Genomic DNA, 115,343 nt, shown 5'->3' on the forward strand with positions numbered 1-115,343 from the left:
CAACCGGCTCAAGCAGTGGCGCGGCATCGCCATGCGCACCGACAAACTCGCCACCAACTACCAAGCCGCACTCAACGTCGCCGCGATCTTCCTTTGGCTCAAGTCTTGATTCGTAAGACAGGCCCTAGCCGTCGGTCGGGGCGAGGTGGAGGGGTTCGTCCGTGGCGGCGCGGGAGACGCACGGGATGACGAAGGCTCCGCGTTCGGCGTCGGTGAGGACGAGGTCGCGGTGCTCCGGCTCGCCGGCGAGGAGGCGGAGGCGGCAGGTGCCGCAGGTGCCGCTCTCGCAGGAGCTGGGGACCTCGATGTCCTGTGCGCGCAGCGCGTCGAGCAGGGTGCCGGTCGCCGGGACGTCGACCGTGGCGCCCGTGGGCTCCCAGACGGCGCGGAACGGAAGCGCGGTCCCGTCGGTGGCGTCGACGCCGGTGAACGCCTCGAAGTGGACCACACTCGGGCGCCAGTGCATCGTCAGCGCGCGGACCTCGTCCATCAAAGGGCGGCCGCCGCAGCAATAGACGCGCGTGTCGTCGTCGGGTTCGGCGAGGAACGGCCACAGGTCGAGGCGCCCGCGGCCGTCGGCGCTGTGGTGGACGGTCGCCGCGTCGGGGTCGCGGACGAAGTCGTCGAGGTAGGCGGTCTCCTGCGCGGACCTGGTGAGGTAGACGAGCCGTACGTCGGCGCCGTCCGCACGCAGGCGGTGGAACATCGGGCGGATCGGGGTGATGCCGATGCCGCCCGCGACGAGGAGGTAGCGCTTCGCGGGTCGGAGGGCAAAGGCGTTGGAGGGGGCCGACACGGCCAGCGGGTCCCCGACGGCGGTCCGGTCGACCATGCCGACGGATCCCCCGCGCCCGGCCGCGTCGCGCGCGACCGCGATGACGTAGCGGTGTTCTTCGGCCGGGTCGTTGGTCAGCGAGTAGCTGCGGGTGGCGCCGCCCGGGGTGTCGACGTTGATGTGGGCCCCGGGGGCGAAGCCGGGCAGCGCGCGGTCGTCGGCGGGGCGGAGGTCGAACTCGCAGATGTCAGGCGTGAGCATGCGCTTGGCGGCGATGCGCAGGCTGAGTCGTTCGGTGGCCGTGGCGCTCATGCCGCCTCCGTCGGTGCGTGCAGCGGGTAGTCGAGAACGTCGCCCGGGCGGAGCGTGCCGCCGCTGAGGACTTCGGCGTACACGCCCATCTGGTCGTGGCCGTATTCGCGGACGAGGAGCCGGGGCACGCTCAGGTCGCGGGACGCGGTGGCGGGGTTCACCTCGGTGGCGGCGCACCGCCGGGTGTTGAGGACCGCCCGCATGCGCAGCCCTCCGACGGTGAACTCCTTCCCGACGAGGTCGAGTTCACTGAACGCGGGCATGCCGTCGAAGTAGACGTTGGCGCGGAAGCGCAGCGGGTCGACGGGGGCGCCGACCCGTTCCTGCAGGTCGCGGACCGAGGCGAGGTTGATGAGCGAGACGGCGTTCATCATCGCGTCGGAGACCACCGAGACGTCGGTGTACCTGCGGCCCTCTCCCCGGGCGAGTACGGGAAGGCCGTGGTGCGGGCGGTCCAGGACGCGGCCGAAGAACGCGGTCGCGGCGTCGACGCCGCTCGGGTCGCCCATGTCGCAGGTCAGGACAAGGTGTTCGCGCACCCTCACGCGCAGTATCCCGGTGTCCGGGTCGAAGTCCGTTCTGAGTCCCGCCAGTCGGGCGTCCTTGGCCAGCATGAAGAACTGGGCCTTCGGCAGCGGTTCGGTGATCCCGGGGCGGTACCGGCCTTCCGGTCTGGCGAAGGCGAGCACGCGGTCGTGCGGGAAGCCGTGTCCCTCCGTCAGGGTGACGGAGGGCAGCGGCTGCGGGCTGAGGCCCTTGATCGGGTAGACATACAGGCTGGATATCCGGCCGGTCATGGTGCGTTCCTCTGTGCGGCGCCGGGTGCGGGCGGGCGTGCCGCATGCTGTTCTACCAGGCGCGCACGAGGAAGATCAGGAAACCTCCGCGGGTGTGGGTTGTCCCAGGGCGGTTCGCAGCGCGCGGGTCACGGCGTCCGGGTCGGCGTCGGGAAGTACCGCGGCGATGTGGGCGTCGGGGCGGACGATCCAGGCGTCGCCCGGGCGCGGGGCCAGGGCGGCGGCCAGAGCGCCGTCGACGTCGATGTCGCCGATGCGCAGGGTGGCCACGGGTGCGTCGGTCGCGGCGCGAGCGGCGTCGCGCAGCGCGTCGGCCCAGGTGTCGCCGTAGCCGTGCGGCGCGTCGTCGGCGAGCAGCACGGTGAAGCCGGCCCGGAGCAACTGCCGTACGCGGGTGGCGTCCGGCCGGCCGGAGACGGCGACCGGTGCGTCCGGGAGGATCACGCCCGGAACCGGGGCCGCGGCCTGGCCCTTGGCGGGGCGTCCGCCGAACGGGCGGTCCGGGGCGGGGGTGGTCAGCGGCGAGTCGACGTACCAGAACGGCTCGGCGAGCCGCCCCGAGTCGACCGCGCGCAGGCCGTACGCCGGGTCGGCGGAGGCCGCGCCCAACGTCGCGGCGCGGACCCGGCGTTCGTCCTCGCACTGCGGCACCAGGAACCGCATGGTCGCGCCGGTGACGTCTAGGTTCTCCCGTGCCGCGGCGTGCCGTTCGCCGTGGTAGGTATCCAGCAGCGTGTCCGGCGCCCAGCCGCGGGCCACGAACGCGATCTTCCACGCCGCGTTCTCCGCGTCCGGCACACCGGAGTTGAGGCCGCGCGCGCCGAACGGGGCGACGAGGTGCGCGCAGTCGCCGGCGAGCAGGACCCGGCCGACCCGCATCCGGTCGACGAGGCGGGAGTGGAACCGATAGACGGACCGCCACACGACCTCGTACGGCCGGTCGCCGACGATCTGCCGGATGCGCCGGTCGAGTCCGCCGTCCGCCTCCTCCGCCTCGAGGTCGAAGCCGGGCGGCACCTGCCAGTCGATGCGGAACACCGAGCCGGGGCACGGGTGGATGAGCACCTGCCGCCCCGGGTTCCACGGCGGGTCGAAGTAGAACCGGCGTTCGGCCTCCCAGCCGGGCAGGTCCGCCTTGATGTCGCAGATGAGGAACTGGTCCTCGAACGTCTCGCCGGGGAACTCCAGGCCGAGCGCGTCGCGCACGACGCCGCCGCGGGCCCCGGTGCACGCGATCACGTACGGGGTCCGCAGCACCGCGCCGTTCGCGCAGGTGACCGTCACGCCGTCGGCGTCCTGGGCGAGGCGGTCGACCTCGTGGCCCCAGCGGACCTCGACGCGGTCGGCGGAGGCGACGCACGCGTCGAGGATCTCCTCGGTGCGGCTCTGCGAGATGTTCACGAACGGCGGCAGCGGCGAGCGGCCCCGGTCGGTGAAGCTCCACGCGAACAGCTCGCGGTCGCGGTGGTAGGTGCGCGCGGTCGTCCAGGTGAGGCCCTCGTCGGCGATCGCGCCCGCGCCGACCGACGCCCACACGTCGAGCACGTCGCGCTGCTGGCAGATCGCCTTGGAGCCGACCGCGTCGCGGGCGGGCCGCTGGTCGAGCAGGGTGACGTCGAGTCCCCAGCGGGCCAGCAGCAGCGCGGCGCTCTGGCCGACCGGTCCGGCGCCGATCACCACGACCGGGTTCGCCATGTCGCGTTCCATGTGCCGTCTTCCTCGGGTCGCGGCCGTCAGCCCTGCAGCTCGTCCCAGACCTCACGGTCGCGTTCGGCCGTCCAGATGCGCGGACGTTCGACGCCGGCGAGCTCGTCCCACAGGCGCGACACGTCGAAGGGCAGGCAGTGCTCGAAGATCGGCCAGCGGCCGAAGACGGGCGCGAGCTCGGCGTGCACGGCCTCGAACGCCTCCTTGAGCGTTCCGCCGCGCCGCTTGACGGCGCCGACCTGGTCGATCATCACGGTCAGGAAGGCGCGGGTCTGGGCGATGGCCGCGTCGACCTCGGCACGCCCGCGGGCGACCGCGCCACGGCCGCCGACCAGCGCCTCGGCCTCGAGGGCGGCGACCGCGTCGAGCGTGGCGGAGGACCAGTCCCGGTGGAACGCGTCGCCGGTGTAGAGCGCGGCCTGCGCCTCGACCAGGTCGCCCGCGAACAGCACCTTCTGCTTGGGCAGCCAGGCGACGATGTCGCCCTCGGTGTGGCCGCGGCCGCAGTAGCGCAGCTCCAGGTCGCCGCGGTCGCCGCCGAGGTCGATCGTGAAGCGGTCGGAGAACGTCGCGGAGGGCCAGGTCAGGCCGGGGATGGAGTCCGGCTCCTTGAACAGGCGCGGCATGCGGCCGTACTCGGACGCCCAGTCCTGCCGGCCGCGCTCGGCGATCAGGCGGCGCGTGTTGTCGTGCGCGACGATCACGTCGGCGTCGAACGCGCTCGCGCCCAGCACCCGGACCGCGTGGTAGTGCGACAGCACCAGGTACCGGACCGGCTTGTCGGTGTGCTCGCGCAGCAGCGCCAGCCACTCGCGCGCGGCGACGGGCGTGGCGAGGGCCTCGAAGCAGACGACGAAGTCCTCGCCCTCGATCGCGCCCACGTTGGGGTCGCCCTCGGCGGTCAGCGCGTACACGCCGTCGGCGAGGACTTCCAGCGTGCGCTGCTTCTCCCCGAGGTCGGCGGACGACGCGAAGGATTTCGACACGACAAGCTCCCGTGTTCTATAATCGAACGACTCACTCGTAATACGAACAACCGGTGCCACCGTAATGGCCATCGGCGCTCAGGAGAAGGGGGCACGGCCATGCCCAGCGGATCCGCCGAGCCGAAGTCGGCACCGCACTCGCAGACCCTCGACCGGGGCCTGCGGCTCCTGGAGCTGCTGGCCGAGGCCGAGCGGCCGCTGGCCATCACGGAGCTGGCGGAGCGGCTGGGCGTCCACCGGTCGATCGCGTACCGCATCCTGCGCACGCTCGAGGACCACCGGCTCATACGCCGGGGCGCGGACGGCCTGTGCCGGCTCGACGTCGGCCTCGCCACGCTCGCCCGCTCCGTCTCGCGCGACCTGCAGTCCGCCGCGCTGCCCGAACTCGCCGCCGCCGCGAACGAGTTGGGGATGACCGCGTTCATCGCCGTACCCGACGGCGACGACTGCGTCACGCTGGCCGGCGTCGAACCGCGCCACTCGGTCGTCTCCGTCGCCCAGCGCCCCGGCAGCCGCCACCCGCTCGACCGCGGCGCCCCCGGCCTCGCGCTGCTCTCCGCCGGCCCGGCCAGGGCCGACGAGCGCCCCGACATCACCACGGCCCGCCGCCGCGGCTACGCGTACTCGGACAACGAGGTGATCCCCGGCGTGTCCTCCATCGCCGTCCCGATCATCAGCGGGATGCGCGGCACGATCGGCGCGGTCGCCGTCGTGTTCGTGGGCAGCGGCGTCGACGAGCCGGCCGTCGCCCTGCGCCTCCAGCAGGCGGCGCGCGCGATCGCCGCCGAACTCCCCTGACCTGTAACAGCCGTTGCCGCGCACCTGCGGCCCCGTCCACCCCACGCGTCACCGTGTGGTCTCCGCCCGGCGAAGACCAAACGGTTACCCGGCGATGACCGGCGGGGCGTGACAGCCCGCCGCGGCCGGAGCAAGCTGGCGGCAGTTGGTCGCGGCGTCATCAAGGGGGATGCAATGACGCGGTCGACAGGTGCGCGCATCCAACAGGCCGACGGGGCCGGCACGGTGCCCGATCGGCGCGACCCGCTGCGCTTCCTGGCTCGGGAGTTCGACGCGGACGCCGACGTCTGGCCGTCCGCGTCGGGACGGCTGTGCGTCGCGGACCCGGACGCCGCACGCGCGGTGCTCGGCAACCGGGACGGCGCCTTCGTCGAGACGTCCGACTTCTTCCACACCCGCGACGGCGTGTTCGGCCCGCGTGCGGCCCAGGCCGAGATCGGGCGGTCGGCGCGCGCCCTGATGCACCGGCACCTCGAGGAGCGGCGCGCGGACCTGCCGCGCCTGGTACGGCGGCTCGCACCCGAGAGCCGGTGGCCGGACGCCGCGAACCTGCTGGTCCGCGAGCACCTGCGCGACGTGCTGCTCGGCCCGGACGCCCCGGCCGAACTCCACGACGTGGTCGACGCCGTCATCACCCGTGCCGTGCTGGCCGGGGCCCGTGAACGGCATTCGGCCGTGGCGCGCCTGGTGTTCCGGCGCCGCACGATGCGGACGCTGGCGCGGGAGATCGAGCGCCGCGGCGCCGCGCTCGGCGGCGGGCCGCACGAACCGCGCGACCTGCTCGACGTCGCCGTCGTGGGCGCGTACATCGGCGCGCGGGCGGCCGGATCCGCGGGCCCTCCCCCGCGCCCCGACGCCGCCGAACTCGCAGAGGTGTACCTGTCCTTCCTGTTCGCCGCCGTCGGGTCGACCGGCTTCGCGCTCGCCTGGTCGGTGTACCTCGCCGGCACGCACCCGAGCGCCGACGACGAGCCGGCGTGGATCGTCCGGGAAGCCCTGCGGCTGTGGCCGGTGGCGTGGCTGTTCTCCCGTACCGCCGCGCGCACCCACAAACTGGCGGGGCAGGCCGTCGACGCGGGGGACGACGTGAACGTCTGCCTCTACCTCGTGCACCGGCACCCCCACCACTGGGACCGCCCGGACGAGTTCGTGCCGCGCCGCTGGGCGGAGCCGGGACCGGCGCCCGCGTTCCTGCCGTTCGGGTTCGGCACGCACGCCTGCGCGGGGGCGACGGTCGTCCTGGCGCTGCTCGAAGACCTCGTCCGCATCATCACCGAGGAGTGGCGCCCGTCGGTCTCCGACGTCGGCGACACCGTCCACCTGGGCCCGGCGCTGGCGCCGCCCGCCTTCACCCTGCGGCTTCGGCCAGGGGCCGCAAGGGGGCATCCGTCGGCGGCACCGCACGGCGACGAGAGGAGGTGAACGCCCGTGAAGAAGCTCTTCCGCTCGGCCCGGTCGGCCATGAACATCAGGTCCGGCTACAGCTGGCCGCACTTCTGGTACCTGTACCACCACATCTGATCCGCCGTCACGACCAGTTCCGATCAACAGGTGTGGGGGCGCCGGCCCGTCGGCGCCCCCACACCTCCCTCGGGGGAGACGAGTCCGGTGACCACTCCGCACAACGGCGGCGACTTCCTTGCGGACCTGCGGCGGCGCAGCCTCGCCGAGGACGGCGTCTTCCGGCTGGACGGCGGGCTGCTCGCCGTCTTCGAACCGGCCGCGGCACGCGAGGTCAGCCGCGCGAACTGGCAAGGGCTGGTACTGGCCGACCGGTTCGTCGACACACTGTTGCGGCGGCGCGGCACCCCGGTGCCGTGGACGACCGTGCGTACCGCGTGGCTCACCCGGCTCCACACGCTCGGGACGGCAGAGCAACACGCCGCGCTGATCGACCGGATGCGCGAGTCCCTCGACGAACACGTAGGCGACGACGTCGATCTGGTCATGCTCGCGCAGGACGTGGCCGTCCGGTCGGTGCTGCCGGTCGTCCTCACCGGTCTGACCGAGCGCGAGTCCGCGCGGATCCGCGAGGACCTCGATCAGAAGCTGGCGCGGCTGATCGACCGTCACCCGGGGCACGGGCTGCGGCACCGCGCGCACTTCACGGCCGTCCAGATGCGCGCCGGGTTCGTGGTGCGTCGGGTGCTGCGCGAGCGCGCGTCCGGGCGGCGTCCGCGCGAGCAGGACCTGGCGGACCCGTTCGTCGACCTGCTCCCCGTGCTGGGCATGGACCGCGCCCTCGACGCGGTCACGGCCGTCCTCACCGCGATCGGCGGCCCTCCAGGGTCAGCTGCCGCGAGCGTGCTGTACGAGTTCGCCCGCCACCCGGAGTGGCAGGACCGGCTCACGCACGAACTGCGGGACGTCGACCTCGGCCTGTTCACCGCGACGCCGGTCAAGGCCGCCCCGGTGACCCACCGGTTCGTCAAAGAGGTCCTGCGCATGTGGAGCCCGCCACTGCTACTGATGCGGCGCGCCCGGGTCTCGATGGACGTCGGCGCGGACCGCCTGGAGGAAGGGCAGGGCTACCTGGTCAGCCCGCACATGGTCCACCGCGACCCGAGGTTCTGGGCGGAGCCCGACACGTTCGACCCCGACCGGTTCCTCCCGGGCGCGGCACACGGGCCCGCCGACCGTACGCACTACGTGCCGTTCGGGTGGGCCCCGAAGCGGTGCATCGGCGCCGACATCGGCACGGTCCAACTCATGGCCCTGTGCCACCTGTTGTGCACCCGGTACCGCCTGACCGTCCCGCACGCCGACAAGGTGACGATGGCGTGCCGCTTCGCGCCCGTGCCGCAGGACTTCCGCGGTCGGCTCGCCTATGCGTCCGACCAGGACGATCCCGCGGCGGCACCCGCGACCGCCGTGAACCACTCCCCCGACGCCAACGCGGGCGCCTCGTGCCCGGTGCGGCGGGCGAACTCGACGAGCCCGGCGACCTGGCGGGGGCCGAGCGAGTAGTCGAGCGCGCGGCCGAAGTAGCTTTCCAGGGTTGGCGCGTCGAACGGCTCCCAGCGGGCGGTCCGGGCCGCGAGCCGGCTGTTCTCGGTGCGCGCGAGCGCCCGGGCGGACAGCAGGCCGCGGTGGGCGGCCGCGACGGCGTCCGGGCGGCGGCGGGCGACGTCGCGCCGGACCGCCCAGACCGCGAAGACGAACGGCAGACCGGTCCATTCGCGCCAGAGCCCGGCCAGGTCGTGCACCTGCGGCCCGTCGGGCGACCGGCCCGCGGACACCGCGGCGCGCAGTGCCGCGTCGCCGAAGAGCACGGCGGCGTCGGCGCCGTGCAGCGCGGACACCGGGTCGCGCGACCCTGGCACGTAGCGGCAGACGACCCCGTACCGTTCCTCCAGCAGCAGCCGCGTCAGCCGCCGGGAGGTCGGTCCTCCGGAGGCCAACGCGACGGTGGCGCCGTGCAGTTCGTCCAGGCCGACGGTGCTGACCAGCACGGCCGACATCATCGGCCCGTCGCTTCCGGAGGCGATGCCGGGCAGCGCGAGCAGTTCGTCGCTGTGCCGCAGATAGCTGACGGCGGGCACCGCCGCGATGTCGAGGTCGCCCGCGAGCAGCCGCCGGGCCAGCCGGTCCGGGGCGTCCGCCACCAGGTCGACGTCCAGGAGCGCCGTGGTACGGGCGAGCCCCCAGAACAGCGGCACGCAGTCGAGGGATCCGGTGTGCCCCAACCGCGGACGGTGCGATGCGGGGGCATGCCGTCGGTCGTTTTCGGCCATCTCCGGGGGTCCTGTTCTGGTCGTGGCGCGGAGCGCGTTCGGTGCGCTCGTCACAAATCGCCGGGCTGTCTCGTCTCAGGAGTGATCGGCCATCACGCCAAGGAGCACAGTAGATGTCCGCTGCACAGCAACCGACGGCGACGGCCGTCGACGGCGGTCGGCCCGCCGCCGAACCGCCCCTCCCCGACGGCAAGGCGGTACGCCGCGCCGACGCGCTCGACGAGAGACTGGGGATCTACCGGCTCGGCCGGCCGTACATCCGGAAGGTGTTTCCGGACCACTGGTCCTTCATGCTGGGCGAGGTCGCCCTCTACAGCTTCATCACGCTGCTGCTGACCGGCGTGTTCCTGACCCTCTTCTTCCAGCCGAGCAGCGAACAGGTCGTCTACGACGGGTCGTACGTGCCGCTGCAGGGCGTCCACATGTCGTCGGCGTACGCCTCGACGCTGGACATCAGCTTCGACACCCGCGGCGGCCTGCTGATCCGTCAGATCCACCACTGGGCGGCGCTGATCTTCATCGCGGCGTTGTTCGTGCACATGTTCCGGCACTTCTTCACCGGCTCGTTCCGCAAGCCGCGCGAGATCAACTGGCTGTTCGGGTTCCTGCTGCTGGTCCTGGCTCTGCTCAACGGCTTCGCCGGCTACTCGCTCCCGGACGACCTGCTCTCCGGCACGGGGCTGCGCATCGCCGACGGCGTCGTGCTGGCGATCCCGGTGGTCGGCACGTATCTGCAGTTCTTCTTCTTCGGCGGGGAGTTCCCCGGGGACAACGTCATCCCACGGCTGTTCACCCTGCACGTGCTGCTGGTGCCGGCCGTCATGGTGGCGCTGGTCACGATCCACCTGATCCTGGTCTTCTACCACAAGCACACCCAGTTCGCGGGTCCCGGCCGCACCGAACAGAACGTGGTGGGACAGCCGTTCATGCCGGTCTATGTGGCCAAGGCCGGCGGCTTCTTCTTCATCGTCTTCGGCATCACCGCGCTGCTCGGCGGGTTCGCCCAGATCAATCCCATCTGGTCGTACGGTCCGTACAACCCCGAGCAGGTCTCCGCAGGCTCCCAACCCGACTGGTACCTCGGGTTCCTCGAAGGCGCCCTGCGCCTCATGCCGAACTGGGAGTGGAACGTCTGGGGCCACACGTTCAGCTTCAACGTCCTGGTCCCGTCGGTGATCGTCCCCGGCGTCCTGTTCACGCTGCTCGGCGCCTACCCCTGGATCGAGGCGTGGGTCACGCGCGACAACCGCGAGCACCACCTGCTGGACAGACCGCGCAACGTGCCGGTCCGGACCGGGCTCGGCGCCGCCTGGATCGCCGCGTACGGCGTGCTGTGGGTGTGCGGCAGCAACGACATCATCGCCACGCACTTCCACCTGTCGATCAACGCGATCACCTGGGCGGGGCGCGTCGCCTTCTTCGTCGCGCCGCTGGTCGCCTACCAAGCGACCGTGCGCATATGCAAAGGCCTCCAGCTCCGCGACCGCGACAAGCTCGAACACGGCCGCGAGACCGGGATCATCAAGAAGCTCCCCAACGGCGGGTTCGTCGAGGTCCATGAGCCCCTGGACCAGGCGGCACGCCACCGGCTCACCGCGCACCTTCCGCGTGAGCAGCGGACGGACGCATGAACGACCTCCTGCTGGCCCACGCCGTCCACGACGCCCTGCGCAGCGATCTCCGGCGCCTCGTCCTGTGGTCGCGGACCTGCTTCCCGGTGGCCACGCCGGACTGGACCGGCTTCCACCGCCACCTCACCACCTATCTCGACGCCGGCACGGCGGTGCTGGGGCCCGTCCTGCACCGCGGGAACCTGCCCGGCCCCGAACACCGGGGCGCTGCGGACGACATCGAGCGGGCGCGCCGCCGCGTCGTCCTGCTCGCCGCGACCGTGGACGACTGCCTGTCCGGCCGCGGTCCGGCGAGCCGCACCGCCGAGTACATGGCGGTGCTGGACACCGCCCTCGGCGCGTACCTCGACGACGAACAGGCGGTCGTCCTCCCGGTCGTCGCGCGCCACATCACCGGCGCGGAATGGGCGGACTTCGACGCCGCGCTGCGGCAGCCGTTCGGCGTCCTGAGCGGAGTGGCGCTCTGCTCCTGGCTCTTCGACGGTGCCCCGGCCGACCGGCGGGAAGCGGTACGCGAGTTGTTCCCGCCGGCCGTCCGCATGGCGCACCGTTGGGTCGACGTGCGGCGCCGACGCTGCCGTCGGCGCCGGATCGACTACGCGCCGTCCTCGTCCAGCGTGAAGCGCAGGTAGCGGTCTGCGGAGCGGCGGACCGCGGCCGATCCGTCGGCCTTGACCACGCGTCCCCAAAACGCCCCGTAGACGCGGTCGAAGTCGAACGGTTCGACCAGTTCGAGCGCGCGGCGGACGACGCTCGGTCGCTCGGGAATGAAGTTGGGGATGCTGTACATGAAGCTGACCCAGCGGCGGTCCATCACCACCATGAAGATGTCGCCGCTGAACAGCGCGCCGCGCCCCTCCGGGTCGTCGGCCCAGTGCAGCACTGTGCCGCCGGCGAAGTGCGTGCCGGCGTTGATCAGCGTCATGCCGGGCGCCATCTCGTGGGTGTCGCCCGTCCAGAACTCGATGAGCGGATCGGGCCGCCCGACCCAGTCGCGGTCGGCGGCGTGGATGTAGACCGGGGCGTCGAAGGCCCGGCCCCATTCGGTCATCGCGCCGTAGAAGTGCGGATGGCTGACGGCGATCGCGCTGATCCCGCCCAGCTCCTCGACCGCGGCGGCGAGGTCGTCGTCGAAGTAGCCGACGCAGTCCCACAGCACGTTGCCGGACGGTGAACGGATCAGCAGGGCTCGTTGGCCGACGGCCACCGACGGCTCGGCGCCGAGGCCGACCACGCCGGGGCCCTCCTCCTCGATCCGGCCGTGGCGGCCGCCGGACCGCAACTCGGCGAGCGTGGTCCATTGTTGGCCGTCCCAGGCGACGTACTGCCGTTCGTCGAGGCAGATCGGGCAGTCGTCGCGCGGCGCGTCGTACTGGACACCGCACGTCGAACACACGGGAAGGCGACTGCCGGATGCGGCGTGCTCATCGGGCGTGGATTCCATCTCTGACGTCCCCTTTTGTTGAGCTGTGCTTGCGCACTGGACACAACACGAGACGGTGACGCCCCTCATCCCTGTGACATCACGCGCTTATCCGATCCGGAAGACGCGCTCTCCGACGCTCATGAGCAGCCTGTCCCCGACCGCGACGACTTCCGTATCCCAGGACCCGCCCGTCGCCTCATCGATGATGAAGGAGCATCCCCACAGGGCAGCGCCGGTGTCCGGGTTCAGGCGGACGAACGAGGAGTTGACGATCTCTTCCCCGACTCGGAGGAAAGTGCGACTCCAGATCAGCGCATCGCCGAGAAACTCCAGACCACTGGCCAGTGACGGCGGGGCTGGTGATCGTAGCCGTCACAGCGCCGGAACCCACGTCCCACCGACGTACTTTGGGCTTGCCCGGGCAAGCGCCCACCAAGGTCCGGCCGTCCGGGCTGAACGCCACCATGCCGACGCTGTCGGTGTGGCCGGCGAGCGTCGCAGTGGCCCTGCCGGAGGCGACGTCCCACAGCCGGACGCTTCCGTCGGTACCCCCGCTCGCGAGGGTCCTGCCGTCCGGGCTGAACGCCACGGATGAGATTTTGGCGCTGTCGGTGAGGGTGGTGATCAACGTGCCGGTCGCGACGTCCCACAGTCGTATGGTGCGGTCCCGGCAGCCGCTCGCCAGGGTTCTGCCGTCCGGGCTGAACGCGACCGAGTAGATCCGTGCGGTGTGGCCTTTGAGTGTGATCTCGCCGGCGGCCTGCCAGTTCACCTCGAACCGGGCCGGCGCGGTCACCGTCGGCACATCGGCAGGTGGCGGGGTCGGTACGTGTGTCCGCTCCGGCACCGCGCCCAACAGCGCGAACGCCTCTCTGGCGGAGGCCCGTTGCCGCGGGTCCTTGACCATCAGCCGGGTGATCACCGGCGCCAGCCGGCCGGCCCTGAGCGGTGGGGGCGCCTCCTCGAAGAAGAGCGCGGTGAGCGTTGCCATCGGGGTCTCGCGCTGGAACGGCGAGACGCCCTCCACCGCGTGATACAGCGTCACCCCGAGCGAGAACAGATCGCTCGCGGCCTGGCCCTCGTCGCCGTTGGCCCGTTCCGGTGCCACGTACTCCATCGAGCCGACGAACATCCCGGTCGCCGTCAAGGCGCTGTCGGCCTGATGGACCGCGATCCCGAAGTCGGTGAGGAGCACCCGGCCGTCGTCGGCGAGCATCACGTTGTCGGGTTTGACGTCCCGGTGAAGCACCCCAGCGGCGTGCAGCGCGTCGAGCGCGGACAGCACCGCCGCGGCGACGTCCGCCGCCCGGTCCACCGACAGCGGGCCGTGCTCCGCGCAGTGGTCGGCCAACGACGTTCCCTCGACCAACTGCATGACCGTCCACGGGGCGTCGTCCTCGACGACCACGTCGTACACGGTGACGATGTTGGGGTGGTCGCGCAGCCGGGCCGCGTTGCGGCCCTCACGTTCGGCACGGGCGAGCCGCATCGCGTGTTCCTCGCTGTTCGCCGCCGGCGGCAGTTGTACCTGCTTGACCGCCACCTCAACGTCCAGGGTCTGGTCGTGCGCCCGCCACACCCTCCCGAATGCGCCTGCGCCCAGTTCCTCGTCCAACCGGTAGCGACCACCGACGACCCGGCCCGCCTGTACCTCTGGCTCCACTCGTCCCCCGTTCGACGCCCCGAGCTATACGCGACTCGCCACGCGGCCAAGGTACTTGGTTAACGGCAGGCCAGGGGCCGGGCGTCGTAGGTGACGCGGACGACGCCGTCGGGGTGACGGTCGGTGCGGGCGTTGACGCCGAAGACGTCGCTCAGCACCGCCGGGGTGAGGGCGTCGAGCACCGGTCCCCCGGCGACGATCCGGCCGTCCTTCACGACGACGAGCCGGTCGCACATGCGGGCGGCCAGGTCGAGGTCGTGCAGGACGGCCAGCGTGGTGAGCCCCAACTCGGCGATGACGCCGAGGAGTTCGAAGCGGGCGCGGATGTCGAGGTGGTTGGTCGGCTCGTCGAGCAGGAGGACGTGCGGTTCCTGGGCGAGCGCGCGGGCCAGGAGGACGCGTTGGCGTTCGCCGCCGGACAGTTCGGTGGCGGCGCGGTCCGCGAAGGCCGCGGCGCCGGTGCGTTGAAGAGCGTCGTGGACGACGTCCCGGTCCCGGGCGGTGTCCCGGTCCAGGAGCCCGTGGTGCGGGGTGCGGCCGAGCGCGACGACCTCGGACGCCGTGGCCCCGTCCGGCAGCGGGCTGTCCTGGAGGACGGCGGCGGTCCGCAGGGCCGCGGCGCGCGCCGACAGCCGCCACACGTCCGCGTCGCCGACGAGCACCGTGCCCGCCGCGGGCCGCAGGGACCGGTAGACGGTACGCAGCAGCGTGGACTTGCCGCTGCCGTTGGGACCGACGAGGCCGACGAACTCGCCCTCCTCGACCCGCAGATCGACGCCGTCGAGGACCGGCAGGCCGCCGAGCACCGCGCGCAGCCCGCGTAGTTCGAGCTTCACCGGCCCCGCCCCGCTTCGCTTTCGCGGCGCAGCAGCCACAGCAGCACCGGTGCGCCGACGGCGGCGGTGAAGATGCCCAGCGGGATCTCGTTGGGCGCGTCGGCGGTACGCGACAGCAGGTCGACGCCGACCAGGTACACCGCGCCGAGCAGTGCGGCGAGCGGCAGCACCCGCCGGTGGTCCGGGCCGAAGGCCAGCCGGACGATGTGCGGGATCAGCAGGCCGACGAAGCCGACGCCGCCGGTCACCGCGATCACGGTGCCGGTCAGGAGCGCGCTCGTGGTGAACAGCACGACGCGCAGCCGGTTGACGTCGACGCCGAGCGCGGTGGCCTGTTCCTCTCCGGTGACCAGGGCGTTGAGCCGCCGACCGCACAGTGTGAGGGCGAGCGTGAGGGTGACGACCACGACGGACACCACCTTGAGCTGGTCCCACCGCGCGCCCGCGACGGAGCCGAGCAGCCAGAACATCACGCGCCGCAACTCGTTCGGATTGGAGCGCAGTTGGAGGTAGCCGGTGGCGGCCTGGAGGAGGTATCCGACCGCCACGCCGGCCAGCACGACGCGCAGCGGCGACAGACGTCCCGCGCGCTGCCCGAGCAGGAACACCGCGCCGGTGGCGACCGCGGCGCCGACGAACGCCGCGGCGGAGACGCCGAGTCCGCCGACAGCGGCGGCGCCGGACGTCATGACCAGCACGGCGCCGGTGGACGCGCCCGAGCTGATGCCGAGCACGTACGGGTCGGCCAGCGGGTTCGCCACGAGCGCCTGCAACACCACGCCCGCGACCGCGAGTCCGGCCCCGGCGAGGGCGGCGAGCAGCACCCGGGGCATGCGGTACTCCCACACGATCTGGTTCTGCACGATGTCGAGGTCGTCCGTGGAGCCGCCGCCCAGGTGCCGGGTGACGATGCGCCAGCTGTCGGCCACCGGCACGTCCACGGAGCCGATGCCTATCGCCACGAGCATCAGCAGGGCGAGGAGCAGGGAGAGCACGGCCGCGCAGGCCCACAGGGGCACCGCGCGCAGCGGTGCCCCTCGGGATCCCGCCGCCGGGCGCCGGGTCCGTCCGACGGTGAGCATCATCGGCTCAGAACCGCTCGGGGTGGAGGGCTCGGGCGAGCCTGTCGACCCCGGTCGCGTTGTTCGGCCCGAGGTACACCGAGTCGGACAGCACCACGAAGCGGTTGTTCTTCGCGGCCTCCCACTGGGGGAAGCGCTGGAACAGCTTGGCGGCTTCACCCACCGGGTCGGGGTTCATGAAGTCGACGATGATGACGGCGTCGACCTGGGCGGCGGCGACCTGTTCCTTGCTGAGGTCGGCGAACAGCTCCTTGGTGGTGCCGCCGAAGGCGTTGGTGGCGCCGGCCTTGGCCATGATGTCGTTCCAGATGCCGTTCGCGCCGATGGAGCTGAACTCGGCGGCGCCCATGGTCATGCCGGGGATGATCAGCATCACCTTGGGCGTGGGCGTGCCGGCGACCTTGGCCTCGACGTCCGCGATCTGCTTCTTCGAGGCGGCGACGAGCTGTTCGGCGCGGTCGCTGACACCGAATATGCGGCCGAGGTCACGCAGCACGGCGTAGCTGTCCTCGATGCTCTGGGTGCCGTCGACCGACCCGGGTCCGCCGCAGGTCGCGCGCGGAACGTAGGTGTTGGCGCCGACGCCGGCCAGGTCGTCGCGGGTGGCGAAGCCGCTGTCGGCGGAGAACCCGCCGCCGTACGTGGACAGCACGAAATCGGGGCGCAGGCCGAGGATCGCCTCGCGCGGGATGTCCATGGCGTCGTTGAGCTTGACGCCGCCGGTGGGCAGCGCGGCGATCGCCTCCGCGCGGCCCGGTTCGTCGGACGCTCCGTACTTCTGCGCGTTCGCCACGATGCGGTCCCCGAGGCCGAGGGCGAGCAGGGAGGAGACCTCGGCGACGGATCCGCCGCTCATCACGACGACCCGGGACGGCGCCTTGGCGAACGTGTACTTCTTGCCGCAGTTCTCGACGGTCACCGGGTAGCCGGAGCCGTTGTTCGCGGGCGCCGACGCCGCCGGGGCCGCGGCGCCCGGCGGGGTCGAGGCCGCGGACGACGTCGCGTCGCCGCCGCACGCGGCGGTGCTCAGGCAGCTCGCCGCGACCAGTACGGCCGCCGGCAGCCGGTTCCGCAGTTTCACAGGTCCTCCTCGTGCACACCGCGCCTCGGGACCGGGGCGCAGGTCCGGCGAGCGGTGCCGGACGCCGTACTAGTCGGACGCCGGGGCCCGCGAGTTCCCGGACGCGCGCGGGGGCGGGCGCCACCGAGGCGGGGCATGATGGAAAGGAATGCGAGGCAGGCGGACGCCCGTTGCGTAACGCTGCGTGCCGCGCGGTGACACAGCGGCGCCAAGCCTGCCGACGACGCTTCGAGTTGCGCATGGTGGCTGATATGACGCCCTGGAGCTGGTTCCGAGGTCTGGACCGGGGGTACCGCGCAGCCGTCGCCGCCGGGTTGGCGCTGATCGTGGTCGGGGCCACCGTCCTCGGCCTGGTCCTGGGCGGAGGGGGTTCGTCGGGGTCGTCGAAGGGGTCGGACGGGGCGGGTCCCGTGGCTGTGACGCCCGAGGCCCCGACACCCGCCGCACCTGCGCCCGCCGGGCCGAACCCGCTCACCGGGGAGGCCGACCCGGCGGGGAAGCTGCTCGCGGTGAAGATCGACAACGTCGGTTCGACCGTCCAGAAGGCGCAGGCCGGGCTCAACTCGGCCGACATCGTCTACGCGATCCAGGTCGAGGGCGGGCTGTCGCGCCTCATGGCGGTCTACGACAGCAACCACGTCCCGGCATCCGTGGGCCCCGTGCGCAGCGCGCGGCAGACCGACCTGCCCATCCTCGCGGCCTACGGCAAGGTCGACTTCGCGTACTCCGGCGCGATCGGCGGCCTCAAGCCCGAGCTCGCCGCGGCGAACATCTTCAACGTGACACCCTTCACCTACAAGGGCTTCTCGCACGGCGGCACGGACCCGACGTTCATCAACCCGGCCGACGTATTCGCCAAGTTCCCCGACGCCGACGTGGCGAAGGACATCGGCCTGCGGTTCGCGGCCGACGTGCCTCCCGGCGGCACACCGGCCGACTCGGTCACCGTCCGCATGCCGTCCTCGTCCTTCGGCTTCGCCTGGAACGGCTCCGAGTACCTGGTCTCGACGGACGGGCACGCGGCGGTGACGGACGGCGGGCAGCGCGACACGACGACGAACGTCATCGTGCAGCACGTCGCGGTCGTGCCGGGCAAGTTCACCGACTTCAACGCCGGGCACCCCGACAACGAGGTGTTCAGCGTGACGACCGGCAGCGGAACTGTCGACATCTACCGGAACGGCCAGGTGTACCACGGCACATGGAGCAAGCCGACCGACACGTCGCCGACGACCTACTCGGTCGACGGCGCGCCGTTCAACCTCCAGCCGGGCCGGACCTGGATCGTCCTGTCGCGGTGATCGGCAGCAACTTGGCCGTGGCCGACCCGTCGTAGACGTGGTCCGGCGTGACGACCTTGGTGATGGCCTGGCCCAGCAGGGTGCTCGGCTCCTGGCCGGCGTGCGACGAGTCGGTGTTCAGCAGCACCACCAGGGTCGCGTCCTGCTCGGGCAGGTAGACGGTGACGCTCTCGTAGCCGGGCAGCGAGCCGTTGTGGCCGATCCAGCCGTGCGTGTCGAGGATGCCCAGGCCGTACGTGGTGTCCGGGAAACCGGTGGGCAGCCCGTCCAGCCGCTGGGCCTGCGTCCGCGCGCTCAGCAGGGTGCCGGTCGCGAGGACCTTGGCCCAGACCCGCAGGTCGTGCAGCGTGGAGATCATCGCGCCGGCCGACCACGCCCAGCTGGGGTTCCAGTCCGTGGTGTCGGCGGTCTGGCCGTCCAGCGTCTGGTTGCTGTAGCCGTGCGGGTGCGGGGCCGGGAACTCGGCGCCCGCGGGGAACAGGGTCTGTCCGAGGTGGCTCGGCCGCAGCACCCGGTCGCGGATGACAGAGGCCACGTCGCGGCCGGTGACCTTCTCGATCACCATGCCCAGCAGCACGAGGTTGGAGTTGGAGTAGTCGAACGCGGCGCCGGGCGCGAAGCGGTTGTCGTGCTTCATCCCGTAGGGCAGGGTCTCGGCGGGGGTCCACTGCCACCCGGGATCGCTCAGGAAGGTCTTCGCGTAGTCGGTGTCCTCGGTGTACGAGTAGAGCCCGCTGCGCATCTCGGCGAGCTGCCGCAGGGTGATGTGCTCGCCGTCGCGGACGCCGTGCACGTACTTGGAGATGGGGTCGTCGAGCCCGACCAGGCAGTCGTCGACGAGTTCGAGCAGCGCGGTGACCGTGAAGGTCTTGGTCTCGCTGCCGATCCGGAAGTACATGTCCTCGTCGATCGGCACGCCGGTGGCGGTGTCGGCCACGCCGAACGACCGCACGTAGTCGCGGTGCCCGGGCCGCCACAGCCCGACAACGACGCCGGGGATCCCGGCCTCCGCCATCGTCTGCCGGATGGCCGTGTCGAGCTGCTCAGCCACGTCGCGGGGCGCGGCGCCGGCCTGCGCGGGCAGGCTGACGGGCAGGAGCGCCGCCAGGGCGAGGGCTCCTGCCGCAAGCGCGCGGCGCATCATGGACGGTGCTCGCATGGGGTGCTCTCCTCCGACGGCGCCACGGGGGGTCGGTCCGTGACGATCATCGGCCGAGCGTGCACCGGCGCCCTGACCGGCGCACCGACGCACTCGGGTGAATCCGAGGCACCCCAGGACGCGGCGTCAGTCGACGGCTGGCGCATCGGCCTCGGCCGACTGGTGCAACGTCTCGTACCGCCCGACTTACCACCTGGGCGGCGCCGAGGACCCGACGACGACCGGGTCATCGGCGGTGCCCCTGGAATTCGAAGTAACCGGGCACCCCCCGTTCGACGGAACCCACGAGCAGTGCGCGGTCTAGGAACGAGTTTCCCGCTTCACACGAGGTCTCCGGAAGCAAGACGCACGCGTGGCAGGCGGCGAGGTTCAAGCTGTCGACGCCTGCGGCCTCAGACTCCATGCACAGCGGGTCGGCCGAGCACCAGGAGACACGCTCCAGTGCCGACTGCAGACCGGCGGCCATGCGGTCCGGGGCGCCCTGCGCAACGAGTCCGCCCAGGCTTCCCGCCGAGTCGCTGGTCGCGGTGTAGATCAGGATCCCGGCCATGTCGTCGGACGCATACAGCCGCTCGCGCAGCGAGGCGGCCGGATATCCGGCGTCCAGGCTCCATTCGTTGATCAGCGCATGGGCGAGCGTGTGGACGAGCATGTACCGTGCGGTCAACGGCGATTCCGGAACGTCCGCGGAGTCGGCCGCGCGACGCTTCAGTTGCGCCGTGTGGTGTGCGCGGACGCTCTCGACGTCACGCATGACCGCGAGATCCCGCTCCCATGCAGTCAAGCGACTATGGTCGAGCCGCAGGAAGACCCCTTCCCCTACGACTTCGATCGCCGGCAGCCATCGCAGGTCGGCTGCGGCCAGGCGGGCACGCCGGGCCGTGACGTCCGTGGGCATCGGCATGTCGACTCGCGTGAACGACTGGAGTGCGCGTACCTCCCGCAGGCGCTTGACCAGCATCGTCTTGCCGATTCCCGGCGGCGGACCGTCGCCGCCGGAAGGCGGAACGCACACGAACCCGTGGTCACGGCCCTCGTCGTCGGCGCCGTGCTCCAGCTGACGGTACTCGTCGCGCCGTAGCGGGTCGGCGGACTCGAAGCCCGAGAGGACGAGGTCATCGACCGGTTCCGTCCCACCTGCCTCCTCCTGACGCCGACGGCCCTCAACCAACGCGATCGCGTCCTCGACGGGATGGTCCGACTTGGCCTGGCTGAGGATGTTCTCGATGTTGCGGCGCAACTCCGCGGGGGTCTTGCCCCGCAGCCACGTCTTGTAGTGCGGCGCCAGCAGCGCCCACAGCCCGTCCGAGTACGGCGGGATCGACAGTGCCGACCGCATCACCGGAAACCACGCCGCGGAGGAACCCCGTTGCAGCGTGCGAGGGGTGAGGGCGCAGCCTCGCTGTGTCGCGGCTTCGCCGAGCCAGGGTCTGGCACCGCTGCACCGGACGCCGATGGCCGCCATCGCGGAACGCCCGAAGGCACCTTCCAGGGACGCCTCCTCGCCGCAGCTGCACGCGACCACCACGGACTGGAGGGATGCGGTCCGTCCGGTGCTCCGCAGCGTCAGCCGGTGTTCCGTCGCGCCGCGATCGCCGCGCTTCCCCTTCCCGTGGTGCACCCACTCCCAGTAAGGGAAGTCGTCGAGGTGTCCGTTCTCGCAGGCGATCACGAAGCGGGACGGTACGAGAGAGCGTGCGCATGCGCCGCACTCGTTCTTGCGTGGCGGAGGGTTGAAGTCACGGTGCGGTTGCAGTGCCAGGCAGTCGGGACACGAGTACCAGCGTGGGAAGAGTCGCATTCGAACCCCGTCCCCGGCAGGGGGGTCCGCGGCGGGGGGGCTGCGGAACCCTTCCACGCGCAGGCGGTCCTGCAGCCTCGGCTCGAAGACGTCGTATTCGCCGGCGGGCCAGCTGTCGAGACCGCTGACGACGTACGACTGTTCACCGACCGCCAGCATCGCACCGATGCCGTAGGTGGTGATCATCTGGCTGCGGCGGACCGCCCCCAGCGGCTTGCGGACGACAGCCTCGCGGGCGCCGTCGCGCCCCGACCGCCCACCCCGTCCTGATCGCAAGGCCATGTCAGTCCTCCAAGTAGAGGTCGGATTCGACGTCGACGTCGCGCAGGCTCCAGAGCGTGTCCCACGCGTATTCGAGGTCGTCGTCGCTGTGCGACCTCAAGAGTGCGGTCTCCGGCGCCCGACGCTCACCGCGCCTGAACCTGGGCGGTGCCTCGTACACGAGCCGTCCGTTCTCCACCGCCGCGGTGCGCCAGTCCTCGACGATCTCCGCCAGGTCACGTGCCGTATGGCCGGCCTCTTCGGGGGCCACGGCCTTCACGCGGTTGACGATGTCGTCGCAGATGTCGCGCACCTGTTCCAGGTACTGCTCGATGAACGCCGCTCCGGTGTTCGCCCGTGCGGCGGGAACGCGCAACCGCACCAGACCGACGAGTACGGCGTGCAGGGCTCGGTCCCGGGCCCGCGCCGAGAACGGCGTGACCCCCGTGGCCTCGACCTGACGGTAGAGCGCGGAGTGGTAGGCGTGGAACGACTCGTAGTGGGACCGGTCGCGGGACCGGGCCCCGTTGAACAACGTCACCACCAAGCCGGGGTGCCGGCGTCCGACACGGCTGGTCGCCTGGATGTACTCCGCAGTCGTCTGCGGCTGTCCTGTGACCGCCATGAGACCGAGCCGGTCGACGTCGACCCCGACGGAGATCATGTTGGTGGCCAGCACCGTGTCCAGCGCCGGTCCGGGCAGCGCGGTCTCCAGCGAACCGAGGCGTGCGGGGATCTCGCTCGAGGCCACCCGACTGGTCAGCTCGGACGGCGGGGCGACGTCGCGCCGGGTGACGCCTGCGCGTGAGGCGAGCAGTTTGAGGCGGTCCTGCACATCGTCGACGACCTGGAGTTCCGCCGCCGCGAGCAACCGCAGACTGTTGAAGTAGCCCACCAGCGTCCAGTAGGGATCCCGGATTTCGTCCTCCCCGTCCAGGCTCGCGGTGTGGTGGAGCAGTGCGGAGTAGGCACGCACCAGAAGCGTCGCCTGGCTCGTCGACGGGGTCAGCAGTCCGACGTAGAGCCGCGCCGACTTCACCTCGTGAGGGCGTTCCAGCGCGAACCACGAGTCGCGTGCGTCGAGACCCGACGGGGGAAACTGTCGGACCTCCCGGTCGAACAACCGCAACCCCTGCTCGCGGGCACGCCGGATCGTCGCGGTCGACGCGATCACCTTGGGCAGGTCGGCGGCGATGTCCACGGCCGTCTCATACAGTCCGGCCATCGTGCCCAACGGGCCGGAGATCAGGTGGAGCTCGTCCTGGATCACCAGTTCGGGCGCCCGCACCCCCGGGGCGAGGTCACGGTTGAACAGATTCGCCACCTGTCCGCGCCACGCGATCTGGGCGAACTTGTCGACGGTTGCGATGACCAGGGTGGGATGTGCCGCGTAGACGGTCTCGTCGACGACGTGGACGGGGAGCCCGGAGCGGAACGCGCATGCTGAGTCGGGGCACAGGATGTCCATGCGGGCGGCGGCCTCGTCGACGTGGTAGGCGAAGGCGTCGAGGGGGGTACCGCACGAGGGGCACTGGCGCAGCTGAACGGGGTTCTCTTCCTGGACCTCCTCCCGACGCCGCAGCTTCTGCAGGGACTTGCGGGCCACCTCGAGTCGGTTCGGGGTCGCCGCCTTACCGACCCACATCCCGATCGAGATTTCGGCCCGGCCCAGTCGGTCCGGATCGCCGCGGCGGATCACCTCCATCGCGCAGATGAGGGCGGCGGCGCGTTCGAACTGTTGCAGGGTCAGCAGCCTCAGGGTGTAGCGCATGAGCACGGTTACGCCGTGCCCCGCCTCCCCGTCGCGGATTCGCCGCAGGAACGTCGTGAAGGCGATCAGCCCGAGGTACGCCTCGGTCTTGCCGCCACCGGTCGGGAACCAGAGCAGGTCCGCGATCCGGCGGTCCTCGTGGTCCGGATCGACGATCCCGTCCAGGCACAGCAGCATGAATGCGATCTGGAACGGCCGCCACTGGCCCGCCGCCTGCGGACGGCCCACACGTCCCGCGCGGATCCAGTCGGTGCGCCCACGCTGTTCAGCCATCGCCAGGTTGGCGAGCTGGAACGCTTCCCGCACCTCCGGACGCCGTTCGACGAGGGCGACGCCCGATCTCATACGGGTGAGTGCCTCCCGGCAGCGCACGATCTGCTCGACGGCGATGTCCGCGAACTCGGTTCCGGCGAACGATTCCGCCTCCAGGGCGCGTTCATCGACCCAGAGTGCGTACCCGTCGAGCAGTCTGTGCAGCGCAGCCGACAGTTCGGGGCCACTCGCCTCCGCCAACGCGGTCATGTCCAAGTCGACGACGTCGATGTCGGGGTTGGAGTCCGTGCTGCACACGTCATAGCGCGGGACGAAGGCGGTGCGAACCGAGGCGACCGAAGCGTGCGTGACAGCCGCGGAAGGTGGGGGCGCGGTCCAGTCCCAGACCGCGGCGCAGCCGTGCCCCACCGCGAACGTCGGGGCGTGACGGTACAGCAGCCGCGTCACCAGAACTTCGTCGTCGGCCCCCGAGGACTGTGCCCGACGCTCCACGAAAGGACTCGACCCGTCGGCCGCGGAGACGACGAGTTCCGGCTGGAAGAAGCAATGAGGGTCCTGCAGTTCGGACTCGACGACCTCGTTGGTGTTGACCAGGGTGACGGTCACCGACACGACACCCGCCGGGTCGGGTGTCCGGACTCGGACCCGCAGTTCGAGACCCTCAGTGAGGGAGTACGGTCCACCGGGCCTTTCGAGGTCGATCGGGACACCGGGCAGGGTCAACGGGCGACGCCGCCAGCGCACGCCGGCCTCGTGCGTCGTGCGCCGGCGCGCCCTGCGCGCACCTGTCACCGTGCCCGCTTCGTCAACCGGTTCGTAGACAGCCGCGGCGGTCGCCACGTGCAGGAGGTGGGTCGTTCCTGTGTCGACGGCGAACGTGATCCCCATCGAGGACGGCGCCTGCCGATTCGCCATGGAAACGCCCGTGTCCGGTGCCTCATCGACAGCGAGAACCGCCGCCGTCAGGTCGAGGTCCTGCTCGGCGGCGTCGACTAGACGTGTCTCGTCGTCCTTGCGTGACGGGAACAGGATTCCTGTGACGTAGCCGGTGACGGGAGGGTCGTCGACCACCTCGTCAGGCCCCCCTGCAGGACCGAGCAGGTCGTGTTCGAGGCGATCGGCCAGGGCGTCACGGAACCGGTAGTGCCGGGTACGGTCACTCATCGATCGGCCCCTCCGTCGGGTCGGAAGACTTGTCGTAGGTGAAGCGGCCCAGGCCGCCGATGCGCGGGGCGGGCCAGATCCCGCCCGTGTCGATTCCGGCACGCTTCCCCGCCGCGTCGCTGCCCGCCACCGTCTCGACCGCCTCGATGTACACGCCGGTGATCGAAACGGGCCAGTTCCGCCGGCCGTAAGGCATGTGCCGATGGAGCGCCGTGCGGAAGCCCACAGACGCTGCTCCCACGGCAACGTCGTCGACGAGCACGAGGTAGGGCGGGCTCATCCCGGGCTCCTCCGCACCGTCGTCCACCCGTCGCAGCACCACCGGGTCACCGGCCTGGACCGCGCTCTCAAGATGCCGCCACACTGCTGTGGGGTCTGCGGTGAACAGATGTGTACCGGCCGGGTCCGTGGCGTGGACATCGCCGGCCTGGAGCTCAAGGCCGTGCCGCATCCACGCCTGGTAACCGAACCGCGCCCAGCGCCCGGTCCGCTTGTCTATGCGAACGGTGCGGGCATGCGGGGCCGACAGGCGCATGAGCTGGTCCCGCGCACGGGTCATGCCCACGTACAACAGCCGGGCCTCCTCCGCGTGGTCGTACTCCCGGTCGAAGCCGAATCCCCCGGGATCGACGACCAGCACGCGGTCGAACTCCAGTCCTTTGGCGCGGTGGAGTGACGAAACGACAAGGTCCGCACTCGGCGGCGCGGTGATCTCGTCGGGAACCCGACCGGCGGCCACGAGCGACCGCAGACGCATCATGTCGACGGTGTCGCCGCCCGCTCCACGCCCCGTGGCACGGACAAGCGCACCCCACGCCATCGCCGCGTCCACATGCGGTGCAGCGCCGGACAGGTACCGTTCGAACACATCCCTTGTCGCATGAGGGGTGGTCGACGCGGCGATGAACCCTGCGACCCAACCGGGCACGACACGGTCCTGCGCCGAGCGCTGGAGCAGGTGCGGAACGCCCGCGCGGTGCAGGTCCTCGGACACCAGCAGGGCCTGCCCGTTGGTGCGGCACAGAATCGCAGTGCTCCCCTCATAGGAACGCAGGGCGTCGCAGACGAAGGGATCGTCCAGATCTCCCAGGTGCAGAGTGTCGTGCCACCGGGCTTTCAATCGCCGGTGCAGTTCCTCGGCGTCGGAGGAGCCTGTGTGGTGTTCGGCCCGGCCCCGCAACTCCGGGCCGAACGGGAGTGCGATGCCCGCCTCCTCCTCGCGCACCCGGAAGTTTCGGGTCAGTTCCAGCTCGACGAGTTCGTCCCCGAAGGTTCCGCGCAACCAGTCGAAGAAGCGGTTGACTTCTCCGGCACGCTTGGCGGGGTCGTCGATCTGGAAGCCGTACACGGACTGCGCCGGGTCTCCGACGACGGTGAACCCGCAGTCGTAGCGGTCCAACAGCGCCTCGACGAGTTCGCGACGTGCCCCCACCAGGTCCTGGACTTCGTCCACGAGGACATGCCGCAGGTCGTCCTCATAAAGTTCGTCGGCGAGCCCCTTTGCCACAAGGTCGGTGGCGGCCTCGATGCGGTCGTCGAACGAGCGGCTCTGCCAGTCGACGTCGGCCGCGAGCTCTGTGAGGATCTCCAAAGCCCACGAGTCGAAGGTCGCCACACGAACCGCGCGTGCAGCGCCCGCGGCCCCGGTGATCCGGCTTCGCAGCTCACGGACGGCGGCACGCGAGAACGTGAGCGCGAGGATCTCGCCCGCACGGACGTCCTCGTCCGACGTCAAGCGCTCCAGTCGACGCACCAGCGTGTGGGTCTTGCCCGCACCGGCGCCGGCGACCACAAGCACGGCGGCGTCGGCCGGTTGCGCGACAACGGCTTGCTGCTCCGGCGTCAGCGCCACGTCCGCGTCGTACTGTCCGGTCATCATCGACTCCACAGGTGCTCGAAACGGCTGAACACAAGTTCCTCGCCGAAGTTCAGGATGTTGTCGCGCACGTTGAGCACGAGACAGCGCGCACTTCCGCCGTTGTTCGGGCCCCGCAGCCCGCGCCCGATCATCTGCTGATAGCTGTTCGGGCTGTACGTGGGGCGCGCGACGACGACGGCCCGCGTCGCGGGGGCGTCGAACCCCTGCGCCAAGACGCCGTAGTTGGTCAGGATCCGGATCCCGCCCTCCCGGAACCTGTGGACGACGTCACGGCGGCGCCCGGCCGGCATCGATGCATCGATGGAAGCCGCAGAGACACCCTTCCCGTTGAGCATCGCCGCGAGCAGTTTCGCGTGGTTGACGGAAGCCGCGAAGACCAGCACAGGCCACTCAGCGGGCATCGTGAGGATTTCCTCGAGCAGCCGCTTGTTCCGATCGTCGTCCAAGGCGAGACGTTCCTCGGCCGACGTCGCGAGGCCCTGGAAGGACCCGGACACAAGCAGTTCCTCCTCGGTGAGCGTGATGGTGGCGCCGGAAAGTTCCCGGTGGTCGACCCGTGCCAGCATCCCCAGCTCCTGAAGGGCCGCGTACGCGTCACCTTCGAACACGCCGTCGTCGAGGCGAAGCGCGCCGTAACGGTCGACCAGGCGGCGGGTCTCCTCTTCGTTGGTACTGCGGAAGGGCGTCGCCGTGAGGCCGACCAGAGGGCGTCGTGTCGTCGCGTGGGTGAGCCCGAGCGAGCGCAGCAACGCGGTGTACCGCGCCGAGATGGACGTGTGGGCCTCATCCACAATGACCATCGCGGGCTCGCGTAGCCACGCATACTCGTCGGTGTCGAGACACCGCTCCAGTTTCGCGTCCGTGGCCACGACGAGGTGCGGGTTTCCGCGGACCTCGGTCGCAGCGTTCCCCGACCAGAGTCGGCTGATCGTGAGGCGCTGCTTCGGGCCTACCGCGCTCCACACGAACTTCCAGCTCTGGACGGCTTGTTCACAGAGCTCCTCGGACTGGGCGATCCAGAGCACAGGACCCCGCAGGCCTTCCTGGCGCACCACGTCGATCACGGCTTCCACGGCAACGCGGGTCTTGCCCGCACCCGTCGGCAGACACAGCATCGCGCGACCCGGCTGGACGCGGGTCAACAGCCGGACCATGTTCGCGGTGAGCTTCTCCTGGTACGGATGCAGTTTGGGGTAGACGGTGGGCCCGTCCACGACCTCTTCGGCAGGGGGCGCGGAGACCTTCACCCCTGCGTAGGACTCGGGGAGGCCGAGTTCGGCGACCAGTCGTCGCGAGGCGGAACTGCCCTGGAACGCGGCCGGCATCTCGGGGAACCGCGCCGTCAAGTCCTTGGTGTGGTGTCGCAGGATGTCGTCGCCGTGGGCGTTCATGGCCAGTTCGGCCACGCGCCTGGCGTCCGGCGAACGCCCGTGCGCAGCGGCGTCGCTCTCCACCAGGCCCTGGGGGAGGCCCCGACGCAGCGCCTCCTCGCCGACGAGGTTGAGGATCTTCTCGGCGTTGTCCGCACTGCGCCGGGCGCGCTGCATCCGCTCATCGTTGCGCTGCCGCTCGCGCCGGTCGATGATCGACCGACACCCGGCAACCCCTAGACCGAGGTTCAGTGCACGGTCTACCGCGGCCAGCAGCGCCAAGTCGTCTTCGGGGTCGAGTACGAGTACGTCGTTGTCCTCCACCGCCACCTCGACAGGCGTCGCCGTCATCCCCGCCGGGGTACGCACGATCCTCTCGAGCTCGGCACACGCTACAGCCCGACGGCCGGCGATCTGCTTGCTGTGAGTCACTCTGAGATGTGGGAACTCCTCTACCAACAGCCGTGGTTCCGCGGACGCGACATAGCGGGTCTCCTCCTCGACGACGTCCGCGACGTGCTGCATGCCCCACGCCTGCACCATCGCGTCGGCGTCCTCGGGCGATGGAGCGAGCAGCGCCGGGACCTCCTCACGGACGAGCAGCTCGAAGTCGGCGCGCGTGGACGCCACTGCGATCTCCGCGTCCGGGCGGGTTCCCCAGGTGTCGCCGACCCGACAACGTGTCTGGACACCCTGCGGCCACGGCGTCTTGGACCGCAACGCCAACGCATACGTAGCGCCGATCCGTTCCTCGTCCGTGCTCGTGGCGACTTCGTGTAGCAGTGCGGCCCACACCTCCTGCGGGACCGTCGACAGCCTCTCGGGTAGGCCGAGCAGCCTGACGAGGTGTTCGGGCAACCGCGCGACGGGCAGCAGTTCGCCGTGTTCCTGCAATGCCGGACCCACCGCAGACGCAACCGGAGTGAGTCCACGTGTCGTCCGCAGCAGCCCCCGAGTGCGCAGCATCCAGACCAGGGGCGACGGAACGCCGCTGCGGGCCGTCGATTGTCCGATCTGCAACGTCCAGTTCTCGACGAGACCGTCTTCCGGGAGCGCCGCGATGAAGGCGGCGCGACCTTCTTCAGACAGCTCCGACATCAGTCGGAGCGGGCCGGCGGTCCGTGCGCCGGTCACGTGGACAGACGCGAGCCGCGGACGTGGCGCGGTCGGCGACAGGGTGGCGAGGTGACGGTCCAACAGCCATTGGCGGTAGTCGTCGAACCAGAACTCCTCCGCGGGATCGTGCCCCGGCTGCGGTGTCGCGCGGAGGCCGAGGGCCTCCAGAAAACCGAGCGACGTACGGTGGAACTCCGTGTCGACCGCAACGGCACCGTCCCGGCTGCCGTCGGCGGGCACCACGCGTCCGGGAAGCAGGCACTCGTCGATCGACCGGAACCGGCCTGCTACGGTCCGCACTTGTAGCGTCCGTGTGGCGTTCGGGACCCGGCCGAGAACCTCGGCGACCTGCCGTGCGGGCACCTCGCGCGTCAGGTCCCACAGCGCCGTCCACTGCTCGTGCCCGTAACCGTCGAAGCCCTGCCCGACCACGGCAGCCAGGCGTCCCTTCGCATCCGCGAGGTGGACCCCCAGTTCCACGAGCGCTTCAAGTCCGTCCGGGTCGGCGCAGACCTCGGGGTGGACGTACACAAGGTCGTCGGCCAGGCCGTCGTCGGACGCCCGTCGGTACACCCGGCCGGTACCGGCGGCCACGAATCCGTGGTCCTCCGTAAGCAGGATGCGCGCGGTCGAAGCCTCTTCGTAGAGCGGGTGGTCCGTGTTCTTCATCGCACCGGCGATGCGCACGGCGACCACCGACGCCGCCGGCGTACCGTCCTGAACCAGCGCCTCGAGCCAGGCTCGGGTGGAAGCGACCTCCGCCTCGGCACGCCTGCGGATGAGCTCCACGCGGGAACGGCGCTCCCGCTGCTCGATCGAGTGGTGGCACCAGTCGACGGGGCGACCGGGGTGACCCGCCCACAGGTTGAGCCACTCGCGCTGCAAGCCCTCGGGATGCAGAGACAACTCCGCGGGGACCCGCAGCACGCCGTTCTGGTCGGGCAGCGAGGGCAACTCGGCCGCCAACCGCCAGATCGCCTCAGTGAGTTCCTCGTCGGCGAACTGGGGCGACTCGCGGCCGCGGCCGGGCAGGAGGCCCAGGTAATCGGCCGGGTCGTCCGGAGTCACGAGCTCGGGCAGGGCGGTCACGACGAGACGGGCCGCGGCGACGACGAGCTCCTCGTTGAACTCGTTGTCCTTGTAAAGGTTCTGGCGGTCTTCGGATGTCTTCCAGGGTGCGTTGAGGATGCCGCGCAACAGCGTCGTGTAGTTCGTCGGGAAGTACGCCCAGAAACGCCCTCGCGCACCGGTGCTCGGCGCGCCCTTGGCGTTCACCGGCACGGCCCAGGACACGTCGATCCGCGGACGGTCGTGGAGTTCACCAGCAGCCCCCCGGGCAGTCTCCCCCGGCTCGTGGGTGGCGGTGAACACCCGCCAGTGCCGGGTGATTTCGTCGCTCGACGGCAGCTCGTCCTGGATGCTGTGGAAGTCGCCACGCACGCTGTGGGAAAGCCTGCGGACGACCGGGTGACCGGGGCGCCGACGGTCGTCCAGGATCACTGTCGTGACCTGAGGGGAGAACAACTGGAACTCGAACGGGAACTGCGCCAGGTCCTTGCCGAGCCGGTCGGCCCGGCCCGGCTTGAGTGGCAAGCGGACCACCGTGGTCGCCCACGAAAGCAGCTCCGCCAGCACGGGGTCGGTCGCGACCTCCTGCTCGCGGTTGATCGGCCGTGCCATCCGCAGCACAGGAGTGTCCACGACATCCGGCTGCACGAGCCGGATCTGCTCGCGCGACCAGTCCAGGTCGAATCCGAACGAGCCCGACGTACTGAAGAACTGCGGCGTGTCCGTCACGCTCAGGACGGACTTGACACCGACACCGAACCGCCCGATCTGCCCACCCCTCTTACGGGAGACGCTCATCCGCAGGATGGTCTCGGCGCCGGCCGGGGTGACGGGCGAGCCTTCGTTCGCGCAGTACAGCACGGTCGGCGTCAGCACGATGTGGATGTCGCCACCGCCGGGGGTCTCCCGCAGCTCATCCGCACCGTTTTGCACCAATTCATACACCTGGCGGTCGCCGTAGCCGCCCTGCGTGATCCGGCGCTCGTTATTGAAGTGCTCGACGATGAGCCCGGGGTCGATGCGGTATGTCTCGAGGACCCTGCTGGACTGCTCGCGGACGACGGTGATGACCTCGTCGCCTGATGACGGGACGGTCATGATGGGCGTTCCCCCTGGCTTTCGGCGTTCCCCGGCCGGCGGGAGCCGGCCGGGGAACACGCGATCTCATCATGTACGGATTGGTGGTGACGGGCACGGCCCGCCGCGGCGCGCCGTGCGGATGAACGCCCGCTCCCCTGGGGGCCGGACGCAATGGATTCAGAGCAGGCGGTCCGACAACCACTCGGCGATCATGTGCACACCGACGGACGCCAGGCGGCGACCGACCCGGCGCGCCGCGCGCTTCGTCTGCTCGGAGTGCCCGGCGGTGGGCCGATCCCGCTCCCGAGACGACCCGACGCAGGCGACCGACGGGTCCCTGACGACCCGGTGGCGGCGCGACTCCGGGCGGCAGCGCCGGTACCCGGAGGCTCCGTACTCGACGCGCCCCCTGCAGCCGGTACCCCGGCGGTGCTCGCTCATCGTGATTTTTCGAGTCCTTTCCGAACGGAATTGGACGTACTGAAACAGCGTGCCCGGCGGCCGCACCAACACAGTTACGACACCCCGGTCGACCGAAACGGGAAATCCCCACTCAGACCCGCGAGCGCCCGAATTCAGGACAGAGCTCTCCCCTGCGCATCTCCCGCCCCGCTCTCCGAGGCATCGAAATCCGCTCCCTTGCCGAGCAACTGTGCCCGCCGCAAGGGGCGTTCGCAACCTGCTTCCGAAAACCCGAGGAAGTGGACCACGTGGTTCCACTTGCGATACACACAGAAGATGGCATTTCGCAATAACTCGGACATCAGAGACATTCACCACCACTGCCGTCCACCCGCCACGACACCACCGGCCCTGTCAAAGGTTGTTTGACACACCACTCATGTCAAATTTGCATGCTAGTCTTGCCGTACTTCGACCCATCGGGCGCGCAAACGAGAGGGACGCCGTGGAGGAAGCCGACGACTTCGGCCCATGGCTGGGGCGGCAGTTGCGCCGTCGCAGTATGAGCCAGAACGAGCTGGCGCTGACGCTCGACGTGACCCGAGCCGCGGTGTCCGCCTGGGTGACCGGGCGGGCGGAACCGCGTCCCGACAAGAAGCGGGCCATCGCCGCAGCGCTCGGCCTGGACGAGGTCGCGGTGACGGTGCGTGAGGAGACACCGACGCAGGCGGCGAGCGTCACGTGGTACCACCGGCCGGCGCATGTAGACGGCGGCCGCGAATTCGGGAATCCGGCGGCGTTCGCGTTCGACGCCGACCTTTCCGTGCTCGCCCGGGAAGCCACTCAGAACAGTCTTGACGAACGCTTGGACAACAGCCGCCCGGTGCGTATGCGCTACACGCTGCACCAGATAACCGGAAAACACCTGTTCCGGTTCCTGGACGCGATTCAGTGGTCGGAGATCGAACCGCATGTCCAGGCCGCAGAGGATCCCAAGCGGAAAACCGGACGCGTCATCGCAGACGGACTCCGCGAAATGCGGGAAAACAGTTCGCTGATTCTTCTGCGTATCGACGACTTCAACGCGAACGGACTCACCGGCTCCGACTATGACGACGGCCGCTTCGCCGCTGTGGTGCGACGGCAGCTCGACAGCAGCAAGTCCTCGGGCGACACGGCGGGCGGCTCCTACGGGCTCGGCAAGGCCACCCTGTGGGCGACCAGCCGACTCGGCCTCGTGCTCATCAACAGCACTCTGTCGGAGACCCACGAGGGCCGTCGCGAGCGCCGCATGATCGGGAGGCTCGACCTGCCGTGGCACGTCGTGGACGGACGTGAGTGGGCGGGCCCCGGCTGGTTCGGCGAACCTGACCGGACGCGCGGCGACGCCGCACGCTCGTGGTGGGCGGACACCGAGACCGCCGCCTCCTTGCACCTGGACAGGCCCGAAGGCGAGCCTGGTACCTCGTTCCTCATCGTCGGAGCACACGACGCCTCCGGTGACGCCCAGGACCTGCCGGCGATGCGCGACAAACTGGTCCGCTCCCTCGCCGACGACTTCTGGGCGGCGATGACCACCGGCGGCGGCCGACCGCCACTCCTGGAGGTCACCGTGGTCACCCGCCGAGACGACGAGGAGGGCGTCGAGGAACGGGTCGACCCCCACGTCCACGCCCCGGTACGCGCCCGTGCGCTGCGTGCCTTCCTCAACGGCGAAACCGTCGACGCGATCACCGGGCCCACCGATGTGGCACGGCTGTCGGTCTCCCTTGTGCTCCCGGCACGCAAGGCCGGCGCTCGTGGTGACGCGCCCACGCGGCACGACGCGGTCCTGCTCGTGACCCCGTGCGCTGACGACGACCGGCACGCGAACCACATCACCGCCATGCGCGGCAACCGGATGACCGTAGTCGACCGCCGTATCGGCGGGGCCGGCGTGAATACCGTCGCCTTCCAGGCCGTTCTGCTGGCGGGCGTAGCCGCGGGCGACGCATCCGCGGACCTGGCGGCCGAACGACTTCTGCGCACCTCGGAGCCGCCCGAGCACAACGCATGGCGGCGCACCGACGATCTGACCGCGAGTTATGTGCGCGGCGCCGCCACCCGTATCGCCGAGTTCCTCAAGGCCGCGGACGTCGCGGCCGTGACGGCGGTGGCCCGGCCCGAACCCGGCGGCGGCGACATGCCCGCCCCGCTGCGCGACATTCTGCGCCTCGATGCGGCGGGTGCGGGCCGTACAACCGGCTACCCGACCGTCAAGGACCTCGACGGACACCTCCAAGAGGACGGGGCGTGGCGGATCCGGGTCGAGGTACGTCTGCCCGAACGCCCGGACGCCTGGCACCTGGTGCCCAAGCTGCGGTTCGCCGTCCGTGGAGGCGGAGGCCTGCCGGTGGAGTGGGCGACACTCGTCGCCCGTTCGAACTGCACCGTCGAAGGCGACGGGAGCCTCACGTTCACGCCACTCAGCCGTTCGGCCGTGTTCGAGGGCGTCAGCGATCCGACGTCCCATCCGATCGAGGCCGCGTTGTCGGTCGCCCAGGTCGACCTCGCGCGCGCGGTGGGAGGTGCCCGGTGAAGCGGCTCGTCCCCTACCCGACCGTCGCCGGCCCGGTGGAGCTGGCGGTCGTCCGGGTCCGGGTCGACGACTGGACGTTGCCCGTCCAACTGGTCAACACGACCGACCGGATCGTGGCCCTGCACACCGACCGCGGGACGGACTGGAATGAAGCCCGGCTCACGGTCGCGGTGACCACGGCACCCGGTGCCCTCCGCCCGGAGCACCACGGTCGCGACCAGGCGTGCACAGCCGTCCTCCGCGAACGCGCCACCAACTCGGTCACGGCCGTCCGCCTCCACCCCGACGGATCGGGCGCCTGGACCGGCGAGGTATCGCTCGACCACACACGGCACGCCGGGCGCGTCCTGTTGGAGGCCCATCTCACCGCGACCGTCGACGACGTCGCGGGCCGCATCATTGGTTCGACGGAGCCGTGGAACGTCGACCTCGAGGCGCGGACGCCGACCGCCGTCCGCACGGTCCGCCTGGTCCAGGTCGACTTCGCCGCCGACGACCGACCGGAGCTACACCGGTTCCGCGCCGATCCCTGGCACGTCGACGCCTGGGGCGACCCCCCCGTCCTTTACCTCAACAAAGCGTTCGAGGGCCTTGTCGACCTACTCCACGCCGATGCCTCACCGACTCGTGACACCGTCGCGGCCCAGGTCGGCGTGGACGTCTGGTCCACCCTGTTCCTCGCCGCCCTCGGAGCGGCGGCGGAGTCGGGCGACGACGAGCCCGCCGTCCCCGGCGGGTGGCACGGCACGGTCCTCAAGCGCATGCTGCCGGACGTGTTCCCGGACCTCTCACCCGCAGATGCGCTCGCCGAAGCCCTGAAGCGTCGCCGCGAGGGCGACGCGGGGTTCCACGCCCTCGTCCTGCACGCGGCGGGCCGCCCGGCCCGACTGAACCCCATGCTCGGCGGCGCGATCAGAGCGCTCCGGCGCGCCTCGGAATCCGGACGGTAGGAGCACAGTGCCGACCCGAACCACCGCCACGACGGATCAGCCCGCACACATCGGCCTCCTTCCCGACGGCGTCGCACGCGCCCACCTCACCTCGGCCGTCCTCCGCGGCGACGAGGTCCCGCCGGCACGCACGGTCGACCGGCTCTCGACGTCACCGTCGGACCGCGCGGCGCCGCGCTGGGAGGCGGCACCTGTACGGCAGCTTCTACTCGACACGACCGGGCGGTTCCGCGACCACCGGCCGACGACAGCGGACCGCTGGCTGGCGCCGCGCCTTCACACCGTGCTACGTCTCACCCGGGCTGAAGCCGCAGACCCGGCGCTGTGGAACCATCTGGCGCTGCGGATCGCGCCCGAATACGTCGTCTGGCGCTGGTGCCCGGCGGGCGGTGCGGTGGCGGCGTCTCGCTTCAGCGGTCCCTTCCACGTCCAGGCCCTGGCCCGGTTGTGGTGGGCGGCCGAGCTGTTCCGCGACGGTCCCGACTACGCGCCGGTCGTCACCGCGTGCGCGAACCAGGACGTGCTCAACACGGTCCTCCGAAGCCAGGCGATCCTGCACCGCCCCGTCGCCCAGGCGCTGCTCCGTCTGGTCGGCGAGGACGGCGGGTTGACCGGCCGCGAGGTCAACGCGCTCAGCGCCGCCGTCGGGGCGGCCGGCAGCACCCTGCTCTACGAGGTGCTCGCCCCCGACGCAGAGACCGACACAGAGGCCGTGCGTGCGTGGATCGGATCCGCGCATGGGTCTTACGTGCCCTACGACACACTGCCGGAAGGACCGGACGACGTGCGCGTCCCGCAGGCGTCGGTCGACGCTCTGGTGCCGCGTTTCAGGGGGTTCCTCGCCGATGCGGAGGTACGCGGGCGCGCACCCGTGCCCGCACCTTAGCCCGGCGTCAGCGCGCTTCGGTGGCGCGAGCGTCCGCGGCTTCGGGTCGCAGCGCGCGGTAAATCTCCCGGGCGATCGCGGTGGCCAGCGGCGGAGGCACCGCGTTGCCGATCTGGCGCGCGATCTGGATCTTGCTGCCACACCAGAGGAAGTCCTTGGGGAAGCCCTGGATCAACGCCGCCTCAAGGTGGGTCAGGGGACGATCGGCCTCCGGGTGGAGGTAGCGCCCCTTCTCCGGCTTGTAGAACTCGGTGCGGATGGTGACGGAAGGCTTGTTCCAGACCAGTCGGCCCATGACGTCCCCTGAGCCGTTCTTGTGGCCGTCCCAGCTCTCCGTCGACAGATACGCCTTCTTGCCGTCGACCTTTGCGTACTTACCCTCGAGCGCCTTGCGGTTCTCACCTGGCCGGATGCTCCGGTAGCGGGCCAACGACAGCCCAGTCGGTGTGCGTCCGATGTGCAGCTGCTCAGTACGGAACGGCCCCGGGATGTTCTCCGCCAGTGTCTTGAGCAGCACGTCGGTCAGCCCACCGGTGTCCTTCACTCTCCGCGACACTACGATCTCGGAGCGCATGCCGTCGGCAAGGAGCGCCGGCAGGTCAACGGAACGCGGATTGAGCGGCACCCTGTCCTCACCGATGACGTTCTCCAACGTCCGCCACGGCTCTCGGGTGTCCGTCCCCTCCAGGGTCGGGGCGCCGGCCTTCACGTGCGTCGGCTCAGGGAAACGGAACGACGCAACCGTGTCCTTCCGCCCAAGCACAATCGTGCGCTGCCGGGTCTGTGCTGCACCGTAGTCGGCGGCGTTGAGCACCCTTGCCTCGAGTTGGTAGCCCAACTTCTTGAAGTCCGCCTTGAGCGCGTCCATTTCCCGGGACGAACGGAACCGGTCGACGTTTTCGATCACGAACAGCGAGGGCTGCACGCGCTGTACGACCTTGAAGTACTGTTCCCAGAGCTTGTTGCGGGGATCGTCCGGGTTGCCTTTGCCGAGGCCGGAGAACCCCTGACACGGCGGACCGCCCAAGATGACGTCCGCGTGATCGGGAAAGCGCTTTCCGTCGACCCAGTCCTTGATGTCCCCGAGGAACACGTGCTCCGAATCCCCGGAAACCCGGGCGAAGTTCGTCGCATACGTGTAGGCCGCTGACGGCTCGATCTCAACCGCGGCCACCGGGCGGAACGGCGACACGCCGTCGTCCACGGGGTGGAAGTCGAGGAGTCCCCGGGTCAGGCCGCCACAGCCGGCGAACAGGTCGATCACTGTGATGGGCTCGCCCCACACGGGGGACGTGCCGTCGCCCTGTCCTTCGGCGACGGTCTCACTCATACACCCAACCTGTTTCGAAGAGTTGACGACATGCGACATCGACGGACACGTGATCCACTGCGGCATCCTATAGGCGCAGCCACAAGCCCGTGGTCGAACTTGAAGGCATGTAGCGCTCAGCCACCGAAGGCCTCGACCAGCGCCTGCCCGATCGCGCGCGCCACCGGCGGCGGGCAGGCGTGTCCGACCTGCCGGTACGCGGCGGTCTTGGCGCCACCCACGCGCCAGGAGTCGGGGAACCCCTGCAACGCCATGACCTGGCGCACAGTGAGCATGGGGTGGTCCAGGCTTCGCCCACCGTGATCCCTGGGACCCTCGGGACCCGGCACCTCGTCGGCGATGCTCTTCCCCTCGACACCGAGCTTCCGCCAGGCCGCCTTGGACCCGGACGGCCCCAGGTCGGCGCCGCCGCGTCCCGACGAACCCCCGACGATCGCCGGTGCGTGGTCCGCGGCGTTCACGGCCCACTCGGTCGCGCCCGTCCAGCCTCGGGACCCCATCGAATCACCGAGCGTCTCGCCGACCGTGGCAGGCCGTCCCGGAAGCTGTGCAGGCCAGTGGAAATGCAGGAAATCCGCGGGCCGCAGGGCGACCACGAAACCGTGCTGGCGCTTCTGGGGCACCAGGAAATCAAGGGCGTTCAGCTCGCCCCAGCGGCACTGGTACCCGGCCTGTGACAGCTCGGCGCCGAGCTCGTCGCGGAACTCCCGATAGCCGGGGGACGTCGCGAGGTCCGGGACGTTCTCGATCACCACGGCCCTCGGTTGGATGAGACTCGCGAGCGACACCGCCTCCCGGAGGAGGCGCATCTCCACCTCGGACTCGGCACGCGCACGGGTGGCGCTGGACCGGACTCGCGGCAGGCCACCGGCGAGCAGGTCGACGTCGAAGAGGCCCGACTCGGGGGTGGGCTCGAACCCGAGCAGGTCGAGCTCCCGGACGTCCCAGTCCGGCCGGTTCGAGCGCACAGTCTCACATGCCTGCGGGTCACGGTCGAAGAGCAGTCGAGGAGCGAACCCCGCTTCTGCGAATCCGAGCGCCATGCCGCCCGCACCGCTGCACATCTCGACGCTCGTGAACACGACCGCCCCCCGATCCAACCGTCCGCTTGGAATAGCGGCCCCTACTGTACGGCGTTACCCGGGGTTCGGGCGGCGTTACGCCGGCCGCGCACGGTCTCGACGATCACGCCACTGCAGTCCTCTGGGGCCTCGTGCTCCCAGAACCGCAGGACGGCCCAGCCTTCGGCTTCGAGGAGGCGGTCGGTCTCCCGGTCCCGGCGCACGTTGCCGTCGATCTTGTTCATCCAAAACTCGTTGTTCCGGCGCGGAACGGTGAAGTGCTCGGGGCATTTGTGCCAGAAGCACCCGTCCACGAACACGGCGACCTTCGTCGGCCCGAACACCAGGTCGGCGCTTCGGCGTACGGCCGCGACCGGACGCGCCGACACACGGTAGCGAAGCCCCGCCGCGTGGACGAGGCTCCTTATCGCCTTCTCGGGCTTCGTGTCACGCCCGCGGTTCGCGAGCATGGACCGCCGATTGCCTTCGGACGACGCCCAAGACCCCTCCGGCGCCACCCATTCGGCCTTGTCCGACACGCGCGGTTCCGTCCCTTCCCGGCAGGCGGGCCGGCGGTTCCGGCCCTATCCCGATTGTGCCGCCTGGGACCGACGTATGTCGGTCGTCCGGTGTCCCGACCGACCGCCGTCCGGTCCGGCCGTTCACAGGAAATGCAGCGTGTCCCCCAACTACGCTGTGCAAGATCCGTCGGGGACCGCCGAGGGGCGGTCGGTGTATGAGGCAGGCATGGGCGACTGGCAGTTCGAGGTTCCGACCACCGGCAGTAAACGTCTCCCGCCTGACGCCCGGTACATGGAGGGTTTGGCCAGTCAGGGTTACGGGTTCGAAGTCGCCGTCGCCGACCTTGTGGACAACTCCATCGACGCGGGCGCAAGGGACGTCGTCGTCCACTTCCTCCGCGACGGTGGGCGACTCGTCACCCTCCTCGTCGTCGACGACGGCGTAGGCATGGACGACGACACGCTGGACGTGGCCATGACGGTCGGCGGTCGGCGGAGCTACGACCGTAACGCGCTCGGGATGTTCGGCACCGGTTTGAAGTCGGCCTCTCTGAGCCACGCCGAGTCGGTGACGGTGGTGACGAAGACGCGCCGTAGTCGGCCGATCGGGCGGCGTTGGCGCATGGAACAGGCCCGTACGGACTTCCTGTGCGACATCGTGGAGCCGACGTTCGCCCAGACGCTGCTGGACCGGTACGCCGACCGACCGATCACCTGGCAGGGGACGGTCGTCCGATGGGACGGAGTCAAGGACTTCCCGTCGAACGGCGACGCCGGGCAGACGGACCGCTACCTGATCCGCGTCATCAACAACCTAGGGCTCCACCTCGGCCTGTACTTCCACCGGTTCCTGGCGCGTGACGACTTCAACATCACCATCGCGGCCGAGGACGTGACCACGGGCACGGTCTACATGGACTTCGGAGTCGAGCCCATGGACCCGTTCGCGTACCCGAGCACCGGAAAGGCCGGCTACCCGAGGAGGTACGCGGCCGTTCTGCCGACCGGCGACGCAGTGACGCTCAACGCGCACGTGTGGCCACCCAAATCGAGCCTCCCCGAGTTCCGGGGGCACGGCACCGTGTTGGATCGCCAGGGTTTCTACTTCTACCGCAACGACCGTCTTGTACAGGCGGGTGGTTGGAACCGTCTCCGACAGCCCGAACAACACCTGTCACTCGCCCGCGTCGCGGTGGACATCCCTTCGGGACTCGCCGACGTGTTCCGCCTGACCGTCAAGAAGGCAGGCGTCGAGGTCTCCCCCTCGTTCACGGCCGCAGTCGAATCGGCGAAGGACGGTGACGGCTCCACGTTCACCGAATACCTCGCCGTCGCGGACGCCGTCTACCGCGACGCGCGCAAGCGTGCCGGGGTGGAACGCAAGCCCGTGATCGCCCCGGGCAAGGGTTTCGACCCGAGTGTGCGTCGGGTCATAGACGAGGAACTGCCCTTCCTGGACGGCGAGGAGCCGATCTCCATCCGTTGGCAGAAACTCGATCCCGACGTGTTCTTCGAACTCGACCGGGTGGAACACGTCGTCTACCTGAACCAGCACTACCGCACTGCATTGTCGTCGGGCCGCCACGGTGGGCTCAACGACCTCCCGATGGTGAAGTCGCTGGTGTACCTGCTGCTGCACAAGGTGTTCGAGTCTGAAGTACGAGGTTCCCGTGAGAAGGACAACCTGAGGCTTTGGCAGCACATCCTCGTCGCCGCGGCCAAGAGCGAACTGGGGCGGTACGAAGCATGACCGCCGCCTCAGCAGGCCGGGCCCACCTGTCTTGGGAGCGGTTCGCCGCCGGGTTCGCGGACGGTCGGTCCATCCGGCGCGTCGTGCCGGGAAGCCCGTACCTGGAGTACTTCTACGAGGCCGAAGGCCCCAGGATCGGGCTCCGCGTCGGTGTCGAGGCGGGCCTTCGCCCGCCGGGCCTGGCCACCACAGCGGTCAAGACGTCGCTGGTCAACGACCGGGGCGGCCACCTGCTGGAGGTTTCCACCCACGAATCCGCACTGTTCCGGGAGTTCCACGACCTGGCGGGAACGATCGTGGACCGGATCCGGATCGGGGGCGTGCCCGCCGACGCGGCGTTCGAACTGGCCGTGCAGGCGTGGGAGGCGCTGCTTGCCCGCCCGCGCGGCCTCGGGGTCGAGGAACGGATCGGCCTGCTGGGCGAATTGCACTTCCTCACGGCATTGGCCGCGGACCTCGGCTGGCAGACGGCGCTTGAGGCGTGGAAGGCCGGCGCAGGCGAGGAGCACGATTTCGGCCTGCCTGTCGGTGACGTCGAGGTCAAGACGACCTTGGCCGAACGACGCCGTCATCAAGTCTCGGGGCTCGACCAGCTCGAGCCGTCCCTCGGCCGCCCTCTCTGGGTCGTCTCGATCCAGTACACACGCGGCGGTGCCGCGGGTCGGACGACGGCGGAACACATCGCGGACGTCTCGAGCACGGTGAAGGACGCCGCCCCTGCATCGTCCGCCCCGCTCGCGGCCAAGCTCGCCGAACGCGGTTGGCTGACGGATTACGCCGAGCTTCCGGACGACCGGTGGATTCTCCGCACAGAGCCTGTGGCCTTCCGCGTCGACGACGGCTTCCCACGGTTGACGCCGGCGCTGTTCGCGGCGCTGCCACCGGAGATCCGGGAGCGCGTCGACGGCGTCGACTACCGCATCGACCTGACCGATCTCACCCCCGCCGTGCCCCTCACAGGGCTCTTCGGCGCCGACGGGCAAGGAGCGTCCGCATGAGCGACGGTCTGTTCGACGTCTACGACCAGGCCCTCACCGGCATGACCAAGGGCCCGCGCGGTCTCGCAGCCGTGGTCTCCGTGTTCGCAGACGACCTGCCGCCCGGCACCGACGTCGGCGAGGCTGCGGTACGCGCACGTCTGCAGTCGGCGGGTGTCGCGGATCCGCTGCTCGACCTGTGGAACAGGCGACTGGTCGACTGGGACTTCGCGACGGACGCGCCGTGGGCCGACGATCTGCCCCCGCGCACCCTTGAACGTCGACGGAGGGTCTACGAACGACTCGGACTCGAGGACGGATCGGCCGAAATCCTCGACCGCCTGGTCCCGGTGTCCACCCTCGCCGGGCCCACGGTCATCAGCGAAGACTTCGAAGCGTGGTACCGCGGCGACCGGGACGGCTGGTACTGGTCCGCCTACCGGCGTGTCCTGAAGGAGAAGGGCTGGGCGGACGAGGCCGTCGCGGGACTGGACGAGGCGAGCCGGCGCGTCGTGGAGCGGCTCAGCGACCCGACCCGGCCGGAGGCGTACCAGTCCAAGGGACTCGTGGTCGGCTACGTCCAAAGCGGCAAAACCGCCAACTTCACGGGGGTCATCGCCAAGGCGATCGACGCCGGATACCGCATGGTCATCGTCCTCGGCGGCACACTCAACCTGCTCCGCGCGCAGACGCAACGTCGCCTCGACATGGAACTCGTCGGCGTCGAGAACCTGTTGCGCGGCAGGGATCCCAAGGACCCGGAGGTCCTGGAGGGGTTCGACTACGCGCAGGACCCGGACTGGCTCGCGGGGCGGTTCCTGAGCCACGGCGAACGCCCTTCCCTCATGAGGGCGTTCGACATCGACAGGTTGACCACCCGTGAGGTGGACTACCGACTCCTTCAGCAAGGCATCGCGGCATTGGAGTTCGAGAAACACGACCCGTCCCTGCCGCTGTACGCCCCGGAGAACCTGCACCGTACGGCAGCGCGGCTCATGGTCGTCAAGAAGAACAAGACGATCCTCACCAAGCTTCTGCGTGATCTGAAGAAGATCCACACCCCGCTGGACCAGATCCCCGTCCTGATCATCGACGACGAGTCCGACCAGGCCTCCGTCAACACGTCCAACCCCGACAAGTGGAAGCGCGGGCAGGCCGAGCGCACGGCGATCAACGGCCTGATCTCCGATCTGTTGAAGCTGCTGCCCCGGAGTCAGTACGTCGGCTACACCGCCACGCCCTGCGCTAACGTCTTCATCGACCCTTCGGACAACCTCGACATCTTCCCGAAGGACTTCATCATCTCCCTGGATCGCCCGCACGGATACATGGGAGTACAGGACTTCCACGACCTTGACTCCGACGTCCCCTACGCGGACCGCACGATCGCCAACTCCCAGGAGAAGGCGCACGTCCGCGGAGTCGACGGCAGTGCGGACGACGAGTGGCTCCGCAAGGCCCTCGACATGTACGTGTTGACGGCCATGGTGAAGCTCTATCGGGAGCACCGGTCGCAAGGCGTCCTGTCGTTCCGACACCACACGATGCTCGTCCACGAGTCCGTGCGGGTCGCCGACCACCGTGAGCTCGCCGACCGTCTGGTCACGATGTGGTATGAGTCCGGCTATACCGGCGCAGCGGGACACACCCGCCTCCGGGAGCTTTTCGACACCGACGTGCAGCCGGTGTCACGCCACCGGGCCGAAGGCGCCGCGGTCCCCGACTCCTTCGACGAGCTGGTGCCGTTCCTCGGCGCCGCGGTGATGCGGATCGCCGGGGACGGCAGCCCGGTCATCACCGTCAACGGCGACTCGGACGTCGAAAGCGGCACCGCCGACTTCGACCGCCGTTCCATCTGGAAGATCCTGGTCGGTGGGACCAAGCTGTCACGCGGTTTCACAGTCGAGGGCCTGACTGTGACCTACTACCGCCGGACGTCGGCGCAATCCGACACCCTGATGCAGATGGGTCGCTGGTTCGGGTTCCGACCCGGTTACCGCGACCTCGTCCGGTTGTACATCGGGCGCGAGGAGAAGTTCGGCCCGCGCGTCGTCGATCTTTACAAGGCGTTCGAGGCGATCTGCCGGGACGAGGAGGAGTTCCGCGGCCAGCTGGCCAAGTACGCCGAGACTGTGGACGGAACGCCGCAGATCACCCCCCGCGATGTGCCGCCCCTGGTCGCACAGCACCTGCCGTGGCTCAAGCCGACCGCGACGAACAAGATGTACAACGCCGACCTGATCGAGATGCTGAGGACACCCGGCGAGTGGGTCGAACCGGTGGCCTACCCCAGGAAGGAGAAGACGGCCGACCTGCGGCACAACACCGCGCTTTGGCGGCCGCTGCTCGACGACCTCAAGCCGGTCACCTTCATCCATCGTCCGAAAAAGGCCGCGCCCAAGTCGTACGAAGCCCTGGTCCGCGTGGTCAACCACGCCGACGTGCTGACACTGCTCGGCGGACTGCGCTGGTACGACCGCTCGAAGTTCGCGCCGCACCTGGCGTACCTGACCGAACTCGCGGGACGCCCAGATGTGCTCAGGGACTGGCTGCTCGTCCTGCCGCAGCAGGCCAGGGCGGAGAAGAGCGCACGCATCCTGGGCTCGGACGCGCTGTCGCTCTTTCTCCGCCGGCGACGCCGTGACCCCTTGTTCGGAGCTGTGAGCGACCCCGAACACCGGCAGGCACCGCACACCGTGGCCGGCATCACGGACTTCGCCGGCGATCCGACCGCCGACGGCTACGCCGAGCCCGCCCGCGGCGCACTGGTCCTGTACCCGGTCGTCGAGGAGGGATTCGAAAACGCTGTGCAGGACGGGGCGATCGACCCGGGCGCGGTGGTCATGGCGTTCGCGGTTGTGCCTCCGGTCGGAGCCGTGACCGGTGACCGCCGCCAGATCCGCTTCCGGACCAGGGACTCGTCCACCGACCGGTAGCGCATGCGGCCGACCGGCACCGTGAGATCAGTCGACGTCGATCTTCACGTTGCCGACGCCCATGTCACACACCATCCACGTGTCGTTCTCTTCGCGCAGGTCGACGTGGTACAGCGTCGGCGACCCGTCCTGGCCGGTGATGCTGACGTTCACGGTCGCCTCGGGGCCGGTCCGGGTCGACGAGGGCATGGAGAACTCGAATCCCCGTCCCTCCCCGGCCAGGATTTCGTGGGCGTTCACCTGGGCCCGGCCCTCGCACTGCCCGTAGAGGCCCTCGAGCGAGCCGCCGTCGGCGATCCTCTGGAGGTAGTTGCGGGCCGAGCCCTCCCAGGGGAAGGAGGCGTCGCCGCCCGCGCACGCCGTAGCGAGCAACACTGCTGTGATCAAAGGGACTTGCTGTGCGATACGGATCGCACGTGATCGTCTTCCGGTGCCGCCCATCGTGGCTCCCCCCACCCGGTCGTACCCCCGACGGGATGGTAGCGCGCGCCGGAGCGGACGGTCAGAGAACGAGCTCCGCCCACACCGTCTTGCCGACGGCCCCGGCGATCCGGACACCCCAGCGGTCGGAGAGGGCGGCGACGATCAGGAGGCCACGGCCCGACTCGGCGTTCGGACACGGCGCGTCCGGACCCGTGAGCAGCGGTGCGGCGTGCCCGTCGGCGACCTCGATGCGGAGCACCCCGGAGCCGGCGTCGTAGCCGAGCGCGAGGCGGAAGTCGTGCTTGGCCTCCTCGCCGTGGAGAACGGCGTTCGAGGCCAGCTCCGCGACGACGCACTCGGCGCGTTCGACAAAGAGGCCGGATAACGACCAGGCCCGCAACTGCTCCGTGGCCAACAACCGGGCGAGCCTGGCGCCGCGCGGGGTCGCGGACAGCGACTGGTGGAACGAACTCATGGACACACGCTGGCGTGCCCGAAGGGTCGGCGGCCAGCTCCGCACCCCGTACGCGCTGTGAGCGTACGGGCGCAATCGGTTGACGGTACGGGCGAAATCCGGTCAGGGTTGAGAGCTTGATCGCCGTATGGGAGGGGATGCGGATGAGCGATCACGAGGAGCCGGACCGGTCAGACAGCCTGCGGACGTTCGGGGCGGTACTGCAGGCCCTGCGCGAGCACGCCGGGCTGAGCCGCGTGGAGTTCGCGGCACGGGTCAGGTTCTCGAAACACACGGTGGAGTCGGTGGAGTTGGGCCGACGCATGCCGGAGCCGGACTTCGTGGAATGGGCCGAGCCGGTGCTGGGTGACACCGGCGCGCTGCGGAGGGCCGCGCGGTATGTCAGCCGAGGGGACCCGGGGTTGGCGGCGTGGTTCCGGCGGTGGGCGCGGCTGGAAAAAGTGGCGGTGAGTCTGTGCACATACGAATGTCGGCTGCTCCCAGGGCTGGTGCAGTCCGAGGGCTACGCACGCGCGGTATTCGAGAACAGCATCCCGACCCTGACCGACGACCAGTTGACGGCACAGGTTGCAGCACGTCTGGAACGCCAGAACATCTTGCGCGAACGGCCTTCGTCCCGCTTCAGCTTCATCGTCGAAGAGTCGGTGTTCCGGCGGCGGCTCGGCGGTCCCGAGGTGACGCGCGCGATGTTCGAACACGTGCTGGCTCTCACGGCTCCCAGGAACGTCACGTTGCAGGTCATGGCCCAGGACGCCGACTTTCACGCCTGTCTCGACGGTCCTGTGAGCCTGCTGGAGACTCCTGATGGACGCAGGTTCGCCTACTCCGAGGGGCAGCAGACCGGTCGGTTCATGAGCGCACCGAAAGACGTCTCCGTGCTGTACCAGCGCTATGACACACTGCGCTCACAGGCACTGAGCCCCAGCGAATCGCGGTGCCTGGTGGAGCGACTTCGAGGAGAACTATGAGCCCTACCGAACTCGCCTGGTTCAAGTCGAGCTACAGCGGTACGCAGGGGGACAACTGCGTGGAGGTCGCCGTGACTCAAACGACCATCCACGTACGCGATTCCAAGGACCCCGAGAGCCCGCAGCTCACGATCGGCCGCAACGACTGGGCGCGGTTCGTCCGTTCGGCCGCTCAGCGCTAGGACCCCTGAGCTGCACCGTCCCTGACCTGCAACGCTGTTGGCGGCCTCCCGCCCCTCCCGCTTTTTGATTTTCGCGCGGCCGCCCCGCGCGTCAAGCCGCGGTGGATCATGCACGGACAGGCGGCCTGTCGCGTGGCCGAGGGGGCGGCTTGACCCGCGGGCCGTCCGCGCTAACGACCTTGGCAACTAGCGGGAGGGGCGGGGAGTGTGGCGCCGCGTCACTCCAGTTCGCGCCGCTCGCCTGCGGTCCCAGCGTGGCGGCCGTGTCGGGTGCGCCGGGTTTTGACGACGCGTGACCCGCCCTCACAGCCCCCACTGGATCACATATCGGATCAAATCAGGACATCAGGGTGTCATGATCCCTATTGACTTCGCGTCAAGAGGCGGATCGGGCAAGATCTTGCCCGATCCGTCACATGAAAACGGTTTCCAGCATGGGGCGGGCGGTCAGAGCCTCGCGGTGCCCCGATGACGGGGGGCGGGCCCGGCAACCAGGCAGGCCGCCCGCCCACACCACGCTGGGACCGCAACCCGGCGGCGCGAAGCGTGCTCTGCGGCTCCACACCGCCTCCCCCTCCCGATAGTTGCCGCGGTTTTAAGCGCGGCCGGGCGGCTGTCAAGGCGCCCCCTCCAGCACGGGTCAGGCCACCGTTCCGGGGATGATCCACCGCGCCTTGACAGCCGTTCGGCCGCGCGGACAATCACAAATCGGGAGGGGGAGGAGGCCACCGCCGGCAGACAGGCCAGGGGACCGTGCATGGCAGGAGGTCTCCACGCCGCAACGACCGAGCCCCACCCCGCAGATGGCGGCTGGCTCGTCAGCCGACGACGCGCCGCCGCAACGGAGTGGGCCACACCCGCCCCCACGGAGTACGCCCCCACCTACCGGTCCCGCCACGCCGGGTGGCTGAACTGGAGTGCGGCCAGGGCGTACAGCACCCTCGCGTCGGGCCAGTCCGCGCGGGCCACGTACTCGTTGCGGCCCTTCTCGATCGACGTGAGGACCAGCTGCTTCGAACGGCCTTGCCGCCAGACCGTCTTGACCGGCAGGCGCCACGGTTCGCCGCCGAACGGCACGCCCACGAGCATGACCAGCCAGATCGGCGAGAACAGCCACCACCAGCACCAGCCGACGAAGGTGCCCTTGGCGGCCTTCAGGGTCGGGCCGCCGGCGACCTCGACCGTCCACCGCGTGCGGCGGAACCGCCAGAGCGCGCCCTGGCTCCGGGTGATCCGGGCCAGGGCGGCGCCCGAGGTGTCGAGGACGCGGTAGACGGCGGTCGTTCCGTCGGAGCTGTCGCGGCCGACGGTCAGCATGGGGGCGGTGTCGTTCTTGTCGGCGTACACGGACCAGTACGGCGCGGCGGACTGGCCGTCGGTGACGTTGTGCACGTACGCGGCGTCCTGGAACTCCCCCGCGCCCTTGGGCCGTACGTGCACGGTCTGGGCGTAGGTGTTGCCGTCAGGCCGTACGAGCATCGGGTTTACCGACGTGGTCGCGATGTTGATCTTCGCGCCCTGGTCTATTCGGCCGACCGTGATCACGCCGTCTCCCCTGCTCTACCCGCGTCGCTGATGATCTTCCGGCGACACCCTAGGGGGTTCGCGGGGCCAACGCTTGGGTCAGCCGTGGAGCAGGGAGTTCACGTCGCCGAAGCCGAGCACGCCGTCGAGGCCGCCGAACGTGCCCTTGGCCAGCACCTCGGCGGCGACCCGCTGCGCCGCCGTGTACGCGGCCTGGGCAACGGCCGTGCCGAGGCTGATCCGTCGTACGCCCGCCTCGGCGAACTCGGCGACCGTCGGCCCGCCGGGCACGGCCATGGCGTTGACCGGCAGCGGCGAGCCCGCGCAGACCGCACGCAGCGCGTCGAGGTCGACGAGCCCGGGGACGAACAGGCTGTCCGCGCCCGCTTCGGCGTACGCGGCGGCGCGGGCGAGCACGTCGTCGAGGCGTCCTTCGGGCTCGCCGATGCCGAACAGGTAGACGTCAGTACGGGCGTTGACGACGAGTTCGGGCAGGCCGGCCTCCGCCGCCGCCTCGCGTGCGGCGCGCAGGCGGGCGGCCTGCGCGGCGGTGTCGAAGAGCGGTCCGCCGGGGGCATGCGAGTCCTCCAGGTTGATGCCGACGGCGCCCGCGGCGACGATCGCGCGGACGGTCTCGGCGACGTCCTCCGGGCCGGGGCCGTACCCGCCCTCGACGTCGACGGTGACCGGGACGTCGACGGCTGCCGCGATGCGGCGTGCCGCGTCGGTCATCTGATCGCGGGTCAGCTGCTGGCCGTCGCCGCGTCCCAGTCCCCAGGAGACGCCGCCGCTGGTGGTCGCGATCACCGGGGCGCCCGCGGCCGCGATGACGGTCGCGCTGGCGGCGTCCCACGCGTTGGGGAGGACGAGGACCGACTCGGCGGCCAGGCGGCGCAGGAGGAGGGCCTTGGTGCGGGTGGCGGCGTCGGGGAGGGGCGTGTCAGCGTGCATGAGGTTGTCCGCTTTCGCTGCTCGGTCGATGGGTGCGGCGGGGCGGAGGACGCGCGGGCGCCTCGGGGCGGGTTCCGTCGTCGAGGCGCGCGCCGCCCCGCCTCCGGCATGCTGCCGCGTGTCGGACCGGGGGTGTAAGGATTCGGTCCTGGCCGAAACCGGGCCCCGGCGGGCGCGACTGGAGAGAGGTGCCGCGTGCAGACACTGCTCACGCTCTCCGTCGGCGCCTTGGCGCAGACCCGCTTCGCCGTCTCGCCGATGTGGGAGGTCGTGACCAGCGTGCGCGCGCTGGCGTCCGACCCGGTGCCCGGCCTGCACCGCGCGTGGGCGTCGGTCACGCGGCCCCGGCTGGCGGCGGCGGGCCTCGACGACGGGTGGCTGGCCGCGCTGGTCCCGCCGTCCGGGCATCTACCCGACTTCCTCACCCCCACGCCGCGTTCGCGCGAGGCCTCGCTCAAGGACGAGCTGGCCGCGATCGAGTCCACCGACCCCGCCGAGGTGCGCGACGACCTCGGCCGCATGCCGGCGAGCTGGCCCGGGCGCAGCGACGCGGCGCGGGCGCGGTTCGCGGCGCTGCACCGCGCGCCCGGCACGCATCTGGCGGACGTGACCGCGGAGATCGCCGCGTACTGGCACACCGCGCTCGCCCCGCACTGGCCGGCGATCCGGGCGGTCCTCGAGGCGGACGTCGTGCACCGGGCCCGGCAAGCCGCCGAGAGCGGGCCCGCGGGCATGCTCAACGACCTGCACCACTCGCTGCGTTGGCAGGACGACGCGTTGCGGCTCACGCACCGCAGCTGCGCGGTGGTCGACGTCCCGCCGGGCGAGGGGCTGGTGTTGATCCCGTCGGCGTTCGCGTGGCCGTGCGCGCTGACCCGGTGCGTCCTGCCCGACCCGCCGCAACTCGCCTATCCGGCACGCGGCATCGCGGCGCTGTGGGAGCGGCGTGACGAGCCGGTGTCCGACGCGCTCGCCACGGTGGTCGGGCGCTCGCGGGCGCTGCTGCTGGGCGAGCTGCGCGTCCCGGCGTCGACGACGGACCTCGCGGCGCGCACCGGGCTGTCGGCGGCCGCGGTGTCGGAGCATCTGAGCGCGCTGCGGGGCGCGGGGCTCGCGGCGTCGCACCGCTCGGGGCGGTCGGTGCTGTACGTGCGGACGGCGCTGGCCGACGCGCTGCTCGCCGCGCAGGGCTGATCTTTTCCGCGTTTCCGCAGTTCAGCGCGGGTAAGGCGCGAGCCTCACCGAGAAACCCCCACCGATGTCTTTACAGGTGTTAACCCACGCGCTAGCTTTACATGCGTAAACACACGACTGTAAACACAGGGGGATCCACCATGGCCGGCACCGCCACCACGACAGGCAGCACCGCGAACAGCTCCGCCTCCGCCTCTGCCTCGGCCGACCCCGCGCCCCACCCGCGCCGCTGGGCCGCGCTCGGCATCCTGAGCAGCACGCTCGTCGCCGTCACCCTCGACAACTCGGTCCTCAACACCGCGCTGCCCTCGCTCGCCAAGTCGCTCCGCGCCTCCACCGCCGACCTGCAGTGGATCACCGACGCCTACACCCTGGTCTTCGCCGCGATGCTGATCCTCGCCGGCAGCCTCGGCGCCCGGTTCGGCGCGCGGCGGGCGCTCACCGCCGGACTGCTCGTCTTCGCGGGCGGCTCGGCCGCGGCGTCGCTGTCCGGCAGCGCGGGCGAACTCATCGCCTGGCGCGCGGTGATGGGCCTAGGCGCGGCCTTCGTCATGCCGGCCACACTGTCGATCATCATGCGGATGTTCCCCGTACATGAACGACCGAAGGCCTTCGCCGCATGGTCGGCCGCCGCAGGGGTCGGCGTCCTGATCGGACCGGTCACCGGCGGTCTGCTGCTCACCCACTTCTCGTGGTCCGCCGCGTTCTGGATCAACATCCCGCTGGTCGCGCTCGCCCTGGTCGGCATCTACCGCATCGTCCCGGAGATCCCTCGCGTGAACACCGGCAGGCTCGACCTGGTCGCCGCCGTGCTGTCCGTCGCGTCGCTCGCCCTGCTCGTCGACGCGCTGATCGAGGCCCCCGAGCGCGGCTGGACGTCCGCCGTCACGATCGCCGAGGGCGCCGCCGCGCTCGTGCTGGCCGCCGCGTTCATCGCGTGGGAGCTGCGCCGCGACGAACCGATGATCCAGGTGCGGCTGTTCGCGAGCCGGGGCTTCGTGATCGCCGCGACCGTCCTCGCCGTCACGTTCTTCTCGCTCTTCGGCACGCTGTTCGTCCTCGCGCAGTACCTCCAGCTGGTGCACGGCTACAGCCCGCTGATGGCCGGCCTCGGCGCGATGCCGTTCGCGGTCGCCATGGCCGCCTCGTCCGCGACCAGCAACCTGGTGACCGCCCGGCTCGGCGTCCGCGCCACCCTCACCGTCGGCCTCGGCCTGATCGCCACCGGGCTCGGCTTCCTCGGCACCACCTTCACCACCGACACCCCGTTCATCGCGCTCGCCGTGGTCATGGCCGTCGTCGGCACCGGGATGGGCCTGATCATGGCGCCCGCCAGCCTTGAGATCACCGCGTCCGTGCCGGTCCGCTACTCGTCCATGGCCAGCTCGCTCAACAGCGTGGTCCGCGAACTCGGCGGCGTGCTCGGCATCGCGGTCGTCGGCACCGTCGTCTCCTCCTCCTACCGCTCCACGATGAGCGACGAGCCGCTGCCCGCCCCCATCGCCGCCGCCGGACACGACCTGCCCACCGCGCACGGCATCGCCGCCCACCTGGAGCCCGGCACCGCGCACCGCCTGACCGACGTCGCCGACCACGCGTTCACCACGGCGATGACCCACGGCGTCCTGGCCGCCGCGGTGCTCGCCGCCGCCGGGGCCCTCCTGGTCGCCTTCGGCCTGCCGCGCCGCACCACCGAGGCCGCCACCCCGGTCGCCGAGTCCACGACCACCGAGACCCTGGCCCCAGCCGCCGCCTGACACGCCGATCCCGGCACACGCCACCCGCGTGTGCCGGGATTCCGGCATGTCTAGGCTCGTACCGACACCGAACCGAGGACGCCGACCATGCCCACACCCGACAGCTCCGCCGCCGAACGCCCCACCCGCTCCCGCAACCGCCGCGGCGAAGGCGGCCGGCTCCGCCAGGACATCCTCGACGCCGCCACCGCCCTCATCGAACGCGAAGGCGGCGCCACCAACCTGTCGCTGCGCCAACTCGCCCGCGAAGCCGGCATCTCCGCCCCCTCGGTCTACGCCCACTTCACCGACCTGGACGACGTCGTCGACACCGTCCTGAACGGCTTCTTCGACCAGCTCCGCGACGCCATCGCCGCCGCCAACGCGGCCGAGGCCGACCCGGTCGCCGCCCTCCACGCCGGCTGCGGCGCATACACCCGCTTCGCCCTCGACCACCCCGGCCGCTACCGAGCCCTCTTCGACCGCCGCCCCACCGGCCCGGACGCCACCCCGAGCCGCCCCGTCCCCGTCCGCACCGACGTCTTCCAGACCCTCGTCGACGCCGTCGCCACCTGCGCCGCGGCCGGCCGCTCCGCCACCACCGAACCCTTCGCCGACGCCGCCGCCATCTGGGCCGCCCTCCATGGCGCCGTCCTCCTCCGCCTAAGCGTCCCCGGCTTCCCCTGGCCCGACCTCCCCGTCTTCACCGAAGCCCTCGTCACCCGCACAGGCCTGATCACCGACTGACACCCCCTCGCTACGGGAAGGTTGCGGATAGCCTGCCCTCGCAGACGGACGGCGAGTTGGGGGACGCGATCATGTCGATCAGACCGCAGTACCGGCGGGTCTCCGCGTTACAACGGCAGTTCTTCGACCGCGAAGGGCTGCTCACCGCGTACGAGGAGGAGTTGCGGGCGATCGGCGACAGCCTGCGGATCCTCAACCTGGTAGGCGTCGGCGGTATCGGGAAGTCGCGTCTCCTCCAGGAGTTACGGAACCGCACCCCCGAGGGCTACACCACCGCCCGGCTCGACCTGCAGCTGCCGACCATGCGCCAGCAGGAGGACGCACTCGCCGTGCTCCGCATGGAGTTCGGCGCGCAGAAGGTGCGCTTCGACCGCTTCGACATCGCCTACGCGGTGCTGTGGCAGCGCGTTCACCCGCAGCTTCAGATGAACCGCAAGAACACTCCGCTCGCCGAGGAGAGCGAGGTCCTCTCCAAGATCCTCGACGACACCGTGGGCATCCCCGTGTTCGGCACCGCGGCCGGGCTCGTCCGGCTGACCGGCCGCGCGGTGAAGAACCGGCAGCGGCGGCGCCGGATCCAGGAAGACCCCACGCTGCACGATCTCGACAACCTCACGAACGCCGAACTCGGCCACGCCGTCGCCTACTTGTTCGCCGAGGAGCTGCGGGCCTCGGCCGAGGAGCGGCCGTACGTCGTCTACGTGGACGCCTACGAGGCCCTCGTCCCCACCCCGGTCCCGGGCGGCCGCAGCTTCGGCACCGACGCCTGGCTGCGCGACCTGCTCGGCCAACTCCAGGGCGGACTCACCGTGTTGGCCAGTCGCGAACCGTTGCGCTGGGAGGCGTACGACGAGGAGTGGGCCGCCGTGATCCGCCGCGCCGACCTCGACGGACTACCGATGCCGGCCCGACTGGACCTGCTGACGCAGGCGGGCATCACGGAGATCCCCCGGCAGCGGTCGATCGCCGAGGCCAGCGAGGGCGTTCCGTTCTATCTGCACCTCGCGGTCGACACGCATCTGCAGAACCCGGCGCGGCAGGCGCACGCGCGCACGTCGGAGGAGATCGTGCAGCGGTTCCTCCAGCACGTCTCCACCGACGAGGTCCGGCTGCTGGAACTGCTCAGCGTGGCACGCACGTTCGACTTCGGGGTGTTCCAGGCGATCGGGCGCGAGTTCGACCTGCCGGCGAACCTGCTGGTCTGGGAGTCGCTGACCGCCTACTCGTTCGCCTATCCCCTGCCGGACGACTGGTACCGCCTGCACCAGCTGATGGTCGGGGCGCTCCAGCACCACCTGTCGTCGGCGGTGCAGCGCAACGTGCACGGGGTACTGCGGCGGCACTGGGAGGACCTCGCCGACCGGATGGAGCGGGAGGCGGGCCGGGTGTCGGGCCGGGCCCGGATCTCGCCGCTGCGCGAGGCGGTCTACCACGGGCTGCACGCCGAGGACATCGCGCCCGAGGAGATCCTGCGGCACGCCGACCGCGCGGTGGCGATGAGCGGGCGGCAGAGCCTCGACGGGATCGTGAAGGACCTGCGTGACCGCCTGACGGCGATGCCGACGGCGTCTCCGGGGCCGGACGCGTCCGGCCTCCAGGACGCGGCCGACTGCCTCGAGGCCGAGGCCAGGCTCGAGCAGGGCGACGCCGCGGGCGCCATAGCCCTCACCCCGAGGCTGGACCGCTCGCCCGACGCGCTGGTCCCCGCCCGGCTGGCGCTCGCCGCCGCGAACGCGCGCCGGATCGCCGGCGAGAGCAGCCTGGCCGCGACGATCTTCGAGCGGGTCTGGGCCGAGCACGCGGGCGCGGCCCGGCCCGCCGCCGGGTTCTGCGTCGCGGACATCCGCATGTGGCAGGGCGACTTCGCGGGCGCGTTCGCGCTCGCCGAGCAGGTGCACGGGATCTGCGCACCGGACGAACGGGTGATCCGGGGCGACCTGAAGCGGCTGATGCACCTCGGCCACCGGTTCCTCATGGACTTCGACGGCGCCGCGCGGCTGCTCTCCGAGGCGGAGGGCGAGTACCGCGCGGCCAACGCCGTCGTGGGGCTGGCCAACGTCAGGACCAACTGGGCCGAGCTGACCGCCTTCACCGACCCGGCCGCCGCGGTCGGGCACGCCGCCGCGGCCCTGGACGTCCAGCGCGACCTGGGCGCGCAGCACGAGATCGGGAAGGCGTACACCGCGATGGCCATGGCGCAGACCCGGCTCGGCGAGTACGACCGGGCGGCGACCGCGTTCGCCAACGCCAACACCGCCCTCGACCGCGCGGGTTACCGGTCCGGACGGGCCCGCGCGGACATGTTCCGGGCGTTCCTGCTGCTGCGCCAGGGGGACCGGGACGCGACACGCGACCTGCTCCTGCACGCGGCCCGCGAGTTCGAGGCGTGCCAGGTCTATCCTTCGCTGATCCTGGCCATCCTGCACGCCGCCGAGCGGATCGGGCTGACGGAGCCCGAGCTGGTCGAGGCGGCGAACCGGGCGCGCCCCGCGGTGCGCCCGCTGGGCACGCTGGAGGAGCTGCGGGGCCGCACCGACTCCGTCCTGACGATGTTCCTCGAGGTGGCCCCCTGAACTGGCTGGAGATCTACGGACAGGCGCTGGACGCGGGCGAGGCCGCCGCCGGCTACTACAACCGCAACGTCGGGATCGCGACGCCGGACGGGAAGGTGAACGTCCGCATCCCCCTGGCGGCCGCCGACACGATGGACGTGCGGGTGTGGCGCGAGGAGGACGTCCTGGGCTGCATCCAGCCCTACGTCCGGCACATCCCGGAGCTGCGCCACTCCTCGCACGACCCGGCCTTCCAGGTGCACCACTTCATCGAGGGCCGGGTGCTGGACGGTTTCGCGCCGCGCGGCAGCGCCGTCCCCGCGCACGTGCTGGACGACGTGGTGGGCGTCATGGAGCAGCTCGTCCGCATCCCCGCCGAGAAGACCCCCGCGCTGCCGTCCGACTGGCCCGCGTCCGGTGACAGCGCGGGCTTCGGACGGCTGCTGGCCCGCCTCACCCAGCTCGTCTACGACACCCACCGCGACGAATACGCCGAGGTCTTCGCGGACTTCGGCATCCCGGCGGAGCCACTGGCCGTGGTGGAAGCGCGGTGGGACGACCTGACGCCGCGCCCGTTCGCCGTGCTGCACGCCGACCTGCACCGCAAGAACATGATCGTCTCCGGCGGCGCCACGTGGTTCCTGGACTGGGAGCTGGCGCTGTGGGGCGACCCCGTGTACGAGCTGGGCATCCACTTCCACAAGATGGACTACCCCGACGACCAACGCGCCGAGGTGCGGCGCCGGTGGCGCGCCCGTCTGCCCGAGCCGTGCACGGCGGGGCCGACGGCGGACCTCGACCTCTACATCGCGCACGAGCGGGTCAAGTCGGCCGTCGTCGACACCGTCCGCTACTCCAAGCAGCTCGCCGGCGCCGACCGGTCGTTCCAGGACTTCCTGACCGGTCGGCTCGCCCGCAAACTCAACGTCGCCCGCGCCGTGTGGGGATCCGCGCCCGAGATGACCCCGGAGCGGGTCGCCCGGGTACTGGCGCCGTGGGCAGAGAGGGAGCCATGGACGCCGTAGCGATCTACCACGAGGCCCTGGCCCGGGCGGCACTGGAGACCCGGGAGACCGCGCTCGCCGGGTTCTACAACCGGAACGTGCGCGTGGACGACCCCGAGCTCGGGCCGGTGCTGGTCCGGATCCCGGGGGCGGACGCCGAGGCCATGGACGTCACGCTGTGGACCGAGCCCGAGGTGCTCGAGGCCGTCTGTCCGCATGTGCCGCTCGCGCCGCGGCTGCTCCACGTGCACGCCGATCCGCCTTTCCAGATCCACGAGTTCATCGCGGGACGGCGCGTCGACGACGTCGCACCGGACGGGAAGCCGATGCCGGACACGGTGCTGGACGGCGTCGAGCGGTTCTTCAGGAGCGTGCTCCGGGTTCCGAGGCCGGTGCTTCCGCCGGTGCCTGAGGGGTGGCCGGCGGACGGCGACGCGCGGGCCTTCGCGGCGCGGCTGCTCGGGTTCGTCCGCGAGGTCAGGGACCGGGGCGACGCCGCGGCGCAGGGCCTCTACTCGGCGCTCGGTGTCCCGGCGGACCCGTGCGCGGCGCTGGCCGAGCGGGCGGAGCGCGAGCTCGGGTCCCGGCCGTTCCGGCTGCTGCACGCCGACATCCACCGCAAGAACATGATCCTCACCGACCGGGGCCGGGTGGTCTTCCTCGACTGGGAGCTCGCCCTGTGGGGGGACCCGGTCTACGACCTGGCCGACCACCTGCACAAGACCGCGTATACGGCCGCCGACCGACAGCGGGTCGTGGAGGGGTGGGAACGGGTCGCGCCGCAGGAGTGCCTTGCCGGATGGCGTACGGCCCTGGAGTTCTACGCGGCGTACGAGGAGATGAAGTCGGCCGTCGTCGACACCGTGCGCTGGGGGCGCCGGATCGGAGAGGCGTCGACCACTCGGGAGCGCGCGAGGCTCGGCGAGGAGCTCCGGGTGAAGCTTGCGGCGGCGGCTCCGCATTGGGGTGGGGTGCGGGTGCCCGACGGGGACGAGGTCGAGGGGGCCGCCCGGTATTGGTTCGGGTGAGGTCGTTCTTTGGGGGTAGGCGGCGCGCGGGTGGCGACGTTGGGGGGACGGGGCGGTCGGTCGGGGGGAGGAGTGGCGGGGCGTCCTGAGGGGGACGACTGGGGTGGTGGGGCGGCGGGAGGGTGGGGGCGGCTGATCTTGGTGTGGTGAGCGGAGGTTCGGGTGGCCGCCCCTGGTGTTGTTGGTGTGCAGGTTCGTCGGGTTCGGGCGGCGGATCGTGGCGTGTTCGCGGTGGGGGCCGCGGGGGTGTATGCCGTCGTGGAGGCGGTGTGGGCGGCGACGGGGACGACGGTGCCCTGGACTGCGCACAAGGCGTATCACCCTTTAGCGCAGGTGGCGTTGGCGGTGGTGGCGGTTGCGGCGGGCGGGGCCGCGTGGGTGTCGCGGGAGGGGCGCGGGTCACCGACTCCCGTACGTCGTAGGGCGGTTGTGGGTGTGCTCTGGGGTGCGGTGCCTCTGGTCGGGTTCGGGGCGGCGCCGTTGCCGGGGTACTTTGTGGTCCTTGCGTCGGGGGACGGGGTCGAGAGTGCGACCGGGCTGGCGCATGTGCTGTTCAGTGCGCTGGTGACCACGGGGGTGTTGCGGGCCGCGGTCGCGTATCGGCGGCGGACCGCCGGGGTGTGCGCGCGGTGCGGGAGTGTGCACGCGGGCGGGGTGGGAACCGGGCTGGTGCATCCGGCGCCGTCCCGGGCGTCGCGGCGGACGCGGCGGGCGGCGTACCTGCTGGTGTGCGGGCTGCTGCCGTGGGGGGTGGTCAAGACGGTGTGGACGCTCGGCGGCGACGCGTTCGGCGTCACCGGGGAGCGGTGGAAGGCGTCGAACTCGGGCGGGTCGGGGGCGTCGCGCGCCCTGGCCGAGGTCGGGATCGACACGACGGTGCTGGCCGCGGGCCTCGGGTTCTTCCTGCTGGTCGGGCTGATGTACCCGTGGGGGCAGGTGTTCCCGCGCTGGACGCTCGTCCTGGCCGGGCGGCGGGTGCCCCGGCTGCTGCCGTTGGTCCCGGCGTGGGGGACGGCGTTCGGGCTGGCGTTGTACGGAACGTTGCTGCTCGCCTACGCGCCGCTGGCCGCGCTCGGTGTGCTGCCCGCGCCGGAGCCCGACCACGATCTGGGGGCGACCGCGTCCGGGACGTTGTGGCTGGTGGCGTTCGGAGGCTCGGCGTTCGGCGGGCTGGGGTTCGCGCTGCTGGTGGCGGCGCGGTCGTATGCTGCGCGGACTCGACCGGTGTGCGGTTTCGATCGTGAGGACGATTGATTCGAGCGTGCAGGGTTGAAACAGCACTCGAATCGGCCGTACAGTCGGCGGCATGGACGACATCGACCGGGCGATCCTCCGCGAGCTGCAGAACGACGGGCGCGTCCCCTACGCCGACCTCGGCCCCAAGGTCGGCCTGTCGCCGTCCGCCGCGCGGCAGCGGCTGCAGCGGCTGATCGACGCCAAGGTCGTGCAGGTCGTCGGCGTGACGGACCCCATGGCGATGGGCCACCAGGCGATGGCGCTGCTCGGCATCCGCGTGGACGGCGACCCGCGCGCGGTGGCCGACGAGCTGGCACGGCACGGCGAGGTGGTCTACTCCGTGCTGACGTCCGGCTCGTTCGACCTGTTCGCCGAGGTGGTGTGCCGGCGGCCGGCCGATGTGCTCGATTTCGTGAACGACGTGGTGCGGGCGGTCGACGGGGTGGTCGGCATCGAGAACTTCCCGTACTTCGGGATCCACACGCACCGGTTCCTGTGGGACCTGGGCTGAGCGCCCCGCGCCGCCCGCTCCCCGCATCGCCGCACACACATACCGCACCGCCCTGACCCGACAGAGGAATCCCGCATGACCCCCGACCAGTCCACCGGCGTCGACTTCTTCGCGCGTGCCGCGCTGCCCGCCCCGCGGGTGACCGAGGCCGACGCGCGCCGCATCGCCGCCGAGCACTTCGGGCTCGACGCGCGCGCCGACTCCCTCGGCAGCCAGCAGGACACGAACTTCCTGATGCGCGACGCCGACGGGGCGCCGGTGGCGGTCCTCAAGGTGGCGAACCCGGCGTTCGGCGCGGCCGAGATCGCCGCGCAGGACGAGGCCGCGGAGCGGATCGCCGCCGCGCATCCCTCGCTCCGCGTCGCGACGGTGCTGCGGGACGCCGACGGCAAGGGCCGCAGCGCGCTCGTGGACTCCCCCGAAGGCCCGGTCACCGCACGCCTGTTGCGTTACCTGCCCGGTGGCGCGCTCTCCGGGGACCAGTACCTGACGCCCGACACGGTGGCCGCGATCGGTCGCATCGCCGGGCAGGTCGGCACGACGCTGCGCGACTTCGAGCACCCCGGCCTCGACCGCGTCCTGCAGTGGGACCCCCGGCACGCCTACCGGGTCGTGAACCTGCTGATCGGCCACGTCCCGGGCGCCGAGCGCCGTGCCGCGCTCGCCGCGGCGACCCGCGAGGCGTGGGCCGCGGTCGAGGCGGTCGCCCACGCGCTTCCGCGCCAGGCCGTCCACCTCGACCTGACCGACGACAACCTGGTGCGCGACGCCGCATCGGCGTTCAGACTCCCGGACGGCGTCATCGACTTCGGCGATCTGACGCACAGTTGGGCGGTGGCGGAGCTCGCCATCCCGCTGTCGTCGGTCCTGCACCACGCGGGCATGGAGCCGCACCACGTGCTGCCCGCCGTCCGCGCGTTCCACGCCGTCCGGCCGCTGTCGCGCGAGGAGGCGGCCGCGCTGTGGCCGCTCACCGTGCTGCGGGCCGCGACGCTGGTGGTCAGCGGGTGGCATCAGGCGGCGATCGACGGCGACAACGCCTACGTCGAGGCCGCGCTCGACCGCGAGTGGCGGATCTTCCAGCAGGCCGTGTCGGTCCCGGAGGCCGTGATGTCGGGCCTGATCGCGGACGCCCTCGGCTTCGCCGCGACGTCGCACACCGCCCCCGCACCCTCCCGCCCGCTGCTCGCCGACGTGTCCCCCGACGCCGTCGCCGTCCTCGACCTGTCCGTCGAGTCCGACACCATGGACCACGGCGTGTGGCTGGAGGACGACGCCGAGGACCGCCTGGCCGCCGCCCTGCTGTCCGGCGGCGCGGCCAAGGCCGCGGTCGCCACGCGCTACGCCGAGCCTCGCCTGACCGCCGCCTCCGTGCTGTCGGCGGCCTCGCCCGCGACCGTCCCCACCGGCGTCGACGTCCGGCTCGGCGCGCGCACCCGCATCCAGGCGCCGTACGAAGGCCGGGTCGGCCGGAGCGAACCCGGTTTCGTCGCCGTCGAGTTCGGCGACCTCGTGCTCGAACTTTCGTGGCCCGCCCCCGGCAACGGCACCGTCGTGCCGGCCGACCGGAACACCGCCGCAGGGGACACGCTCGCCACGCTCCCGGCGGGCACGCGCCTCCACATCCTCCTCCGGCGCGACGACGCGGAGTTCGGTGTGCCGCCGCTGGTCCGCCCCGAGTACGCCGCGGGATGGCTCGCGCTGACCGCCGACCCGGCCCCGCTGCTCGGCCTGCCCGCGACCGTGCGGGACACCTCGACCCCCGGCGGCCTCCTCGCGCGGCGCGACGCGTCGTTCGCGACCGTCCAGGAGCACTACTACGACGCCCCGCCGCGCGTCGAACGCGGGTGGCGCCACCACCTGGTCTCCACCGACGGCCGCGCGTACCTCGACATCGTCAACAACGTGACCCCGCTGGGCCACGCCCACCCTCGCGTCGAGCAGGCGGTGGCACGGCAGTTGCGCCGCCTGAACACGAACTCGCGGTTCCACTACGGCGCGGTCGTCGAGTTCACCGAGCGGCTCGCCGCGCTCCTGCCCGACCCGCTCGACACGGTCTTCCTGGTGAACTCCGGTTCCGAGGCGGTCGACCTGGCGATCCGGCTCGCGATCGGGGCGACCGGGCGGCACGACGTGGTGTCGCTGCTCGAGGCGTACCACGGCTGGACCTACGCGTCGGACGCGGTCTCGACGTCCGTCGCCGACAACCCCAACGCGCTCGCCAGCCGGCCGGACTGGGTGCACCCGGTGGACGCGCCCAACCCGTACCGCGGCCGGTACCGGGGCGCCGAGGCGAGCCGGTACGCCGCCGACGCCGTCGCCGAGATCGACCGGCTCGCCGCGGCCGGGCGTCCCGCGGGCGCGTTCGTCTCCGAGTCGTTCTACGGGAACGCGGGCGGCGTACCGCTGCCCGACGGCTACCTGCGCCAGGTGTACGCGGCGGTACGCCGCCACGGCGGCCTCGCGATCGCCGACGAGATCCAGGCCGGGTACGGCCGCCTCGGCGACTGGTTCTGGGGCTTCGAACAGCAGGACGCCGTGCCGGACATCGTCACGGTCGCCAAGGCGATGGGCAACGGCCACCCGCTCGGCGCGGTGGTCACGACCCGCGCGATCGCCGACCGCTACCGCGACCAGGGGTACTTCTTCTCCTCGACCGGCGGCAGCCCGGTGTCGAGTGTCGCGGGCCTCACCGTGCTCGACACGCTGCGGGACGAGGACCTGCAGGGCAACGCGGTCCGCGTCGGCCGCCACCTCAAGGCCCGGCTCACCGCGCTGGTCGACCGGCACCCGCTGGTCGGCGCGGTGCACGGCAGCGGCCTCTACCTCGGCGTCGAGCTGGTGCGCGACCGCGTGACGCTGGAGCCGGCGCGCGAGGAGACCGCGGCACTGTGCGACCGCATGCTCGAACTCGGCGTGATCGTGCAGCCGACCGGCGACCACCTGAACGTCCTGAAGATCAAGCCGCCGCTGTGCGTCGACGAGGCGGCCGCCGACTTCTTCGCGGACACGCTGGACCGGGCGTTGGCGGAACTGACCGGAACCATGAACCGCTCGATTTCCCAATAAATATGGAGAATCCCGGTGTTTCAGGCTTAGCCTGGTAGCCAGGCAGCTCCAAAAGCAGGTGGTCGTCATGACCGTGCGGGTGATGGGCTATCGAGGCGGGACCCGGCGTGTGCCCGGGGTGGCTTTCAGATCGCACGCTCCCCCGGCCGCCACGCCGGAGCTCAGCACGGTCAGCGCCCCCTCCCGCGTCGCCGCCGCGGACGAGGGGATCGGCGCGGACGAACTGGCGCTGGCGACGCGCAACCACGGGATGCCCCTGGAGGCCATGCGGGCCGAGGTCACGCCGCCGGGGCTGCACTATGTGCTCGTCCACTACGACATCCCGTGGATCTCACCCGACGACCCGTGGCCGGTCTCCGTCCACGGGCTCGTACGGCACCCGCTCAACCTGGACATCGAGCAGTTGCGCGCGATGCCTTCCGTAACGCACCGCGTCACGTTGGAGTGCGCGGGCAACGGCCGGGCCCGCCTCGCGCCCCGGCCGGTCAGCCAGCCGTGGCTGGTCGAGGCCGTCGGCACCGCGGACTGGACGGGCGTGCCGCTGCGGGACGTGCTCGCCGAGGCGGGCGTCCTCCCGGCCGCCGCCGAGGTCGTGTTCACCGGCGCCGACCACGGTGTCGAGCGCGGCACGGAGCAGGACTTCCAGCGCAGCCTGCCGCTCGCCGACGCGCTGCGGCCCGAGGTGCTGCTGGCGTACGCGATGAACGGGGCACCGCTGCCGCCGCAGCACGGCAGCCCGCTGCGCCTGGTCGCGCCGGGCTGGTACGGGATGGCGCAGGTGAAGTGGCTGCGCGACATCCACGTCGTCGACCGGCCGTTCGCCGGCTACCAGCAGGCCGCCGCGTACCGGATGCGCCAGGACCCGCACGATCCCGGCGAGCCCGTCACGCGTATGGCGCCCCGCGCGCTGCTGGTCCCGCCGGGGTTCCCCGACTTCATGTCCCGGGTCCGGGTCGTACGCCCCGGCCCGGTGCGCTTGGAGGGCCGCGCCTGGTCGGGCACCGCGCCGATCACGTCGGTCGAGCTCAGCACCGACGGCCTGGCCTCGTGGACGGCCGCCGCGCTCGGGCCCGAGCCGGAGCAGCCGTGGACGTGGCGGGCCTGGCACGCCGACTGGGTGGCGACACCCGGCACCCACGTGCTGGCGGCCCGCGCCACCGATGCCCACGGCCGCGGCCAGCCGCTCGAACAACCGTGGAACCTGGGAGGCTTCTGCAACAACGCGGTACAGCGCGTGACCGTAGTGTGCGTGGAGTCCTGACCGGCCCGACGCACAACAGTCCCGGACACCCATTGCCCTTGCGATCACCGGCATGTAGAACAGCGTGAGCTACATACGCCGGAACATATTGCGGGCAAGGGGTGGGCATGGCGGCACTGTTCGGGTGGGGTATCGCCGCGACCGGGGGCATCGCCCGCACGGTCGGGAACGTGATCGCCAAGGAGCCCGGCATGCGGGTGGCCGCCGTCGGCTCGCGCGACGAATCCCGGGCCGCCGCGCTCGCCCACGAGCTGGGCGGCGCGGCCGCCCGCGGCTACGGCTCGTACGCCGAGATGGTCGCCTCCCCCGACGTCCACGCGGTGTACGTCGCGACCCCGCACGCCCAGCACCGGCAGGTCGTCGAAGCGGCCATAGCCGCCGGCAAGCCGGTGCTGTGCGAGAAGCCGCTGACCGCCACGCTCGCCGACGCCGAAGCGCTGGTCGCGCAGGCCCGCTCCGCCAGGGTCTTCCTCATGGAGGCCATGTGGATGCGGTTCAACCCGCTCGTGCGCCGCGTCAAGGCGCTGGCCGACGCCGGCGAGCTGGGTGAACTGCGCTCCGTGCACGCCTCGTTCGGATTCCCGTTCCCGTACGACCCGGCGCACCGCCTGTGGAACCCCGAACTGGGCGGCGGCGCCCTGCTCGACCTGGGCATATACCCGGTCGCGCTGGCCCACCTGATGCTCGGCGCGCCCGAGTCGGTCGAGGCCGCGGGATCCGTCGGCCCGAGCGGCGTCGACGCCGAGGCCGCGCTGCTGATGCGCTGGCCGGGCGGCGCCCGCGCGCTGCTGGAGACGTCGCTGGTCGGCATGCTCCCGATGACGGCCTCGGTCATCGGCACCCGGGCACGTGTGGACCTGGAACCCCCCTTCCACGCCACCACGCGGATGACCGTGCACCGCTACGACGGCGCCGCGCAGGAGTTCCGCATCGACTCCGCCGAGGAAGGACTCGCCGGCGAACTGCGCGAGGTCCGCGACCGGGTGCACGCCGGCGACACCGAGAGCCCGTGCATGCCGCTGGAGGACACGCTGGCCGTGCTGCGGATCCTCGAGACGGCCCGGCTCGGCCTGGGCGCCGACGCGTTCTGACCCACGACCGCACGAACACGCCCCACCCGGGCGGGAAAGAGGCGACATGGAGCACGGCGCGAGCGGCGGCCTCATCCCCCGCCCGGTGACCACGGAGGCCCGGCCGGGAGTCGCAGACGGGGGCGGTGGCTGGCGGATCCGGGCCGCCGAACCCGCTCTCGACGCGCTCGCGGCCACGCTCGACGACCTGCTCGCGCCGCACCTGGGGCCGCGGCCGACCGCCGACGGGGCGGCCGCGTCGGAGCTGCTCCTCAGGTTCGGTGAACCGGCCGCCACCGCACGGCCGTTCGGCATCCCACCGAACGGCGCGGCCAGCGACGAGGCGTACTCGGTGACCGTGACCGAGCGCGGCGTCGAGTGCGTCGCCCGCACCCCCGAAGGCGTCTTCCGCGCCGCCACCAGCGCCGCACAGCTGATCGCCGCGTCCGCCGGACGGCCCGCCTGCCGCCGCATCGACGACGCGCCCCGCTACGCCTGGCGGGGCCTGATGGTCGACCCCGCACGCGGCTTCCTCACGCCGGCCGAGCTGCGCCGGATCGTCGACCTCGCGGCGCTGTACAAGCTCAACGTCCTCCACCTGCACCTCACGGACAACGAGGGCTGGCGCCTGCGGCTGCCCGGCGTCCCCGAACTCGCCGCCGCCCCAGACGAACCCGCCTACACCGCAGACGAGTTCACCGCACTCCAGGAGTACGCCGCGGCCCGCTTCGTGACCGTCGTGCCCGAGATCGACCTGCCCGGCCACTGCGCGGCCGTGCGCTCCGCGTTCCCCGGGCTCGCCGTGCCCGGCGTCCCGGACGAGCACCGGGCGTTCCTCGACAAGGTGGGCGCCTTCGCGTCCTTCACTCCGCCGCTCGACGTCACCGACCCGGACACGTCCGCCACCGTCGAGCGGGTCGTCAAGGAGGTCTGCGCGCTGACCCGGGGCCCGTACGTCCACATCGGCGCCGACGAGGCGTTCGGTATGGACGCGGACACCTATGCCGCCTCGGTCCGGCGGCTGCGCGCGCTGGTCCGCGCCCACGGCAAGCAGCCGGTGGCCTGGCAGGAGTCCGCACGCGCGGGCGTCGAGGCCGGCGACATCGTGCAGTACTGGACGGATCCGTCGATGCTCGACCCGCTGGACGACTCGGCCCCCGCGCCCCTCGCCGACATCCTGGAAGCAGTGCGCGAGGTCTTCGCCGAGACCGCCGACGACGTACCGCGCGCGCTGGCGGGCGGGGCCCGCGTGCTGCTCTCCCCGAACTCGCACCTCTACCTGGACCGGCCCTACCGCGGCGACATCGTCCCGACCGGCCAGGCCGAGCACGCGGCCCATGTCGGCTTCCCCATGTACACGCCGTCAGACACCGCCCGCGCGGCCGCCTGGGACCCGGCGGCGCAGGGCGTCCCGGAGGACCGGGTCGCGGGCGTCGAGGCCACGCTGTTCGGCGAGACGGTGGGCTCGTTCGAGGACGCCTGCCTGCTCCTGCTCCCCCGGCTCCCGGGCGTCGCGGAGGCCGCGTGGTCCGGGAGCCCGGCACCGTGGCAGGAGTACCGCGGACGGCTCGCGCACCACGCGCGCATCTGGCGCGAACGGGGCCTCGCCCACCTCGCCGCGCGCGACGTCGACTGGATCGAACCGGGCTGACCGCGCGGCCGGTCAGCCCGCCGCGGCCAGCCCCCGGCGCACCTCGTCCACGACGTCGCGCAGCGGCACGTCCCGCCGCTCCCCGGTCGCCCTGACGACCAGCTCCACTGTCCCGGACGCGAGCCCGCGCGGGCCGATGGTCAGGCGGACCGGAATGCCGATCAGCTCGCTGTCGCGGAACTTCACCCCGGGGCGTTCGTCCCGGTCGTCGAGGAGCACGTCGACGCCGGCCTCGCGCAGCATGCCGTAGAGCTCGCGGGCCGTGCGGTCGGTGTCGTCGGCGGTCTTGCCGACGGGGATCACCGTGACCGCGAAGGGCGCCACGGCGGTCGGCCAGACGATGCCCGCGTCGTCGTGGTGCGCCTCCACGATGGCGGCGATGGCGCGCTCGACGCCGATGCCGTAGCAGCCCATCAGCGGTGTGACCCGCGTGGCGTCGGGGCCGAGGACGGAGACGTCGAGGGCCTCGGTGTACTTGCGGCCGAGTTTGAAGATGTGCCCGACCTCGACGGTCCGCAGCACGCTCAACGGCGTTCCGCACACCACGCACGGCTCCCCGGCCGTGACTTCACGCAGGTCGGCCCACCGCCCGACGGCGATGTCGCGGTCGACGTCGACGCCGCGCAGGTGCTCGCCGTCGCGGTTCGCCCCGGTCGTCATCGAGGTACGGCCGCGCAGCGCGTCGTCGGCGAGGACCGGCAGGTCGGTGACCCCGACGGCGCCGAGGCTGCCCGGGGAGGCCCCGAGCGCGGCACGGATCTCGTCGGCCTGCGCGGGCCGGACGTGGTTCGCCCCGGTGGCGTCGCTGAGCTTCTGCTCGACGAGGTTGTGGTCGCCGCGCATCAGGACGAGCGTGAGCCGGTCGTCCAGCACGTACACCAGGGTCTTGATCTGCCGGTCGGCGGGCACCCCGTGCTGAGTGGCGAGTTCGTCGATGGTGCGTGCGTCGGGCGTGGCGAACGGCTCGGGAGCGGCCGGCGCGGGCGCGTCCTCGACGACCGCGAGCGCCGAGGCGGCCTTCTCCGTGTTGGCCGCGTACCCGCACGAGGGGCAGTGCGCGACGAGGTCCTCGCCGGCGTCGGTCGGCGACATGAACTCCACCGACGTGCTGCCGCCCATCGTGCCGCTGGACGCCTGCACGGGGATCGCCGGGATGCCGAGGCGCCGGAAGATCCGCGTGTACGCCTCGTGCTGCGCGGCGAACGAGCGGTCGAGCCCGGCCTCGTCCAGGTCGAAGCTGTACGCGTCCTTCATGGTGAACTCGCGCACCCGCATCAGCCCGCCCCGCGGCCGCGGCTCGTCGCGGAACTTGGTCTGGAACTGGTACCAGGTCTGCGGGAGTTGCCGGTACGAGGAGAGCTCCTGCGCCGCCGTGGCCACGACCTCCTCGTGCGTCATGCCGAGCGCGAGGTCGGCGCCCTTGCGGTCGACGAGCCGGAACATCTCGTCGCCCATGGCGTCCCAGCGGCCGGTCTTGCGCCAGATCTCGGCCGGGTGCAGCGCGGGCAGCAGCCACTCCTGGGCGCCCGCGCGGTTCATCTCGGCGCGGATGACGTCGACGACCTTGGCGCGCACGCGCACGCCGAGTGGCAGCAGCGCGTAGTGCCCGGCCATGAGCTGGCGGATGAACCCGGCGCGGACGAGCAGGCGGTGGCTCGCCGCGTCGGCTTCCGCCGGGTCGTCGCGGAGGGTGGGGACGTACAGGCCTGACCAGCGCATGCCGCCAGGCTAGACGAGATGATCCGTTGAGTCCGAAATTTACGGGGGAGGCGCCTTTCGGCCGCGGTCGTGGAGCGGTCACCCCGACGCGGGAAGGGCCGCTGCCGCCGCCTTCAGCCTCCGCGCTCCGCGGATCAGCTCGTCCTCGTCGGCGGCCGCGCCGAACGCGACGCGCAGGAACGCCGCGGGCGGTTCGGCGGCGAAGAAGCGGCGGCCCTCACTGACCGCGACCTCGTGGGTGCGGGCGGCGCGGACGGTGTCGAGGTCGCCGAGGCCGGCCGGGAGTCGGACCCACAGGTGGAGTCCGCCGGACGGGAGCCGGTCAACCGTCCAGTCGGGCAGTTCGCGCGCGAGGGCGGCGGCGAGCGTCGCGCACCGGGCGCGGAGCGCGGTGCCGAGGGCGCGTGTGTGCCGTTCCCACGACGGGGAGTTGAGCACTTCGAGCGCGGCTTCCTGGAGCGGCCGGGCGATGAAGAAGTCGTCGACGTGGCGGACGGCGCGCATGCGTTCCATGACCGGGCCCCGCGCGATGACCGCAGCTATGCGCAGGCTGGGTGCCGCGGGCTTGGTCAGGGACGTCAGGTAGACCACCGTGCCGTCGCGGTCGTCGGCGAGCAGCGGGCGCGGCAGGGCGGCTCCGTGCCCGAGGTAGCGCGCGAAGTCGTCCTCGACGACGAACGCGCCCGCCGCGCGCGCGACGTCGACGACCTGGCGGCGGCGCTCGGGAGCCAGCACGGCACCGGTCGGATTGTGGACCGTCGGCTGGCAGTAGAGCACCCGCGCGCCCGTCATCGCGAACGCCTCCGCGAGCAGGTCGGGCCGCAGCCCGTCGTCGTCGATCGGCACCGGGATGGGCCGCAGTCCGGCGGCCAGGGCGGCGGCCAACGCTCCGGGGTAGGTGGGCGATTCGACGAGGACCGGGCTGCCGGGCCCGGCGACGGCACGGAACGCCATCGACAGACCGCTCTGCCCGCCGGAGGTGATCAGCACGTCGTCGCCGGTCACCCCCGCGCCGGTCGCGGCCGCGAACACGGCGCGCAGTTCCGCCAGTCCGCTGGTGGGCGTGCGGTCCCAGCCGCCCGGCCGGCGCGCGGCACGGGCCAGCGCGGCGCCCAGCATGCCGGTGGGCTGGAGCGAGCGGTGCAGGTAGCCGCCGTCCAGCGCGATGGTCGACGGGGTGGGCGGGCCGAGGGCGTCGGTGAGCGAACGGGTGTCGACCGTGCGGTCGGTCAGCGCGACGGTCTGCCACGCCGTGTCGGCGGCCTCGCGGCGGGCGGCGGTGCGCGGCGCGACGAAGGTACCGCTGCCCGGCCGGGTGACGACGGCGCCTTCGGCGGTCAAGCGCGCGATGGCGCGCGACACCGTGAGCGGGCTGACCCGGTGCAGGCGGACCAGCTCGCGGCTGCTGGGCAACCGGTCCCCGGGAGACAGTCCGGCCAGCGTCGCGCGGAGCGCGTTGGCGAGTTCGACGGAAGTGCTATCGTCCGACATGAGAGATCAAGATAGCGCTTCCGCCACGATACGGGAACCGCTTCCGGTCCCGGAGCCACCCGCTCCGCCGCGTCAAACGCTGTGGCAGAACCAGGACTTCCTGCGCTTCTGGCTCGGCGAGACGCTGTCGCTGCTCGGCACCCACGTCACCACGCTCGCGCTCCCGCTCACCGCGATCTACGCGTTCGACGCCACCGACGAGCAGGTCGGCCTGCTGCGGTTCGTGCAGCTCGCCCCGTTCCTGTTCCTGGCACTGCTGTTCGGCGTGTGGGTGGACCGCGCGCGACGGCGCAGCGTCATGCTCGCCGCGAACCTCACGCGCCTGGTGCTGCTCGCGCTCATTCCGACGCTTTACTGGCTGGACGCCCTCAGCCTCGTCCCGCTGCTGGTCATCGCCTGCGCGATCGGCGTCGCGACGGTGCTGTTCGACGTCAGCTGGATGTCGTACGTCCCCACCCTCGTCAAGGAGCCCGAGCACTACGTCGAGGCGAGCTCGAAGATGGGCGTCGCGTCCTCGACCGCGGATGTGGCCGGGCCCGGCATCGCCGGCGTGCTGGTCAGCGCGATGACGGCGCCGGTCGCCCTGATCGTGGACGCCGGCTCGTACCTGGTGTCCGTCGTCTCGCTGCTGCTCATCCGCACCAAGGAGCCGCGCCCCGGGCCGCCCGAGGCCGAGCGCCATCTGCTGACCGAACTGCGCGACGGTGTGCGGTGGGTCTTCGGAGACCCGGTGCTGCGGGCCCTCGCACTGGTCGGCGCGTGCGCGAACTTCTCGCTGGTGGGCACCTGGACGATGTTCCTGCTGTACGGCACCCGCGACGTCGGCCTGGGCTCGGAGACGCTCGGCGCGATCTTCTCCGCGGCGTCGGTCGGCGGCCTCATCGGCGCGCTCATCGCGCAGCGGGTGATCGGCAGGTACCGGCTCGGCCGCGTCTACTTCGTCTTCCAGACGATGCTGTTCACCGGCCCGCTCCTGATCCCGCTCGCCGACGGGCCCCGGCCGCTGATGGTCGCGATGTTCGTCGCGTCGTTCTTCACGACGTACTTCGGGCTCGGCGTGGCCGGCGTCATCGTCGTCGCGGTACGGCAGACCAGCACGCCGCAGGCGATGATGGGCCGGATGACGGCCTGCTTCCGCACGCTGCTGTTCGGCGGCGGGTCCCTCGGCGGCCTGTCGGCCGGGCTGCTGTCCGGGGCGCTGGGCGGACGCGGCGCGCTGACGGTCGGCGCGATCGCCTCGGCGTCCGTGCTCATCGCGCTGCTGCTGTCACCGGTGAGCCGGCTCGCGGCGCTGCCCGAACCCGCCGAGCCGGCCGCCGCCCCCGCACCGAGAGCGGCCGACGAGACGGCGGAGCCCGCGGCCGATGTGGCCGGTAATGGTGGTCACGAACCGGTCTCCGGGAGCCGACGATCGAAGTGACCGCCGCCGAGGTCGCGCACGGTCCGCACGCGTTCGCGTGCCGGGCTCCTCCCGTCACCTTCCTCCCACGAGAGGTTCGCGATGAGCACCGCTAATCCGTCCGCCACGCTGCGCGACGTCATCGGCCTGGACAACCGGCCGCCCCGGTTGTCGGACGCCACGCTGGTCCTGATCGACATGCAGAACACCTACCGGCAGGGCGTCATGGCCCTCGACGGCGCCGAAGAGGCGGTCGCCGCGGCCGCCGCGCTGCTGGCCAGGGCCCGCGACGCCGGCGCGCGCGTCATCCACGTCGCGCACGACGGCGGGCCAGGCAGCCCGTACGACATCCGCGCCGAGATCGGCCGGATCAGCGACGAGGTCGCCCCGGTCGAGGGCGAGCCGACCGTCGTGAAGGCCTTCCCCAACTCCTTCCACATGACCGAGCTGGAGCAACTGCTGCGCGGCACGGGCGCCGACGAGCTGGTCCTGGCCGGATTCATGACGCACATGTGCGTCCAGTTCACCGCCCAGGGCGCGTTCAACCTCGGCTTCCGGCCGACGGTCGTCGCCGAGGCCACCGCTACGCGCACGCTGACCGCGCCGGACGGCAGCACCGTCCCGTCGTCGGCTCTCCAGGCCGCGGCGCTCACCACGATCACCGACATCTTCGGAACGGTCGTCCCGCGCGCCGGGGACCTGCCGGACTGACGAAGCAGGCGTCACAGGGCGGCGGCCCGCCGGATTCGGGCCGCCGCCCTGTTCTGTGCCGTTCCCCCAACTACCCTGACAGCGCGATCAGATCGCCGTCCCACGACCACGAGACGAGGAACCGTTTCCATGAGCACTCCCACGGCGGCCCGCCCCGCCGACGCCTCCGGCACCTTCGCGATCGGCGGCGACCTCCCGGTGAACCGGCTCGGCTACGGCGCGATGCAGCTGACCGGGCCCGGGGTCTGGGGCGATCCGGCGGACCCTGACGAGGCGATACGCGTGCTGCGGCGCGCCGTCGAGCTCGGCGTGACCTTCATCGACACGGCCGACTCGTACGGCCCGTTCGTCAGCGAGCAGCTGATCCGCAAGGCGCTGCGCCCGTACGCCGACGACCTGGTGATCGCCACCAAGGGCGGCCTGACCCGCACCGGGCCGCACGAGTGGCACCCCGTCGGGCGCCCCAAGTACCTGCGCCAGCAGACCGAGCTGAGCCTGCGCCACCTCGGCGTCGAGCGCATCGACCTGTACCAGCTGCACCGCATCGACCCGGAGGTGCCGCTGGCCGACCAGCTCGGCGAGCTCGTGCTGCTCCAGCGCGAGGGCAAGATCGGGCACATCGGGCTGTCCGAGGTGAGCGTCGACGAGTTGGTCGAGGCGCGCGGCGTCGCCGACGTCGTCAGCGTGCAGAACCTCTACAACCTCGCCAACCGCGACTCGGAGGCGGTGCTGGAGTACGCCGAGAAGGAGGGCATCGCGTTCATCCCGTGGTTCCCGATCGCCACCGGCCGGCTCGCCCGGCCCGGCGGCCCGCTCGACGCCGCCGCCAAGGAGCACGGCGCGACGCCCGCGCAGCTCGCGCTGGCCTGGCTGCTGCGCCGCTCGCCGGTCATGCTGCCGATCCCGGGCACGTCGCGGGTCGCGCATCTGGAGGAGAACACGGCGGCCGCGCTGGTGCCGCTGACCGACGACGAGTTCGCGGCGCTCTCGGCGGCGGTCTGACGGACCCCGGTCGGGGTGCCGCGCCCGGCCCCGGGTCCGCGGCACCCCGCTCCCCCATCGGCCGGTCAATACAATCGACCATGTGGGCAATCGACTCTTCAATGGGAACGGGCCGCTGGACCTGGGCCAGCTGCGGACCTTCCTCGCCGTGTACCGGGCCGGTTCGCTGACCGCCGGGGCGCGGCTCGTCGGGCTGTCCCAGCCGACCGTCACAACCCAGCTCAAGGCGCTGGAGGAACGGCTCGGCCGACCGCTGTTCGAGCGGCTGCCGCGCGGGGTGGCGCCGACCCCGGTCGCGGACGAGCTGGCCGCCCGGCTCGCCACCCCGATGGACCTGCTGGAGGCGATCGCGGGCGGCGGCACCGAGCCCGCCGCCGAACCCCCCGTGCACTTGGCCGGCCCGGCCGAGACGCTCGCGGTGTTCGCGATGCCCGCGCTCGCGCCGCTGGTCGAGCACGGCGTGCGGATGCGCGTGACGGCGGGCCTGACCGACGACCTGCTGGCCGGGCTGCGCGCGGGCACGTACGACCTGGTCATCTCGACGATCCGGCCGCGCGGCCGGGCGCTGCTCGCCGAGCCGCTGGTCGACGAGGAGTTCGTGCTGGTCGCGGCGCCGACGTGGGCGGCGCGGGTGGACGCCGACCGGCTGCGGTCGGAGGGCGCGGAGGCGCTGGCCGGGGTGCCGCTGATCGCGTACGCCGAGGACGTGCCGATCCTGCGCCGCTACTGGCGGCACGTGTTCGACACCCGGCTGACCGCCGAGCCCGCCGTCGTCGTCCCCGACCTGCGCGCGGTCCGCTCGGCGGTGGTCGCGGGCGCCGGGGTGTCGGTGCTGCCGCGCTACCTGTGCACGGTCGAGCTGGCCGCCGGGACCCTCGTCCCGCTGCTCGAACCGGACGACGCACCGATAAACACGGGCTACCTCGCGCAGCGCGCGGGCGCGCACGTCCTGCCGCACGTCGCGCTGGTGCGCGACCGGCTGCTGGCGGCCGCGAAGCACTGCTGACCGGGTCCGCCGCCCGCGGGCCGGGACGCGGTCCACCTCTTGTCGATACACGAACGTATTGGATACGTTCGTGTATCGAACGTTCCCAGAGAGGTGTCCGATGCCTGCCGCAACCCCGCTGACGGCGCGCCGGGCCCGCACGCGGCAGCGGCTGCTCGACGCGGCGCTCGACGTCTTCGCCGAGGAGGGCTTCGGCCGCACCACCGTCGAGCGCGTCTGCGAGCGCGCCGGCTTCACCCGCGGCGCGTTCTACTCCAACTTCACCTCGCTCGACGAGCTGTTCCTCGCGATGTGGGAGCAGCGCTCGACCGCCATGGTCGACGACGTGCGCGCCGCCCTCGCCGGGGTGGCCGACGGCAGCCCGGACGACGCGCTGCGCGCCGCGCTCGCGGCCATCCCCGTCGACGACGCGTGGTACCGGGTCACCGCCGAGTTCACGGCGCACGCGCTGCGCAATCCGGCGCTGCGGCGCGTGATGGCGGCGCGCGAGCGGTCGATCCAGGACGCCGTGCTGCCGGTGATCGTCGCCGCGCTCGCGCGCACCGGACGCCGGGTCACCGACGAGGCGGCGCTCGGGCACGCGCTGGTCGCCGTGCACGACGGAACGACCGTCCAGGTCCTGCTCGAACCGGACGACGCGACGGCGCGTATCCGCCGCGAGGCCCTGTTCATGAACGTGCTGCACGCGTACAGCACGCCGATCACTGCCGATGACCGATGACCGCTGACCACCTGATCACTTGATCGCTTGATCGCTGAGGAGTGCGGATGACCGACGACGCCGACGTCATCGTCGTGGGCGCGGGCCTGGCGGGCCTGGTCGCGACCTACGAACTCACCCGTGCCGGACGGCGCGTGCTCGTCGTCGACCAGGAGAGCGCGGCCAACCTCGGCGGCCAGGCGTTCTGGTCGCTCGGCGGGCTGTTCTTCGTGGACAGCCCCGAGCAGCGCCGCATGGGCATCAAGGACTCGTACGACCTCGCGATCGCCGACTGGCTCGGCTCGGCCGGCTTCGACCGCGAGCGCGAGGACCACTGGCCGCGCCAATGGGCGCACGCGTACGTCGACTTCGCGTCCGGGGAGAAGCGCCGCTACCTGCACGACCTGGGCCTGCGCGTCATGCCGACGGTCGGCTGGGCGGAGCGCGGCGGCGGCACCGCGACCGGGCACGGCAACTCGGTGCCGCGCTTCCACCTCACGTGGGGCACCGGGCCCGAGGTGGTGCGGGTGTTCCTGGAGCCGGTGATGGCCGCGGCGGCGCGCGGCCTGGTGACGTTCCGGCACCGGCACCGGGTCGACGGGCTGGTCGTGGAGGGCGGCGCGGCGGTCGGCGTGCGCGGCACCGTGCTCGCGCCCGCGGAGGAGGCGCGCGGCGTGGCGTCCAACCGCGACGCCGCGGGCGAGTTCGAACTGCGGGCCCAGGCCGTCGTGGTGACCTCGGGCGGTATCGGCGGCAACCACGAACTGGTGCGCAAGAACTGGCCGGTGGAGCGGATGGGCCCGGCGCCCGAGTCGATGATCACCGGTGTTCCGGCGTACGTCGACGGCCGCATGCTGGAGATCACCGAGGCCGCGGGCGGCTCGATCGTCAACCGCGACCGCATGTGGCACTACACGGAGGGCATCAAGAACTGGGACCCGGTGTGGCCCGACCACGCCATCCGGATCATCCCCGGCCCGTCGTCGCTGTGGCTTGACGCGACCGGACGGCGGCTGCCCGCACCGCTGTTCCCGGGGCACGACACGCTCGCGACGATGCGCCACATCCTCGCGACCGGCCACGACTACTCGTGGTTCGTGCTCACGCGGTCGATCGTCGAGAAGGAGTTCGCGCTGTCGGGCTCCGAGCAGAACCCGGACGTGACCGGCAAGGACCTCAAGCTGGTGCTGTCGCGCGTCAAGAAGGGCGCGCCCGGGCCGGTGCAGGCGTTCCTCGACCACGGCGAGGACTTCGTCGTCAAGCCGACGCTGCGCGAGCTCGTCGACGGCATGAACGCCATCGCGCCGGGCCCCGCACTGGACTTCGCGCAGATCGAGCGCGAAGTCGTCGCGCACGACCGGCAGGTGCACAACGCGTACTCGAAGGACCTCCAGCTCATGGCCGTCCGCAACGCGCGCGGCTACCTGCCCGACAAGATCACCCGCGTCGCCGCGCCGCACCGCTTCCAGGATCCCGACCACGGGCCGCTGATCGCGGTACGGCTGCACCTGCTGACCCGCAAGACGCTCGGCGGCCTGGAGACCGACCTGCACTCCCGGGTCGTCCGGCCCGACGGGACGGTGTTCGACGGGCTGTACGCGGCGGGCGAGGTCGCCGGCTTCGGCGGCGGCGGCGTGCACGGCTACAACGCACTGGAGGGCACCTTCCTCGGCGGCTGCGTCTTCTCCGGCCGGGCCGCCGGCCGCGCGCTCGCGAAGAGGCTGGTGTGACCGGCCGCGTCGCGCTCGTGACGGGCGCCTCCTCCGGTATCGGCGCGGCGGTCGCCGAGGCGCTGGTCGCGCGCGGCTACCGCGTGCTCGGCACGACGCGCGACCCGGCGTCGGTGGCCGCGCCGCTGCCGGGCGTGCGGTACCTCGCGCTCGACCTCACCGACGAGGACTCGGTCAAGGCCTGCGCGGCCGCCGCCGGAGACGTCGACGTCCTGGTCAACAACGCGGGGGAAAGCCAGAGCGGGCCGCTCGAGGAGCTCCCGATGGACGCGGTGCGCCGGCTGTTCGAGACGAACGTCTTCGGCGCGGTGCGGCTGACGCAGCTGCTGCTCCCCGGCATGCGGGCGCGCGGCTACGGGCGGGTGGTGATGGTCGGGTCCATGCTGGCCAGCTTCCCGCTCGCCTACCGGTCCTCGTACGTCGCGTCGAAGGCGGCGATGAAGGGCTTCGCCTCCGCCGCGCGCCGCGAGGTGTCCCGGTACGGCGTCGGTATCACCACGGTCGAGCCCGGGTCGATCAACACCGGTATCAGCGGCCGGCGTACGCAGTACCTGACGGAGGAATCGCCGTTCACCGACGAGTACCACACGATGCTCGCCGCACTGAACCGCAATGAGGCGAACGGCATTTCGGCCGAGACGGTCGCGGCGACAGTCGTGAAGGCCGTCGAAGCGGCCCGCCCGAAGCCGCTATACGCGGTCGGCAGCAACGCGCCGCTGGTGTTCGCGCTGCGCCGGCTGCTGTCGCGTACCGCCGCCGAACGCATGGTCGCGCGGAGGCACGGGCTGCGCTGAACACGCCCGCGGGGGAGTTCAGTTCCCGCGCACTCCGGCCTGCACGAGGCCCGTCTCGTACGCCACCACGACGGCCTGGGCGCGGTCGCGCACCCGAAGCTTCGCGAACAGGTTCGTCGCGTGGTTCTTCACCGTGGACACGCTGATCTGCATCTCCTGGGCGATCTCGGCGTTGTCCATGCCGGCCGCGATGAGGCGCAGCAGCTCGACCTCGCGCGGGGTGAGGGCGGAGAGCGCGCCGCTGTTGAGCGGCTGGGGCGCGTCGGGGGTGCGTACGTATGTCGCGATCAGGCGCGTCAACAGGCGTGGCGCGACGACGGATTCGCCCTCGTGGATGGTGTGCAGGGCGGCGATCAGGTCCTCGGGCGAGACGTCCTTGGGCAGGAACCCGGCGGCGCCCGCGCGCAGGGCGGCCACCACGTACTCGTCCATGTCGAAGGTGCTGAGCGCCAGGACGCGGCACTGCGGCAGTGCCTCGGCGAGCCGCGCGGTGGCCTTCACCCCGTCGAGCAGCGGCATGCGGATGTCCATGAGGACGATGTCGGGACGCAGCCGCACCGCCTCGGCGACGGCCTGTTCGCCGTCGCCCGCCTCGCCGACCACCTGGATGCCGGGGTCGGGACGCAGGATGAGGGACAGGCCGGTGCGTACCAGCGGCTGGTCGTCGGCGATCAGGACGGTGATCGGTGCCGCGCTGTCGGTCATGCCTGCTTCTCCTCGCGAGCGTCGGGGGTGTCCGGGGTATGCGGGGTGTCCGGGATCTCAGCGGTGCTTCGGCCGTCGGGCCCGGTGGCGGGCTGCGGCCCGCCCGGCGTCGCGCGGGTCGGGCGGGAGCGCGGCGGCCCGGCGAGGACGGGGATGGCGGCCTCGACCAGGAACCCGCCGCCGTCGGCCGGGCCTGCGGCGAACGTACCGCCGTGCACCGCGACGCGCTCGCGCATGCCGAGCAGCCCGTGCCCGGCGCCCGCGACGCCGTGCCCGCCGAACCGTCCCGCGCCGGAACCGGGCTGGGTGCCGGGCCGGTCACGTACCGCCAGCGCGACGCGGTCGTCCCGGTAGTCGAGGTGCACGGTCGCGGTGGCGCCCGTGCCCGCGTGCTTGCGCGTGTTGGTGAGCGCCTCCTGTGTGATGCGGTAGAGCGCGAGGCCGACCGGCAGGGACAGTTCGTGCGGCTCGCCGGTGACCTCGAACTCGGTGGGCAGCCCGGCGAGGCAGGACTCCGCGACGAGCCGGTCGAGGTCGTCGACGCCGGGCTGGGGAGCGGACGGCGCGTTCTCGGCGGCGTCCGCGCTGCGCAGTACGCCGAGCAGCTGCCGCATCTCGCCGAGCGCGACCCGCCCGGACGCCTCCAGGGCCAGCAGCGCGGAGCGGGACGCCTCCGGGTCGCGGTCCAGGTTGGCGCGGGCGGCGCCGGACATCAGGTGCATGGTCGTGACGTGGTGCGCGACGATGTCGTGCAGCTCGCGGGCGATGCGCCGCCGCTCGTCGGTCAGCGCGCGCTCGGCGAGCAGCTCGCGGTTGACGTCCACCTGCGCCTGCCAGTGCCGCACCCCGGCACTCACCGCGAGCACGAGGAGCGTGGCGACGAGGTCGCCGCTGAAGGTCCACGCGAACGACGCGTCCTGGTTGGGGTAGCCCGTCGCCTGCGCCGCCAGGGTCGCCACGGCCGCGCCGGCGGCGACGACCGGGCGGCACATGAGCCCGACCGTGAACAGCGCCACGACTTGGGCGATCGAGTAGCGCGGCGGAAGGTTCGCGGCCACATTGACGGCCACCGTGATGCCGAGGACGACGCCGAGCACCAGCAGCGGCGCGCGTCTACGCGCGACCAGGCTCATACCGGCGCCGGCGACCGCCACGCCGCTGACGATCGCCGCGGTGGTGCCCTCGGGGTGCAACGTCAGGACGTAGCCGAGGAGGTCGACGACGGTCGCGACCAGCGCGATCAGCAGATCGGTGTGGTCGCGGACGAACCGGGCGAACCGGCCGTCCGTCTCGGGGCGGCCTTCCGCCGTCGCGGCCGTGGATGCGGGCCCGAAGCCCATCCAGGCCTCCTTCCGTGCTGTGCGTGGTTCATTCTCGCACCGCCATCACACCGCACCGTTGGCCTGGAATCACCCGCGTCGAGCACGATCCGCGACCGGTACCCGGGGACACCGCCCCCGGCCCGGACTGGGACCGGAGTACCGGTCGGCGTTCCGTCCCGGCGGCCGATGACCTCCCGGAACGCGGCGTGATGGCCTGATTGGGCGCCCGGAATCCCGGCTCGCATCCCTGCAGCGGAGAGATCAATGATCCGTGCCACGACACAGTCCGCCACCCGCCACGCCTGGAAAGTGATCATCCTCTGGACCCTCGTCTGCGGCGCTCTGACCGTGCTCGGCCCGGGCCTGATGTCCCGCGCGTCCGACGCCCAGACCGGTGACTTCCTGCCCAAGAAGTACGACTCGGCGGCGGCCATGAAGATCGCCGAGGACCGGTTCGGGGTCTCCAGCGACACGACCCCCGTGACCGTGCTCGTCGCCCGCACGGACGGCGCGAAGCTCGACGCCAAGGACCAGGGCCGGATCAAGCAGACCGCCGACCGGCTCGGCACGCGGCACATCGAGATGCCCGACAAGGGCGACACGCCGTTGCAGAAGGACCACTCGCAGACCCCGCGGGTGGAGCTCGGCCCGGCCGCGCCGGACGGCACGTTCCAGCTGGTCACGGCGTCCCTCAAGGGCGGCGCGACCGACGCCGGCGTGCAGTCGGTCTACAAGGAGTTCCGCAAGGCCGCGCAGGCCGAGCTCGGCGCCGACGGCCTGCGGGTCGGCTTCACCGGACCCGTCGCGGACGCGGTCGACACCGACGACGCCAACGCGAGCACGACCGAGATCGCCGGGCTGCTCGCGGTCGGCCTCATCGTGCTGCTCAACATCCTGGTGTTCCGCAGCGTGCTCGCCGCGATCGTGCCGTTGCTCGCCGTCATGCTGGTCGGCGGCGCGGCCACCGGCGCGGTCGCGGGGGTCGCGCTGCTCACCGGGATCAAGCTGGACTCCTCCGTGCCGTCGCTGATCAGCGTCGTACTGCTCGGCATCGGCGTCGACTACTTCCTGTTCCTGATGTTCCGGTTCCGCGAGCAGCTGCGCACCCACCCCGACCAGCACAAACGCGAGGCCGCCGCGATCACGGCGGGCAAGGTCGGGACGGCCATCACCTGCGCGGCACTGACCATCGTCGCGGCGTTCGCCACCCTCGGCGTCGCCTCGTTCGGGCAGTTCCGGGTGCTCGGCCCGTCGATCGCGGTCGCGGTGCTGGTGATGCTGCTCGCCAGCCTGACGCTCATGCCGGCGCTGCTGGCCGTGTGCGGACGCGGGCTGTTCTGGCCGGCGCGGGCCTGGAAGCGGGACCGGCGGGGCGGACTCGCCGCGCGCTGGGGCGAGCGTGTCGCGCGCAAGCCGGGGCGCACCGCGCTGGGCGCGCTCGCGCTGCTGGCCGCGCTCGCGGCGGGCGTGGTCGGCGTGAAGATGAACTACGACATCGGCGGCAGCCAGTCCGACACGCCCGCCGCCAAGACCGCGGCCGAGATCTCGCGGGCGCTGCCGGCCGGCGCGTCCGACCCGCACACCGTCTACATCGAGGCCGAGAACGGGGTGCGGCTGGACGACAAGGCCGTGGGCGCGCTCGGCAAGGCGCTGACCGGGGTACCGGGCGTGGGCCAGGTCGCGCAGCCCGAGTACGACCCGGCGCACACCGCCGCCAGGATCGACGTGATCCTGTCCGCCGACTCCAACACCCAGGAGGCCCGCGACCTGGTGTCCGGGCCGGTGCGCGACACGGTGCGCAAGGCCACCCCGCCGGGCGCCGAGGCCCACGTCACCGGGACCGCGGCGATCTTCGCCGACGTGTCGGAGGCCGTCGACCACGACCTGAAGGTCGTGTTCCCGGTCGCGGCGGCGCTGATCATGCTGATCCTGTTCCTGCTGCTGCGCTGCCTGCTCGCGCCGCTCGTGATGATGCTCGCCGTCGGGCTGGGCTTCGCGGCGACGCTTGGGGCGTCCGCGCTGGTCTTCCAGCACGCCGCGCAACGACCGGGTGTGGTCTTCACCCTGCCGCTGGTGCTCTTCCTGTTCGTGGTGGCGCTCGGCACCGACTACAACATCCTCATCAGCGACCGGCTCCGCGAGGAGATGGCCGAACCGGGTTCGGCCCGGCAGGCGGTCGCGCGGGCGGTCCGGCACACCGCACCGGCGATCGCGACCGCGGGCGTGGTGCTGGCCGGCTCGTTCGCGAGCCTGTCGGTCAACCCCGACACGTCGATGCAGGAGGTCGGCTTCGCGACCGGACTGGGCATCCTGCTCTCTGCGTTCGTGCTGTCCCTGGCCCTGGTCCCGGCCGTCGCCGCCCTCCTCGGCCGCGCGATCTGGTGGCCCCGCCGCGGGATCAGCGGTTCTGCTACCGTGACGGACATGAAGCGCGCTGAGTTTGCGACGACGACGCCGGACACCGTCCCGGCGCGCTGACTGCTGACCTGAAGTCGAAGCCCCGGGGCGAGTGCCCCGGGGCTTCGTCGTTCCCGGGTTCACTCGCCCCGCACCATACGCGAGGAGAACCCCGTGAACGTCCAGCCTTCCGCTCTTGACTCCGACTCCGCCGTCGACTCCGCCGTCGGCTCCCCCGTCGCCGACCACCGGCGGCTCGGGCGCGAGCTCGACCTGTTCGACAGCGACCCGCTCATGGGCGCGGGCCTGCCGTACTGGCTCCCCGACGGCGCCGCGATGCGCCACGCCCTGGAGGAGTACGTGCGCGAGGCGGAGCGCCGGGCCGGCTACCGGCACGTGTACTCCCCCGCGCTCGGCAAACGCGAGTTGTACGAGATCTCGGGGCACTGGCAGCACTACAGCGACGACATGTTCCCGCCCATGGAGCTCGGCGGCGAGCAGGTCGTGCTGCGGCCGAGCCTGTGTCCGCACCACGCGCTGATCTACCGGTCCCGCTCCCACAGCTACCGCGAACTTCCGCTGCGGCTGGCCGAGTTGGGCGGCATGTACCGGTCGGAGATGTCCGGTGTGCTGGGCGGGCTGACCAGGGTGCGGGCCATCCAGCTCAACGACGCGCACATCTTCTGCACCCTCGAGCAGGTCGCCGACGAGGCCCGCGGCGCACTGGAGTTGATCCGGCGCGCGTACGAGGCGCTCGGCATCAAAGCGGCCCGCTACCGGCTCTCGCTGCCGGGCCCGGGCGGCAAGTACGTTGCGGCGCCGGAGAAGTGGGAGCGGGCGACCGCGCTGCTCGTCGAGGTGCTCGACAGCCTGGGCGTCGACTACGAGGCCGCCGAGGGTGAGGCGGCGTTCTACGGACCCAAGATCGACGTGCAGGTCGTCGACCCGGCGGGCCGCGAGGCGACCCTGTCGACCGTCCAGGTCGACTTCCACCAGCCGGAGCAGTTCGACCTGCACTACATCGGGCCGGACGGGGCCAAGCATCGGCCGGTCATGGTGCACCGCAGCATCATCGGCAGCGTCGAGCGGGCGGTTGCGCACCTGATCGAGCAGTACGGCGGGGCGTTCCCGGCGTGGTTCGCGCCCGTGCAGCTCGTCGTCCTGCCCATCTCGCACGCCGAACAGCCGTACGCCGAAAGCCTGGTGCGACGGTGCGTCGAACTCGGACTGCGGGCCGAGCTGGCGGGCGCGGAGCACGGCAGCCTGGGCGCGCGCATCCGCGAACACCGGCTGGTGCCGTACCAGGCCGTGGTCGGCGCCCGCGAAGCGGCCGACGGCGCCGTCGCGTTGCGCCTGCGCGACGGCCGCCGCCTCGCACCGCAGGCGGCCGACGAGGCGCTGGCCCGGATCCTGGCCCTCGTCGCGGCCCAGCGCGTCGACCTGTGGGACGACGCAGTGTGACGGCCCCGTCGGACGACGTGGCCCGGCCTCAGTGAAGCGCGCTCCCCGCGACCCACTCCGGCCAGGCCACGTTCCAACACCCGAACCCGTTGCCCACCTGCACGGTGTCCTTCGAATTGACCACCGTCACCACGTCCCCCACCGCCGTCTGCTCGAAGAAGAACTGCGCGTCCTCCGTCGACATCCCTATACACCCGTGACTGCCGTTGACCCGCCCGAACTTGCCCTCGTTCCACGGCGCGGCGTGCACGAACGTGCCCGAGGGGGTGAGCTGGACGTCCCACTTGACGTCCTTGATGTCGTACCCCTCGACCCCAAATATCCCCACCGTGTCCGAGTTCATATCAATCGACGGCGTCTTCCCGATCACCACCATCGTGCCGTTCCACGTCTCGAACCCGGGCTTGCCCGACGACACGGGCAGCGTCTTCAGCGGCGCCCCGTCCACCACGATCGACATCCGCTTTACCGCCGTATCGACCGTCGTGACCACCGACCTCCCGATCGTGAAAGCCACATCGCGGTTCTGCGACCCGTACGTCCCGTCCCCGACATCCACCCCGAGCAGCTTCATCTGAAGCCGCACCTTCGTCCCCGCCGGCCAGTACTCCTTCGGCCGCCAGTCGACCCGGTCCTTCCCGTCAAAGTTCTTCAGCCAACTCCACGACCCCTCGACGGCCGGCTCCGTCGTGACCGTCAGCAGCCTCTCAACCTTCGCCTTCTCCGCCACCGCCCGGTTGAACGTGATCGACACCGGCATCCCCACGCCGACCGTCGTCCCGTCATCCGGCGTATAAATCCCCACCAACGTCCGCTTCGGCGTCAACGTCGTGAACTCAACCGTCTTCTCCGCCCGCTGCCCATCAGCCCCGACAGCCGCGACCTTCACCGTGTACGTCTTCCCGAAGTCCAAGTCCTCGGTACTAGCCCACCCAGTCCCGTCCGCCGACGTCGCGCCCTTCAACTCCTTCCCCCCGACCGTCAACGCCACGGAATCCACCCGCCCACCAACCACCGTGACCGACACCGGCTTATCCGGCGCAATCGGCCCCGCCCCCGAATCCGGCGCCACCACCACCTGAGGCGGCGGCACCGGCGGCGGCCCCACCGACGCGGGCGCCCTACCAGTACCGGACTGGCCCGGCGACTGCGCTGCGGGCTTCTTCCCGCCCCCACCACCACTACACGCCGCCGCCCCGGCCCCAACCACCATCACCAGCGCAGCGCGCCTGCTCACTCCCCGCCCATCACCCACCATCCCCCAAGTGTCCGTTTCCAGCCGCCGTTTCGGGAGTGGGTGAGTCCAGAGAGAACGATGCGTCAGGATCCCGCCACGGCACGCGCTTGAGAGCCTCCCGAACCATGTCCCGCACATCCGGACAGTGCATGCCCAGGTGACGAAGCCGGGCCACGACACTGTCGATCGATCGGTCGAAAGCGACCGCGGCGACCGCGACGCGATGGAGGGACATGGTCATGCCGGGTTCGAACCACGGAGCACGGCCGTCGAATTCCTTGCTGAGCATGAGAAGGTCGCTCCCATCCATGTCCACGCTGGCATGAGGCACCTCGTCGCTGTCGCCACGCAGCCAGGTGCGCGCCGGGAGCCTGGGCGACTCCAGACCCGCAAGGCCCAGTCGCATGGCTCGCGGCGTCATTTGCTCAGGCCCTCGCTCGGTCGACGCCACGCGGGTATACGCATTCACGATCGCCAAATCGGAAGGGAGCGCAGCCAACACCGCAGGTGCGTTTCGCAAAGCAGCGACATTGGACTCCAAGCGGTCCCACGCGAAGCCACATCGGAAGGCAAGTTGTCGCCACAGGTAGATGTGATCCGGCACCCATAGAGGCCGCATTTGTGGCGACGGAGACCGTCTCGAGTTCAGGCGCGTCGCGGTTGCGCCGAATCCCAGCCAGTCCATGTCCAACGGGAACGCACCGGTGTCCGCGACCGGGTACCTTGCACCGTTCACGCTCCAACACGTCCCCGCCCGGATGGCGGCCTCCGTCACGATGTCCGCCACCCGGTGGTCCTCATCAGCGACTCCGGAAACCCACGCATGATCCGCGAAGCCGGGCTCGTGTCTGACGAGTTCGTCCGCCGCGTTCGCCATGAGCCGCAACACCCTGTCGGACACGTCCTCGGCGACCGACCTCCGGTCGACGGACAGCCGGACCTGCCCGCCGCCGGCCAGGTTGACCACGGCACCGGCCACGAGGCTGCGGTCCCTTGCCCGCCTATGCCCAGCAACCCGGATGCCGTCGACCAGGAGCATGCTGCGTTCGGCGCACCACACGACTCGGCCTTCGTCTTGCCAAGTGGTAGGGACCTTGCGCCCTAGACCGACGGCGGGATGCAGTTCACCGGGTGGCCACGACTCGATCTCCCGGGCCCACCCGCCCCTCAGTTCCACTACGGTCGTTCTGAACTCCGCCTCGACCAGGAAGTCGCGCAATGCGCTCGTCAACACGTTGGACCTGATCGCCGACTCCTCCTTCAAGTAGAGGCGTACGGTGGTTCCTGCTCCGATGCCGCCGTCGGCGATGGGTCGGACGTCGAACAGGTGGCCAGGGCCTACGATCGCCGACCGCCACCGTTTGCCCGGCAGGCCGCCGCTGCGCGGCATGCGGCGGCTGGTCACCGTGATCTCGTCGGCCAGCATGAAGTAGCTGAGCACGCCGACGCCGAACCGGCTGTTGGGATACATCCGGATCCCGTGCCGGGCCCATTCGGCCTGCTCCTCGACGAACTCCGGAAGCCCGGTGAATCCGACCCCTGCTCTCGCGAACACGCCGGTGAGTTCGGCCTCTCCCATACCGACGCCGTTGTCCTGGCATTCGATGTAGGCGCGGCCGTCCTCGTCCACGCCCTGCTCGAAACGGATCTCGCCCTCATACGTGGACTGGCTGTTCGTCAGGCATGCGACGTACTGCTCGCGGGCCCTGCGGTAGCGGCAGGCGTCAAGCGCGTTCTGGTACAGCTCCCGGATCGCCAGGTTGGGTGAGCCGTAGAGCTGGGTGCCCATCAGCAGTTCCCGGATCTGCCGTTCGTCCAGGGTGAATCGCGCGGTCCTGGCCCCGAACTTGGCCTCGCCCGCGGTGTCGTGAGCAGGTGCGGCCTTCGCGGCAGAGGCGAAGGACGGCAGGCCGCGGAGCGGTGTCAACGCGTCGCCGCCGTTCGCCGCCACCCGCCGGACCGAGGTGAGCAGTTCCTCGACGGCGGCGGCATGTTCGCGCAGCGCTTCGAGCACCGCCGGATGATGGCATTCCGCGGCGAGTTCCCACGTGCTCGGCCAGTCCCCGTCACCGCGCGTCCGCCACTTCGCCGCGGCGACCGTGGATCGGACGTCGGCGAGCTGGACGGGGTTCGGGATACCGAGGTGTTCGACCAGTACGATCGGCAGTTCGACCAGGTCGAGGGCGAGCGCCCGGCCGATCGAGACCACGAGCCCGACGGTGCGCTCACGCAGCACTTCGAGACCTCCAACGCACCCGAGGTCGACGTGGGCACGGGCCTTGAGCCGCAGGCTCGACTCGTCGGAAAGCCGCGCGGGAGCGAGGCGGATGCCGGCCAGGAAGGCCGCCAGGCGGTCCGGCTCCAGGATCTCGGCGACATCGCCGAGGAGGCCCGGGACGGCGCTCAACAGCACGCGGGCCTGGGCGGCGTCCACCAGCCGCCGTTCCGCCGCCCACCGGTGGAACAGCCACCAGCCGATCTCGGCCTCGGCGTTCGTCCGCCCCGGCAACTCGCCTTGCCGGGCGCGGCGGACGAGTGCGCCATGGCCGATCAGGTAGCCGTCGAAGGCGCCGCGTTCGTCGGCATCCACGGATTCGGGGACGGAACCGAGTGCCCACGGTTGGACCTTGGGCGCGAGCGACGCCGTGAGGTGCGTGCGTTGGGCATGGTCGAGGAACGGAAGGAGGACCACCGCCGCCGCTTCGGGAGGGCTGAGCCGGGCCTCGGAGTTCAAGGTGCGCAGGACGAGTTCGACGTGGCGAACGAAGCGGAGCGGGTGGTCGTCGTCGCGCCACGGGTCGTCGATGTCGGTTAGGGCCTTGTCGCAGGCGGTCGCCAGAGCCGCGGCGGCGCGGGCGCATTCGTCGCGGAGGGGGGCGATGTGCGTCTCGTCGGCGACGAGGCGCCAGGCATGGTGGTTGCGGACGGCGGCCGACCACTGTTCGGAGCGGTTGACCGCCGATGAGGGCTTCGCGGGGCCGGCCTGGCGGGCGCGGCCGTGGAGGGTCTTCCACGCGGCGCGGTCGACGGGACGCTCGGTCCACTCCACGTAGACAGTGATGAGCGGCCAGATCGACTCGAAGTCGGCCGGGACGGTGGCACGGAACCAGTCGCTCGCGGTCTGTTTCGTGAGAGCCGCGGAGCCCGCGCGGTTGACTGCCTTGATGGCTTGCTCTCGCGAATGGCTCCGCGACTTGGCCTCGGCCTCCAGTTCGCGCAAGGCGGCGAACCACGCCTCGCGGTCGGACTCGGACCCCCCGGACACGTCCATGACCAGCAGCGTAGTGATCCGGACGGTCCGGCGGTCCGGGTTCCGTCGACTCGGCGACCGGGTGGGGGGCGGAATGGGCGCGGGCCGAACGCGCAGGGCGGGCGGCTTCGGGAGGAGAGTGGAATGTCTGTGTATGCCCGGCTGCTTCGTGAGCTGCGTTGTGTGGCTGTTCTCGCGCTGGCACTGGTTCCGTTGGTCGTGATGGTCGTGGCGCTGATCCCGGCGTTGTGTGTGCTCCCGTTCTTTCGTAACGGGACCACGCGTCTGCTGCGCGTCGTCGACCGGCTCACGGTGTGGCTGCGGGAGGCGTTGCGGGGTGCGCGGGACGCGCGGTGATCGACCGGCCATGATCCCGAATGATCAACAACAGCAAGGGAGTTCATGATTGAAAACGGGTGGTCGAGGCTCTGTCCGTCGGTGGGTTGGCGCCCTACACTCGCAGCCTGCACGCAGCACGGTCCGCACCATCCGCACGATCCACATGACGAGCGGAGGCGAGCACCCCTTGAAGCTTGTGGTGTTGGTCAAGCACGTGCCCGACGAGGCCGCCGACCGGTTGTTCACCGCTGGGGTGTTCGCGGCTGATCTGACGGTGGACCGGGACGGTCTGTCGTGTCGGCTCAGTGAGCCGGACGAGTACGCGGTCGAGCAGGCGATGCGGATCGCGCGGCGGCGGATGGACGTGCAGATCTGCGTCGTGACGATGGGGCCGGCCGGGGCGGTGCGGACGTTGGCGCGGGCGCTGGCGCTCGGGGCGGACGAGGCGGTGCACGTGTTGGACGACGCGCTGCACGGTTCGGACGCGCAGGCCACCTCACGGGTGCTCGCCGCGGCGGTGGAGCGGCTCGGGTTCGACCTGGTGCTGTGCGGCACGGCGTCCACGGACTCCGGGATGTCGGTGGTGCCGGCCATGGTCGCGGAGCGGCTCGGGGTGCCCGCGGCGTGCGAGGCGGACACGGTCTGGGTCGGCGAGGACGAGGTCATGGTGCGCCGCGACGAGGGCACGGCGGTCGTGGACGTCGCGGTCGGGATGCCCGCGGTGGTGTCGGTGACGGACCGGATCGGCGAACCGCGGTACCCGGCGTTCCGGTCGATCGTCGAGGCGCGGCAGAAGACGCTGCGGACCTGGTCGTTGAAGGACCTGCGGATCCCGGCCGCAGAGGTCGGGCTCGGGGCGTCCGCGACGGTCGTGCGGAGTGTGACTCCGTGTGCGGAGCAGCGCCCGGCGCTGCTGGTGGAGGGCGAGGCGCGTGGCGCCGCGGCGCGGCTCGCGGCGTATCTGACGGAGCACCAGTTGATCTGATCAAGGCGATGCGCGGGGAGGCCCGGTAGTGGGACCTGTGCTAGTGCTCGTGGATCGGGACGGCGGCAGCGGCGCCGTCCACGCGTCGGCGCCCAGGCTGCTGACGTTGGCACGGCGACTCGGTGAGCCGGTCGCGGTGCTGCCGCATCCGGCGGGTGCCGCCGAGGTGCGGCGGCTGGCGCGGTACGGCGCGGAGCGGGTGTGCGTGGTGGAGGCGCCCGAGACGCCGGACGCCGACCCGGTGGCGCTCGCGGTGGCGGCGGCCGGTGAACTGGCTTGGCAGATGGGCGCGTCGGTGGTGCTGACGGCGTCGACGCGGACGGGCCGCGAGGCGGCGGCGCGGGTCGCGGTACGGCTGGGCGCGGGCATCGTGACGGCGGCCTCGGACGTACGCCCCGGCCCGGACGGCCCGGTGACGGTGCAGGAGGTGTGCGGCGGCGCGTACCGCGTGGAGTCGGTGGTGCGCGGGCAGGCGGCGGTGATCGCGGTCGACACCGGGTCCGTCCCGGCGGACGCGGCCGCCGATCCGGTGCCGGGGCAGGTGGAAGAGTCCGCCGTGGAGCGGCTGTTCGTCCGGTTGCCTGAGGCCGCGCGCCGTGCGCGGGTCGTCGCGCGGACGCGCAAGCCGGCCTGCCGCCCCGCTGTTTCGTGTGCGTCCGTCGTGGTCGCGGGCGGTCGCGGCGTCGGTTCGGCCGCGGGTTTCGGGCTGATCGAGCAGGTCGCGGACGCGCTGGGTGCCGCGGTCGGCGGTACGCACGGGGCGGCCGACCTCGGCTGGTGCCCGCACGACGCGCTGATCGGCCAGACCGGCGCCGTGGTGCATCCGAAGTTGTATGTGGCGTGCGGGATTTCCGGCTCGGTGCACCACCGGGCCGGCATGCAGCACGCGTCGACGATCGTCGCGATCGACAAGGACCCCTCGGCGCCGATCTTCCGGATCGCGGACGTCGGGATCGTGGGCGACCTGCACCAGGTGCTGCCCGCGCTGCTCAACGAACTGGCCCGGCGGCGCGCCGACATGCAGGCGGACGCGGCACCGGCCGGCACACCGGATCCGACCGGAGAGTCCACACCGGACACGGCCCCGGTCGCGGCCGACTGAACCCACGCGGCACAAGGCACAGCGCACCAAGCAAAGAGCAAGGAGCACGTCACGACGGAACGACCCCCGAGACCTCGCGGAGGCGTAAGTGGTTGTACGACTCGTCATCGGACTGACGCTCACGGCGGTGGCGTTCGCGCTCGCCGGCCGGCGGGTCCTGACGCTCTACCGGCTCGGCGCGTCCGGGCAACCCGTGGAGCCGGACCGCACCCGTGACGTCGGCACCCGGTTGGCGGCCGTCGTCACCGAGGTGTTCGGCCAGCGCAAGCTGCTCAAGTGGAGCGGCGCGGGCGCCGCGCACTTCGCGGTGTTCTGGGGCTTCGTCATCCTGGGCGCGACCATCGTGGAGGGCTACGGGGCGCTGTTCGACCGGGACTTCCACATCCCGCTCATCGGAACGATGGCGTGGCTGGGCGCGACGGAGGACGTGTTCATCGTCGCCGTGCTGGTGGGCCTCGTGGCGTTCGCCGCGATCCGGGTCCGGCAGTCGCCCGAACGTGCGGGCCGGCGCTCGCGGTTCTTCGGATCGCACACCGGCGCGGCCTGGCTCGTGCTGTTCATGATCTTCAACGTGATGTGGACGCTCCTGCTCTGCCGCGGGGCGCAGATCAACACCGGCCACTTCCCTTTTGAGCACGGCGCGTTCGCCTCGCAGGCGGTCGCGGACCTGATCGAGCCCGCGGGTCGGGACGCCAACGACGTGCTCGAGGACGTCGGCCTGCTGGGCACGCTCGGTGTCGTCCTGACGTTCCTGGTGCTGGTGGTGCACTCCAAGCACCTGCACATCTTCCTGGCGCCGTTCAACGTCGCCCTCTCGCGCCGCCCGCGCGGCCTCGGCGCGCTGCTGCCGGTGTACTCGGGCGGCAAGCCGATGGACTGGGAGGACCCGGGCGAGGACGACAAGATCGGGCGCGGCACGATCGAGGACTTCACGTGGAAGGGCCTGCTGGACTTCGCGACCTGCACCGAGTGCGGCCGCTGCCAGTCGCAGTGCCCGGCCTGGAACACCGACAAGCCGCTCTCCCCCAAGCTGCTCATCATGACGCTGCGCGACCACGCGCTCGCCAAGGCCCCCTACCTGCTGGCCGCGTCCGACGAGGCCCGCGCCGCGCTGCCGGAGGCCGACAGGGCGGAGGCCGAACGCCCGCTCGTGGGCGGCCAGGACGTCAACGGTGTCATCGACCCGGACGTGCTGTGGTCGTGCGTGACGTGCGGGGCGTGCGTCGAGCAGTGCCCGGTCGACATCGAACACGTCGACCACATCGTCGACATGCGCCGCTACCAGGTGATGATGGAGTCCGCGTTCCCCAAGGAAGCGGGCAGCATGATGCGCAACCTCGAGCGCAAGGGCGACCCGTGGGGGCGCGGCAAGAAGGCCCGCCTGGAGTGGGCGGTCGGACTGCCGTTCGAGGTCAAGGTGTTGGACGGCGAGGTGCCGGACGACATCGAGTACCTCTACTGGGTCGGCTGCGCCGGCTCCCTCGACGACAACGCGAAGAAGACCAGCCGCGCGGTCGCGGAGCTGCTGCACGAGGCGCAGGTCGGCTTCGCGGTGCTCGGCCGCGAGGAGGGCTGCACGGGCGACGCCGCGCGCCGCATGGGCAACGAGATGCTGTTCCAGGAGCTGGCGCGGCAGAACGTCGAGACCCTGAACGCCGCGTTCGGCGAGCGCGAGACCAAGAAGATCGTCGTCACCTGCGCGCACTGCTTCAACGCGCTCGGCAACGAGTACCCGCAGATGGGCGGGCACTACGAGGTCGTGCACCACACCGAGCTGCTCGCCAAGCTGGTGGAGGAGGGCCGGCTGGTGCCGGCCAACGAGGTCGACGCCGCCGTGACGTACCACGACCCCTGCTACCTCGGCCGGCACAACCGGGTGTTCAGCCCGCCGCGGGCGATCCTGGGCAGCGTGCCCGGCGTGCGGCTCACCGAGATGCCGCGCAACAAGGAGCGGTCGTTCTGCTGCGGCGCGGGCGGCTCGCGCATGTGGATGGAGGAGACGATCGGCACGCGCATCAACGAGACGCGGACGGACGAGGCGCTGAGCACCAAGCCGGACCTGGTCACGGCGGCCTGCCCGTACTGCATCGTGATGCTGACCGACGGTGTGGCCACCCGCAAACAGGAGGGCAAGGCCGACGAGTCGGTGCGGGTCACGGACGTGTCGGAGGTGCTGCTGCGGTCGATCCGGCGGCGGGCCGACATGGCGGACCCGGCCCCTGCCGCGGAGCCCGAGCCCGCGTCGGCGGAGGCCGCCGCCGCCGAGCCCGCACCCGCGGAAACCGGATCCGACTGACCGTTTGTCGTAGGGCGGCGGGCAAAAACCTTGCCGCCCCCGCAAATTGACGGGGTTTCATCCGCGTGGACCGGGTAGCCCTGAATCGAGGCCGCGCCCGAACCAGGGGTGCGGCGGCGGGACGGTACAGGTGCCGTCCCGCAAGGCACTTGTCGAGTGCCGGGGTTCGGGTGCCTGAAGCAGACGGGCGTCCGCGGAGCCCTCGCCACGGTCTGTCGCGCGCAAAAACGAGACGGCGGCGCCGTGGCCTTCGGAGTCCGCAAAGGAGCCAGCCGTGTCCGCGGTTGTCGATACCGCTGCAGCCCCCGTCCGAGCGAACCGCGCCGCCGAACGACGCGCCGCCCGACTGGCGGAAGCCGTCGCCGTCGCCGAACGGTCCGGGCTGACCGTCCATCACGTCAAGCCGCTCGACAAGCGGGAGGTCGCGGCGCTGACCCATGCGCTGCTGTCCCGCCTGCGCGACCTCGATCCGGCCAGCCACGCCTACAGCAAGGTGCGCGGCAGCCTCGTCGAACTCAACCTCTCCCTCGTGCACTACGTCGCACGGGGCTTCGCGCGCCGGCGCGAGATCTACGACGACCTGCTGCAGACCGGCGTCGTCGGACTCATCAAGGCCATCGACGCGTTCGACACCGAGCGCGGCTCGGAGTTCGCGTCGTACGCGCTCCCGACGATATCCGGCGAGATCAAGCGGTTCTTCCGCGACACCTCCTGGACCGTGCACGTTCCGCGCGGCCAGCAGGAGCGGTTCCTCGCCGTCACCCGCGGCAGCGACCGCATGCAGCAGGAACTCGGGCGCGAGCCCAAGCCCGACGAGCTCGCCGAACGGCTCGGCATGACCGTCGCCGAGGTCAACGACGGACGCGAGGCCTCCCGCGCGTACCTCGTCGACTCGCTCGACGCGCCGCCGGGCGGCGACCCGGGCAACGTCCAGGACCGCGCGCCGCTGTCCGAACGCCTCGGCTACGACGACCCGGAGATCGACCTCGTCGACTTCCGCGAGTCGGTCAAGCCGCTGCTCGGCGCCCTGCCCGAACGCGAACAGCTCCTGCTCGAACTGCGTTTCTGGCAGGATCTGCCGCAACGGGAGATCGGCGACCGGCTCGGGGTGTCCCAGATGCACGTCTCCCGGCTGCTGGCCGCCACCCTCTCCCGGCTGCGCCGGCAGCTGGAGAACGACGCACCACGCCGGCGCCGGTGAGCCCGACCGCACCCGGCCCCGGGCGGCGCCGCGACACCCTGACGGCATTCGGACGCGCACGAGGCGATCAAGTGGCCATGCCGAACCCACTCGACCCGACCGACCCCACGCACCCGCCCGGACGCGCGGCCCCCCGCCCGCCGGCGGACCCGCGCGCGGCGAGCGCGCGCGCCGCGCCCGACACGCTCGTCATCGACCTCGACGGGACCGCGGGATCGGTGCACGGGGCACGGCGCGAGGCCCAGCGGTTCCTCGCCGACACCACGCGCGGCCACCCGGTCGGCGCGGGCCCGGCGCGCGACGTGCTCCTGGTCGTCGGCGAACTCGTCGCCAACGCCTGCCGGCACGCGCCCGGCCCGTGCCGGCTGAGCATCGCCGTCGGCACCGACGCCGTCGACGTCGCGGTGCGCGACACCGGCGCCGACGTCCCCCCGAACGTCCTGCGGCACCCCGCGGGCGGCGGGTACGGCCTGCTCGTGGTCGCCCGGCTCACCCGCGGCCTGCGGGTGAGCCCGGTCCACGGCGGCAAGGTCGTACGCGCCGCCGTCCCCCTGCCGGCATCCGAATGACCGGCGGGCCGCACACCTCGAAGGAACCCCATGCCGCAACACAACGGCCTCGAGGGCCGCACCGGGACGGACGGTTGGATCGTCGTCCCGGTCACCGGTGACCTCGACTTCACCTCCGCCCACGAGGTCGGCGCCGAACTCGACGCCCTGACCACCGCCCGACGCCCCCACCACGTCGTCCTCGACATGCACGCCGTGGAGTTCATGGACTCGACAGGCCTCCGCGTCCTCCTGGGCCTCTCCCGCCGCCTCCGCACCCACGGCGGTACCCTCCGTCTGGCCGGTGTGAGCGACCTGGTGTCACGACTCCTCGACATCACCCAGGTGGGCCCCCTCCTGCCGACCTACCCGACCGTGGAGGCAGCCTGCGGTGACTGACCGGAACCCCGAAGCCCCGACCGCCGAACCACGCCGGCGCAAGCAGCTGGAGACAACGGTCCAACCGGAACGTCGGGCCTCGACCGACGAGAACGAGGGCCGCGACACGGACCCCGCAGACAACGCGCGCGAGGGCAAGGAACGGGGCCAGGCACCCGCACCCGCCGAGACGCAGCCCGCCGCCCCGTCGGCGAACGCGGACGAGCGAACGGGCGGGAACACCGGCAGCCCACACGGGGGCGAGCAGGCGGGGGCAGCGGTCCAACCGGAGCGCCAGGAGTCCAGCAACGCACCCGCCCCGGCCGCGACGGAGCCGTCGGCTGGGACCGGACGCGGCGCAAAGCCCGCCCGGCGGGTCGTCTCACCCGGCGGTGCCCGAAGCCCCAGGCCGGATTCCACCGCTGGGATCGACCCGGTCGTGGGCGACGATGGCTCGTCGACGGCGGACCGCGGCGCGGGCGAATCGCAGACCGTCGCCTCATCCGCCGGTCAGGCCGGTTCGTCGCAGGCTGTCGTGCTTGCGGCGGCTATTGATCGGTTGCGGGCCGAGGTTGACGGGTTGCGGCGGGCTATGCGGTCGCGGGGGGTTATCGAGCAGGCCAAGGGGCTGCTCATGGCGCGGCTCGGGTGTGGGCCCGACGAGGCGTTTCGGCAGCTGTCGGAGATGTCGCAGCAGGCCAACATGAAGCTGGTCGAGATCGCGGCGGGGCTGCTCGGGGCCGCCGCGCCGCCGGAGCCGGCGCTTAGCGGGGAGGAGGCCGGGCGCGTCCACCTCGCCGCGTCAGAGCTGGCCACGGCGTCGAGCGCGGACGACGTCGCGCGGTTGTGTGCCGAGTCGGCCCCCGGCACGGCGTCGGCCGTCGTGTTGGCGTCGCTCGAGCCCGACGGCGCGCTGGCCCTCGTCGGCACCCACGGCGTGCCCGCCCAGCGGGTCAGCCAGTGGCAGCGGATACCGCCGCAGGCCCGCATGCCGTTGACGGACGCGGTGCGGCACGGGCGCGCGGTGTGGTTCCGGGACCGGGCCTCGTTCACCGCGAGCTACCCGCACCTGGCCGCGCCGCTCCTGCCGGGCGAGTCGGTCTGCGCGGTGCCGCTCACCGACGAGGACGGGACGACGCACGGCGCGCTCGCCGTCGCATGGCCTGGCCCCGTGCCGCAGGACGCCGCGGATCCCGCCGGGCAGGACGCGTACGTCCACGCGCTCGCCGGCCTCGCCGGCCGCGCGCTCCGTCGCCTGACCGCGTCGGCTGAGCAGCGCCCCGGCGGCCTGCGCGGCGGCGCGCTGTGGTTCCGCGCCGTGCTCGACGGCCTCATGGACGCCGTCCTCATCCTTACTCCCGTGCGGGCCCGCGAGGACGCCCCGGACGGCCCTGACCACGTCGTCGACTTCCGCGTCGTGTTCGCCAACTCCGCGACCGTCGACCTGGCGGGCCGCACCGGCGAGGACCTCGTCGGCCGGCGGATGACCGAGCTGTACCCCGGCATGGTCGTGTCGGGCGTGTTCGACCGGGTGCTGGAGGCGCACACCACGGGTCTGCCGTACGCGGGCGACGCCGAGCAGTTCACCGAGGTGGTCGCGGGCGCGCTGCGGGCGTCGACGATGACCCTGCGCGCCGCGCCGTTCCTCGACGGCGTGCTGCTCACCTGGCGGCTGCACGACGAGGACGAGCGCCAGGCGGCCCAGTTGGCCCAGGCGCAGCGGCTCGCGCGGCTCGGCACCTGGCAGTTCGACGTCGGCACGGGCGACGCGGTGTGCTCGCCCGAGGTCGCGGCGATCCTCGGTCTCACAGCCGGCGGTGTGCTGGAGCCCACTGCCGTCGAGGCGGTGATCGACACGGACGACCGCCCAGCGGTGCGCGCCGCGTTGGCCGAGATCATGCGCGAACACCGTCCGCAGACGGTGGAGTTCCGCGTCCGCGGCGCGGAGGGCCAACGGAGCGTCCTCGCCGCGGCCGAGGCGGTGTGCGGTCCGGGCGGCGCCGAGGTGATCGCGCTGCGCGGCGTCCTCCAGGACGTCAGCGACCGGCACCACGCGCAGGCCGCGCTCGCCGACGCCCGCGACCGGCTGGCCGAGGAACGCGCCCGCACCGCCGCGCAGCACGAGGCCGTGCGGCGGTTGCAGAGCGCCATTCTCGGCACCCCCGACTCCGCCCCCGGCGGCCTCTCCCACGAGACCCGCCCCGGCGACCCGCGCCTGCGCGTCGCGACCCGCTATGTCCCGGCCCGAACCGACGCCCAGGTCGGCGGCGACTGGTACGACGCGATCGGACTGCCCGGCGGCAGCACGCTGATCGCCATAGGCGACGTGTCGGGCCACGGCATGCCGGCCGCCGCGGGCATGGCCCAACTGCGGCACGCGCTGCGCGGCATGGCGTACACCGGCGCCGAACCCGCGCAGGTGCTGACCTGGCTCAACCAGATGATCTGCCACCAGCAGGCCGACTACATCGCCACCGCGATCTGCGCCCGCCTCAACCCGGCGACCTGGTCGCTGACGTGGGCACAGGCCGGCCACCTTCCGCCGCTGCTGGTCCGGGACCGCGTACCGCGCGTGCTCCAGCCGCCGTACGGCATGGTCCTCGGCGCCGCGCCGGAAGCCGCCTACGCCGCGGGCGTTCTGGAGCTGGCACCCGGCGACGTCGTGCTGATGTACACCGATGGCCTGGTCGCGCACCGGCGCGAGGACGTCGGGCGGGGCATGTCGCACCTCGTGCGCGCGGTGCGCGAGTACGAGGACGACGACCTGGACGGCCTCGTCGACCACGTGATGCGGCGCAGCGGCGCACCGAACCCGCGGGACGACACGTGCCTGGTGGGGATCCAGGTCCCGAGGACGGCCGCGCGCGGTCCCCACGGTTCGTCGTAGCCGCCCTCGGTCCGGCCGGGTCCCGGTGCTGTCAGACCAGCGGCTTGCGGTCCACCGGCGTGCGCGGGGCCAGCGTCGGGCCGCTGGTCCGACGCGGGCCCGACCACAGCGCGGGCACCGCGTCGATGTCGCGGGCCAGCCGGTACGCGAGCGCCTCGTAGTTGACGCGCCAGCCGCGGAACTGCGGCCAGGCCTCCTCCGGGGTGCGCTCCATGGGGAAGTTCTGGCCGCTCATGTGGGCGATGCCGTCGAGGAACTCGTCGTACGACAGCTCGACCGGCGCGCACGGGGTGGGGTCCGGGTCGTACGGGATGCCCTTGCTATCGGCGATCTCCCGCAGGCACACGAACCCCGCGCGCAGCGCGAGCCGCGCCTCGGCCTGGGGCCGGGACGGGTTGATCGCGAGCTGCAGCGCGGCGGCGTCCATCACGGCGAGCATCGCGATCAACCAGTTCCGGGACGCGCGCGGCGACCGGAAGTGCACCAGCACCGGGTAGGTGGTGTGGCTCTCGCTGACCTCGGCGGCCCAGCGCTCCCAGTTCCGGAACAGGTCGGGGAGGCTGTCGAGGAGGTCGACCTGGGCGTAGCGGGTGAGGATCTCGGGGCCCCACGGCGGGTCGCCGGTGCGGGACTGGAGCAGGGTGACCTCACTCTCGCGGCGGGCGTACGCGCCGTACAGCGTCGGCAGGTAGCCGACGAGCAGCCCGACCGTGATGGGGCCGGTGGCGGCGGCCGCGAAGTCGACGGCGGTCAGCGCGCCCCGGTCGGCGCTGGCGAAACCGAGGGTGAGCAGGGACGACCCGGCCTCGCGCGCCGCGTCGGCCGGGCCGAGGTCGCTGACGGCCACCTCGAGCAGCGCATAGCCGACCAGGAAGAAGAGCAGCCAGCCGACGAGCGTGAGCAAGATGGACAGGGGCGCGAGCGGCCCGAGGACGCGGTCCTTCGCCTCGGGTGTGCGGCAGCGGTCGGCGACGAGCTGGAACGGCGTGTGCAGCAGCTTCTGGACGAGCCGGGTGAAGCCGGACGGTGTGGGGCGGGGAATGACGAGCGTCCGCACCACCGACGAGAAGATGCCGACGACCACGACGAAACCGACGACTCCGGCCAACACACGCAACGGGCTTCCTCCGGATTCCGGGACGGGTGGCACCGGACGGGCACGTCCCGGTGATCCGCACCGAGTCTCGCAGGCGAACCGCGCAACGACCGGAGCAGGTCTCCGACGACACGCGCCGCCCCGACCCGGACCCGCGCCGGCCCCGCCGCGAGGAGCCTGCGCGGGCGCGGGCCACGCGTCGACGGCGTCCCCGACCACGTGCCACGCAACGCTCGCAGCGGTCGGGGAACGCCCGCGAGGAGTGTGGCGGCGGCGCGGGTGAGCGGGTGAGCGGGTGAGCCCGGAAGTTTCCAGCAGGCACGTTCCGAGCCCGCCGGCAGCGGTCAGACCCCAGGACTCCCCGGTCCCGGTCCCGGTTCGCTCGCCGCCGCGTCATGCGTGCGGGCCGTCTCCTCGTCGCCCCGCGCCCGGGCCGCCGCGGCCAACCCCAGGTGCGCCCGGTGGCGCTCGTCGCGGTTGCCCGCCTCCTCGGCCAGGGTCAGGGCGTCGTGGTGGTCCACCGCGGCCTGGTCCGCGTCGCCCAGGGCGAGGGCGGCTTCGCCCAGGCCGTTGAGGGTGCCGGCCTCGTCGCCTCGGCTGCCCAGCGCGCGGTACAGGTCGCGGGCCCGTCGGTGGTGCTCTCGGGCGGTCGTGCCGTCGCCCGTCTTGCGGGCGAGTTTGCCGAGGTGGTCGAGGATCATCGCCTCGCCGCCGCGGTTGCCGAGTTCGCGGTGGCCGCGCAGCGAGCGGGTGTACTGGTCGAGGGCCCGCCCGTAGTCGCCCTCGGCCTCGTAGATGAGGCCGAGCCCGCCGAGCACGTGCGCCTCGCCGACCCGGTTGCCGCTCGCGCGCGCGATGTCGAGGGCCCGCCCGAGGTGCTCCTGGGCGCCTTGGTGGTCGCCGCGGGCCCACAGGGCGCGCCCGATGGTGTTGTGCGCGCGGGCCTCGCTGAACCGGTCGCCGGTTTCCGCGCACAGGGCGAGCGCGGCGTGCGAGCACGACAGGGCCTCGTCGGTGTCGCCCTGCCGCAGGTGCACCCACCCCAGGCTGGTCAGCGCGGCGCACTCGCCCGCGACGTGGCCGTGCCGCCGACTGGCGCGGACCGCCTGGTCGTGCAGGGCGACGGCGTCGCCGCGTGAGGGCCTGCGGTCGAGGTCGAAGTAGGACCGCAGGACCGTGGACAGCAGCGCGGCGTGTTCGGGCCGGTCGCCGTCCGCGGCCAGTCCGACGGCGGCGAGCAGGTTGGCGCGTTCGGCGTCGAGCCACGCGGTCGCGGACGCCGCGTCGGGGTGGTCGACGGCGGGCGTGCCGGGGTCGCGGACCGGCGGGTGGAGGTGCTCGCAGTACGGGAAGACCATGTCGGTCGCGGTGGCGGCGGTGTGCAGGTAGTGCTCGACCAGTCGGGTGAGCGCGGCGCGCCGGTCCTCGTCGGTCTCCTCGGCCGCGGTCTCGCGGGCGTGTTCGCGCAGCAGGTCGTGGAACGTGTAGCGGCCGGGCTCGTGTTGGAGCAGCACGTGGGCGTCGAGGAGGTCCTCGAGGAGTGTCTCGGCGTCGTCGAGGCCGACGTCGGCGAGCGCGGCCGCGGCGTACGCGTCGACGTCCCGTCCGGGGTGCAGGCCGAGAAGCCGGAACATGCGCTGCCGGTCGGGCCCGAGATGCTGGTAGGACAGCGTAAACGCGGCCGCGACGCCGCGTTCGGACGTGGACAGTTCGGCGAGTCTTCGGCGCTGGTCGCGCAGCCGCCCGGCGAGGTAGCCGACGGTCCACTGGCGCCGGTGGTGCAGCCGAGCGGCGGCGATCCGCACCGCGAGGGGCAGGAATCCGCACAGTTGCAGGACGTCCATGACGGCCATCGGTTCGGCGTCGGCGCGTTCGCCGACGATGCTGCCGAACAGGTCGACAGCGTCCTGGGCGGGCAGGAGTTCGAGGGAGAGCGCCCGTACGCCGTCGAGGTCGACGAGCCTGCGGCGGCTGGTGATCAGGACGAGGCTGTCCGTCCCGCCGGGGAGCAGCGGCCGCACGTGGTCGGCGTCGGCGGCGTTGTCGAGCACCACCACGACGCGCCGCCCGGCGAGTTCGGCGCGCCAGCGGGCGGCGCGTTCGCCGACGGTGTCGGGAACGGCCTCGCCGGGAACGCCCAGTTGCCGCAGCAGGATCTCCAACGCGACGGCGGCGTCGACGGGGGCCCGTCCGGCGGTGTGCGCCTGGAGGTCGACGAACAGCTGGCCGTCGGGGTAGCGGTCGGCGAGCCGGTGCGCGGCGTGGATGGCGAACGCCGTCTTGCCGATGCCGGCCATGCCGTCGACCGCGGTCACGGTGACGGTTCCGGCCCGGTGCGCGGCCGCCGCGGTCAGCCCGTCCAGGACGCGGAGTTCGTCGACGCGCCCCGCGAAGTCGGGGGTGTCGTACGGCAGGAAGTTCGCCCGCCGCGGACCGGCCTCCGGCCGGGACGGATCCGCCGGGGCGCCGGCCTGACCGCGGGCTCCCGCCGGCGCCGGGCCGCGGCCGCCCTGGTTCGCGGAGGCCTGGGAGGTGTGCGCGTGGGGCCCAACGACGGTGCTCCCGCGCGGCGCACGGGGCGGTGGCTCGTGCGCGGTCGTCTCCGCAACGGGCTGCGGCGCGGCGGGCGTGTGTGTCACCGGTCGCGGCGCGGGCGCGATTCCACCGGCCGGTTCGAGCGGCCCGGCCAACGCCGGGTCGTCCCGCAGGATCGCCTGTTCCAGGGCCGTGAACGCCCGCCCCGGGTCGAGCCCTTGCTGTTCGGCGAGGGCCGCGCGCAGCGTGCGGGCGGCCGCGAGCGCGTCGGCCTGGCGGCCCGATCGGTGCAGCGCGAGCATCAGGTGCCCGCACAGCCGCTCGCGCACCGGCGCGGCGGCGGTCTCGGCGGTGAGCCGCTCGACGAGCTCCTCGTGCCGGCCGAGCCCGAGTTCCAGGTCGGCGAGCCGTTCGACCGCGCCGAGCCGCCGGTCCTCGAGCAGGCCGCGGGCGCCCGCGACATAGTCGGCGTGGACATCGGCGAACGGCACGCCGCGCCACAGGGCGAGCGCGTCCCGCAGCGCCTCGGCCGCGCCGTGCCGGTCGCCGCCGACGGCGAGCGTGTGCGCCGCGGCGACGCCGTCGGCGAACTCGTGCAGGTCGAGCTGTCCGGGCCCGGGCTGCACGAGGTATCCGGCGCCGTGTGTGGCGAGCAGACCGGCGGCGGCGTCCGGGTCGGCGGTGCGCAGGACGCGCCTGATGGCGGTGACGGCGGCGTGGATCTGGGCGCGTGCGGTGTCGGGCGGGGTGAAGCCCCAGACCGCCGAGATGAGCCGGTCGGCACCGACGACCGTGCCGGCGTGAAGGAGCAGGTAGCCGAGTACGGCGCGGTGCCGAGGTGCCGCGCCCGGTACGCGCCTCCCCGCGGCGGACACCTCCACCGGGCCGAGGACCGTGAACCGCGTTGTCACCGGATTCCCGTCGGTCGAGCGCCCATCGCGGACGCATCGCGAATGTATTAACAACGCCACGCACGCTGTTCCCGGCAGCGCAACACAGACCGCACCGAAAAATTCCACGAGCGCGGGGGACGACATGAACACACCACCCGGGACTCCCCCGGCGCCCGGCATCCCGCCGGTCGACCCTGAGACGGCCACCGGGCGCGCGGCCGAACTCCTCGCCGAGGCACACGCGTTGCTCGGCAGCACCCCGAACCTGACACGCGTGATGGCGCACAGCCCGTCGGTGCTGGACGGGTTCCTGGGCTTCACCCGGGCGCTGTGCGGCGGCACGCTCGCCTGCCCGGTCGCGGAGAGCGTCGCCCTGCTGGTCGCGCAGGAACACGCCTGCGACTACACGCTGTCCGCGCACACCTTCGTGGCCACGAAGTTGGCGGGGATGAGCCCGGACGACGCGTTCCGGGCCCGGCACGGCAAAGCCGACGACGAGACGACGGCCGCCGCGCTGGCCTTCGCGGCGGAACTGCTGCGCGGGCACGGCCGGGTGGACGACGAGGGACTGGCCGCCGCGCGGGCCGCCGGGCTCTCCGACGGGCAGCTCACCGAGGTCATCGCGCACGTCGCGCTGAACATCTTCGTCAACCACCTGGCCACGACCGCGCGCGTCGTCGTCGACTGGCCGATCGTCCGGCACACGGACTGACCCGACCGGGCCGGACCCGTCCCGCCCTCCGAACGCATGTCACATCTCCCCGGCGCCTTCCGTCATGAACGGTGAGGCCCGCGGGACCTCGTGGTGGCACCCCGCACGAGTCGAACGCAAACACACAGAAACGAAGAGGACCCCCTGATGACCGCCTTCAAGAACGACATGACCATGATGTTCGTGATGCACGACGCGCTGCGCCGCGACCTCGAGACGGTCGCCCGCATCAGCGAGAAGGGCGGCGACGAGCCGCGCCGGGTCCTCGCGACCGCGCTCGGCTGGCAGCTGTTCAAGACCGCGCTGCACGCGCACCACAGCGCCGAGGACGACGTCCTGTGGCCGGCGCTGCGGGAAGCGGTCGCCGACCGTCCCGACGACATCGCGCTGCTGGACGCCATGGAGGCCGAGCACGCGGCGGTCGACCCGGGCCTGGCCGCGATGGACGCCGCGCTCGCGGACGCCGAGCACGGCCACGAGCGGCTCGGCTTCATCGTCGGCAAGCTGACCGAGGGCCTCGGCGGCCACCTCAAGCACGAGGAGGACGAGGCGCTCGCGCTGATCGACGCGTTCGTGACGCCCGAGGTGCTGGCCCGCTTCGGCGCCGAGCACAGCGCCCGCGTGGGCGCCGCCGCGCCGCGGTTCCTGCCGTGGATGCTCGACGGCCAGAGCCCTGAGCGGCTCGCCCAGGTGCTCGGCACCCTGCCCGAGCCGGTGCGCGGCCTCTACACCGCGCAGTGGCAGCCGGCGTACGCCGAGCTCGACCTGTGGGCGCCGAGCACCGCCGCCTGACGCACCCGTCCCCGCCGCGACGCCCGCGCCCGGGCACCGAATCCGGTGCCCGGCACCGGGCTCCGGCACGCAACCACCCCCCAACCGGCCCGCTCGGCACGCCACTCCGAGCGGGCCGGCCTGTGTCCCGCACGCCTCACGCACCATCCGTCTCCTGGAGTCCGCATGTCTGTCGGAGAGTTCCGAAAAGCCTCCGCCACGTCCGCCGACGCGGCCGTGCTCACCGAGCCCAAGCCGCCCGCGAACCCGCGCCTCGGGCTCGCGCTCCTCGTCATCGCCGCCGCGCAGCTCATGCTCGTGCTCGACGGCACGATCGTCACGGTCGCCCTCCCGAGCGTCCAGGACTCCCTCGGCATGGCGGAGGCCGACCTCAACTGGGTGCTGAGCGCCTACGCCCTCGCGTTCGGCGGTCTGCTGCTCGCCGGCGGCCGCGCAGGCGACCTCTTCGGGCGCCGCCGGGTGTTCCGCCTCGGCCTGGTCGTGTTCACCGCCGCCTCGCTGCTCGGCGGTCTCGCGACCGGCGGCGCGATGCTCATCTCGGCACGCGTCCTGCAGGGCGCGGGGGCCGCGCTCGCGGCGCCGACCGCGCTGTCCCTGCTCGCGACCACGTTCCCGGCGGGCCCGGCGCGCAACAAGGCGATCGGCGTGTACGGCGCCATGGGCGGGCTCGGCTCGGTCGTCGGCCTGCTGCTCGGCGGCGCGCTCACCGAGTGGCTGAACTGGCGCTGGGTGCTGTTCGTCAACGTGCCGATCGCGGTGCTGGTGCTGGCCGGCACGTCGGTGCTCGTCGAGGGCGACCGGGAGCGTGGCAAGGTGGACGTGCCGGGCGCGCTCTCGGCCACGTTCGGCCTCGGCTCGCTCGTCTACGCGATCAACCGCGGCGGCACGGACGGCTGGACCGACACCGTCACGCTCGCGTTCTTCGCCGCGGCCGCCGTCCTCCTCGCGCTGTTCGCCGTGGTCCAGGCCCGTAGCGCGGCGCCGATGATGCCGGCCCGCGTCGTCGCCGACCGGGGCCGCGTCGGCGTGAACGTCGTGCTGCTGCTCATGGGCGGCGGCATGATGGCGACCTTCTACTTCCTCACGCTCTACATGCAGGTGATCAAGGGCTACGGCCCGATGCGCACCGGCCTGGCGTACCTGCCGTTCGCCGTCGGCATCGGCGTCGCGGCGGGCGGCGTCGGACCGGCGCTGCTCGGCCGGTTCTCCGAGCGTGCGGTGACGATGTGGGGCATGGCCCTGGCCGCGGCGGGCATGGCGTGGTTCACGCTGCTCACGCCGGGCGGGAACCCGTGGACGGTGCTGCTGCCCGCGCAGCTGGTGGCCGGCGTCGGCCTCGGCCTCGCGTTCGTCACGACGACGATCGGCGGGGTGCGCGGCGTCGAGGAGCAGGACACCGGGATCGCGTCCGGCCTGATCAACACCAGCCAGCAGATCGGCGGCGCGATCGGCCTGGCCGCGCTTGCGGCGGTGGCGACGGCCGTCACCGACCACCGGCTGCCGGGCGACCTGCCCGGCGCGATGACCGACGGCTACGTGGCCGGCATCGCGGCGGGCGGCGCGTTGTACCTCGTGGCGATCGTCGTCGCCGCGGTCACGATGGGCCGCAGCAGGCAACTCCAGGACCGCTGAGCGGAAGACGACCCGGCGCCAGGCTCGCACGAGCCTGGCGCCGGTCGCGTTAGGGCACCCTTCGAGGACGTGCCGGGCGCGATGTTTGTACTGTGTGCCTTTTTCCCACGCCCCCGTCCGCCGCCCGTCCGCGCGGGGATGCGGAGATGCGGAGTTTCCAGTGCGCACGCTCACCTCCGACATGGTCGCGGCGGCCGCCGCACGCATCGACGGCGTCGTCCGGCCGGTGACGGTCGTCCCCAGCGACGCGCCCGCGTTCGCCGGCGCGCGCGTGTTCCTCGCGCTGGAGTTCCTCCAGTACATGGGCTCGTTCAAGGCCCGCGGGGCGGCCAACTTCACCGAGGCCCTCGTGGAGGCCGGGACGATGCCGGCGGCCGGGGTGGCGGTGGCGACGGGTGGCAACGCGGACCTGGCGTACGCGTGGGCGGCGGCCCGGCGCGGCGTCCCGGTGACGGTGTTCGTCGCGGACGACGCGGCGCCCGCGAAGGTGGCCAGGCTGCGCGAACTGGGCGCCGACGTACGGCCGTCCGGCGGCGGACTCGCCGACGTCCAGTCCGCGGCACGCCGCTTCGCCGAGCACACGGGCGCCGTGGAGGCGCACGCCCCGGACGACCTGCTGGCCCCGGCCGGGGCGGGCACGCTGCTCGCGGAGATCGCCGCCGCCGTGCCGGGCCTGGACACGGTCGTCGTCGCGGTCGGCGCGGGCGGCATGTTCTCGGGCGTGACCGCGGCCGCGCACGCCCGCGGTGTCCGGGTCGTCGCTGCCGAACCCGTCGGCTGCCAGGCGCTGTTCGCCGCGTTGGCGGCGGGCGGTGTCGTGGACGTCCCGGCGGACTCGGTCGCCGCGGACTCGCTCGGCGCGCCCCGCGTGTCCGCCGAGGCACTCGCCTGGGCACGGCACGCGGACGTGCGCTCGGTCGTGGTGCCGGACGAGGCCATCGTGCACGCGCGCCGGCACCTGTGGGACCACCACCGGATCGCCGTCGAGCACGGCTCCTCGGCCCCGGTCGCGGCACTGACGACGGGCGCGTACGTACCCGCCCCGGACGAGCGGGTCGCGGTGGTCCTGTGCGGCGCCAACACCGACCCGGGCGACCTGGCCGACTGACGCGCGGACAGTGGTCACACCGGGAACACGTACCGGCAATCTGTTTGGTTCGAAACGCGATTACAAAAAACCGCTGGAACCTCCCTTTACTCGACCTCGGTGTATTGCGCCCGCGTTCCCGACTATTCATGATGTCTGGCTTGGGCATGCCCGACGGGAGGGGGCGTTGCATGGTCGAGGCAATTCGTTTTGCGGTACTGGGGCCGATACGCGCGTGGCGAAACGGCATCGAAGTGGATACCGGGGCTCCGCAACAACAGGCGGTGCTGGCCGCGTTGCTGCTGCGCGAAGGGGCGCAGGCGTCGGTGGACCAGTTGATCGACGCGGTCTGGGGCGACGGGCCGCCGCAGACCGCGGCGGCCACCGTGCGCACGTACATCTATCGGCTCCGGCAGCTTCTGGACGGCGCGCACACCGGCCTGATCGAGTCGGTCGCCGGCGGATACGCGCTCGTCACCGGCCCGGGGACGGTGGATCTGGCGAGGTTCAACGAGTGGGTGGCACGTGCCCAGACGGCACGTGAGGAGCACGACCCGGCGCTCGCCGCGGCGTGCCTGCGCGAGGGGTTGACGCTGTGGGCGGGCACTCCGCTCGCCGGTGTGCCGGGGCGGTACGCGGAGACCCGCAGGGTGCTGTTGGCCGAACAACGGCTTTCGGCCACGGAGGAACTCCTGGCCCAGGAACTGGCGCTCGGCCGACATGTGCGGGCGGCCGCGGAGTTGTCCGCGCTGGTCGCCGAGAATCCGTTGCGCGAACGATTGCGGGAATTGCTGATGATCGCGTTGTACGGGTCCGGCAGGTCGGCCGCGGCACTCGCCGTGTTCCGGGATTCCCGACGGCTGTTTCGCGACGAGCTGGGCCTCGACCCGGGGCCCGGTCTGAACAAAATCCACCAGCGGATCCTGGACGGCGACCGCACGCTCGCGGAGACTCCGTGGTGCTCCTGGCGGTGCACCGCGGACCTGCCGTCCGACCTGAGCGCGCTGACCGGCCGGACGGAGATCACCGGCCATGTGGTGGCGTTGCTCGAACAGCCCGACGGGGATCCGCTGTGGCTCGTACGGGCGTGCGGCCCGTGAGGCGTCACGGCTCGGCGCGTAGCGCGCGGTCGACGAGCGTCGCGGCGGCACCGGTGTAGGTGCGCGGATCGCACAGGGCGGCCAGGTCGGTGGGGGCGATCTGACCGTCGAGCTCAGGAGCGTCGGCGAGGACGTCGCCGAGTGGGCGGCCGGTCGCGGCCGCCCGCTCGGACGCCTGCGTCAGCAGCCGCTTGGCGGCGGCCTTCCCGAGCAGCGGGGCGAGCCGCGCCGCGAGGCGCTCCGACACCATCGCGCCGCGCGTCAGGTCGAGGTTGGCCGCCATCCGGTCGGCGTGCACCGTGAGCCCTTCGGCGAGTTCGGCCGCGGTGTGCGCCGCGCCGCCGGCCAGGCGCAGGCACTCCCGCAGCGGCAGCCATTCGGACTGCCAGCCACCGCCCGAACGTTCGTCCTCGGCGAGCAGGGACTGCGTCAATACGGACGCGAACGCCGGGACCTGCAGGGCGGCGCTGCGGATCATCGCGGCCAGCACCGGGTTCCGCTTGTGCGGCATCGCCGACGAGCCGCCTCGTCCGACCGGCCCCGGTTCGGCGACCTCGCCGATCTCGGTGCGCGCGAGCACCTGTACGTCGACGGCGAACTTGCCCAGCGCGCCAGTGGTGAACGCGGTCGCGGCGGCCAGGTCGGCCATCGGCGCACGGAGCGTATGCCACGGCAGCCGGGGCTGCGCCAGCCCGGTCTCCTCGGCGAACGCGGCGGCCAGCCGGACCGGGTAGCCCTCCGGATCGGGGTCGCCGGGGTGGTCCACGTGGGCGAACTCGAGGTACCCGGACAGGGTTCCGGCCGCGCCGCCGAGCGAGACGGGCAGTCCTTCGTCGTGGACCAGCGCCAGCCGCCGGTCCGCCGCGAGCACGAGTTCGCGCCAGCCCGCGGCCTTGAGACCGAACGTCGTCGGCACCGCGTGCAGGACGAGGGTCCGCCCCGGCATCGCCGTGTCACGGTGCCGCGCGGCGAGGACGCCCAACGCCTCGGCGGTACGCCCGAGATCGGCGCGGATCAGGGCGAGCGCGCGGCGGGCGACCAGCATGGCGCCGGTGTCGAAGACGTCCTGGCTGGTCGACCCCCGGTGCACGTACTCGGCGGCGACCGGGTCCTGCGCCGCGACGGCCTCGGTGAGCGCCCGAACCAGCGCGACGACCGGGTTCGCGGTCTCCCGCGCCGCCAACGCGACGGCCCGCAGGTCGAGTTCGCCCCCGCCGGCAACGGCCGTGATGGTCTCGGCCGCGGCCTTGGGCACCACCCCGAGCCGCGCCTGCGCCCGCGCGAGCGCCGCCTCGGCCTCCAACATCGCCCCGAGCCAGGCCCGGTCGCAGACCGCGGCCTCGACGGGTGTCCCGGCCCGGACGGGCGAGAGCAACCCCGCGTCGAGTTGGACGCTGTGATCGGAGAAATCGGCGTAGCCGTCGAAGAGTGTCATCAGCCTGCCTCCGGCGAACGGTGCGATCGAGCGCTGAGCGCGGGAGCGTGAGCAGGTGCGCGCGAGTGCGTGAGGGTTCGGGCACCGGGTTCCGCCGGTAGCGCGCCACCGCCTGTCGTTCTCACACGATCACCTCCAGCGGTCTGGCCTCCTCCGTCGCGTCCGTCGGTTCGGGGAGGCGCAGTACCGAGCGGGCTATCGCGTCCGAGTCGGCCAGGGCGACCGAATCGACGCCGGGGCGGATGCCCGCCGCCGTGACCCAGTGCACCGACTCGGTCGGGACGCCGTACGCGAACCGGCGCGGATGCGGCCTTCCGTGGCCGTCGACCAGGCGGTTCGGGCGGGGTGTCACGGCCAGGCCGCCGGTCTCGTAGGGCGGGGCGTCTGCGGACGGGACGCGGTACGTCGCGGCCTGGCCGGTGCCCAACAAATACTGCAACAGCGGGTCGGAGGTGCACCGGATGTCCGGTTCCGGCAGCCGGGCCTCGATCAGCGCCTTGGCGCGCACCGGCGGCCCCGGCACCAGCGGGCTGGTCGCGACGAACGCGGCCGCCTCGGTGTCGACGCGGATCTCCGGTTCGGGCCCGATGAGTTCGAGCACGCCGGCCTCGACCAGCGCGATCATCTCCTCGATCCTGGAGATCGGCGGCCCGATGGACAGAAAGGCGTTCAGCGGCGTGTACCAGCGCTGCAACTCGTCGCGGTGCGAGGCCCCTTCGAGACCCGCGTGGTCCACCACGAGCCGCACTTCGTTGCGCAGGTCGCGCAGGACGTCGACGGCGGCCTTGAGCGGGTTGCCGACGTTCCCGCCCTCGGCCTCGCGCACGTCGCGCCTCAGGTACGCGAGCAGCCACGTCCGGAAGTCGCCCCGGTCGGCGAACTCCCGTTCACGCCAGGGGTGGGCGAGCCGCTGCCAGTCCCACCGTTCGTCGGTGCCGACACCGAACTTGTCGAGCAGGAGACCGTGTTCGTCCGGGCCTCGGGCGGCGAGGTAGCGGGTGCCCAGCTCCTCCGCCGCGTCCGCACGCCCTCTCCCGCGCAGCAGTGTCTCGTAGTACACCGCCTCCACCTCGCGGGCGACCAGCGGCCACACATCGGTCCCGAACCGCACCCACTCCCCCGCCGCGGAGCGTTCCCGCAGCCGGGCGGCGTGGTCGGCGGTGAGCAGGCGCGGGCTGTACCGCCCGTACGGCCCCTTCTCGTTGCGCCCGCGTGCGTGGTACGGGATGCCGCGCCGCGACGTCGCGTACAACCGCGGCTCGTAGCCCGACGGGCGGTACCGCAGCCGCCCGTGCTCCCGAGTAAACGTTCCGCCGCGTCCGGCGGTGAGCAGCGCCATGAAGTCGAAGAACCCGAGCCCCAGTCCGCGCAGCAGCACTCCGCCGCCGGGCGCGACGGCGCCGAGGTCGAGGTCGGCGGGGTTCGCCGGCGTCAGATAGACGAGCCCGTGCGTGTCGGCGAGGGTGAGGTTGCGCCGCTCGCGGTGGGTCGGCCACGACGGCACGTGTCCTTGCGCGAGCACGACGGCGTCCAGGCCTCCGAGCCAGCCGCCTTGACGGAGCCTCACGCGCTGGGTGTCGCGTCCGCCGAGGGCGACCGCGAGGGTGCGGTGCACGGTGACGGTGACGTGCGTGGGCGCGTCGGCGACGATGCGGTGGAACATCGCGCGCAGGTAGTCCCCGTAGAGCGCACGCGTCGGATAGGTGTCGGGACCCAGGTCGCGGGCTTCGGCGGTGGTCTCGTCGGTGTAGCCGTAGCCGCCGCCCACCGCCGCGACGCCGCGCGCCCACTCGTACAGGCTGGGCCCGGGCTCGATCGGGCCCTCGATGCGCGAGCTCGCGTCGGTGAACACGGTGATCTGCGACGCGACCGTGTTCATCAGCAGCAGCCGCGACTGGTCGGGCCGCCACACCGCGCCCGCGCCCGGGTCGTACGGGTCGATCAGGTGCACGCTGACTGCGGTGTGCCTGCGCTCGGAGCGCTCGTTCGCGCACAGGCGTTCCAGGACGGACAGCCCGCGCGGGCCCGCTCCGATGATGGCGATGCTCTTGCGGGCGGGTGATGCGTTGGTCACGGGGGCGACTCCTGGAAGCTGCCCTGCTGCCGCGGGAGTTCGGGTGCGCCCGCGTCGCCGCCCTCGCGGACGCCCCAACGGGCGTACCAGGGCCGGGCGAAGCGCGGCGCCCACCAGTTGGCGTCGCCGAGCAGGCGCATCGTGGCGGGCACGAGCAGGACGCGGATGACCGTGGCGTCGATGACGATGGCGGTGGCCAGGCCGACGCCGATGATCTTGACGATGAGCACCTGCGAGGTCGCGAACGCGCCGATGACGACGACGAGCAGCAGCGCCGCGGTGGTGATGATGCGTCCGCTGCGCTGCACGCCGACCGCGACGGCCTCGCGGTTGTCGCCGGTCAGGTCGTACTGCTCGCGCACGCGGGAGAGCAGGAAGACCGAGTAGTCCATCGACAGCGCGAACGCGACCGCCAGGATGAGGATCAGCTGGACGACGTCGATGGTGCCGGTCGGCGTGAAGTCGAGCACACCCTCCAGGTGCCCTTCCTGGAAGAGGAACACCACGACCCCGAAGGCGGCCAGCAGCGTCACCGCGTTCATCAGGATCGCGTTGACCGGCAGCACGACCGACCCGAACGAGAAGAACAGCAGCACGAACGTCGCCAGCACCATCACCAGCAGCATGTACGGCAGCCGCGCGCCCAGCATGTCGAGCAGGTCCGCGAAGACCGCCGTGTTGCCGCCCACGAGCGCCGTCCCGCCGGGCGGGGGCGGCAGAGCGCGCAGGCCGGCCACGACGTCGCGCCCGTGCCCGGAGATCGGCTCGCCGGTGAACCGGACGTCGACCTTCGCGCTGTTGCCCTTGACGCCGGTGACCTCGGCGCCGACCACGCCCGGCACCTTCTCGGCGCGCTGCACATAGTCGCCGAGCGCGGCCCGGCCCTCCGGGGACTCGGCCGCGACCGGCAACGTGACGGCCACCTGCACCGGGTTCGTGGCGTTGCGGGTGAACTCGCGGTCGAGGACGTCCTGCGCCTGGCGGCTGTGCGCGCTGGTGGGCAGCACGCGCGAGTCGAGCCAGCCGTACGACACCTTCAGGTACGGCAGTCCGAGCAGCACCAGCACGACGAGCACGCCGAACGCGACCGGCACCGGACGGCGCATCACCGCGCGGGCGATCCGCTCCCACCAGCCGGTGCGCCCCGGGTCGGCGGGCTTGCGGCCCTTCCACGCCGCAGCGCGCGGGCCCAGCACGGCCAGCAGCGCCGGCATCACGGTGAGCGAGAACAGCACGGCGAGCAGCACGGCGGCGATGCCGCCGAGCCCGAGCGAGCGCAGGAAGGTCTGCGGGAACACGAACAGGCTGGACAGCGCGACCGCGACGGTGACGGCCGAGACGGCGATGGTGCGCCCCGCGGTCACCATCGTCTTGCACAGCGCGTCGGGCACGTCCACGCCGGCGGCCATCTCCTCGCGGAACCGGCTCACCACGAACAGGCTGTAGTCGATGGCCAGTCCGAGGCCGAGCAGGGTGACGATGTTGACCGCGAACACGGACACGTCGAACAGCAGCGCCATCACGCGCAGTACCGCGAGCGAGCCGACGATGGCCAGCACGCCGATGACCACCGGCAGCGCGGCGGCGCGCACGTTGCGGAAGATGAGGATCAGCAGCACGAACAGCACCGGCAGTGCCAGGGCTTCGGCCTTGCCGAGGTCCTCCTTGCTCTGCGTGTTGACCTCGTCGAACAGCGCGGCGGGGCCGCCGACCGTCACCTGGAGGTCGGGCGAGGCCAGCCTGTCGTGGATCTTGGTGTAGTTGTCGGTGCGGGCCGCCTCGTCGTCGCCGGCCACCTGGATCGCCGCGAACGTGGTGTGCCGGTCGGCGTTCACCAGGTCCTGGCGGTGGGTGGTCCAGTACGCCGTGACGGCGCGCACCCGGTCGGCGGGCAGGCCCGCCAGGAGCCGCTGGGCCGCCTGTTCGTAGGGCGCCTCGTCGACCGTCCAGCGGTCGCTGTGGAAGACGACCACGACGTCGGCGTCCGCCGAACCGCCGATCGCCCGGCGCTGCTCGGCGGCGCGCGAGCTCTCGCTCTTCGCGTAGGTGAAGCCGGTGCCGGTCAGGTGGTCGAACACCGTCGACCCGAACAGCCCGGCGAGGGCGGCGAAGAGGACCGCGGCGGCGACGATCCACCGGCGGCGGCGGTAGGCGAGGCGACCCAGCGGCTCCAGCATCCGTCAGGTCCAGCGTCCGATGCCGATGCCCTTTGCGCCGAGCAGGTTCTCGCGCAGCAGCAGGCGGCGGATCTTCCACGTGCCGGTGCGCGGGAACTCCTCCCAGGCGATCTGCACGAGCGGTGCCAGCTTCGGCAGGTCCGCGGTGGCGTCGGCCCATTCGCCCGGGTCCAGCGGAACGTTGTCCTGGGTGCTGACCACCGGCACGGGCAGCCCGTCGGCCTGCGGCAGGACCACCACTTCGGTGGTCTGGGGCAGCCGGTCGAGCAGCACGTCCTCGATGGCGATGCCGCTGACCGCGTCGCCGTTGTCGATGCGGTCGACCTCGCGGTCGACCAGGCGCACCGCGCCGAGCCGGTTGATGATGCCGAGGTCCCCGGTGTTCCACCACTTGCCGACGACCTTGAGGTCGTGCCGGTCCTGTTCCTGGACGTAGGCGAGACAGCGCCCCGGCTGCGAGATCTCGATCAGGCCGACCGCGCCGTGCTTGACCTTCTCCCCCGTCGCCGGGTCCACCGCGCGCAGCCGCGCGTGCGGGAACAGCGGCCATCCGAGCAACTGGGTCGGGGGCGGGAGGACCCCGCGCTTCCGGACCATGGCGCGGATGTAGGGCCGCATGACGAGTACTCCGTTCTCGCTCTGGCTCCACGACTGAATCCACAGCGGGAGTCGAACTTCGGTGGCACTCATGAATATTCGGATCGTCCGAGTATGGATGGCGTCAAAGGAGTTCAGGAAGATGCGGACCTGGCGGAAGATGCGCGCGGGGTCGCGGGCGAGCGGCTCCCAGGCGAGGAAGATGTTCGGCAGCGCCTCGACGACGGTCGGCTTGTGCTCGACGATGAGCTCGCGCACGCGCGGCGAGAACGGGTCCGACAGCATCACCATGCGCGGCGTGATGGTCGCGATGGCCAGCATCATCGTGGTGAGCCGCTCATGGGTGAAGGGGTCGCAGAACACCATGGTGTCCTTGGCCTTGAGCCAGAACGGCCACCGGTCGCTCTCCACGACGCCCATCGAGTACACCGACTCGGGCGAGTGCATGACCAGCTTGGGGTAGCCGGTCGTGCCGGAGGTGTGCGTGATGATCTGCGGCTCGTGCATCTCGCGCATGCGGACGGGCGCGGGCGGTGCGCCGCGGAACGACGCGAGGGCCTCGATGTCGGGACGGTCCTCGATGCCGTCGACGCCGTCGACGCTGATCGTTTTGACGGTGAGGCCTTCGACGACCTCCTTGGTGATGCCGCACTTGTCGATGTGCGCGCGGTCGGTGAGCAGGAACGGCTTCTCGAGGCGGGTCAGCAGGATCTGCACGGTCTCCGCGTCGTACGTGCCGGACAGCATGCACGGGATCGCGCCGAGCCGGGCGATCGCGCTGCCCAGCACGCAGATGTCGAAGTGGTTGGTCTTCATCACCGCGACCCGGTCCCAGCCGCGCACGCCGGCCGCGTACAGCCACGCGGCGGCCTGGTCGACGAGTTCGGCCCACTGCACGAACGTGCGGGTGGTGGCGCCGTCCGGGTCGATGTCGGGGGCGCGGTCGACGATGAGGAGCTGGCCCGGGTTGCGCTGGGCGCACACGTGCCACACGTCGCCGAGCTTGGCGACGGCCGGCTTGCGGGACAGCGGGCGCAGCCGCTTGGTGTACATGGTGGGTGTGAACTCGGTGAGGAAGCGCGGTATCGGCCGCGGTTCCTCCGTTCCGTTGGGGAGGGTCATGTCGCGCGTCCTTCGGATGTCAGGCTGGCCGTGGACGAGGGTCAGGTGAGGGCCGCGGCGAGCCCCATGTCGGTGAGCCGCGACTCGTGGATGCGGGCGGTCATCTCGAAGGTCTTGCCGATCCTCTCCTCGGGCGTGCTGTCGAGGAGCTTGTGGCCCGGCCAGATCTCGTAGTCGGCCAGCAGGTCGGCGTGCTGCGCGATGCCCTCCTGGTACAGCGCCTCCCAGCCGGACAGCTGCTCGATGACCGGGAGTTCGTAGAACAGGTGCATGCCGTTGCGGACGATCTCGACGAGCCGGTCGGTGTCCTTGGGGTGCTGTTCGAGGTGGGCGCGGACGAGGGAGCTGCCGACCGCGAGGTGGCGCACCTCGTCGATGCCGGCGCCCTTCTGGATGTCGGCCATCACCGGGTCGAGCGGCCGCCACTTGCGCTCGCTCTGCTCGAACGACGGGGCGAGCACGCCCTCGACGAGCGTGGTCAGCAGCACGACGGCGCCGATGAAGTCGTGCTCGTCGCGGATGATCGGCAGGACGTAGTTCTCCAGCGGGGTGAGGATGCGCTGCCGGTCGTCGCCGACGAGTTCGTCGATGACGTCCTGGACGGTGTCCGGGGTCGCGGCGCCGAGGCCGACCAGGTGGCGGCGGAAGATCATCGCGTGACGGGTCTCGTCGATGAGCTGGGTGGCGTAGAACTCCATGCAGGCGAGGTTCGGCGCGTCCAGCACCAGGTAGGACAGCGACGCCGCGGCGCGCTCCTCGGCGAGCGTGCGGAACGCCACCTCGCGGATCAGCGCCTCGTGCAACGGGCCCTCGTCCAGGACGAGTTGCGGGGTGACCACGTCGGGGGCGTGGCCCAGGACGTTGCCGCGCAGCGTGCCCTGCGGCACGTTGTCGAACCAGTACTCGATACCGCACTGCTCGGCGGACAGGACCAGCCCGTCGCCGCCGTCGAACAGCGCCTTGGCGGTGTCCCAGTCCGCCTCGGGGGCGATCGCCCGGCGGGGGGCCGGTCCGGTGGAGTCGGTCATCGCTCGTTCCTCTCAGCTGATGCCGTGGGTGTGGGGGTCGCGGGTGGGGACGGCGTGCGGAGGGCGGTGCGGGTCGGGTGCGTGCGCGGTCATCCGACGAGGACCGGGCCGCTGCCTTCCAGGTAGTCGAGCAGCGACGCCTCGGTCTTCGACCGGGACGGCGGGTGGAAGCCCAGGCAGTGGTAGGCGCCGGCGTAGTAGGCGACCTCGTCGCCGCCGATGAAGGCCATGCCGCCGAGGAGTTCGATGGCCTTGGCGGCCGCGTCGTTGATGGCGTCCTGCGCGGCGTAGCGGGCGATGAGGACTTCGGCGAGCGCGTCGTTGCTCGACGCCTGCTCGTCGATCCGGCGCGCGACACC

At 71.9% G+C, this 115,343-nt stretch carries 84 protein-coding genes and 2 pseudogenes (1 of these 86 running past the window's edge); 50 read left to right on the forward strand and 36 right to left on the reverse strand.

Going from position 1 to position 115,343, the window contains the following annotated elements:
* A pseudogene (locus QI554_RS32430) lies at window positions 1-109 on the forward strand (IS5/IS1182 family transposase); the annotation flags it as partial.
* A gap of 15 nt (window positions 110-124) precedes the next feature.
* Here QI554_RS32430 and QI554_RS32435 read toward each other — a convergent pair.
* The 4 genes from QI554_RS32435 to QI554_RS32450 form a co-directional block, all read right to left on the reverse strand.
* Window positions 125-1,087 (reverse strand): PDR/VanB family oxidoreductase, encoded by a 963-nt coding sequence (locus QI554_RS32435; RefSeq protein WP_281475238.1) that lies wholly within the window; start codon window positions 1,085-1,087, stop codon window positions 125-127.
* Window positions 1,084-1,884 carry an MOSC domain-containing protein gene (locus QI554_RS32440; protein ID WP_281475239.1) on the reverse strand — a complete coding sequence of 267 codons (801 nt, stop codon included), beginning with the start codon at window positions 1,882-1,884 and terminating at the stop codon, window positions 1,084-1,086. The genes QI554_RS32435 and QI554_RS32440 overlap by 4 nt, the downstream gene beginning before the upstream one ends.
* A 75-nt stretch (window positions 1,885-1,959) precedes the next feature.
* On the reverse strand, window positions 1,960-3,591 hold the full coding sequence (locus QI554_RS32445) for an FAD-dependent monooxygenase (protein ID WP_281475240.1): 1,632 nt from the start codon (window positions 3,589-3,591) through the stop codon (window positions 1,960-1,962).
* A 26-nt stretch (window positions 3,592-3,617) separates the two neighbouring features.
* Entirely contained in the window at window positions 3,618-4,577 is a 960-nt protein-coding gene (locus QI554_RS32450) for an MBL fold metallo-hydrolase (protein ID WP_281475241.1), read from the reverse strand.
* 99 nt (window positions 4,578-4,676) lie between these two features.
* On the opposite strand from QI554_RS32450, the gene QI554_RS32455 reads away from it, so the two are divergent.
* The 4 genes and pseudogenes from QI554_RS32455 to QI554_RS32465 all read left to right on the forward strand — a co-directional run.
* Window positions 4,677-5,375, forward strand: coding sequence for an IclR family transcriptional regulator (locus QI554_RS32455; protein WP_281475242.1), 699 nt, complete (start codon window positions 4,677-4,679; stop codon window positions 5,373-5,375).
* A gap of 174 nt (window positions 5,376-5,549) precedes the next feature.
* A complete protein-coding gene (locus tag QI554_RS32460) occupies window positions 5,550-6,797 on the forward strand; it encodes a cytochrome P450 (protein WP_281475243.1) in 1,248 nt (415 codons plus the stop codon).
* A 6-nt stretch (window positions 6,798-6,803) separates the two neighbouring features.
* The gene (locus QI554_RS43680) at window positions 6,804-6,896 is read left to right on the forward strand and encodes a hyalucidin A family RiPP precursor (RefSeq protein ID WP_485131019.1); all 93 of its coding nucleotides are present in this window, start codon (window positions 6,804-6,806) and stop codon (window positions 6,894-6,896) included.
* Between the two features lie 708 nt (window positions 6,897-7,604).
* Window positions 7,605-8,138 (forward strand): annotated as a pseudogene (locus QI554_RS32465) (cytochrome P450); the annotation flags it as partial.
* Window positions 8,139-8,200: 62 nt separating this feature from the next.
* Here QI554_RS32465 and QI554_RS32470 read toward each other — a convergent pair.
* Entirely contained in the window at window positions 8,201-9,061 is an 861-nt protein-coding gene (locus QI554_RS32470; RefSeq protein WP_343230831.1) for a menaquinone biosynthetic enzyme MqnA/MqnD family protein, read from the reverse strand.
* Between the two features lie 161 nt (window positions 9,062-9,222).
* Between QI554_RS32470 and qcrB the strand changes: the two genes are divergently transcribed.
* Complete coding sequence (qcrB, locus tag QI554_RS32475; protein ID WP_281475245.1) at window positions 9,223-10,740, forward strand: cytochrome bc1 complex cytochrome b subunit; 1,518 nt, start codon at window positions 9,223-9,225, stop codon at window positions 10,738-10,740.
* Window positions 10,737-11,372, forward strand: coding sequence for a hypothetical protein (locus QI554_RS32480; RefSeq protein WP_281475246.1), 636 nt, complete (start codon window positions 10,737-10,739; stop codon window positions 11,370-11,372). Before qcrB ends, QI554_RS32480 begins: the two co-directional genes overlap by 4 nt.
* Here QI554_RS32480 and QI554_RS32485 read toward each other — a convergent pair.
* From QI554_RS32485 to QI554_RS32505, 5 genes are all read right to left on the reverse strand, one after another.
* Window positions 11,336-12,184 carry an MBL fold metallo-hydrolase gene (locus QI554_RS32485; RefSeq protein ID WP_281475247.1) on the reverse strand — a complete coding sequence of 283 codons (849 nt, stop codon included), beginning with the start codon at window positions 12,182-12,184 and terminating at the stop codon, window positions 11,336-11,338. The two genes, QI554_RS32480 and QI554_RS32485, sit on opposite strands and share 37 nt — an antisense overlap.
* Window positions 12,185-12,362: 178 nt before the next feature.
* Entirely contained in the window at window positions 12,363-13,781 is a 1,419-nt protein-coding gene (locus tag QI554_RS32490; protein ID WP_281475248.1) for a WD40 repeat domain-containing serine/threonine protein kinase, read from the reverse strand.
* 107 nt (window positions 13,782-13,888) lie between these two features.
* Window positions 13,889-14,665, reverse strand: a complete 777-nt coding sequence (locus QI554_RS32495; protein ID WP_281475249.1) for an ABC transporter ATP-binding protein — start codon at window positions 14,663-14,665, stop codon at window positions 13,889-13,891.
* Entirely contained in the window at window positions 14,662-15,684 is a 1,023-nt protein-coding gene (locus QI554_RS32500) for a FecCD family ABC transporter permease (protein ID WP_485131020.1), read from the reverse strand. Before QI554_RS32500 ends, QI554_RS32495 begins: the two co-directional genes overlap by 4 nt.
* 70 nt (window positions 15,685-15,754) lie before the next feature.
* Window positions 15,755-16,828 (reverse strand): ABC transporter substrate-binding protein, encoded by a 1,074-nt coding sequence (locus QI554_RS32505; RefSeq protein WP_343230832.1) that lies wholly within the window; start codon window positions 16,826-16,828, stop codon window positions 15,755-15,757.
* A gap of 251 nt (window positions 16,829-17,079) precedes the next feature.
* Between QI554_RS32505 and QI554_RS32510 the strand changes: the two genes are divergently transcribed.
* Window positions 17,080-18,129 (forward strand): DUF3048 domain-containing protein, encoded by a 1,050-nt coding sequence (locus QI554_RS32510; RefSeq protein WP_281475250.1) that lies wholly within the window; start codon window positions 17,080-17,082, stop codon window positions 18,127-18,129.
* Here QI554_RS32510 and QI554_RS32515 read toward each other — a convergent pair.
* The 5 genes from QI554_RS32515 to QI554_RS32535 form a co-directional block, all read right to left on the reverse strand.
* On the reverse strand, window positions 18,086-19,288 hold the full coding sequence (locus QI554_RS32515; protein WP_281475251.1) for a serine hydrolase domain-containing protein: 1,203 nt from the start codon (window positions 19,286-19,288) through the stop codon (window positions 18,086-18,088). The two genes, QI554_RS32510 and QI554_RS32515, sit on opposite strands and share 44 nt — an antisense overlap.
* 226 nt (window positions 19,289-19,514) lie before the next feature.
* Window positions 19,515-21,275, reverse strand: a complete 1,761-nt coding sequence (gene drmB, locus QI554_RS32520; protein WP_425528088.1) for a DrmB family protein — start codon at window positions 21,273-21,275, stop codon at window positions 19,515-19,517.
* A gap of 97 nt (window positions 21,276-21,372) precedes the next feature.
* Window positions 21,373-24,558 (reverse strand): DNA helicase, encoded by a 3,186-nt coding sequence (locus QI554_RS32525; protein ID WP_281475254.1) that lies wholly within the window; start codon window positions 24,556-24,558, stop codon window positions 21,373-21,375.
* Window positions 24,551-26,410 (reverse strand): UvrD-helicase domain-containing protein, encoded by a 1,860-nt coding sequence (locus tag QI554_RS32530; protein WP_281475255.1) that lies wholly within the window; start codon window positions 26,408-26,410, stop codon window positions 24,551-24,553. Before QI554_RS32530 ends, QI554_RS32525 begins: the two co-directional genes overlap by 8 nt.
* 23 nt (window positions 26,411-26,433) lie before the next feature.
* Entirely contained in the window at window positions 26,434-31,089 is a 4,656-nt protein-coding gene (locus tag QI554_RS32535) for a DEAD/DEAH box helicase (protein ID WP_281475256.1), read from the reverse strand.
* Between the two features lie 805 nt (window positions 31,090-31,894).
* Here QI554_RS32535 and QI554_RS32540 point away from each other — a divergent pair.
* From QI554_RS32540 to QI554_RS32550, 3 genes are read left to right on the forward strand one after another with little or no spacing between them, the layout of a single operon-like run.
* Window positions 31,895-34,051 carry a helix-turn-helix transcriptional regulator gene (locus QI554_RS32540; RefSeq protein ID WP_343230833.1) on the forward strand — a complete coding sequence of 719 codons (2,157 nt, stop codon included), beginning with the start codon at window positions 31,895-31,897 and terminating at the stop codon, window positions 34,049-34,051.
* Window positions 34,048-35,001: a hypothetical protein gene (locus QI554_RS32545; RefSeq protein ID WP_281475257.1), complete on the forward strand. Its 954-nt coding sequence runs from the start codon at window positions 34,048-34,050 to the stop codon at window positions 34,999-35,001. The genes QI554_RS32540 and QI554_RS32545 overlap by 4 nt, the downstream gene beginning before the upstream one ends.
* Before the next feature lie 7 nt (window positions 35,002-35,008).
* The gene (locus tag QI554_RS32550) at window positions 35,009-35,887 is read left to right on the forward strand and encodes a DUF6339 family protein (protein ID WP_281475258.1); all 879 of its coding nucleotides are present in this window, start codon (window positions 35,009-35,011) and stop codon (window positions 35,885-35,887) included.
* A 7-nt stretch (window positions 35,888-35,894) separates the two neighbouring features.
* Here the strand turns inward: QI554_RS32550 and QI554_RS32555 are convergent, their stop codons facing one another.
* From QI554_RS32555 to QI554_RS32565, 3 genes are all read right to left on the reverse strand, one after another.
* The gene (locus QI554_RS32555; RefSeq protein WP_281475259.1) at window positions 35,895-37,217 is read right to left on the reverse strand and encodes a DNA cytosine methyltransferase; all 1,323 of its coding nucleotides are present in this window, start codon (window positions 37,215-37,217) and stop codon (window positions 35,895-35,897) included.
* Window positions 37,218-37,333: 116 nt separating this feature from the next.
* Window positions 37,334-38,299: a DNA cytosine methyltransferase gene (locus tag QI554_RS32560; RefSeq protein WP_281475260.1), complete on the reverse strand. Its 966-nt coding sequence runs from the start codon at window positions 38,297-38,299 to the stop codon at window positions 37,334-37,336.
* Window positions 38,300-38,340: 41 nt separating this feature from the next.
* Window positions 38,341-38,817, reverse strand: a complete 477-nt coding sequence (locus tag QI554_RS32565) for a very short patch repair endonuclease (protein WP_343230834.1) — start codon at window positions 38,815-38,817, stop codon at window positions 38,341-38,343.
* A gap of 208 nt (window positions 38,818-39,025) precedes the next feature.
* Here QI554_RS32565 and QI554_RS32570 point away from each other — a divergent pair, with 208 nt between their 5' ends.
* The 3 genes from QI554_RS32570 to QI554_RS32580 are packed head-to-tail and all read left to right on the forward strand — an operon-like array spanning window position 39,026 to window position 44,462.
* Window positions 39,026-40,549 carry an ATP-binding protein gene (locus tag QI554_RS32570; RefSeq protein WP_281475261.1) on the forward strand — a complete coding sequence of 508 codons (1,524 nt, stop codon included), beginning with the start codon at window positions 39,026-39,028 and terminating at the stop codon, window positions 40,547-40,549.
* On the forward strand, window positions 40,546-41,547 hold the full coding sequence (locus QI554_RS32575) for a PD-(D/E)XK motif protein (RefSeq protein ID WP_281475262.1): 1,002 nt from the start codon (window positions 40,546-40,548) through the stop codon (window positions 41,545-41,547). The genes QI554_RS32570 and QI554_RS32575 overlap by 4 nt, the downstream gene beginning before the upstream one ends.
* A complete protein-coding gene (locus QI554_RS32580) occupies window positions 41,544-44,462 on the forward strand; it encodes a Z1 domain-containing protein (RefSeq protein ID WP_281475263.1) in 2,919 nt (972 codons plus the stop codon). Before QI554_RS32575 ends, QI554_RS32580 begins: the two co-directional genes overlap by 4 nt.
* A gap of 27 nt (window positions 44,463-44,489) precedes the next feature.
* Here the strand turns inward: QI554_RS32580 and QI554_RS32585 are convergent, their stop codons facing one another.
* Both QI554_RS32585 and QI554_RS32590 read right to left on the reverse strand, forming a co-directional pair.
* On the reverse strand, window positions 44,490-44,837 hold the full coding sequence (locus QI554_RS32585; protein ID WP_281475264.1) for a hypothetical protein: 348 nt from the start codon (window positions 44,835-44,837) through the stop codon (window positions 44,490-44,492).
* Window positions 44,838-44,964: 127 nt separating this feature from the next.
* On the reverse strand, window positions 44,965-45,360 hold the full coding sequence (locus tag QI554_RS32590) for an ATP-binding protein (protein ID WP_281475265.1): 396 nt from the start codon (window positions 45,358-45,360) through the stop codon (window positions 44,965-44,967).
* Window positions 45,361-45,503: 143 nt separating this feature from the next.
* Between QI554_RS32590 and QI554_RS32595 the strand changes: the two genes are divergently transcribed.
* Window positions 45,504-46,328, forward strand: a complete 825-nt coding sequence (locus tag QI554_RS32595) for a helix-turn-helix domain-containing protein (RefSeq protein ID WP_281475266.1) — start codon at window positions 45,504-45,506, stop codon at window positions 46,326-46,328.
* The gene (locus QI554_RS32600) at window positions 46,325-46,510 is read left to right on the forward strand and encodes a DUF397 domain-containing protein (protein ID WP_281475267.1); all 186 of its coding nucleotides are present in this window, start codon (window positions 46,325-46,327) and stop codon (window positions 46,508-46,510) included. The genes QI554_RS32595 and QI554_RS32600 overlap by 4 nt, the downstream gene beginning before the upstream one ends.
* An 882-nt stretch (window positions 46,511-47,392) precedes the next feature.
* On the opposite strand, the gene QI554_RS32605 is transcribed toward QI554_RS32600, so the two are convergent.
* Together QI554_RS32605 and QI554_RS32610 are read right to left on the reverse strand one after the other, a co-directional pair.
* A complete protein-coding gene (locus QI554_RS32605) occupies window positions 47,393-48,055 on the reverse strand; it encodes a hypothetical protein (RefSeq protein ID WP_281475268.1) in 663 nt (220 codons plus the stop codon).
* 78 nt (window positions 48,056-48,133) lie between these two features.
* Complete coding sequence (locus QI554_RS32610; protein WP_281475269.1) at window positions 48,134-48,985, reverse strand: isocitrate lyase/PEP mutase family protein; 852 nt, start codon at window positions 48,983-48,985, stop codon at window positions 48,134-48,136.
* A gap of 195 nt (window positions 48,986-49,180) precedes the next feature.
* Between QI554_RS32610 and QI554_RS32615 the strand changes: the two genes are divergently transcribed.
* From QI554_RS32615 to QI554_RS32670, 12 genes are all read left to right on the forward strand, one after another.
* Window positions 49,181-50,179 (forward strand): ArsR family transcriptional regulator, encoded by a 999-nt coding sequence (locus QI554_RS32615; RefSeq protein ID WP_281475270.1) that lies wholly within the window; start codon window positions 49,181-49,183, stop codon window positions 50,177-50,179.
* A 140-nt stretch (window positions 50,180-50,319) separates the two neighbouring features.
* Window positions 50,320-51,936, forward strand: a complete 1,617-nt coding sequence (locus QI554_RS32620; RefSeq protein WP_281475271.1) for an MFS transporter — start codon at window positions 50,320-50,322, stop codon at window positions 51,934-51,936.
* Window positions 51,937-52,023: 87 nt separating this feature from the next.
* Entirely contained in the window at window positions 52,024-52,662 is a 639-nt protein-coding gene (locus QI554_RS32625) for a TetR/AcrR family transcriptional regulator (protein ID WP_281475272.1), read from the forward strand.
* 71 nt (window positions 52,663-52,733) lie between these two features.
* Window positions 52,734-55,235, forward strand: a complete 2,502-nt coding sequence (locus QI554_RS32630) for a hypothetical protein (RefSeq protein WP_281475273.1) — start codon at window positions 52,734-52,736, stop codon at window positions 55,233-55,235.
* A 26-nt stretch (window positions 55,236-55,261) separates the two neighbouring features.
* On the forward strand, window positions 55,262-56,239 hold the full coding sequence (locus QI554_RS32635; protein ID WP_281475321.1) for a phosphotransferase family protein: 978 nt from the start codon (window positions 55,262-55,264) through the stop codon (window positions 56,237-56,239).
* A complete protein-coding gene (locus tag QI554_RS32640) occupies window positions 56,227-57,246 on the forward strand; it encodes a phosphotransferase (protein WP_281475274.1) in 1,020 nt (339 codons plus the stop codon). Before QI554_RS32635 ends, QI554_RS32640 begins: the two co-directional genes overlap by 13 nt.
* Window positions 57,247-57,810: 564 nt before the next feature.
* Entirely contained in the window at window positions 57,811-58,500 is a 690-nt protein-coding gene (locus QI554_RS32645) for a hypothetical protein (protein WP_281475275.1), read from the forward strand.
* 52 nt (window positions 58,501-58,552) lie between these two features.
* Window positions 58,553-58,993 (forward strand): Lrp/AsnC family transcriptional regulator, encoded by a 441-nt coding sequence (locus tag QI554_RS32650; protein ID WP_281475276.1) that lies wholly within the window; start codon window positions 58,553-58,555, stop codon window positions 58,991-58,993.
* Between the two features lie 75 nt (window positions 58,994-59,068).
* Window positions 59,069-62,062, forward strand: coding sequence for an aminotransferase (locus QI554_RS32655; RefSeq protein WP_281475277.1), 2,994 nt, complete (start codon window positions 59,069-59,071; stop codon window positions 62,060-62,062).
* A 67-nt stretch (window positions 62,063-62,129) separates the two neighbouring features.
* Window positions 62,130-63,323: a sulfite oxidase gene (locus QI554_RS32660; RefSeq protein WP_281475278.1), complete on the forward strand. Its 1,194-nt coding sequence runs from the start codon at window positions 62,130-62,132 to the stop codon at window positions 63,321-63,323.
* 107 nt (window positions 63,324-63,430) lie between these two features.
* A complete protein-coding gene (locus QI554_RS32665; protein WP_281475279.1) occupies window positions 63,431-64,414 on the forward strand; it encodes a Gfo/Idh/MocA family protein in 984 nt (327 codons plus the stop codon).
* A 46-nt stretch (window positions 64,415-64,460) separates the two neighbouring features.
* Window positions 64,461-66,044: a family 20 glycosylhydrolase gene (locus QI554_RS32670; RefSeq protein ID WP_281475280.1), complete on the forward strand. Its 1,584-nt coding sequence runs from the start codon at window positions 64,461-64,463 to the stop codon at window positions 66,042-66,044.
* A gap of 12 nt (window positions 66,045-66,056) precedes the next feature.
* On the opposite strand, the gene QI554_RS32675 is transcribed toward QI554_RS32670, so the two are convergent.
* Complete coding sequence (locus QI554_RS32675) at window positions 66,057-67,763, reverse strand: proline--tRNA ligase (RefSeq protein WP_281475281.1); 1,707 nt, start codon at window positions 67,761-67,763, stop codon at window positions 66,057-66,059.
* 78 nt (window positions 67,764-67,841) lie between these two features.
* Window positions 67,842-69,254, reverse strand: a complete 1,413-nt coding sequence (locus tag QI554_RS32680) for an aminotransferase-like domain-containing protein (RefSeq protein ID WP_281475282.1) — start codon at window positions 69,252-69,254, stop codon at window positions 67,842-67,844.
* Here QI554_RS32680 and QI554_RS32685 point away from each other — a divergent pair.
* The 7 genes from QI554_RS32685 (at window position 69,253) to QI554_RS32715 (ending at window position 76,596) form a co-directional block, all read left to right on the forward strand.
* A complete protein-coding gene (locus QI554_RS32685; RefSeq protein WP_281475283.1) occupies window positions 69,253-70,674 on the forward strand; it encodes an MFS transporter in 1,422 nt (473 codons plus the stop codon). The genes QI554_RS32680 and QI554_RS32685 overlap by 2 nt on opposite strands.
* A gap of 81 nt (window positions 70,675-70,755) precedes the next feature.
* On the forward strand, window positions 70,756-71,364 hold the full coding sequence (locus QI554_RS32690; RefSeq protein WP_281475284.1) for an isochorismatase family protein: 609 nt from the start codon (window positions 70,756-70,758) through the stop codon (window positions 71,362-71,364).
* 129 nt (window positions 71,365-71,493) lie between these two features.
* The gene (locus tag QI554_RS32695) at window positions 71,494-72,366 is read left to right on the forward strand and encodes an aldo/keto reductase (RefSeq protein WP_281475285.1); all 873 of its coding nucleotides are present in this window, start codon (window positions 71,494-71,496) and stop codon (window positions 72,364-72,366) included.
* Window positions 72,367-72,439: 73 nt separating this feature from the next.
* Entirely contained in the window at window positions 72,440-73,372 is a 933-nt protein-coding gene (locus QI554_RS32700; protein ID WP_425528089.1) for a LysR family transcriptional regulator, read from the forward strand.
* Between the two features lie 100 nt (window positions 73,373-73,472).
* Entirely contained in the window at window positions 73,473-74,093 is a 621-nt protein-coding gene (locus QI554_RS32705) for a TetR/AcrR family transcriptional regulator (RefSeq protein ID WP_281475287.1), read from the forward strand.
* Window positions 74,094-74,140: 47 nt separating this feature from the next.
* Window positions 74,141-75,802, forward strand: coding sequence for an FAD-binding dehydrogenase (locus QI554_RS32710; RefSeq protein ID WP_281475288.1), 1,662 nt, complete (start codon window positions 74,141-74,143; stop codon window positions 75,800-75,802).
* Window positions 75,799-76,596, forward strand: a complete 798-nt coding sequence (locus QI554_RS32715) for an SDR family oxidoreductase (protein WP_281475289.1) — start codon at window positions 75,799-75,801, stop codon at window positions 76,594-76,596. The genes QI554_RS32710 and QI554_RS32715 overlap by 4 nt, the downstream gene beginning before the upstream one ends.
* Before the next feature lie 18 nt (window positions 76,597-76,614).
* On the opposite strand, the gene QI554_RS32720 is transcribed toward QI554_RS32715, so the two are convergent.
* Together QI554_RS32720 and QI554_RS32725 are read right to left on the reverse strand one after the other, a co-directional pair.
* Window positions 76,615-77,301 (reverse strand): response regulator, encoded by a 687-nt coding sequence (locus tag QI554_RS32720; protein WP_281475290.1) that lies wholly within the window; start codon window positions 77,299-77,301, stop codon window positions 76,615-76,617.
* Window positions 77,298-78,641 carry a sensor histidine kinase gene (locus tag QI554_RS32725; RefSeq protein WP_281475291.1) on the reverse strand — a complete coding sequence of 448 codons (1,344 nt, stop codon included), beginning with the start codon at window positions 78,639-78,641 and terminating at the stop codon, window positions 77,298-77,300. Before QI554_RS32725 ends, QI554_RS32720 begins: the two co-directional genes overlap by 4 nt.
* Window positions 78,642-78,887: 246 nt before the next feature.
* Here QI554_RS32725 and QI554_RS32730 point away from each other — a divergent pair, with 246 nt between their 5' ends.
* Both QI554_RS32730 and thrS read left to right on the forward strand, forming a co-directional pair.
* Window positions 78,888-81,101, forward strand: a complete 2,214-nt coding sequence (locus QI554_RS32730; RefSeq protein ID WP_281475292.1) for an MMPL family transporter — start codon at window positions 78,888-78,890, stop codon at window positions 81,099-81,101.
* 93 nt (window positions 81,102-81,194) lie between these two features.
* On the forward strand, window positions 81,195-82,481 hold the full coding sequence (gene thrS, locus QI554_RS32735; protein ID WP_281475293.1) for a threonine--tRNA ligase: 1,287 nt from the start codon (window positions 81,195-81,197) through the stop codon (window positions 82,479-82,481).
* 28 nt (window positions 82,482-82,509) lie between these two features.
* Here the strand turns inward: thrS and QI554_RS32740 are convergent, their stop codons facing one another.
* Both QI554_RS32740 and QI554_RS32745 read right to left on the reverse strand, forming a co-directional pair.
* The gene (locus QI554_RS32740) at window positions 82,510-83,739 is read right to left on the reverse strand and encodes a L,D-transpeptidase (protein ID WP_343230835.1); all 1,230 of its coding nucleotides are present in this window, start codon (window positions 83,737-83,739) and stop codon (window positions 82,510-82,512) included.
* Window positions 83,729-86,989: an HD domain-containing protein gene (locus QI554_RS32745; RefSeq protein WP_281475294.1), complete on the reverse strand. Its 3,261-nt coding sequence runs from the start codon at window positions 86,987-86,989 to the stop codon at window positions 83,729-83,731. Before QI554_RS32745 ends, QI554_RS32740 begins: the two co-directional genes overlap by 11 nt.
* A 123-nt stretch (window positions 86,990-87,112) precedes the next feature.
* Between QI554_RS32745 and QI554_RS32750 the strand changes: the two genes are divergently transcribed.
* The 8 genes from QI554_RS32750 (at window position 87,113) to QI554_RS32785 (ending at window position 96,704) form a co-directional block, all read left to right on the forward strand.
* Window positions 87,113-87,325 carry a hypothetical protein gene (locus tag QI554_RS32750; RefSeq protein ID WP_281475295.1) on the forward strand — a complete coding sequence of 71 codons (213 nt, stop codon included), beginning with the start codon at window positions 87,113-87,115 and terminating at the stop codon, window positions 87,323-87,325.
* 145 nt (window positions 87,326-87,470) lie between these two features.
* Window positions 87,471-88,292 (forward strand): electron transfer flavoprotein subunit beta/FixA family protein, encoded by an 822-nt coding sequence (locus QI554_RS32755; protein ID WP_281475296.1) that lies wholly within the window; start codon window positions 87,471-87,473, stop codon window positions 88,290-88,292.
* A gap of 28 nt (window positions 88,293-88,320) precedes the next feature.
* Window positions 88,321-89,394 (forward strand): electron transfer flavoprotein subunit alpha/FixB family protein, encoded by a 1,074-nt coding sequence (locus QI554_RS32760; RefSeq protein ID WP_281475297.1) that lies wholly within the window; start codon window positions 88,321-88,323, stop codon window positions 89,392-89,394.
* A gap of 88 nt (window positions 89,395-89,482) precedes the next feature.
* Complete coding sequence (locus QI554_RS32765) at window positions 89,483-91,690, forward strand: (Fe-S)-binding protein (RefSeq protein WP_281475298.1); 2,208 nt, start codon at window positions 89,483-89,485, stop codon at window positions 91,688-91,690.
* Window positions 91,691-91,964: 274 nt separating this feature from the next.
* On the forward strand, window positions 91,965-92,891 hold the full coding sequence (locus QI554_RS32770) for a SigB/SigF/SigG family RNA polymerase sigma factor (RefSeq protein ID WP_281475299.1): 927 nt from the start codon (window positions 91,965-91,967) through the stop codon (window positions 92,889-92,891).
* Window positions 92,892-92,968: 77 nt separating this feature from the next.
* The gene (locus QI554_RS32775) at window positions 92,969-93,460 is read left to right on the forward strand and encodes an ATP-binding protein (protein WP_281475300.1); all 492 of its coding nucleotides are present in this window, start codon (window positions 92,969-92,971) and stop codon (window positions 93,458-93,460) included.
* A 30-nt stretch (window positions 93,461-93,490) separates the two neighbouring features.
* Window positions 93,491-93,838, forward strand: coding sequence for an STAS domain-containing protein (locus QI554_RS32780; protein ID WP_281475301.1), 348 nt, complete (start codon window positions 93,491-93,493; stop codon window positions 93,836-93,838).
* 571 nt (window positions 93,839-94,409) lie between these two features.
* Window positions 94,410-96,704 (forward strand): SpoIIE family protein phosphatase, encoded by a 2,295-nt coding sequence (locus QI554_RS32785; RefSeq protein ID WP_281475302.1) that lies wholly within the window; start codon window positions 94,410-94,412, stop codon window positions 96,702-96,704.
* A gap of 31 nt (window positions 96,705-96,735) precedes the next feature.
* On the opposite strand, the gene QI554_RS32790 is transcribed toward QI554_RS32785, so the two are convergent.
* Window positions 96,736-97,815 carry a hypothetical protein gene (locus tag QI554_RS32790; RefSeq protein WP_281475323.1) on the reverse strand — a complete coding sequence of 360 codons (1,080 nt, stop codon included), beginning with the start codon at window positions 97,813-97,815 and terminating at the stop codon, window positions 96,736-96,738.
* A gap of 329 nt (window positions 97,816-98,144) precedes the next feature.
* Window positions 98,145-101,246, reverse strand: a complete 3,102-nt coding sequence (locus QI554_RS32795) for an AfsR/SARP family transcriptional regulator (RefSeq protein WP_281475303.1) — start codon at window positions 101,244-101,246, stop codon at window positions 98,145-98,147.
* Between the two features lie 124 nt (window positions 101,247-101,370).
* Between QI554_RS32795 and QI554_RS32800 the strand changes: the two genes are divergently transcribed.
* The 5 genes from QI554_RS32800 to QI554_RS32820 all read left to right on the forward strand — a co-directional run bounded on the left by QI554_RS32800 (window position 101,371) and on the right by QI554_RS32820 (window position 106,551).
* Window positions 101,371-101,940, forward strand: coding sequence for a carboxymuconolactone decarboxylase family protein (locus tag QI554_RS32800; protein ID WP_281475304.1), 570 nt, complete (start codon window positions 101,371-101,373; stop codon window positions 101,938-101,940).
* Window positions 101,941-102,087: 147 nt separating this feature from the next.
* Window positions 102,088-102,732: a hemerythrin domain-containing protein gene (locus QI554_RS32805; protein ID WP_281475305.1), complete on the forward strand. Its 645-nt coding sequence runs from the start codon at window positions 102,088-102,090 to the stop codon at window positions 102,730-102,732.
* A gap of 165 nt (window positions 102,733-102,897) precedes the next feature.
* Window positions 102,898-104,364, forward strand: a complete 1,467-nt coding sequence (locus QI554_RS32810; RefSeq protein ID WP_281475306.1) for an MFS transporter — start codon at window positions 102,898-102,900, stop codon at window positions 104,362-104,364.
* A gap of 160 nt (window positions 104,365-104,524) precedes the next feature.
* A complete protein-coding gene (locus QI554_RS32815) occupies window positions 104,525-105,472 on the forward strand; it encodes a pyridoxal-phosphate dependent enzyme (protein WP_281475307.1) in 948 nt (315 codons plus the stop codon).
* A gap of 146 nt (window positions 105,473-105,618) precedes the next feature.
* On the forward strand, window positions 105,619-106,551 hold the full coding sequence (locus tag QI554_RS32820; RefSeq protein WP_281475324.1) for an AfsR/SARP family transcriptional regulator: 933 nt from the start codon (window positions 105,619-105,621) through the stop codon (window positions 106,549-106,551).
* Window positions 106,552-106,555: 4 nt separating this feature from the next.
* Here QI554_RS32820 and QI554_RS32825 read toward each other — a convergent pair whose 3' ends face one another.
* The 6 genes from QI554_RS32825 to QI554_RS32850 all read right to left on the reverse strand — a co-directional run.
* The gene (locus QI554_RS32825) at window positions 106,556-107,986 is read right to left on the reverse strand and encodes a nitrosuccinate lyase (protein WP_281475308.1); all 1,431 of its coding nucleotides are present in this window, start codon (window positions 107,984-107,986) and stop codon (window positions 106,556-106,558) included.
* A 121-nt stretch (window positions 107,987-108,107) separates the two neighbouring features.
* The gene (locus QI554_RS32830) at window positions 108,108-110,060 is read right to left on the reverse strand and encodes an FAD/NAD(P)-binding protein (protein WP_281475309.1); all 1,953 of its coding nucleotides are present in this window, start codon (window positions 110,058-110,060) and stop codon (window positions 108,108-108,110) included.
* Window positions 110,057-112,237, reverse strand: coding sequence for an MMPL family transporter (locus tag QI554_RS32835; RefSeq protein WP_281475310.1), 2,181 nt, complete (start codon window positions 112,235-112,237; stop codon window positions 110,057-110,059). The genes QI554_RS32830 and QI554_RS32835 overlap by 4 nt, the downstream gene beginning before the upstream one ends.
* 3 nt (window positions 112,238-112,240) lie before the next feature.
* Window positions 112,241-113,956 (reverse strand): AMP-binding protein, encoded by a 1,716-nt coding sequence (locus QI554_RS32840; protein ID WP_281475311.1) that lies wholly within the window; start codon window positions 113,954-113,956, stop codon window positions 112,241-112,243.
* Window positions 113,957-113,997: 41 nt separating this feature from the next.
* Window positions 113,998-114,984, reverse strand: a complete 987-nt coding sequence (locus tag QI554_RS32845; protein ID WP_281475312.1) for a ferritin family protein — start codon at window positions 114,982-114,984, stop codon at window positions 113,998-114,000.
* Window positions 114,985-115,073: 89 nt separating this feature from the next.
* A protein-coding gene (locus QI554_RS32850) for an acyl-CoA dehydrogenase family protein (protein WP_281475313.1) crosses the window boundary here: on the reverse strand, window positions 115,074-115,343 show its 3' end. 870 nt of this gene lie beyond the right edge of the window; the window shows 270 of its 1,140 coding nt (coding positions 871-1,140); its start codon lies beyond the right edge, outside the window; the stop codon is at window positions 115,074-115,076.

Source organism: Yinghuangia seranimata, from assembly GCF_029953285.1.
GTDB classification, from domain to species: Bacteria; Actinomycetota; Actinomycetes; order Streptomycetales; family Streptomycetaceae; genus Yinghuangia; species Yinghuangia seranimata.

Bases quoted from the DNA above. Each gene is read 5' to 3' on its own strand.
- QI554_RS32800 (WP_281475304.1), top strand. From the start codon at position 101,371: ATGAACACACCACCCGGGACTCCCCCGGCGCCCGGCATCCCGCCGGTC.
- QI554_RS32845 (WP_281475312.1), bottom strand. From the start codon at position 114,984: ATGACCGACTCCACCGGACCGGCCCCCCGCCGGGCGATCGCCCCCGAG.
- QI554_RS32785 (WP_281475302.1), top strand. From the start codon at position 94,410: ATGCGGTCGCGGGGGGTTATCGAGCAGGCCAAGGGGCTGCTCATGGCG.
- QI554_RS32675 (WP_281475281.1), bottom strand. From the start codon at position 67,763: ATGCGCTGGTCAGGCCTGTACGTCCCCACCCTCCGCGACGACCCGGCG.
- QI554_RS32650 (WP_281475276.1), top strand. From the start codon at position 58,553: ATGGACGACATCGACCGGGCGATCCTCCGCGAGCTGCAGAACGACGGG.
- QI554_RS32580 (WP_281475263.1), top strand. From the start codon at position 41,544: ATGAGCGACGGTCTGTTCGACGTCTACGACCAGGCCCTCACCGGCATG.
- QI554_RS32535 (WP_281475256.1), bottom strand. From the start codon at position 31,089: ATGACCGTCCCGTCATCAGGCGACGAGGTCATCACCGTCGTCCGCGAG.
- QI554_RS32655 (WP_281475277.1), top strand. From the start codon at position 59,069: ATGACCCCCGACCAGTCCACCGGCGTCGACTTCTTCGCGCGTGCCGCG.
- QI554_RS32840 (WP_281475311.1), bottom strand. From the start codon at position 113,956: ATGACCCTCCCCAACGGAACGGAGGAACCGCGGCCGATACCGCGCTTC.
- QI554_RS32445 (WP_281475240.1), bottom strand. From the start codon at position 3,591: ATGGAACGCGACATGGCGAACCCGGTCGTGGTGATCGGCGCCGGACCG.
- QI554_RS32710 (WP_281475288.1), top strand. From the start codon at position 74,141: ATGACCGACGACGCCGACGTCATCGTCGTGGGCGCGGGCCTGGCGGGC.
- QI554_RS32590 (WP_281475265.1), bottom strand. From the start codon at position 45,360: ATGAGTTCGTTCCACCAGTCGCTGTCCGCGACCCCGCGCGGCGCCAGG.
- QI554_RS32570 (WP_281475261.1), top strand. From the start codon at position 39,026: ATGGGCGACTGGCAGTTCGAGGTTCCGACCACCGGCAGTAAACGTCTC.
- QI554_RS32835 (WP_281475310.1), bottom strand. From the start codon at position 112,237: ATGCTGGAGCCGCTGGGTCGCCTCGCCTACCGCCGCCGCCGGTGGATC.
- QI554_RS32685 (WP_281475283.1), top strand. From the start codon at position 69,253: ATGAGAGATCAAGATAGCGCTTCCGCCACGATACGGGAACCGCTTCCG.
- QI554_RS32665 (WP_281475279.1), top strand. From the start codon at position 63,431: ATGGCGGCACTGTTCGGGTGGGGTATCGCCGCGACCGGGGGCATCGCC.
- QI554_RS32595 (WP_281475266.1), top strand. From the start codon at position 45,504: ATGAGCGATCACGAGGAGCCGGACCGGTCAGACAGCCTGCGGACGTTC.
- QI554_RS32480 (WP_281475246.1), top strand. From the start codon at position 10,737: ATGAACGACCTCCTGCTGGCCCACGCCGTCCACGACGCCCTGCGCAGC.
- QI554_RS32435 (WP_281475238.1), bottom strand. From the start codon at position 1,087: ATGAGCGCCACGGCCACCGAACGACTCAGCCTGCGCATCGCCGCCAAG.
- drmB (WP_425528088.1), bottom strand. From the start codon at position 21,275: ATGATCACCACCTACGGCATCGGTGCGATGCTGGCGGTCGGTGAACAG.
- QI554_RS32750 (WP_281475295.1), top strand. From the start codon at position 87,113: ATGTCTGTGTATGCCCGGCTGCTTCGTGAGCTGCGTTGTGTGGCTGTT.
- QI554_RS32820 (WP_281475324.1), top strand. From the start codon at position 105,619: ATGCCCGACGGGAGGGGGCGTTGCATGGTCGAGGCAATTCGTTTTGCG.
- QI554_RS32745 (WP_281475294.1), bottom strand. From the start codon at position 86,989: ATGGACGTGTCCGGGGGGTCCGAGTCCGACCGCGAGGCGTGGTTCGCC.
- QI554_RS32755 (WP_281475296.1), top strand. From the start codon at position 87,471: ATGACGAGCGGAGGCGAGCACCCCTTGAAGCTTGTGGTGTTGGTCAAG.
- QI554_RS32625 (WP_281475272.1), top strand. From the start codon at position 52,024: ATGCCCACACCCGACAGCTCCGCCGCCGAACGCCCCACCCGCTCCCGC.
- QI554_RS32810 (WP_281475306.1), top strand. From the start codon at position 102,898: ATGTCTGTCGGAGAGTTCCGAAAAGCCTCCGCCACGTCCGCCGACGCG.
- QI554_RS32525 (WP_281475254.1), bottom strand. From the start codon at position 24,558: ATGAGTGACCGTACCCGGCACTACCGGTTCCGTGACGCCCTGGCCGAT.
- QI554_RS32630 (WP_281475273.1), top strand. From the start codon at position 52,734: ATGTCGATCAGACCGCAGTACCGGCGGGTCTCCGCGTTACAACGGCAG.
- QI554_RS32510 (WP_281475250.1), top strand. From the start codon at position 17,080: ATGACGCCCTGGAGCTGGTTCCGAGGTCTGGACCGGGGGTACCGCGCA.
- QI554_RS32600 (WP_281475267.1), top strand. From the start codon at position 46,325: ATGAGCCCTACCGAACTCGCCTGGTTCAAGTCGAGCTACAGCGGTACG.
- QI554_RS32440 (WP_281475239.1), bottom strand. From the start codon at position 1,884: ATGACCGGCCGGATATCCAGCCTGTATGTCTACCCGATCAAGGGCCTC.
- QI554_RS32515 (WP_281475251.1), bottom strand. From the start codon at position 19,288: ATGCGAGCACCGTCCATGATGCGCCGCGCGCTTGCGGCAGGAGCCCTC.
- QI554_RS32640 (WP_281475274.1), top strand. From the start codon at position 56,227: ATGGACGCCGTAGCGATCTACCACGAGGCCCTGGCCCGGGCGGCACTG.
- QI554_RS32690 (WP_281475284.1), top strand. From the start codon at position 70,756: ATGAGCACCGCTAATCCGTCCGCCACGCTGCGCGACGTCATCGGCCTG.
- QI554_RS32705 (WP_281475287.1), top strand. From the start codon at position 73,473: ATGCCTGCCGCAACCCCGCTGACGGCGCGCCGGGCCCGCACGCGGCAG.
- QI554_RS32670 (WP_281475280.1), top strand. From the start codon at position 64,461: ATGGAGCACGGCGCGAGCGGCGGCCTCATCCCCCGCCCGGTGACCACG.
- QI554_RS32805 (WP_281475305.1), top strand. From the start codon at position 102,088: ATGACCGCCTTCAAGAACGACATGACCATGATGTTCGTGATGCACGAC.
- QI554_RS32730 (WP_281475292.1), top strand. From the start codon at position 78,888: ATGATCCGTGCCACGACACAGTCCGCCACCCGCCACGCCTGGAAAGTG.
- QI554_RS32825 (WP_281475308.1), bottom strand. From the start codon at position 107,986: ATGACACTCTTCGACGGCTACGCCGATTTCTCCGATCACAGCGTCCAA.
- QI554_RS32555 (WP_281475259.1), bottom strand. From the start codon at position 37,217: ATGAGTGAGACCGTCGCCGAAGGACAGGGCGACGGCACGTCCCCCGTG.
- QI554_RS32725 (WP_281475291.1), bottom strand. From the start codon at position 78,641: ATGGGCTTCGGGCCCGCATCCACGGCCGCGACGGCGGAAGGCCGCCCC.
- QI554_RS32485 (WP_281475247.1), bottom strand. From the start codon at position 12,184: ATGGAATCCACGCCCGATGAGCACGCCGCATCCGGCAGTCGCCTTCCC.
- QI554_RS32660 (WP_281475278.1), top strand. From the start codon at position 62,130: ATGACCGTGCGGGTGATGGGCTATCGAGGCGGGACCCGGCGTGTGCCC.
- QI554_RS32780 (WP_281475301.1), top strand. From the start codon at position 93,491: ATGCCGCAACACAACGGCCTCGAGGGCCGCACCGGGACGGACGGTTGG.
- QI554_RS32610 (WP_281475269.1), bottom strand. From the start codon at position 48,985: ATGCACGCTGACACGCCCCTCCCCGACGCCGCCACCCGCACCAAGGCC.
- QI554_RS32620 (WP_281475271.1), top strand. From the start codon at position 50,320: ATGGCCGGCACCGCCACCACGACAGGCAGCACCGCGAACAGCTCCGCC.
- QI554_RS32740 (WP_343230835.1), bottom strand. From the start codon at position 83,739: ATGGTGGGTGATGGGCGGGGAGTGAGCAGGCGCGCTGCGCTGGTGATG.
- QI554_RS32720 (WP_281475290.1), bottom strand. From the start codon at position 77,301: ATGACCGACAGCGCGGCACCGATCACCGTCCTGATCGCCGACGACCAG.
- QI554_RS32455 (WP_281475242.1), top strand. From the start codon at position 4,677: ATGCCCAGCGGATCCGCCGAGCCGAAGTCGGCACCGCACTCGCAGACC.
- QI554_RS32460 (WP_281475243.1), top strand. From the start codon at position 5,550: ATGACGCGGTCGACAGGTGCGCGCATCCAACAGGCCGACGGGGCCGGC.
- QI554_RS32680 (WP_281475282.1), bottom strand. From the start codon at position 69,254: ATGTCGGACGATAGCACTTCCGTCGAACTCGCCAACGCGCTCCGCGCG.
- qcrB (WP_281475245.1), top strand. From the start codon at position 9,223: ATGTCCGCTGCACAGCAACCGACGGCGACGGCCGTCGACGGCGGTCGG.
- QI554_RS32695 (WP_281475285.1), top strand. From the start codon at position 71,494: ATGAGCACTCCCACGGCGGCCCGCCCCGCCGACGCCTCCGGCACCTTC.
- QI554_RS32575 (WP_281475262.1), top strand. From the start codon at position 40,546: ATGACCGCCGCCTCAGCAGGCCGGGCCCACCTGTCTTGGGAGCGGTTC.
- QI554_RS32775 (WP_281475300.1), top strand. From the start codon at position 92,969: ATGCCGAACCCACTCGACCCGACCGACCCCACGCACCCGCCCGGACGC.